Annotated in this window: 100 protein-coding genes and 2 other RNA genes (1 of these 102 only partly in view); 67 read left to right on the top strand and 35 right to left on the bottom strand. The window is 63.2% G+C overall.

Going from position 1 to position 114,278, the window contains the following annotated elements; genetic code table 11:
- Nucleotides 1–563, top strand: partial view of an ArsR/SmtB family transcription factor gene (locus QTJ18_RS15475; protein WP_252751353.1) — the 3' portion only. The gene continues 457 nt to the left of window position 1, outside the view; 563 of the gene's 1,020 nt are visible here — the last part of the coding sequence; its start codon lies beyond the left edge, outside the window; its stop codon occupies nt 561–563.
- A complete protein-coding gene (metF, locus tag QTJ18_RS15470; protein WP_252751078.1) occupies nt 560–1,453 on the top strand; it encodes a methylenetetrahydrofolate reductase [NAD(P)H] in 894 nt (297 codons plus the stop codon). Before QTJ18_RS15475 ends, metF begins: the two co-directional genes overlap by 4 nt.
- 835 nt (nt 1,454–2,288) lie before the next feature.
- On the opposite strand, the gene QTJ18_RS15465 is transcribed toward metF, so the two are convergent.
- The 4 genes from QTJ18_RS15465 to QTJ18_RS15450 all read right to left on the bottom strand — a co-directional run bounded on the left by QTJ18_RS15465 (nt 2,289) and on the right by QTJ18_RS15450 (nt 6,597).
- Nucleotides 2,289–3,458 (bottom strand): lytic murein transglycosylase, encoded by a 1,170-nt coding sequence (locus QTJ18_RS15465; protein ID WP_252751352.1) that lies wholly within the window; start codon nt 3,456–3,458, stop codon nt 2,289–2,291.
- 156 nt (nt 3,459–3,614) lie between these two features.
- On the bottom strand, nt 3,615–4,400 hold the full coding sequence (locus QTJ18_RS15460; protein WP_252751077.1) for a glycoside hydrolase family 25 protein: 786 nt from the start codon (nt 4,398–4,400) through the stop codon (nt 3,615–3,617).
- Nucleotides 4,401–4,670: 270 nt separating this feature from the next.
- Complete coding sequence (locus QTJ18_RS15455) at nt 4,671–5,318, bottom strand: class I SAM-dependent methyltransferase (RefSeq protein ID WP_252751351.1); 648 nt, start codon at nt 5,316–5,318, stop codon at nt 4,671–4,673.
- 25 nt (nt 5,319–5,343) lie between these two features.
- Entirely contained in the window at nt 5,344–6,597 is a 1,254-nt protein-coding gene (locus tag QTJ18_RS15450; protein ID WP_252751076.1) for a BtaA family protein, read from the bottom strand.
- Nucleotides 6,598–6,764: 167 nt separating this feature from the next.
- On the opposite strand from QTJ18_RS15450, the gene QTJ18_RS15445 reads away from it, so the two are divergent.
- Complete coding sequence (locus tag QTJ18_RS15445; RefSeq protein WP_252751075.1) at nt 6,765–8,216, top strand: serine hydrolase domain-containing protein; 1,452 nt, start codon at nt 6,765–6,767, stop codon at nt 8,214–8,216.
- Nucleotides 8,217–8,436: 220 nt separating this feature from the next.
- On the opposite strand, the gene QTJ18_RS15440 is transcribed toward QTJ18_RS15445, so the two are convergent.
- The 3 genes from QTJ18_RS15440 to QTJ18_RS15430 all read right to left on the bottom strand — a co-directional run bounded on the left by QTJ18_RS15440 (nt 8,437) and on the right by QTJ18_RS15430 (nt 11,668).
- Entirely contained in the window at nt 8,437–9,651 is a 1,215-nt protein-coding gene (locus tag QTJ18_RS15440; RefSeq protein ID WP_252751074.1) for a transglycosylase SLT domain-containing protein, read from the bottom strand.
- Between the two features lie 100 nt (nt 9,652–9,751).
- The gene (locus tag QTJ18_RS15435) at nt 9,752–10,381 is read right to left on the bottom strand and encodes a hypothetical protein (RefSeq protein ID WP_252751073.1); all 630 of its coding nucleotides are present in this window, start codon (nt 10,379–10,381) and stop codon (nt 9,752–9,754) included.
- Nucleotides 10,382–10,456: 75 nt separating this feature from the next.
- On the bottom strand, nt 10,457–11,668 hold the full coding sequence (locus tag QTJ18_RS15430) for a pyrophosphate--fructose-6-phosphate 1-phosphotransferase (RefSeq protein WP_252751072.1): 1,212 nt from the start codon (nt 11,666–11,668) through the stop codon (nt 10,457–10,459).
- Nucleotides 11,669–12,100: 432 nt separating this feature from the next.
- On the opposite strand from QTJ18_RS15430, the gene QTJ18_RS15425 reads away from it, so the two are divergent.
- The 25 genes from QTJ18_RS15425 (at nt 12,101) to ligA (ending at nt 42,091) form a co-directional block, all read left to right on the top strand.
- Complete coding sequence (locus tag QTJ18_RS15425) at nt 12,101–12,841, top strand: J domain-containing protein (RefSeq protein WP_252751071.1); 741 nt, start codon at nt 12,101–12,103, stop codon at nt 12,839–12,841.
- A complete protein-coding gene (locus QTJ18_RS15420; protein WP_252751070.1) occupies nt 12,838–13,611 on the top strand; it encodes an N-acetylmuramoyl-L-alanine amidase in 774 nt (257 codons plus the stop codon). Before QTJ18_RS15425 ends, QTJ18_RS15420 begins: the two co-directional genes overlap by 4 nt.
- Nucleotides 13,612–13,717: 106 nt before the next feature.
- On the top strand, nt 13,718–14,908 hold the full coding sequence (locus QTJ18_RS15415; protein WP_252751069.1) for an NAD(P)/FAD-dependent oxidoreductase: 1,191 nt from the start codon (nt 13,718–13,720) through the stop codon (nt 14,906–14,908).
- A 54-nt stretch (nt 14,909–14,962) separates the two neighbouring features.
- Nucleotides 14,963–15,395, top strand: an RNA gene (gene rnpB, locus QTJ18_RS15410) — RNase P RNA component class A.
- Between the two features lie 616 nt (nt 15,396–16,011).
- Nucleotides 16,012–16,452 carry a division/cell wall cluster transcriptional repressor MraZ gene (gene mraZ / locus QTJ18_RS15405; protein ID WP_252751068.1) on the top strand — a complete coding sequence of 147 codons (441 nt, stop codon included), beginning with the start codon at nt 16,012–16,014 and terminating at the stop codon, nt 16,450–16,452.
- Nucleotides 16,453–16,466: 14 nt separating this feature from the next.
- Nucleotides 16,467–17,492: a 16S rRNA (cytosine(1402)-N(4))-methyltransferase RsmH gene (gene rsmH / locus QTJ18_RS15400; protein WP_252751067.1), complete on the top strand. Its 1,026-nt coding sequence runs from the start codon at nt 16,467–16,469 to the stop codon at nt 17,490–17,492.
- A 3-nt stretch (nt 17,493–17,495) separates the two neighbouring features.
- Nucleotides 17,496–17,966 (top strand): cell division protein FtsL, encoded by a 471-nt coding sequence (ftsL, locus tag QTJ18_RS15395; protein WP_252751066.1) that lies wholly within the window; start codon nt 17,496–17,498, stop codon nt 17,964–17,966.
- Nucleotides 17,966–19,711: a peptidoglycan D,D-transpeptidase FtsI family protein gene (locus tag QTJ18_RS15390; protein ID WP_252751065.1), complete on the top strand. Its 1,746-nt coding sequence runs from the start codon at nt 17,966–17,968 to the stop codon at nt 19,709–19,711. Before ftsL ends, QTJ18_RS15390 begins: the two co-directional genes overlap by 1 nt.
- A gap of 185 nt (nt 19,712–19,896) precedes the next feature.
- The gene (locus tag QTJ18_RS15385; RefSeq protein WP_252751064.1) at nt 19,897–21,357 is read left to right on the top strand and encodes a UDP-N-acetylmuramoyl-L-alanyl-D-glutamate--2,6-diaminopimelate ligase; all 1,461 of its coding nucleotides are present in this window, start codon (nt 19,897–19,899) and stop codon (nt 21,355–21,357) included.
- Entirely contained in the window at nt 21,354–22,799 is a 1,446-nt protein-coding gene (locus QTJ18_RS15380; RefSeq protein WP_252751063.1) for a UDP-N-acetylmuramoylalanyl-D-glutamyl-2,6-diaminopimelate--D-alanyl-D-alanine ligase, read from the top strand. Before QTJ18_RS15385 ends, QTJ18_RS15380 begins: the two co-directional genes overlap by 4 nt.
- A gap of 22 nt (nt 22,800–22,821) precedes the next feature.
- On the top strand, nt 22,822–23,922 hold the full coding sequence (gene mraY, locus QTJ18_RS15375) for a phospho-N-acetylmuramoyl-pentapeptide-transferase (protein WP_252751062.1): 1,101 nt from the start codon (nt 22,822–22,824) through the stop codon (nt 23,920–23,922).
- 4 nt (nt 23,923–23,926) lie between these two features.
- Entirely contained in the window at nt 23,927–25,333 is a 1,407-nt protein-coding gene (gene murD, locus QTJ18_RS15370) for a UDP-N-acetylmuramoyl-L-alanine--D-glutamate ligase (protein ID WP_252751061.1), read from the top strand.
- Nucleotide 25,334: 1 nt separating this feature from the next.
- Nucleotides 25,335–26,489: a putative lipid II flippase FtsW gene (gene ftsW / locus QTJ18_RS15365; RefSeq protein WP_252751060.1), complete on the top strand. Its 1,155-nt coding sequence runs from the start codon at nt 25,335–25,337 to the stop codon at nt 26,487–26,489.
- Nucleotides 26,490–26,496: 7 nt separating this feature from the next.
- A complete protein-coding gene (gene murG, locus QTJ18_RS15360) occupies nt 26,497–27,618 on the top strand; it encodes an undecaprenyldiphospho-muramoylpentapeptide beta-N-acetylglucosaminyltransferase (protein ID WP_252751059.1) in 1,122 nt (373 codons plus the stop codon).
- The gene (gene murC, locus QTJ18_RS15355; protein ID WP_252751350.1) at nt 27,618–29,033 is read left to right on the top strand and encodes a UDP-N-acetylmuramate--L-alanine ligase; all 1,416 of its coding nucleotides are present in this window, start codon (nt 27,618–27,620) and stop codon (nt 29,031–29,033) included. The genes murG and murC overlap by 1 nt, the downstream gene beginning before the upstream one ends.
- Complete coding sequence (murB, locus tag QTJ18_RS15350; protein WP_252751058.1) at nt 29,030–30,004, top strand: UDP-N-acetylmuramate dehydrogenase; 975 nt, start codon at nt 29,030–29,032, stop codon at nt 30,002–30,004. Before murC ends, murB begins: the two co-directional genes overlap by 4 nt.
- A gap of 15 nt (nt 30,005–30,019) precedes the next feature.
- The gene (locus tag QTJ18_RS15345) at nt 30,020–30,262 is read left to right on the top strand and encodes a hypothetical protein (protein ID WP_252751057.1); all 243 of its coding nucleotides are present in this window, start codon (nt 30,020–30,022) and stop codon (nt 30,260–30,262) included.
- A 376-nt stretch (nt 30,263–30,638) separates the two neighbouring features.
- Nucleotides 30,639–31,565: a D-alanine--D-alanine ligase gene (locus tag QTJ18_RS15340; protein ID WP_252751056.1), complete on the top strand. Its 927-nt coding sequence runs from the start codon at nt 30,639–30,641 to the stop codon at nt 31,563–31,565.
- 17 nt (nt 31,566–31,582) lie between these two features.
- A complete protein-coding gene (locus tag QTJ18_RS15335) occupies nt 31,583–32,497 on the top strand; it encodes a cell division protein FtsQ/DivIB (protein ID WP_252751349.1) in 915 nt (304 codons plus the stop codon).
- On the top strand, nt 32,494–33,825 hold the full coding sequence (ftsA, locus tag QTJ18_RS15330; RefSeq protein WP_252751055.1) for a cell division protein FtsA: 1,332 nt from the start codon (nt 32,494–32,496) through the stop codon (nt 33,823–33,825). Before QTJ18_RS15335 ends, ftsA begins: the two co-directional genes overlap by 4 nt.
- An 86-nt stretch (nt 33,826–33,911) precedes the next feature.
- A complete protein-coding gene (ftsZ, locus tag QTJ18_RS15325; protein ID WP_252751054.1) occupies nt 33,912–35,798 on the top strand; it encodes a cell division protein FtsZ in 1,887 nt (628 codons plus the stop codon).
- 272 nt (nt 35,799–36,070) lie between these two features.
- On the top strand, nt 36,071–37,024 hold the full coding sequence (gene lpxC, locus QTJ18_RS15320; RefSeq protein WP_252751053.1) for a UDP-3-O-acyl-N-acetylglucosamine deacetylase: 954 nt from the start codon (nt 36,071–36,073) through the stop codon (nt 37,022–37,024).
- A 236-nt stretch (nt 37,025–37,260) separates the two neighbouring features.
- A complete protein-coding gene (locus tag QTJ18_RS15315; protein ID WP_252751348.1) occupies nt 37,261–38,103 on the top strand; it encodes an outer membrane protein assembly factor BamD in 843 nt (280 codons plus the stop codon).
- 10 nt (nt 38,104–38,113) lie between these two features.
- Nucleotides 38,114–39,787 (top strand): DNA repair protein RecN, encoded by a 1,674-nt coding sequence (gene recN, locus QTJ18_RS15310; protein WP_252751052.1) that lies wholly within the window; start codon nt 38,114–38,116, stop codon nt 39,785–39,787.
- Nucleotides 39,788–39,931: 144 nt separating this feature from the next.
- Complete coding sequence (ligA, locus tag QTJ18_RS15305) at nt 39,932–42,091, top strand: NAD-dependent DNA ligase LigA (RefSeq protein ID WP_252751051.1); 2,160 nt, start codon at nt 39,932–39,934, stop codon at nt 42,089–42,091.
- A gap of 207 nt (nt 42,092–42,298) precedes the next feature.
- On the opposite strand, the gene QTJ18_RS15300 is transcribed toward ligA, so the two are convergent.
- Nucleotides 42,299–42,832: a GNAT family N-acetyltransferase gene (locus QTJ18_RS15300; protein ID WP_252751050.1), complete on the bottom strand. Its 534-nt coding sequence runs from the start codon at nt 42,830–42,832 to the stop codon at nt 42,299–42,301.
- A gap of 324 nt (nt 42,833–43,156) precedes the next feature.
- On the opposite strand from QTJ18_RS15300, the gene QTJ18_RS15295 reads away from it, so the two are divergent.
- From QTJ18_RS15295 to QTJ18_RS15285, 3 genes are all read left to right on the top strand, one after another.
- Nucleotides 43,157–43,402 carry a DUF982 domain-containing protein gene (locus QTJ18_RS15295; RefSeq protein ID WP_252751049.1) on the top strand — a complete coding sequence of 82 codons (246 nt, stop codon included), beginning with the start codon at nt 43,157–43,159 and terminating at the stop codon, nt 43,400–43,402.
- A 46-nt stretch (nt 43,403–43,448) separates the two neighbouring features.
- Nucleotides 43,449–44,039, top strand: coding sequence for a 3'-5' exonuclease (locus QTJ18_RS15290; RefSeq protein ID WP_252751048.1), 591 nt, complete (start codon nt 43,449–43,451; stop codon nt 44,037–44,039).
- Between the two features lie 80 nt (nt 44,040–44,119).
- Nucleotides 44,120–44,614: a CreA family protein gene (locus tag QTJ18_RS15285; protein WP_252751047.1), complete on the top strand. Its 495-nt coding sequence runs from the start codon at nt 44,120–44,122 to the stop codon at nt 44,612–44,614.
- A gap of 105 nt (nt 44,615–44,719) precedes the next feature.
- Here QTJ18_RS15285 and QTJ18_RS15280 read toward each other — a convergent pair whose 3' ends face one another.
- Nucleotides 44,720–45,184 carry a chemotaxis protein CheW gene (locus tag QTJ18_RS15280; protein WP_062554154.1) on the bottom strand — a complete coding sequence of 155 codons (465 nt, stop codon included), beginning with the start codon at nt 45,182–45,184 and terminating at the stop codon, nt 44,720–44,722.
- 2 nt (nt 45,185–45,186) lie between these two features.
- Nucleotides 45,187–47,124 (bottom strand): methyl-accepting chemotaxis protein, encoded by a 1,938-nt coding sequence (locus tag QTJ18_RS15275; protein ID WP_252751046.1) that lies wholly within the window; start codon nt 47,122–47,124, stop codon nt 45,187–45,189.
- Between the two features lie 217 nt (nt 47,125–47,341).
- Between QTJ18_RS15275 and QTJ18_RS15270 the strand changes: the two genes are divergently transcribed.
- The 3 genes from QTJ18_RS15270 (at nt 47,342) to QTJ18_RS15260 (ending at nt 49,358) form a co-directional block, all read left to right on the top strand.
- Complete coding sequence (locus QTJ18_RS15270; protein ID WP_252751045.1) at nt 47,342–47,497, top strand: hypothetical protein; 156 nt, start codon at nt 47,342–47,344, stop codon at nt 47,495–47,497.
- Between the two features lie 115 nt (nt 47,498–47,612).
- On the top strand, nt 47,613–48,212 hold the full coding sequence (locus tag QTJ18_RS15265; RefSeq protein ID WP_252751044.1) for an SCO family protein: 600 nt from the start codon (nt 47,613–47,615) through the stop codon (nt 48,210–48,212).
- Between the two features lie 243 nt (nt 48,213–48,455).
- Nucleotides 48,456–49,358, top strand: a complete 903-nt coding sequence (locus QTJ18_RS15260; protein ID WP_252751043.1) for a 50S ribosomal protein L11 methyltransferase — start codon at nt 48,456–48,458, stop codon at nt 49,356–49,358.
- 260 nt (nt 49,359–49,618) lie between these two features.
- Here the strand turns inward: QTJ18_RS15260 and QTJ18_RS15255 are convergent, their stop codons facing one another.
- Entirely contained in the window at nt 49,619–49,792 is a 174-nt protein-coding gene (locus tag QTJ18_RS15255; protein WP_252751042.1) for a hypothetical protein, read from the bottom strand.
- A gap of 309 nt (nt 49,793–50,101) precedes the next feature.
- On the opposite strand from QTJ18_RS15255, the gene QTJ18_RS15250 reads away from it, so the two are divergent.
- Complete coding sequence (locus QTJ18_RS15250) at nt 50,102–51,931, top strand: aminopeptidase P family protein (protein WP_252751041.1); 1,830 nt, start codon at nt 50,102–50,104, stop codon at nt 51,929–51,931.
- 115 nt (nt 51,932–52,046) lie between these two features.
- On the opposite strand, the gene QTJ18_RS15245 is transcribed toward QTJ18_RS15250, so the two are convergent.
- The 3 genes from QTJ18_RS15245 to pncA form a co-directional block, all read right to left on the bottom strand.
- The gene (locus QTJ18_RS15245) at nt 52,047–52,349 is read right to left on the bottom strand and encodes an AzlD family protein (RefSeq protein WP_252751040.1); all 303 of its coding nucleotides are present in this window, start codon (nt 52,347–52,349) and stop codon (nt 52,047–52,049) included.
- A complete protein-coding gene (locus QTJ18_RS15240) occupies nt 52,349–53,098 on the bottom strand; it encodes an AzlC family ABC transporter permease (protein ID WP_252751039.1) in 750 nt (249 codons plus the stop codon). Before QTJ18_RS15240 ends, QTJ18_RS15245 begins: the two co-directional genes overlap by 1 nt.
- 119 nt (nt 53,099–53,217) lie before the next feature.
- Complete coding sequence (pncA, locus tag QTJ18_RS15235; RefSeq protein WP_252751038.1) at nt 53,218–53,844, bottom strand: bifunctional nicotinamidase/pyrazinamidase; 627 nt, start codon at nt 53,842–53,844, stop codon at nt 53,218–53,220.
- A 391-nt stretch (nt 53,845–54,235) separates the two neighbouring features.
- Between pncA and QTJ18_RS15230 the strand changes: the two genes are divergently transcribed.
- Nucleotides 54,236–55,606 carry a DUF2778 domain-containing protein gene (locus QTJ18_RS15230; protein WP_252751037.1) on the top strand — a complete coding sequence of 457 codons (1,371 nt, stop codon included), beginning with the start codon at nt 54,236–54,238 and terminating at the stop codon, nt 55,604–55,606.
- Nucleotides 55,607–55,615: 9 nt separating this feature from the next.
- Here QTJ18_RS15230 and QTJ18_RS15225 read toward each other — a convergent pair whose 3' ends face one another.
- Entirely contained in the window at nt 55,616–56,761 is a 1,146-nt protein-coding gene (locus QTJ18_RS15225) for an amidohydrolase (protein WP_252751036.1), read from the bottom strand.
- Nucleotides 56,758–59,259 carry an ATP-dependent helicase gene (locus QTJ18_RS15220; protein WP_252751035.1) on the bottom strand — a complete coding sequence of 834 codons (2,502 nt, stop codon included), beginning with the start codon at nt 59,257–59,259 and terminating at the stop codon, nt 56,758–56,760. The genes QTJ18_RS15225 and QTJ18_RS15220 overlap by 4 nt, the downstream gene beginning before the upstream one ends.
- A gap of 357 nt (nt 59,260–59,616) precedes the next feature.
- On the opposite strand from QTJ18_RS15220, the gene QTJ18_RS15215 reads away from it, so the two are divergent.
- The 4 genes from QTJ18_RS15215 to QTJ18_RS15200 all read left to right on the top strand — a co-directional run bounded on the left by QTJ18_RS15215 (nt 59,617) and on the right by QTJ18_RS15200 (nt 69,752).
- Entirely contained in the window at nt 59,617–60,888 is a 1,272-nt protein-coding gene (locus tag QTJ18_RS15215) for an efflux RND transporter periplasmic adaptor subunit (RefSeq protein ID WP_252751034.1), read from the top strand.
- Nucleotides 60,885–64,037: an efflux RND transporter permease subunit gene (locus tag QTJ18_RS15210; protein ID WP_252751033.1), complete on the top strand. Its 3,153-nt coding sequence runs from the start codon at nt 60,885–60,887 to the stop codon at nt 64,035–64,037. The genes QTJ18_RS15215 and QTJ18_RS15210 overlap by 4 nt, the downstream gene beginning before the upstream one ends.
- A 207-nt stretch (nt 64,038–64,244) precedes the next feature.
- Entirely contained in the window at nt 64,245–65,672 is a 1,428-nt protein-coding gene (locus QTJ18_RS15205) for an FAD-binding oxidoreductase (RefSeq protein ID WP_252751032.1), read from the top strand.
- A gap of 396 nt (nt 65,673–66,068) precedes the next feature.
- Nucleotides 66,069–69,752 (top strand): AsmA family protein, encoded by a 3,684-nt coding sequence (locus QTJ18_RS15200; protein ID WP_252751031.1) that lies wholly within the window; start codon nt 66,069–66,071, stop codon nt 69,750–69,752.
- A 192-nt stretch (nt 69,753–69,944) separates the two neighbouring features.
- Here QTJ18_RS15200 and QTJ18_RS15195 read toward each other — a convergent pair whose 3' ends face one another.
- The 5 genes from QTJ18_RS15195 to QTJ18_RS15175 all read right to left on the bottom strand — a co-directional run bounded on the left by QTJ18_RS15195 (nt 69,945) and on the right by QTJ18_RS15175 (nt 72,362).
- On the bottom strand, nt 69,945–70,166 hold the full coding sequence (locus QTJ18_RS15195) for a ribbon-helix-helix domain-containing protein (RefSeq protein WP_252751030.1): 222 nt from the start codon (nt 70,164–70,166) through the stop codon (nt 69,945–69,947).
- A 35-nt stretch (nt 70,167–70,201) separates the two neighbouring features.
- On the bottom strand, nt 70,202–70,408 hold the full coding sequence (locus QTJ18_RS15190; RefSeq protein WP_252751029.1) for a DUF4169 family protein: 207 nt from the start codon (nt 70,406–70,408) through the stop codon (nt 70,202–70,204).
- Nucleotides 70,409–70,475: 67 nt separating this feature from the next.
- Complete coding sequence (locus tag QTJ18_RS15185) at nt 70,476–70,988, bottom strand: SspB family protein (RefSeq protein WP_252751028.1); 513 nt, start codon at nt 70,986–70,988, stop codon at nt 70,476–70,478.
- A 126-nt stretch (nt 70,989–71,114) separates the two neighbouring features.
- Nucleotides 71,115–71,493: a transfer-messenger RNA gene (gene ssrA / locus QTJ18_RS15180) on the bottom strand.
- 23 nt (nt 71,494–71,516) lie between these two features.
- On the bottom strand, nt 71,517–72,362 hold the full coding sequence (locus tag QTJ18_RS15175) for a PhzF family phenazine biosynthesis protein (RefSeq protein ID WP_252751027.1): 846 nt from the start codon (nt 72,360–72,362) through the stop codon (nt 71,517–71,519).
- A gap of 179 nt (nt 72,363–72,541) precedes the next feature.
- Between QTJ18_RS15175 and QTJ18_RS15170 the strand changes: the two genes are divergently transcribed.
- The 5 genes from QTJ18_RS15170 (at nt 72,542) to QTJ18_RS15150 (ending at nt 77,993) form a co-directional block, all read left to right on the top strand.
- A complete protein-coding gene (locus QTJ18_RS15170; RefSeq protein WP_252751026.1) occupies nt 72,542–73,336 on the top strand; it encodes a thymidylate synthase in 795 nt (264 codons plus the stop codon).
- Complete coding sequence (locus QTJ18_RS15165; protein WP_252751025.1) at nt 73,333–73,869, top strand: dihydrofolate reductase; 537 nt, start codon at nt 73,333–73,335, stop codon at nt 73,867–73,869. Before QTJ18_RS15170 ends, QTJ18_RS15165 begins: the two co-directional genes overlap by 4 nt.
- A 146-nt stretch (nt 73,870–74,015) precedes the next feature.
- Complete coding sequence (hflK, locus tag QTJ18_RS15160; RefSeq protein WP_252751024.1) at nt 74,016–75,140, top strand: FtsH protease activity modulator HflK; 1,125 nt, start codon at nt 74,016–74,018, stop codon at nt 75,138–75,140.
- A complete protein-coding gene (hflC, locus tag QTJ18_RS15155) occupies nt 75,137–76,192 on the top strand; it encodes a protease modulator HflC (RefSeq protein ID WP_252751023.1) in 1,056 nt (351 codons plus the stop codon). The genes hflK and hflC overlap by 4 nt, the downstream gene beginning before the upstream one ends.
- 166 nt (nt 76,193–76,358) lie before the next feature.
- Nucleotides 76,359–77,993, top strand: coding sequence for a Do family serine endopeptidase (locus QTJ18_RS15150; RefSeq protein ID WP_252751022.1), 1,635 nt, complete (start codon nt 76,359–76,361; stop codon nt 77,991–77,993).
- A 23-nt stretch (nt 77,994–78,016) separates the two neighbouring features.
- Here QTJ18_RS15150 and QTJ18_RS15145 read toward each other — a convergent pair whose 3' ends face one another.
- On the bottom strand, nt 78,017–78,601 hold the full coding sequence (locus tag QTJ18_RS15145; RefSeq protein WP_252751021.1) for a GNAT family N-acetyltransferase: 585 nt from the start codon (nt 78,599–78,601) through the stop codon (nt 78,017–78,019).
- Complete coding sequence (serB, locus tag QTJ18_RS15140; protein WP_252751020.1) at nt 78,598–79,488, bottom strand: phosphoserine phosphatase SerB; 891 nt, start codon at nt 79,486–79,488, stop codon at nt 78,598–78,600. The genes QTJ18_RS15145 and serB overlap by 4 nt, the downstream gene beginning before the upstream one ends.
- On the opposite strand from serB, the gene miaA reads away from it, so the two are divergent.
- Entirely contained in the window at nt 79,487–80,398 is a 912-nt protein-coding gene (gene miaA / locus QTJ18_RS15135; RefSeq protein ID WP_252751019.1) for a tRNA (adenosine(37)-N6)-dimethylallyltransferase MiaA, read from the top strand. The two genes, serB and miaA, sit on opposite strands and share 2 nt — an antisense overlap.
- A gap of 91 nt (nt 80,399–80,489) precedes the next feature.
- Here the strand turns inward: miaA and QTJ18_RS15130 are convergent, their stop codons facing one another.
- Nucleotides 80,490–82,592, bottom strand: a complete 2,103-nt coding sequence (locus tag QTJ18_RS15130) for an ATP-binding protein (protein WP_489667171.1) — start codon at nt 82,590–82,592, stop codon at nt 80,490–80,492.
- Nucleotides 82,593–83,090: 498 nt separating this feature from the next.
- Here QTJ18_RS15130 and QTJ18_RS15125 point away from each other — a divergent pair, with 498 nt between their 5' ends.
- Both QTJ18_RS15125 and ilvN read left to right on the top strand, forming a co-directional pair.
- The gene (locus QTJ18_RS15125; RefSeq protein ID WP_252751347.1) at nt 83,091–84,848 is read left to right on the top strand and encodes an acetolactate synthase 3 large subunit; all 1,758 of its coding nucleotides are present in this window, start codon (nt 83,091–83,093) and stop codon (nt 84,846–84,848) included.
- A gap of 37 nt (nt 84,849–84,885) precedes the next feature.
- Nucleotides 84,886–85,458 (top strand): acetolactate synthase small subunit, encoded by a 573-nt coding sequence (gene ilvN, locus QTJ18_RS15120; protein ID WP_252751017.1) that lies wholly within the window; start codon nt 84,886–84,888, stop codon nt 85,456–85,458.
- Between the two features lie 199 nt (nt 85,459–85,657).
- Here ilvN and QTJ18_RS15115 read toward each other — a convergent pair whose 3' ends face one another.
- From QTJ18_RS15115 to QTJ18_RS15095, 5 genes are all read right to left on the bottom strand, one after another.
- Nucleotides 85,658–86,515, bottom strand: a complete 858-nt coding sequence (locus QTJ18_RS15115) for an aldo/keto reductase (protein WP_252751016.1) — start codon at nt 86,513–86,515, stop codon at nt 85,658–85,660.
- Between the two features lie 225 nt (nt 86,516–86,740).
- Entirely contained in the window at nt 86,741–87,265 is a 525-nt protein-coding gene (locus QTJ18_RS15110; RefSeq protein ID WP_252751015.1) for a hypothetical protein, read from the bottom strand.
- A 169-nt stretch (nt 87,266–87,434) separates the two neighbouring features.
- Entirely contained in the window at nt 87,435–88,061 is a 627-nt protein-coding gene (locus tag QTJ18_RS15105; protein WP_252751014.1) for a hypothetical protein, read from the bottom strand.
- 87 nt (nt 88,062–88,148) lie between these two features.
- Nucleotides 88,149–88,757: a protein rhiA gene (locus QTJ18_RS15100; RefSeq protein WP_252751013.1), complete on the bottom strand. Its 609-nt coding sequence runs from the start codon at nt 88,755–88,757 to the stop codon at nt 88,149–88,151.
- 635 nt (nt 88,758–89,392) lie between these two features.
- On the bottom strand, nt 89,393–90,463 hold the full coding sequence (locus tag QTJ18_RS15095) for a helix-turn-helix domain-containing protein (RefSeq protein ID WP_252751012.1): 1,071 nt from the start codon (nt 90,461–90,463) through the stop codon (nt 89,393–89,395).
- Nucleotides 90,464–90,727: 264 nt separating this feature from the next.
- On the opposite strand from QTJ18_RS15095, the gene nthA reads away from it, so the two are divergent.
- Genes nthA through QTJ18_RS15075 form a run of 4 tightly spaced genes read left to right on the top strand, consistent with a single transcriptional unit; the run spans nt 90,728 to nt 93,637 of the window.
- Nucleotides 90,728–91,432, top strand: a complete 705-nt coding sequence (nthA, locus tag QTJ18_RS15090; RefSeq protein ID WP_252751011.1) for a nitrile hydratase subunit alpha — start codon at nt 90,728–90,730, stop codon at nt 91,430–91,432.
- On the top strand, nt 91,429–92,088 hold the full coding sequence (nthB, locus tag QTJ18_RS15085; RefSeq protein ID WP_252751010.1) for a nitrile hydratase subunit beta: 660 nt from the start codon (nt 91,429–91,431) through the stop codon (nt 92,086–92,088). The genes nthA and nthB overlap by 4 nt, the downstream gene beginning before the upstream one ends.
- Complete coding sequence (locus QTJ18_RS15080; protein ID WP_252751009.1) at nt 92,075–92,455, top strand: nitrile hydratase accessory protein; 381 nt, start codon at nt 92,075–92,077, stop codon at nt 92,453–92,455. Before nthB ends, QTJ18_RS15080 begins: the two co-directional genes overlap by 14 nt.
- Before the next feature lie 57 nt (nt 92,456–92,512).
- On the top strand, nt 92,513–93,637 hold the full coding sequence (locus tag QTJ18_RS15075) for an ATP-dependent DNA helicase (protein ID WP_252751008.1): 1,125 nt from the start codon (nt 92,513–92,515) through the stop codon (nt 93,635–93,637).
- 94 nt (nt 93,638–93,731) lie between these two features.
- Here QTJ18_RS15075 and QTJ18_RS15070 read toward each other — a convergent pair whose 3' ends face one another.
- Nucleotides 93,732–94,445 carry a MerR family transcriptional regulator gene (locus QTJ18_RS15070; protein ID WP_252751007.1) on the bottom strand — a complete coding sequence of 238 codons (714 nt, stop codon included), beginning with the start codon at nt 94,443–94,445 and terminating at the stop codon, nt 93,732–93,734.
- A gap of 248 nt (nt 94,446–94,693) precedes the next feature.
- Between QTJ18_RS15070 and QTJ18_RS15065 the strand changes: the two genes are divergently transcribed.
- Entirely contained in the window at nt 94,694–95,446 is a 753-nt protein-coding gene (locus tag QTJ18_RS15065) for a pyridoxine 5'-phosphate synthase (RefSeq protein WP_252751006.1), read from the top strand.
- A gap of 159 nt (nt 95,447–95,605) precedes the next feature.
- On the opposite strand, the gene QTJ18_RS15060 is transcribed toward QTJ18_RS15065, so the two are convergent.
- Nucleotides 95,606–96,490: an SDR family oxidoreductase gene (locus tag QTJ18_RS15060; RefSeq protein ID WP_252751346.1), complete on the bottom strand. Its 885-nt coding sequence runs from the start codon at nt 96,488–96,490 to the stop codon at nt 95,606–95,608.
- Nucleotides 96,491–96,625: 135 nt separating this feature from the next.
- Between QTJ18_RS15060 and QTJ18_RS15055 the strand changes: the two genes are divergently transcribed.
- Complete coding sequence (locus tag QTJ18_RS15055) at nt 96,626–97,036, top strand: winged helix-turn-helix transcriptional regulator (protein WP_252751005.1); 411 nt, start codon at nt 96,626–96,628, stop codon at nt 97,034–97,036.
- Between the two features lie 21 nt (nt 97,037–97,057).
- On the opposite strand, the gene QTJ18_RS15050 is transcribed toward QTJ18_RS15055, so the two are convergent.
- Entirely contained in the window at nt 97,058–97,444 is a 387-nt protein-coding gene (locus tag QTJ18_RS15050) for a DUF4087 domain-containing protein (protein ID WP_252751004.1), read from the bottom strand.
- Nucleotides 97,445–97,595: 151 nt separating this feature from the next.
- On the opposite strand from QTJ18_RS15050, the gene QTJ18_RS15045 reads away from it, so the two are divergent.
- Nucleotides 97,596–98,255 (top strand): TetR/AcrR family transcriptional regulator C-terminal domain-containing protein, encoded by a 660-nt coding sequence (locus QTJ18_RS15045; RefSeq protein WP_252751003.1) that lies wholly within the window; start codon nt 97,596–97,598, stop codon nt 98,253–98,255.
- 42 nt (nt 98,256–98,297) lie between these two features.
- A complete protein-coding gene (gene ilvC / locus QTJ18_RS15040; protein ID WP_252751002.1) occupies nt 98,298–99,317 on the top strand; it encodes a ketol-acid reductoisomerase in 1,020 nt (339 codons plus the stop codon).
- Nucleotides 99,318–99,562: 245 nt separating this feature from the next.
- On the opposite strand, the gene QTJ18_RS15035 is transcribed toward ilvC, so the two are convergent.
- Nucleotides 99,563–100,783 (bottom strand): GGDEF domain-containing protein, encoded by a 1,221-nt coding sequence (locus QTJ18_RS15035; protein ID WP_252751001.1) that lies wholly within the window; start codon nt 100,781–100,783, stop codon nt 99,563–99,565.
- Between the two features lie 369 nt (nt 100,784–101,152).
- Here QTJ18_RS15035 and QTJ18_RS15030 point away from each other — a divergent pair, with 369 nt between their 5' ends.
- From QTJ18_RS15030 to QTJ18_RS14980, 11 genes are all read left to right on the top strand, one after another.
- Nucleotides 101,153–102,379, top strand: coding sequence for an aminotransferase-like domain-containing protein (locus QTJ18_RS15030; RefSeq protein ID WP_252751000.1), 1,227 nt, complete (start codon nt 101,153–101,155; stop codon nt 102,377–102,379).
- A gap of 167 nt (nt 102,380–102,546) precedes the next feature.
- On the top strand, nt 102,547–103,530 hold the full coding sequence (locus QTJ18_RS15025; protein ID WP_252750999.1) for an ABC transporter substrate-binding protein: 984 nt from the start codon (nt 102,547–102,549) through the stop codon (nt 103,528–103,530).
- 100 nt (nt 103,531–103,630) lie between these two features.
- A complete protein-coding gene (locus QTJ18_RS15020; protein ID WP_252751345.1) occupies nt 103,631–105,355 on the top strand; it encodes an ABC transporter permease in 1,725 nt (574 codons plus the stop codon).
- Entirely contained in the window at nt 105,343–106,386 is a 1,044-nt protein-coding gene (locus tag QTJ18_RS15015; RefSeq protein WP_252750998.1) for an ABC transporter ATP-binding protein, read from the top strand. The genes QTJ18_RS15020 and QTJ18_RS15015 overlap by 13 nt, the downstream gene beginning before the upstream one ends.
- Nucleotides 106,387–106,452: 66 nt before the next feature.
- A complete protein-coding gene (locus tag QTJ18_RS15010; protein ID WP_252750997.1) occupies nt 106,453–107,559 on the top strand; it encodes an endonuclease/exonuclease/phosphatase family protein in 1,107 nt (368 codons plus the stop codon).
- Nucleotides 107,560–107,723: 164 nt separating this feature from the next.
- On the top strand, nt 107,724–108,464 hold the full coding sequence (locus QTJ18_RS15005; protein ID WP_252750996.1) for an NUDIX domain-containing protein: 741 nt from the start codon (nt 107,724–107,726) through the stop codon (nt 108,462–108,464).
- Nucleotides 108,465–108,536: 72 nt separating this feature from the next.
- A complete protein-coding gene (locus tag QTJ18_RS15000; protein WP_252750995.1) occupies nt 108,537–109,454 on the top strand; it encodes a PhzF family phenazine biosynthesis protein in 918 nt (305 codons plus the stop codon).
- A 346-nt stretch (nt 109,455–109,800) separates the two neighbouring features.
- Nucleotides 109,801–110,019, top strand: coding sequence for a hypothetical protein (locus tag QTJ18_RS14995; RefSeq protein WP_252750994.1), 219 nt, complete (start codon nt 109,801–109,803; stop codon nt 110,017–110,019).
- Nucleotides 110,020–110,395: 376 nt separating this feature from the next.
- On the top strand, nt 110,396–111,337 hold the full coding sequence (locus QTJ18_RS14990; protein ID WP_252750993.1) for an NAD(P)H-dependent flavin oxidoreductase: 942 nt from the start codon (nt 110,396–110,398) through the stop codon (nt 111,335–111,337).
- Nucleotides 111,338–111,658: 321 nt separating this feature from the next.
- Entirely contained in the window at nt 111,659–111,925 is a 267-nt protein-coding gene (locus QTJ18_RS14985; protein ID WP_252750992.1) for a hypothetical protein, read from the top strand.
- Nucleotides 111,926–111,970: 45 nt separating this feature from the next.
- Complete coding sequence (locus QTJ18_RS14980) at nt 111,971–112,195, top strand: hypothetical protein (RefSeq protein ID WP_252750991.1); 225 nt, start codon at nt 111,971–111,973, stop codon at nt 112,193–112,195.
- 540 nt (nt 112,196–112,735) lie between these two features.
- Here the strand turns inward: QTJ18_RS14980 and QTJ18_RS14975 are convergent.
- On the bottom strand, nt 112,736–112,879 hold the full coding sequence (locus QTJ18_RS14975) for a DUF1127 domain-containing protein (RefSeq protein ID WP_252750990.1): 144 nt from the start codon (nt 112,877–112,879) through the stop codon (nt 112,736–112,738).
- 447 nt (nt 112,880–113,326) lie between these two features.
- Nucleotides 113,327–113,473, bottom strand: a complete 147-nt coding sequence (locus QTJ18_RS14970; RefSeq protein ID WP_252750989.1) for a DUF1127 domain-containing protein — start codon at nt 113,471–113,473, stop codon at nt 113,327–113,329.
- Nucleotides 113,474–114,278 lie beyond the last annotated feature (805 nt).

Raw genomic sequence — 114,278 nt, 5'->3', positions numbered from 1 at the left:
TCGATTCTCTGCTGGACCTCGGCACCGGTACAGGCCTCATCCTGCAAATGCTGCAGCATGCCTATCGCCGCGCCGTCGGTATCGATGCGAGCCGTGACATGCTGGCGGTGGCCCGCGCCAACCTCGACCGGGCTGGCATCATGAAGGCTTCCGTACGGCAGGGCGATATCTTCAATCTGCCCATCGAGGCTGGCGATTTCGATCTCGTGATCCTTCACCAGGTCCTGCATTTCCTCGATCAGCCGGATCGTGCGATTGCCGAGGCGGCCAAGGTCGTGCGTCCGGACGGGCGCCTGATCATCGTCGATCTTGCGCCGCACCTTTTCGATTATCTGCGCGAGGAGCATGCCCATTTGCGGCTTGGCTTTTCGCATCCGGTGATCAGCGAATGGCTGGAAAAGCTCGGCCTGACGGTGGAGCGCATTCTGGATCTGCAGCCGGATGGCACGGCAGACGGTCCGGCCCTGACAGTGACCATCTGGCTTGCCCGCGCGGCGGCCTCACCGGCCGCTCCCGGGAGGGCGGCTCCGCGGACACAACTTCTATCGGATGCAACCTCATGACCTCAGCCACCAAGGACCGCTTTCGCATCTCCTTCGAATTCTTCCCACCCAAATCGGCGGAAATGGAAGGCCAGCTGTGGGAAACAGCGCAGGAACTGAAGCGCTACAATCCGGATTTCGTTTCCGTGACCTATGGTGCCGGCGGCACCACCAAGGCGCCGACCTTCTCAGCCGTTCAGCACATGATCGAGACGGTGGGGCTCACCACCGCCTCGCACCTCACCTGCGTGGATGCCGACAGGGCCGAGACGCACCAGGTGCTGGATGATCTGAAAAACCTCGGCGTGCGCCGCATCGTGGCGCTGCGCGGCGATCCCTCCAGTGGCATCGGCACGGCATACCGGCCGCATCCGGAGGGCTATGCCAATGCCGCCGAACTGGTGGCTGCGCTGAAGAAGGAGGGCGACCTCGACATTTCCGTTTCCGCCTACCCGGAAAAGCACCCCGAGAGCCCCGACGTTTCCGCGGACATCGAAATGCTGAAGCGGAAGGCGGACAATGGCGCCGATCGCGCGCTGACCCAGTTCTTCTTCGACAACGACGTCTTCGAGCGCTATCTCGAAGCCGTGCGCAAGGCCGGCATTTCCATTCCCGTCATTCCAGGCATCATGCCGATCCAGAACCTGACCCAGCTCAAGCGCTTTGCCAGCCGTTGCGGCTCGACCGTTCCGGCCTTCCTGGACGATCGTTTCGCCGGCTTTGACGACAATCCCGCCGATCGCGCCAAGATTGCGGCGGAGGTGGCGGCGGAGCAGATCGAGGATCTGATCGGCCGGGGGCTGCACGAATTCCACTTCTACACGATGAACCGGGCGCCGCTCGTGGCAAGCGTTTTGCAGACGCTCGGACGCCAGCCGAGCGATGACAGCCGGGCCGGAGCGGCAGCCTGACACGTAACGCATGATACGCGACGGCCTGTCTCCGAAGACGGACGCGTAGGGCCTGACGGAGGGGGCGATGCGGCGTCCGGCTGCAGGCATCAAAGCCGGCAAAAACTGGAAGCGACGAGATTTGCTCAGCCTTCAGCGGCCCCGATCGTCGCAACGATCCGGGCCGCTGATCAGCAGAGGGCCGTTGGATCCGTTCCGGATCCCTGCACGACCTGTTTTCACTATTCATGACTGTTCATGACTGCGCATGGCGGGAAGCCTGCAATCCGGCGCAATGGCCGCGAAAGCTTCCAAAGGTGGCGTGCGTCTTCTCTGGAAGGGGTGCAACGCCACCCTAGCGTCTACGCCAGGCCAGGTCTTGAAAACGTGGCCTCGGCGTCTCTCTCAGGCTCAGACAAAGAGCATTGAAGCGACAAAAACAAACGCTGCACTGAAGAGGAGGAGATTGAAGGAATAAGTGCGTCCCATGTCCGTCTCCTTGCGTTAACGCTCAAAACTTAATGGCAGAAGACGGGCTTTGAAAAGCGAATAATGTGCTGCAGTGCCGTAAGGCTTGTGGACGACAGACTAGCATAAAGGGTTTAAGTCGCTGAAGATTCTACATTAAAGTGTTGATGAACGTGCCTAACAAAGGGTGAAAAAAACCGCCCGAGCTGTTACAGGGCGTCACACTTCGTGAAGTTTTCGGCCAGCCATCGAACTTTTGTTGCAGTGCGGTATCCCTCGCCGCCGAGAATCGTGCCGCTGAACTGCGGATGTGGCGGGAAGGGCGAACCGGATCGAACGAGGGGAGGCGGATGCAACAGACCTCTGCACCCGCCCTTTCCATCCTGTCTCAGAGCGCGTTCAACAGCGCGGCGGTCGGCCAACCATCCGCCGGCAGCCCCAGGCGCTTTTGTTCGCGCTGGACCGCCCGGCGCGTGCCCGAACCAAGAATGCCGTCGATTTCGCCGACATCGTGATCCTTGGCGTCGAGCTTGGCCTGAAGAGCCTTCATCTCGTCGATCGTCAGACCCTGTTCCGGATTGCCCTTCTGATAGGGCGGGGCCCCGGAAAGCCGGGTCGCGAAATAGGCGGCCGAGGTCGTGTAGATGAAGGACTTGTTCCATTCGAGATAGATGGCGAAATTCGGATAGGTCAAGAAGGCCGGCCCCTTACGGCCCTGGGGCAGGATAAGGGCTGCCGGCAGCTCGGAAAATTCCGTCTTGCCGTCGCGCGGCTTCACGCCGAGCTTGAACCACTCGCCTGCCGGCACCTCATTGCCGAGACCGGATTTTTCCCAAGGCAATTCCTCCGGCAGTTCGACTTCCTGAATCCAGGGCTCGCCGGCGCGAAAGCCGAGGCTCTTGATGAAGGAGGCGGCGGTCAGAATGGCGTCCGGCGCGCTGGTCTTGACATTGACGTGACCGTCGCCATCGCCATCGACGCCATGGGCGATGATGTCCTTGGGAAGCATCTGCACCTGGCCGATCTCGCCGGCCCAGGCGCCGGTATTGCTCTGCGGATCGAGGTCGCCATGCTGGACCATCTGGATGAGGGCGATCAGCTGCGGCCGGAAGAGTTCCGGACGGCGGCAGTCATGGGCGAGAGTGACGAGCGCGTTGCGGGTGTTGAAATCGCCCTGCACGGCGCCGAAATCGGTCTCCATCGCCCAGAAAGCGGCGATCACGCCCGGCGCGACGCCGTAATCCTCTTGGGCCTTCGCGAATGTGCTCGACAGGTCCTGCAATTTCTTGCGGCCGATATCGAGGCGGGCCTGGCTGACGGTCCGCTGTGAAAACTCGAGGAAGGTCTGGCGGAACACGCCCTGCGCCCTATCCCGCGACAGCACCTTCTCATCGATCCGCGCTCCGGCAAGCGCCTTGTCGGCAGCATCGGCCGGGATGCCCTGCGCCGTCGCCTCCGCCTTGACGCCCTCCAGGAAGGCGGACAGGTCGCCGCCACAGGCGGCCGTCGAGGGCGCTGCCGTCTGGGCGAGAGCCGGAGACAGAGCTGCGGCCGTCATGGCCAAGGCGAGCGAAGCGGATCGGAAATAGGAAGATGTCATACGGTGTCCTCGCGTCAATGTGTGGTCTGCTCTCCGCAAGCTTTGTGACGGAAGAGAGGCAAATGCGAACTTCGATGATAAGCTGGCCCTTATCTGGCAGTCGGGCGGTCAAAATCAGGATTTGCCGGCTCGGCCGAGCCAATCCTCCCAATGCCTGGCAGTGCCGTTGAAGACATTGATATCCGTGTCGCCGCCGATTCCCGGAATAACGCCTGTCGACGTATATTGCCAGAAGGACCAGTCACGGCCGGGATAGATCTCTTCCGGATGGGCGGCGACGGAGCGGACCCAGAAGGGGTAGTTGCGGAAATGGCCGACCAGATTTTCCCGATGGAAATCGACGGAGGTGTAGATGATCGGTCGCTTGCCGTAATGGGCCTCGATGCGGGACAGGAAGCGCGCCATGACCGCGCGAACGGCTGCGGGCTCCGGCCTTGTCTTGCAGGTCGGCGAGCCGGGATTCCATTCCACGTCGAGAACGGGCGGCATGGTGAGTGCGCTTTTCGGCACATTGGCTGTGAACCAGTCCGCCTGCTCATCCGGGCCGGTGCAGAAATAGTAGAAATGGAAGGGGGCATGGGCGAGGCCGGCGGTAGCAGCGCCGCGCCAGTTTCGTTGGAAGGCGGCATCCACCCGGTCGCCGCCTTCGGTCGCCTTGATGAAGACGAAATCCACGCCCGCATTCCTGACCTTGGCCCAGTCCACATCGCCGTTCCATTTGGACACGTCAATGCCGTGAATCGGGTGACGGCCGGGATGCCGGTGACCGAAATCCTGCGGGTCCTTGTCCTTGAAGCGCTGTTTCGGCGCTGAGAGCCCGGCGGTGAGCGCCTCCGGTCCGGTCGAGGTGCAGCCCGACAGGGCGGCCGCCATGATAAGGAGTGAGATGATGAAGTGCATGCGTCCCCTGCAAGCCCGCTGGCAAAGCCTCATCAGGATCTTCGCGCGCCGGTGGTCTGTGTTTTTTTGTCCTGGCGGCCTTCGACATCCAGATCTGGTTCTCGAGCGTGCGGCAGAAGAGAATCAGATGTGGAATTTCAGCCATTAGGAATGTGGCAATGCGCGCCACGGTGCAGCCAATGGCGGCAAATGTCAAAACTGTTGCGGCATCAGGAGTAAAGTGCCCCTCACTTTCGCGCGTTCGGCTGCAGGGGAAGCGCCTTGTGGCCCTCAGGCCGGTGCTCTTCGCCGAAGGATGGCGTGCCAGGCATAGCCGCGATAAAGCGGGGCAAAGTGGAGATCCTCATCGGCTTCGAGGCGCTGGCGCTCCAAAGCCTCTGCAAGCCCTGCCCGCGGAGTGACATGGAAGCGCGCCAACCAGCTGCGCAAGCCTGTCCTGAACCAGAGCGGCAAGTGTTCCTGCTGGCCGAAATCGACGATATGCAGCGATCCGCCGGGCTTGACGGAGAAGAGTGCCGCGCGCAAGGCGCCCTCCCAGTCGGGGATCATCGAGAGCGCGTAGGAGACCATCACCCGGTCGAACCCGTCCATGCCGAAGATCGCGGGGGTGAAGCTCGTGGCATCCGCGACGCTCAGCACCGGCTGAACCGCCTTGCCGCGAAAATTGGCGCGGGTGGTGGCCAGCATTTGTGCCGAAATATCGAGCCCATAGAGCCGCGCGGTCGGATAGAGCCGGTGCGCCAGCATGAGATTGCGCCCGGTGCCGCAGCCGATCTCCAGCAGCGACCCGTTTTTCGGTACCTGCAGCTCGCTGATCGCGCGGTCGCGACCGAGAAGGTAATATTTGCGGGTCAGGTCATAGATATGCCGCTGATAGCGATACATCCGGTCCATCCGGGCCGCATGATCGGCATCCATGGCGTGACGATCATTTGCCACGGCCTCAGGCCTTCTTCACGTAGATGTGGAAGCCGCCGTAAATGGCAGAGCGGTCCTGCAGGTTCAGCTCCGCGGAACGGTCTGCCAGATAGGTCCACTGGTCGCGGATCGCCGGCGAGATCCGCCCCTCGATAATGCTGCGCTCTGCCGCCGTGCGGAAGATCACGCGCGCCGCGCCGCCGGCCGTGCGGGTCATCTCCGCCCAGAGCGCATTCAGCTGGTCGTCGTTCATCCAGTCCTGCGCGTCGAGCAGCACGAAGCGATCGACCGAGCCTGCCGCCTTCTGCGCCAGACGTTCGGTGAAGGTGGCGTGATGCACGGTGACGCGGGCGGCATTGTCGCGAATGCTGCGATAGTGCTCCGGCTTGAGATAGGTGGGCAGCGCGCCCTCATGCGGCCTGGGATAGCGGCGAACAAAGGCCTGCCATGCGAAATAATTGTCGCGCAGCGGGAAATGGCAGGCCAGCTTTTCCAGGCGCTGGCGCAAGACCGGAGCGATGGCGCCTTCCGGTGCGAGACTCGCCAGTTCATCATATTGCTGCGGCGGAATGCCAAGCCCGAATAACGAGCTCTTCTTGCCCGTCATCCAGCGGATGAAGGGCTTGTCGAACAGCGGCGCAACCCGATCGTCGAAAAACTGCCGCTGGTCGCGAAGCGAGCGTGCATGCGCGATCTCCGTCAGATCGACCCCGTGCAGGCGGGCCAGGATATGGCCGGCGAGAATGAAGCGGCCCAACAGGCCGGTGCGGTAGATATTGCGATCGAAGACCGCGATGCGGCGGCGCCCGCTCAGGCCGCGCCTGCTCCAGTAGGCGCGGGTGGCGCTGTCGAGCTGCGGCGCGATGAACCGGTCGAAGGCCTGGCCGTTGCCCGCTCCGGTGCCGCCCTGCGCTCCCAGCATGCGCACCACATCCGCATGGGCGGGCAGATTTGCGAAGGCGGCAAGCTTCAGGCGGTTCAGCGCGATATGGTGCGGGTTGAGGTCAACGACGTCGATCGCGGCCGGGTGGCGCGACAGATAAGCGAGCATGTTGCAGCCGCCGGAGCCGATCGTCACGATCCTGTGGCCCTCCGCCAGTTCCATGCCGGCCATGTCGACATCGGGATCCTCCCAGATCTGCGGATAGACCAGGCCCGAAAACAGGAGGCCGAAGAGCCGTTCCGACAATCCGCTCCGGGACAGAGCCTTGTGCTGCAAGAGGGCCGTTTTCAGTTTTCCGTTCTTCAGAAAACTGGCTTCCGGTGCAATATCCGCCATGACCGCTTCCCCACCTCGTGACGAGTTTCGGAAGGCTCTAATCTCGGCGTGTTGCAGTTTAATGACGCGGACCTGTGGGATTGCGAGGCTGCAACGGTGAGGATGCTTTCCTCGCCGGGCGAAACCTGCTTCGATGAACTTGATCCTTGTCTCGGCCGGAGCGGTCCATGCGTCTATTGCAGCGAATAGCCAAATATTTCTTCTTATTGCTTGTCTGCCTTGTCCTTGTCGCGATCGGCGTGATTTCGTTTGCACCGCCCGCCATATTGCGGGTTGGCAGCGGCTATGCGGCGAAGATCGTCTGCTCCAACGTCTTCATCGCCGGGCGCGATGCCGCTGCCGTGCTGCGCCTCGATGTGCAGGCGCCCGGAAATCCGTTTCTGCAGCTGATGACTGTCTCGGTCGACCGGCAGGAGGGGCGCGTCACCGCCGGGCTCTGGGGCAGCCTGAGGCCGACGGCAACTGCGGTCTTTCGCCCTGGCCTCGGTTGCGCCGTGCTGCCGGAGGGCGAGACGGTCATTGCAGACGCGCCGCGTCCGGTGGCCGATGCCGCCGCGGCTCCCGCGCCGCGCGCCGATCTTGCCTGGCCGGAAGGGCAGGCGGTGCAGGCCGATCCGGGCATGGCTGCCCTGTTGGCGCAGGATGGGCTTGTCGGGCCGGATCTGCGCGCGGCGCTGATCGTTCACGACGGCCGCATCCTGGCGGAGCGCTATGGGGAGGGGTTTGACGCATCCGTCCCACTGCTCGGCTGGTCGATGACCAAGACAGTGAATGCCGCGCTGATCGGACGGATGATCGCGCAGGGCAAGATGGCGCTGACCGACCGCGCCCTGCTGCCGCAATGGGCCGGTGACGCACGCGCCGCCATCACGCTTGCGGATCTGATGGCCATGCAGAGCGGGCTCGCCTTCAACGAGAATTACGGCACGGTGGCCGATGTGACGCGCATGCTGTTTCTGGAGCCGGACATGGCGGGGTTTGCCGCGCGCCAACCGCTTGCGGCACCGCCCGGCACCGCCTTCGATTATTCCACCGGAACGGCCGTTCTCCTGTCGCGCATCTGGATGAACCGCATTGGGGACCGCCGCGCTGCGCTCGCCTTTCCGCAGGCGGCGCTGTTCGGTCCGCTGGAGATGACCAGTGCCATTCTGGAGGCCGATGCCTCGGGCACTTTCGTTGGCGGCTCCTACCTCTATGCGACGGCGCGCGACTGGGCGCGGTTCGGGCTCTTTCTGGCGCAGGATGGCATCTGGAACGGGCAACGCCTGTTGCCGCCGGGCTTCGTAAAGGCCATGGCGGAGCCGACGGCCGCGTCCGGCCGCCGCTATTCGCATCTGCAGACCTGGATCCCCCGGCGCGGCCCGGGCAGCGCGATGCCGGCCGATGGCTTCGTGCTGCAGGGCCACGACGGGCAGACCATTACGGTCGTTCCCTCGCGCCGCCTGGTGGTGGTGAGGCTCGGGCTGACCCCTTCCTCGCTTGGCTGGCAGGGCAATGGACTGGCGGAAGCCGTTCTGGCGGCTCTACCGGCTGAAGGAGCGCGGGCTGAGGGAGATCCGGCTGAGGCACTGCCGGCTGAAGGAGCGCCGGCTGGAGCAATGCCGGCCAATGGAGGCTGATGACGTGCTGACGGGGAGACACGGCGGCAAGCGATCGCTGCCGTCTGGCCCGGCCGGCTGAACGCCGAATATTGAGGAGCGCGCGGAAACCAAGGCGCACGCCGCGCGCAAGAGGCTGCAGAGGCCGCTTCTGCCGGCCTGATCTGCCTGTGGGTCTTGCGGCTGCAGGACCCGGAGGTGCGGGCGCAGAGCGGATCGGGGAGCTGTGGTTCCGGCCGGCTTACTGAAGCACGTTCAGCATGTTCTTGCGCTTGGCATCGTAATAATAGCCGCGGGCATAGAGACGGATTGCGTGGTCGGGATCGTTATCGGCCACAAGCCAGGCGCCACGCAGATATTTGATGGCATATTTCAGATTGGTTTCGGCATCGAGAAGGCCGGAGGGGTCGCCGTCATAGCCCATGGATTTGGCGGTGGCGAACTTGATCTGCATGAGACCCCAGAAGCCCTGCTTGTTATAGGCCTTGGGATTGTACTTGCTCTCGCGGTGCACGACGCGATGGACCAGCGATTCCGGAACGCCGTAGAGGCCGGCATAGCGATGAATGAGCTTGCTGAGCGCCGTCGGGCTCGCATCGGCCGTCTGCGGCAGCGGGGCGCCAGGTGCCGGCGGGAAAAAATCGCCCGCCATGCCGCTGCCGGATTGGCGCTGCGCCGCATAGGCGACCATCGAGGAGGGGCCGGCCGTCTCGATGCGTGGGCGCGGGGTCGGGATTGCGGCGAAGGGCCCGGTGACAGCATCCGGCAGAGCCGGCTGGGCGGCGGCGGCGACGACGCTTGGCGCCGTCAGCGAGGCGGCGGCATCCACCGGCCGTTCGATCGTCTGGCGCGACGTCGCCATGGTGATGGCGGTCAGGCCTGCCTGCTTGTTCACCGAAGTCGGTGCCACGGCCAGTGCCGGAACAGCGACCGGCTGGACATTCTGGTCGAGCGAGACGGCAGCCGTCTCCGCCGCGCGCTGCATGGGATCGGCCGAATGCGAGACGAACGTCACGCGCCCGACCTTGGAAGCGGCATGGGCGGGAAGCGTGGCGGAAGACTGGCCGGTCTGGAGCGCGGTCTGAACGGCAGCCTGGCCGCCCGTCTGACCGGCGGCCGGGTTGATGGCCTGATCGGCGGCCTGCAGGGCAGGGGCGGCATTGGTGCCGCCGACGGTACCGGCAAGGACGCGTCCCGATTTCGCTACCGTCTTGGAATCGATGGTGCTGGAACCGGCTGTCTTCTGATCGACTGTCTTTGCATCGACTGTCTGGGACCCGGCGGCGGCAAGGGTGGTTCCGGTCTCGCTGCCGGCCGGCGCGGTGGTCGCGGCCATATCGGCGGAAGCCGGCGTCTTCTCATTGGATGACGTTTGAACGCTGGAGCAGCCTGTCACGGCGCCGCAAATGGCAACTGCTGCAAGGGCCTTGCAGCCGATGATTCGGGTTATCGCCATCGTCTCACTTTCATGAAGATGAATGTATTCAGCCCACCGGTATCCGACCGTTAATCAATCCCATTAACGCATCACGCGTCTGTCATCAAGACGCTGCACGTCATGCAGCGATTCGACGATAGCCGGCCGTCACGGCGCGGCTGGCGATAAATCGCCTGCGGGGCTTGCGCGAAGCCGGGTTTTGCTGGCGCGTGAGGCGAATCTTGCGGGCGGCGGGCTCAGCGATCAAAAGTTGCACGATCGGTGCCACCAGGGCTGCCGCGGCAAAGGCCTGGGCGGTGACGAGCAGCGAATCAGGCATGGGGCCGAAGGAGGCCGACATCTGAAAGAAAATGCCGGCCAGTGCCAGGATCAGGCCCGGCCGCACCGCGCTGGCAAGCGCCCGGGCAGTGAGCCGCGCCACACCCTGGGCGGGCAGGTTGTCGTTATCGGCCAGGCGGAAGACCTGTCGCCTGTGGCGCGAGCGCAGCACATAGATGGCGATCACGAAGAGGCCCAGCCAGGCGAGCGACCATTCCATGGCCGGCGCCAGATCATGGATGCCGAAATAGAGGCCGAAGGCGAGAAGTCCGGAGACCAGATAGCCGAGCACGATCGGCAGGATCAGCAATGCCGCGTGACGCCGCCCCTTGGTGAGGCCGTAGTCACGCAACAATGTGCCGGATGCGGAAGGCAGCAGCAGAACGAGCACGGAGGTGGCGGCAAACGCCAGCAGGATGCCAATGCTCATCTACTCCTCCCAGAGCCGGCGGATAATCTTGATCCGCCCTTCATGCGCGTCTTGCCGGACGCTTCCAAGGCTATCTCAGGCCTTGCGCCAGGGCTGGCCGATGAAGTCCATGACCTCGCCGAACCAGGGCGCCGACAAATCGAAATGCTTGCCGCCCTTGATACGCGGGAATTCGATCGTGCGCAATTTCCCATTGTGGCCCTCGTCATGTCCGGTCACTCCGGAGACGCCGTTCAGCGCGCTTTCCACAGCAAGATCGACCATGCTCTGGATCAGGCGGAGATCGTCGCCATTGGCGGGCGCGGAGCGGGCATAATAGCCCGACTTCTGAACCATTGAACGTTCTGCGCCGAGAAGAGTTGCAAAATGCTGCTGGAACCAGGACCCGACATTGACCGTATCGATCTTCACATGGCCGAAGGCGTCGCGCTTGACGGCTTCGCCGGCCGCTTCCCGCTCTGCCACGATCGCGTCCAGCCCGGCGCCCTCGGATACGAACAGGGTGACGAAACCACAGCTGTCCATGATGGCGCGCAGGCGCTCGGCCTCGCCATGCAGATCGAAGACCATCTCGGGCAGGTAAAGCCCGTCGATATTCTTCATCTGCGTGTTCATCATCAGGCCTTCGACATATTCATTATAGCGCGTGTCCTGGATATAGGCGCGCGCCGTGGCAGCCGTCAGCCAGCCGCAATGGCGCCCCATCACCTCATGGATGACGAGGGTGCGCGGGGCCGCGCTCTGCTCATTGCTGACATGATCGAAGAAATGCGCGCCGACTTCCGCCGCGGTCCAGGCGCCGAGCGTCTGGCGGATCGGCACCACGTCATTGTCAACCGTCTTCGGCAGTCCGACAACGGTCAGCTCATAGCCGTTCGACGCCAGATAGGCAGCAAGATCGGCGGCCGTGGTATTGGTGTCGTCTCCGCCGATCGTGTGCAGGATCGTGATGCCATCGGCGGCGAGCCGATCCGCGGCCACCTTCAGCGGGTTCTCGCCCTCCTTGACCAGCCCGCGCTTCACGCAGTCCGCGACATTGGTGAGCTTCACGCGGCTGTTGCCGATCGGCGATCCGCCATAGCGGTGCAGGAGGTGGGCCCTTTCGCGCATCTCGCGGGTGATCTCGATCCGGTCCCCGAGAAGCAGACCCTGATAGCCGGAGCGGTAGGCGACCAGTTCCAGCTCCGGTGCCACATCGCTATAGCGCTCGATCAGGCCGCCAACCGCAGACGACAGACAAGGCGCGAGCCCTCCCGCTGTCAGCATACCCACTTTCCGTCCGGCCATCGATCCTCCTTGCGCGCGCATCGCGCCATCCACTGAAACCGGCAAATGGATGCGACAGGACGCCGCGGCTGTAAAGTGAATTTCTCAAGAAAATCCGTTATTTCGGCCAGGTTCCGGAACCTTGGCGCTTTCAATCGGTTCAAATTCAGCAACAGGCCTTGCCGTCGGCGCCGGCAGCGATTTGCGATCGTGTTGCGGATCAGCCTTGCGGTTTGGCAGCGTCAGGTGTGCGGCACTTCAAGTGCGGCACGGAGCCGAAGAGATTTAAGGGTTGCTCGCCACTTTCTTCCTCCACGCTCCCTGCGCGGCGGCTGCGGCAGATTGACCCTTCAGGCATCCGGAGGCGCCTGAGCCGCGTAAAAGTGACGAAAGATTAATGATGCCCGGCCAGCTGCGGCTTGCCAAGGGGCCATGAATTTGATCAGGTGCAGCATGATCATCGATTTCGCTTGTCTTCAGTTGAGTTCGTTATGGGAGCGGCTGCTCGGCAGCGTCGGCGATGCGGCCAATAATGCCCTCGCGCGGGTTGTCGAGGCGATTCGCACCCTGTTCGAGGGCGACCCGGAAACACGCCGTCAGGTCTCCTTCTCGGTCGCCATCATTGCGCTCTCGGCCAAAATGGCCAAGGCCGATGGTGCCGTGGTGGAATCGGAGGTCGATGCCTTCCGGCAGATCTTCGATTTTCCCGAGGAAGAAGCGAAGAACGTGGCCCGTCTCTACAACCTGGCCCGTCAGGATGTCGCCGGTTACGAGGCCTATGCCGAAAAGCTCTCGGGCCTTTGCGGCTCGGGCGAACAGAATTGTCCCATGCTGGAAAGCGTGATCGACGGCCTGTTCCACATCGCCAAGGCCGATGGCCTGGTGCATGAAAAGGAGCTGGCCTTCCTGCTGCGCATTGCCGAGATCTTCCATATCGACGAGGTCAATTTCCGCCGTATCATGGCGCGCCATGTGCATATGGACGGCATCGATCCCTATCTCGTGCTGGGCGTATCACCCTCGGATGATTTCTCGGAAATTCGCCGGCGCTATCGCCGGCTGGTGGCGGAGCACCATCCCGACAAGCTGATTGCCCGGGGCGTGCCCGAAGCCCTGCATGCAGCGGCCAATGAACGCATGGCGGCGCTGAATGCCGCCTATGCGGCGATCGCCAAGGAACGCAAGGCCGCATGAAGCTCATCCCGGATTTTGGCCAGGCGCGGGTCGATCCCTCGCCGAACCATGGCGAACGCGTTGGCTGCGCGGCGCCGGACATGATCATCCTTCACTATACGGGCATGGCCGACGATACCAAGGCACTGTCCTGGCTGAAGAACATCGAGAGTGAAGTCTCCTCCCATTATTTTGTCTGGCCCGATGGCCGTGTGGTGCAGATGGTGCCGGAAGAGCGGCGTGCCTGGCATGCGGGGAAATCCGTCTGGGCGGGCGAGACCGATATCAATTCGCATTCGATCGGAATCGAGATCGCCAATGCCGGTCACCCGGGCGGCCTGCCGGATTTCCCGCCGGAGCAGATCGAGGCGGTAATCGCCCTGTGCCGCGACTGCGCCGAGCGCTGGCGCATTGCGCCGGAACGGGTGCTTGGCCATTCGGATGTGGCGCCGCGGCGCAAGGTCGATCCGGGCGAGCGCTTTCCCTGGGCAAGACTCTCTGCCGCGGGTGTCGGGCATTATGTCGAGCCCGCGCCGATCCGCAGCGGCCGCTATTTCCAGCGCGGCGAAGCCGGACAGCCGATCGAGGCGCTGCAGGGCATGTTGGCGCTTTATGGCTACGGGCTGGATATTACCGGCAGTTTCTGTGACCGCACCGAGGCGGTTGTGGAGGCCTTTCAACGTCATTTCCGGCCGGAGCGGGTGGACGGCATAGCGGACATCTCGACCATCGACACGCTGCATCGCCTGCTCGCCGCCCTGCCGCGCTTCCAGGGCACGGACGAGGCGTGAGGCGGCTTTGCCCGCCGATCCTCACGCAGAGCGCGCGGGGCAGAGGCAGGTGCCAAAGGGTGGCGCATGGGATCGGACATATCGCAACGGGTGAGGGTGCTTTGCCATGGCCGCGGATTTCAGGTTCATTGTCATAGGATGCGGCATGATGGGCGCTGCCGCCGCAAGGCATCTGTCGACGACGGAGGAGGGCGTGGCGCTGATCGGCCCGAACGAGCCGGCCGACAGCAGAACCCACGAGGGCGTCTTCGCCAGTCATTACGACGAGGGACGAATCACCCGCACGATCGATCCCGATCCGGTCTGGGCGGCGCTCGCCAACCGCTCCATTGCGCGCTATGGCGAGATCGAGGCGCGGAGCGGCATCCGCTTCTATCATGATGTCGGCTGCCTGATGGTGGCCCCGTCGCGCAGCACCGGCCACCGCTATGTCGACAATATCTGCAAGGCCGCCGATCGCCTCGGCGTTGAAGCGCAGGTGATGCCGGAAGAGGCGCTCTCCTCCCGCTTCCCCTATTTCGGCTTCGAACCGGATTGCGAAGGCGTGTTCGAGGCCAGCCAGGCCGGCCACATCAATCCGCGGGCACTTGTTGCGGCGCAGGCGAAAATTGCCCGCGACCAGGGTGTCCGGCGCATCGAGGAGACCGTTGAGAGCGTGCGCGACGAGGATGGCCTTGCTCTCGTCAGAACGGTGGAAGGCCGGACCTATACCGCGGAGAAGGCGCTGCTGGCGGCGGGCGGATTCTCGGTTGCCCGATCGCTTCTGCCGGAACCGCTGCAGATGACGGTCTACGGCCGCACGATTACCTTCTTCGAGGTTCTGCCGGACGAGGCCGAGCGCCATGCCGGCATGCCCTCGCTGATTTACGAGCCGCGCGATCCCAGGCGCCACATTTATATGCTGCCGCCTCTGCGCTATCCGGATGGCCGGCTCTACCTCAAGATCGGCGGCGATCCCGATGATGTCATTCTCGACGAGGATCGCAAGATGCGGCAATGGTTCCGCGATGGGGGGAGGGCCGAGGTCCGCGACCATCATGTGCAGATCATGGAGAGCCTCGTCCCGTGGATCGATCGCCGGCGGGTCTCCATAGGCGCCTGTGTCGTTGCCAAGACGCCGACCGGTTATCCCATCATCTCCTATACGTCCTCGCCCCGGATCGCGGTTTTGACCGGCGGCTGCGGCACCGCCGCCAAGAGCTCGGACGAGATCGGGCGCCTGGGCGCTCTCCTGCTGCGCGATGGCCGGCTGCAGGACGAGGGGGAGGCGCATCGCTTTTCCGCCCGGTTCGGCTGAATCCGTCAGGCGCACCACTGGCCTTCGCTGCGCAAACCGGTTAAGGAGCCGATGCCAGTTGGCCGGGCAGCCGCGCTTTACCAATGCCGAAAGGCGGTAGGGTGAGGAAAGTCCGGGCTCCACGGAAATACGGTGCCGGATAACGTCCGGCGGGGGCGACCCCAGGGATAGTGCCACAGAAAGGATACCGCCCCGCCTTCTTGCCTGCTCGATAACGAGCCGGAAAGGTGGCGGGGTAAGGGTGAAAGGGTGGGGTAAGAGCCCACCGCGGGCCTGGCAACAGGAACGGCATGGTAAACCCCACCGGGAGCAAGACCGAATAGGGATGACGCGGGTGTCGCTTGCGGCGCTACAGCCTGTTTCCGGGCCAGTCATCCGGGTGGGTTGCGAGAGGCAATGTGCAAACATTGTCCCAGATGAATGGCTGCCACGTTCCGGCCTTTGCGTCGGGGCCATACAGAACCCGGCTTACAGGCCAACTGGCGATTTCCCCTCCTTCGAAGCCCGGCAAGATCTGCGTTCTGCTGATGATCGGCGCGTCCGGGTCTTCCGCCTTCGCGCCTGCCGCGATCACCGCAGGGCCATCGAACACCTGCGCGCGACCTGCGGTTGGTGATGCAACCACTGGGTGGTTTCGCCCGCCTGGCGGCGGCGTCCGGTTTTGCCCTAGGTTCAGCGAGAATTATGGTGTGCCTACCCGCCGGGCGTGTGTCCAGGCGCTGCCATGGGCCGGGTTCTCACACAAATGTGTAACCGATTCCAGCCAGTTAGCCGCTGCGGCTGAAGGTTCGGGCCACCGCCGCCATCGTCTATCAGCAAATGCTCCAGTAACCCTTTGTTAAACTTAACGGCTTATAAATATTTCAGGCTGCCGCCGATCCGTGTGGCCGCTTCCCATTGACGCCCATATGGTCCCATGATATCCCAAATTCACACTGCAGGCGGGCAATCAGGTGCCCTTTCATTGGATACAAACGGGTCCCTCCCAGTGATGGGAGCCGGCTGGAAACCCTTCCGGCCGATGGCTCGGGTTGCGTCTCTTCGCCTGCAGGTTGCGGTGCGCGAAAGCGCTCTGCGATTGTGTGGAGCGGGTGTTTGGCGTGATGAACCGCTTTCTGTCCAATGCGACGAACAGGGTCGATGCGAAGGGTCGGGTCTCCGTACCTGCTCCCTTTCGTGCGGTCCTTTCGCAGCGGAACATCCAGGAGCTTTACTGTCTCCAGGATCTTGTGTTTCCGGCGATCAGCGTCGGCGGTCCGGATCTGCTCGAGCGGTACGAGCGCCAGATCGCGGCGGCCGATCCGTTCTCGCCGGAGGCCAATGCGATGTCGCTGCTGGTTCACGGCGGCGGGGTCTTTCTACGGCTCGATGCGGAGGGCCGTCTCATGGTCTCGGACTTCATCCGGGACTTCACCGGCATCACGACGGAGGTGACCTTCGTCGGGCGGTCGGATCATTTTCAGCTTTGGCAGCCGCAGGCGTTTCACGAGGCGCAGGCGGCGGCGCGAGAGGGCCGGGCGCGGTTTGGTACCCGGTCCACTTGAAACGGGGGATCGGAATGGCGGCGAATCTTGGCAACGGAGTTTCCGAGGCTGATGGCGGACCGATACGTCACATTCCGGTCATGCTGGATGAGGTGCTGACTTGCCTGGCGCCTGCGCCGGGCAAGTGCATCCTCGACGGAACGTTCGGCGCCGGCGGTTACACCCGCGCCCTTCTTGAGCGCGGCGCCTCTGTCATCGCGCTCGATCGCGATCCGAACGCCATTGCCGGCGGACAGCCGCTGGCGGCAGAATTCAAGGGGCGCCTCAGCCTCATCCCTTCACGCTTTTCGCAGCTCGCCGACCATGCGCCGCAAGAGGGGCTGGACGGCATCGTTCTGGATGTCGGCGTGTCCTCCATGCAGATCGATGAAGCCGATCGCGGATTTTCCTTCCAGAGAAACGGACCGCTGGACATGCGCATGTCCGCCTCGGGCGTGACGGCGGCGGATGTGGTCAATCGCGCCAAGGCCGGCGATCTGGCCCGCATCTTCGGCTTTCTCGGCGAGGAAAAGCAGGCCGGCCGCATTGCCCGCGCGATCGAGAAGCGCCGCGCGAGCGAACCTTTCGTCACGACGCGTGATCTCGCCAACATGATCGAGAGTGTCAATCCGCGCAAAGCCAAGGACAAGATCCATCCGGCCACCCGGGTGTTCCAGGCCCTGCGGATCTTCGTCAATGACGAGCTCGGCGAGCTGGCGCGCGCGCTGTTTGCCGCCGAACGGGCGCTGAAGCCCGGCGGCCGGCTGGTCGTGGTGAGCTTCCACTCGCTGGAAGACCGGCTTGTCAAACGCTATCTCGCCGACCGTTCCGGGCGCGCTTCCGGCTCGCGACATCTGCCGATGGTGGAGGAGAAGCCGGCTCTGTTCGAACCCGTGGGCAAGGGCATGCTTTCGGCCAGCGCCGCCGAGGCGGATATCAACCCGCGTGCCCGCTCTGCCAAATTGCGGGCAGCCTTCCGCACGGATACGCCGCCAAGGCCGGTCGATCTGTCGATCTTCGATCTTCCCGATCTCGCCAGCATCGACAAGTTGGGAGCCTGATCCATGTTTCGAACCTTCGATTTGGTGCTGATCGGTGTCATGACGGCCACGGCGCTCGTGACCTATACGATCAAGCACAAAGCCGACCTCAAGCTCGAGGAAGTGCATCGGCTGGAGACCGAGATCAAGCTGGAGCGGGACACGATCGACCTGCTCAAGGCAGACTGGGCGCTGCTGACGCAGCCCAACCGCCTGCATCGCCTCATCGCCGTCTATCAGTCGGAGCTCAACCTGGTGCCGACCGAACCGACGCAGCTTGCCATGCCGACCGAATTGCCCATGCCCAAATCGCTGCTGCCGCAGCCGGAGACGACGATCGAGGAACTGATCGCCGGCGCCGATCCGGAAGTGCGCGCCGCCATCCGCGCCGTCGATAAGGTCAAGGCGAGCAAGACGACCGCCGCGGTTCCGATCCCGCTGCCCCGAGGGGCTTCTTCGATCGACGTCATTTCAACAGGATCGGTGGAAGACTGATGGCCTTTCTATCGCGAATCATGGTGCTGAAGAGCAGGGCGCATTTTTCCGCCGGCGGCCGTGGCACACGGTCTATGTCGGGAGGAGCGCGTTTCGAGGGGTCGCGCAAGCGCCGGACGGGGCAGGCGCGAATGCGCATCGGCCTGATCATGGGCGCCTTCGTCGTCTTCTACGGCGTCATCGGCGCGCGGCTGAGCTATCTGGCCCTGCGCGAACCCGAAATGACGTCGAGCATCATGCCGGCCGACCGGCTCATGGCCTCGCGCCCCGATATCCTCGATCGCAACGGCGCCGTGCTGGCGACGGATATCCGCACGGTTTCGCTGTTTGCGGAGCCGCACAAGATCGTCGATGCGGACGAAGTCATCGAGAAACTGCGAATTGTCCTGCCCGACCTCGATTCCAAGCAGATCTACGGCAAACTGCGCTCCAGTTCGCGCTTCCAGTGGTTGAGACGCCAGCTGACACCCAAGCAGCAGAGCGAAATCCTGGCGCTTGGCATTCCCGGCATCGGTTTCCGTCCGGAGAAGCGCCGCTTCTATCCCGGTGGGCCGACAGCCGCGCATATCGTCGGTTACGTCAATATCGACAATCGCGGCGTCGCCGGCATGGAACGCTACATCGACAGCCAGGGCCTTGCCGATCTTGCGGCGGTCGGCATGACCAGCAACCAGCCGATGGAGCCGGTGAAGCTGTCGATCGACCTGCGCGTTCAGGCCATCCTGCGCGAGGTGCTGATGGCCAATATCACCAAGTTCAAGGCGAAGGGCGCCGGCGGCGTGGTGCTGGATGCCACGACCGGCGAAGTTCTGGCCATGTCCTCCGTTCCGGATTTCGATCCCAATGATCCGGCTGCCGGCGGCGAGGAAGGCTGGTTGAACCGGATGTCGAACGGTACGTTCGAGATGGGCTCCACCTTCAAGTCCTTCACGCTGGCCATGGCGCTTGACAGTGGCAAGGTGAGGATGGGCGACAGCTTCGATGCCCGCTATCCGATCCGCATCGGCGGCTTCACCATCAAGGACTTTCACGGCAAGGGCCGCTTCCTGACCGTGCCGGAGGTCTTCCAGTACTCGTCCAATATCGGCACGGCCAAGATGGCCGACGTCGTCGGCATTGACGGACACAAGGCCTTCCTCTCCAAGCTCGGGCTGCTGACGCGGATGGACACGGAACTGCCGGAAGTGGCCATGCCGAGCCAGCCGCGCGAGTGGAAGAAGATCAACTCGATCACGATCTCCTTCGGCCACGGCGTCTCCACCACCCCGCTGCAAACGGCCGTCGCCGGTGCCGCGCTGGTCAATGGCGGCCTGTTGATCCAGCCGACCTTCCTGCCGCGCGCCCAGGACCAGGCCGATGCGGTGGCAAGCCAGGTGATCAAGCCGACGACGAGTTCGGAGATGCGCTGGCTGTTCGACTGGAACGGCGTCAACGGTTCCGGCAAGAATGCCCGCGTGGCCGGCTTCGATGTCGGCGGCAAGACCGGCACCGCCGACAAGGTCATCAACGGCCGCTACAATCACGACCACAATTTCAACGCCTTCCTGGCGGCTTTCCCGATCTACAAGCCGAAATACGTGGTGCTGACCTTTATCGACGATCCGCGCAGCGAAACAGACCGGGCGGTGCTCGCCGGCAATAGTGCCGCGCCGATGGTCAAGGAGATCATTTCCCGTTCGGCCGCGATTCTCGGTGTAAAACCGCGCTTCGGGGAAAACGGCTCCGCCATGCTTGTGTCCTATTAGGTCATAATGAATGGACCCGACGATTCGCGGCCGTGGTGAGGGGACTGAACCACTGAAGCGTGTCGCGATCTTGAGATTGGCTTGCCACGCTTTGACCTTATGTTTTTGAAGCCTGTCGTGACCGCAAAACCGCAAGACGCTCTTGCGCGACATGCTTCAAGGCCGCAGCGCGAGAGAGGGTGCCTATGAACTTGAAATATCTCTCCGGCGGGGATTTCCCGGAGATCGACGACCAATTGGCGACACAGGTCGGTGACCTTGCCGTGACCGGCCTTTCGGCCGATAGCCGGCAGATCAAGCCGGGCATGCTGTTCGTGGCGATTGCCGGAACCAGGGGCGACGGGGCGAGCTACAGCCGCGATGCGGTGGCCAACGGCGCCGTCGCCATCGTGGCCGGCCATCCGGTCGAAGCCCCGGTTCCGGTGCTGCGGGTTTCCAATCCCCGGCGCTTCCTGGCGCTTGCGGCGAGCCGCCTGTATGGCGGCCAACCGGCCACCATGGTGGCCGTTACCGGCACGGCCGGCAAGACATCAGTCGCCTCCTTCACGCGGCAGATCTGGGCCAAGGCCGGCCTTTCGGCGGCGCAGATCGGCACGACCGGCGTCATCTCGCCGTCACGCTCCGATTACGGTTCCCTGACGACGCCCGATCCGGTTGCGCTGCACAAACTTCTGGCGGAACTGGCCGCAGAGGGCGTCACCCATGCCGCGATGGAGGCCTCCAGCCACGGGCTGGACCAGAGCCGGCTCGACGGCGTGACGCTCGCCGCCGCCGCCTTCACCAATCTCGGCCGCGACCACATGGATTACCACCCGACCATGGACGACTACATGGCGGCGAAGATGCGGCTGTTCGACACTCTGCTGCCATCCGGGCGACCGGCGGTGATCTTTGCCGATGATGCCTGGTCGCAAAAGGCGATTGCCGCGGCCAAGGCCGCCGGGCTGGAGATCTGCACGGTCGGACGCGCCGGAACCTTCCTGTCCCTGAAACGGGTGGAGCATTTCCGTCACAAGCAGACGATCGAGGTTCACCACGACGGCCGGATCTTTGAAGTGAACATTCCGCTGGCGGGCGATTTCCAGGTGGCCAATGCGCTGGTTTCCGCCGGCCTTGCGATTGCGACCGGTGTCGGAGCCGATGTCGCGCTTGCCGCGCTGGAGACGCTGACCGGTGCGTCTGGCCGTCTCGAACTCGTCGGACAGACGCGCGATGGGGCCTTGGTCTATGTCGATTACGCCCACAAGCCCGATGCGCTGGAAAATGTCCTGAACTCGGTGCGGCCCTTTACCACCGGTCGCGTCGTCACGGTCTTCGGCTGCGGCGGCGACCGCGACAAGGGCAAGCGGCCGATCATGGGCGAGATCGCCACAAGACTTGCCGATGTCGTGATCGTGACGGACGACAATCCGCGTTCGGAGGATCCGAAGCAAATCCGGGCCGAGATCATGGCCGCCGCACCGAATGCCACGGAGATCGGCGACAGGGCCGAGGCGATCCGCCATGCGGTGCGCCTGCTCAAGGCGGGCGATACGCTGATCGTCGCCGGCAAGGGGCATGAGGAGGGGCAGACGGTCGGGGCAACGGTTCTGCCGTTCTCCGATCATGCCGAAGTGCGTAAGGCATTGGAGGAAATGACGCCGTGAGCTTTTTGTGGACGAGTGCCGACATGGTGGCGGTGATGGGCGGACGTCCGCTCGGCGCCATGCCGGAGGGCGTGACGGGACTGTCGATCGACAGCCGTTCGCTGACGCAAGGCGAGGCCTTCTTTGCCATCAAGGGCGAGCGGACGGACGGGCATGATTACGCGACCATGGCGGTGGCCAATGGCGCGGCGCTGCTGGTTGTCAGCGAGGCGAAGCTGCCGGCCCTCGGGCGGCTCACAATCCCGATGATCGTGGTGGAAGACGTGCTGGTGGCGCTTGGCCGGCTGGCGGTGGCAGCGCGCCAGCGCTCGCGCGCCCAGATCGTGGCGGTGACCGGTTCTGTCGGCAAGACGACGACCAAGGAAATGCTGCGCCATCTTCTGGCGCCCTCCGGCAAAGTGCATTCCGCGGTCGCATCCTTCAACAATCACTGGGGCGTGCCGCTGACGCTTGCCCGCATGCCGGCGGATACCCAGTTCGGCGTGTTCGAAATCGGCATGAACCACGCCAATGAAATCCGCCCGCTGGTGAAGATGGTGCGCCCGCATGTGGCGATCATCACCACGATCGCGCCGGCGCATCTCGGCAATTTCAAGAGCCTGGAAGAGATCGCTGCCGCCAAGGCGGAGATTTTCGAAGGGGTCGAGCCGGGTGGCGCCGTGCTTCTCAACCGCGACAACCGGCAATTCGCCTTTCTCGAGCAGCGTGCCCTGGATGCAGGCATCCAGTCCATCCTCACCTTCGGCCAGCATGCCAAGGCCGATTTCCGTCTGGCGGATTTCGAGGGCAGGGCGGAGAGCTCGACCATCTGGGCCGTGCTGAACGGTGAGACCGTCGAGGTGCATCTGGGTGCCCCGGGACGTCACATCGCCGAGAATGCGGTGGCGGCGCTCGCGGTCGTCACCCTTTTTGGCGCCGATCTTCCGGCGGCCGGCGCGGCGCTTTCGGCCCTGAAGCCGGTCAAGGGGCGCGGCGAGCGTCATCGCCTCGCCGTGGCGGATGCGACGGGCGAGGGAAGCCTTACGCTGATCGACGAGAGCTATAATGCCAATCCGGCCTCGATGCGGGCGGCAATCGCGCTTCTGGCCGCGACGCAGCCGGATCTGTACGGCCGCCGGATCGCGGTTCTGGGCGACATGCTGGAAATGGGCGAATTCTCGGCCCGCGTCCATGAGGATCTTGCAGGTCCGCTGCTCGCGGCCGGAATAGAGCATGTCTGGCTCGCCGGACCGGAAATGGCCGCGCTGCGGGATGCGCTGCCGGAGAGCGTCGCGGTTCAATACTGCCAGACAACTGCCGAATTGGTGGCCTATGTCCTCCACAATGTCAGGCCCGGCGATGTGCTGATGGTGAAATCCTCGCTCGGCATCGGTTTCGGGCAGATCATCAAGGCCCTTATTGACAACTTTCCCGCTCTGCCCGACAGGGAGCGCCACCTGTGATCCGTCTGAAGAAAGACCAAACATGCTGATCTGGCTTGTCGAGCTGGCAAATAGCTTTCAGATTTTCAACCTCTTCCGCTACATCACGTTCCGGACAGGGGCCGCGCTGTTCACCTCCGCGCTGATCGTCTTCCTGTTCGGGCCGCGCATGATCGCCTCCCTGCGCATCCGCCAGGGCAAGGGCCAGCCGATCCGCGCCGACGGGCCGCAGACGCATTTCAAGAAGGCCGGAACGCCGACCATGGGGGGCCTGATGATCCTCACCGGCATTGTCGGCGGCTCGCTGCTCTGGGCCGATCTGTCCAATGTCTATGTGGTGGCCACCCTGCTGGTGACGCTCGGCTTCGGCGCCATCGGCTTCTACGACGACTATCTGAAGGTGACGAAGCAGACGGAGAAGGGCTTTTCCGGCAAGGCGCGTCTGGGCATCGAATTCGTCATCGCCGCAATCGCGGTCTATTTCATGATGCGCGTTTCGGTGGCCAATAGTCCGCCCGGTTCGGCGCTCGGCACATCGGTCGCCTTTCCCTTCTTCAAGGACCTGCTGCTCAATCTGGGGATCTTCTTCGTTCTCTTCGGCGGCTTCGTGATCGTCGCGGCCGGCAATGCGGTCAACCTGACGGATGGCCTTGACGGGCTCGCCATCGTGCCGGTGATGATCGCCGCCGTCTCCTTCGGCGTCATCGCCTATCTTTCCGGCAATGCGGTCTTTGCCGGCTATCTGCAGATCAACTTTGTGCCCGGCACCGGCGAACTCGCGGTCATTCTCGGGGCCGTCATCGGTGCGGGTCTCGGCTTCCTGTGGTTCAATGCGCCGCCTGCCGCCATCTTCATGGGGGATACGGGATCGCTGGCGCTCGGCGGCCTGATCGGCTCCGTCGCGGTCGCCACCAAGCATGAAATCGTCATGGCCATCATCGGCGGACTTTTCGTCATGGAAACCCTGTCGGTCATCATCCAGGTGGGCTTCTTTAAGCTTACCGGCCGACGCGTCTTCCTGATGGCGCCGATCCATCATCACTTCGAAAAACTCGGCTGGACCGAAAGCCAGGTCGTCATCCGTTTCTGGATCATTGCGGTCGGTCTGGCCATGCTCGGCCTCTCGACGCTGAAGCTGCGGTGATACGATGATCCCGGTCACCACATTTTCGGGCAGGAAGGTCGCACTTTTCGGGCTCGGCGGCTCTGGCCTGGCCACGGCCCGGGCTCTGGTCGCCGGCGGCGCGGAGGTCACCGCCTGGGACGACAATCCCGACAGCGTCGAAAAAGCCCGCCTTGCGGATATTCCCACCCGCGACCTGCGTGAGATCGACTGGCCGGCCCAGGCCGCCTTTGTCCTGTCGCCGGGGGTTCCGCTCACGCATCCGAAGCCGCATTGGAGCGCCGATCTGGCCCGCGCCCACGGGGTCGACATCATCGGCGACGTGGAGCTTTTCGTGCGCGAGCGGCGCGCCCATGCGCCCGATTGCCCCTTCATCGCCATTACCGGGACCAATGGCAAGTCGACGACGACCGCGCTGATTGCCCATATCCTGAAGGCCAGCGGCCGCGATACGCAGCTCGGAGGCAATATCGGCACCGCGGTGCTGACGCTCGATCCGCCGGCGCCAGAGCGTTTTTACGTGGTGGAATGTTCATCCTACCAGATCGACCTTGCCCCGACGATCAATCCCAGCGCCGGCATCCTCCTCAACCTGACGCCGGATCACCTCGACCGGCACGGCACCATGCAGCATTACGCGGATGTGAAGGAACGTCTGGTGGCGGGCGCCGGCATTGCCATCGTCGGCGTGGACGATAGCTATTGCACCCTGATTGCCGACCGCATCGAGCGGGCCGGGGTGCGTGTCAAGCGCATCTCGCGGCGCAATGTGGTGGCTGACGGATTTTACGCTGAAGGCGCCCGGATCATGATGGCGGAGCAGGGCGCGGCAACCCAGATCGCCGACCTGGCGGGCATCGATACGCTGAAGGGCGGGCACAATGCGCAGAACGCGGCGGCCGCCATCGCGGCCTGCCTTGCGGTCGGTCTGACGGCGGAAGACATCCGCAGCGGCCTTGCAAGCTTCCCCGGCCTGAAACATCGCATGCAGCCTGTCGGCCGGCTCGGCCGCGTGACCTTCATCAATGATTCCAAGGCGACCAATGCCGATGCGGCGGCGCCGGCGCTGTCCAGCTATGACAGGATCTACTGGATTGCCGGCGGATTGCCGAAGGCCGGCGGCATCGCAAGCCTCGCGCCACTCTTCCCGCGTATCGTCAAGGCGTATTTGATCGGAGAAGCGGCGCCTGAATTTGCCGCAACGCTTGGCGAGAGTGTCGCCTTCGAAATTTCCGGCACGCTTGACAAGGCCGTGGCTCACGCCAGCGCCGATGCTCAGGCCGCTGGAGAGGACGTTGTGGTGATGTTATCGCCGGCCTGTGCAAGCTTCGATCAATTCCGCAATTTCGAGGTCCGTGGCGAAGCCTTCGTTTCGCGCGTGGCAGAACTTCAGGGGGTCGCGATGCTCGTGGCACCGGAACAGGGGATATGACATGGTAAGTCGGGCGGACCGCGGAGCGCTGGCGGATTGGTTCTGGACGATCGATCGCTTCTTCCTGGCGACCTTCGTCCTGCTGATGGGGCTCGGCTTCATGCTCTCCTTCGCGGCATCGCCGCCGGTGGCCGAACGCATCGGCCTGTCGAGCTTCTACTTCGTGGAAAAGCACGCAATCTTCCTCCTGCCGTCGCTGCTTGTGATGATCGGCCTGTCCTTCCTCAGCCCGCGCCAGGTGCGCCGCGCCGCAGTGATCATTCTGGTCGCGTCGATCGTGATGATGGTGCTCGCCCTGTTCTTCGGGGTGGAAATCAAGGGCTCCCGCCGCTGGTTCAATATCGGCAGCTTCGGCCTGCAGCCTTCGGAGTTCATGAAGCCGGCCTTTGTCGTCGTCTGCGCCTGGCTGTTTGCCGAACACGCGCGCCAGCCGGAGATCCCCGGCAATCTGTTCGCCATCATCCTGTTCGGCATTGTCGGCGCACTGCTGGTGGCGCAGCCGGATCTCGGCCAGACGATCCTGACCAGCGCGGTCTGGGGCTCGATGTTCTTCATGGCCGGCATGCCTTGGCTGTGGATCATCCTGCTTGGCGGCCTCGGCGCCGGCGGGCTCGTCTCGGCCTACTACGTCTTCCCGCACGTGGCGGGCCGTATCGACCGTTTCATGACCGGCGAGGGCGATACGTTCCAGGTGGATACGGCGCGTGAAGCCATCATCCGCGGCAGCTGGTTCGGCCAGGGTCCCGGCGAGGGCGTGGTCAAGCGCATCCTGCCGGACAGCCATACCGATTTCATCTTCTCGGTGGCAGCCGAAGAGTTCGGCATCATCTTCTGCATGACCCTGGTAGCCATCTTCGCCTTCATCGTCATCCGCGGCCTCAGCCTTGCCTATCGGGAACGCAATGATTTCAACCGGTTTGCCGTCGCGGGCCTGGTCCTGCAGATCGGCATCCAGTCGATGATCAATATCGGCGTCAATCTCGAACTGATGCCCGCCAAGGGCATGACGCTGCCGCTGATTTCCTATGGTGGCTCCTCGATGATCGCGATCTGCATCACCGCCGGTTTCATCCTGGCGCTCACCCGCCACAGACCCGAGAAACGCGCCCAGGAGCGCAGCCTCTTCCGCATCTCGCACGGCATTCCCGCGGAGTAATCTCGTCATGAGCACAGGGTTGATCATGCTCGCCGCCGGGGGAACCGGCGGCCATCTTTTTCCGGCAGAAGCGCTCGGTCACGAATTGCGCCGGCGCGGCTATGCCGTCCATCTCATCACCGACAAGCGCGCCGAGCGTTTCGCCGGCGGTTTCCCGGCCGATGAGGTGCATATCGTGCCGTCGGCCACCTTCGGGTCGAAGAACCCGGTGGCCGTGGCGCGCTCCCTGTGGACGCTCTGGACCGGCATGCGCGCCGCCCGCCGGCTGATCGCAAGGCTGAAGCCGCAGGCGGTCATCGGCTTCGGCGGCTATCCCACCGTGCCGCCTCTGCTCGCGGCAACGGGTCTCGGCGTGCCGAGCATGATCCACGAGCAGAATGCCGTGATGGGCCGCGCCAATCGGGCGCTCGCCTCACGCGTCCAGGCGATTGCCGGAGGCTTTCTGGCGGATGACAGTGGTCCGCATGCCGCCAAGACGATTATGACCGGCAATCCGGTTCGTCCGGCCGTGCTGGCTGCGGCCGCCACTCCCTATCAGGCCTCGCGGGATGGCGAGTCCTTCCGTCTGGTGGTTTTCGGCGGCAGCCAGGGCGCGCAATTTTTCGCCCGCACGGTTCCCACAGCCGTGGCGCTCCTGCCGGAGGAGGCGCGGGCGCGGCTGCGGCTGACCCTGCAGGCCCGCCCGGAAGACCGCGAGCAGGTGGATTCCTGCGCCGCGAAATTGCATTTGTCGGCCGACATTGCGCCGTTCTTCACCGATATGGCCGAGCGTATGGCGGCAGCCCATCTGATCCTCAGCCGGTCGGGCGCTTCCACCGTATCGGAAATCTCCGTCATCGGCCGTCCCGCCATTCTCGTGCCTTATCCTTTCGCGCTCGATCATGATCAGGCGGCCAATGCCGCGGCGCTGGTCAAGGTCGGCGGCGCCGAGGTCATCGCGCAGGCCAAGCTCAGCCCTGAACGGCTGTCGGCCATGATCTTGTCGGCCATGCGCGAGCCGGACCGGCTGGCTGCCATGGCGGAGGCTGCCAGACAGGCCGGCCGGCCGAACGCCACGGCCTTGCTCGCAGACATGGTTGTCGCTATTGCCGAGAGACAAAGCATTTCGAATCTCAAGGGAGTTGCATGATGAAAATGCCGAAGGCGATCGGCCTCGTTCATTTCATCGGGATCGGCGGCATCGGCATGAGCGGCATTGCCGAGGTCTTGCACAATCTCGGTCACCGCGTGCAGGGATCGGACCAGTCCGATGGCGCCAATGTGCAGCGCCTGCGCGACAAGGGTATTCCGGTCTTCGTCGGACATCAGGCTGAAAACCTGGGCGAGGCCGAAGTGGTCGTCGTCTCGACGGCGATCAAGAAAAGCAATCCGGAGCTGATGGCCGCACGTGAACGGTCTCTGCCGATCGTGCGCCGCGCCGAAATGCTGGCCGAGCTGATGCGTTTCCGCAACGCGATCGCGATCGGCGGCACGCATGGCAAGACAACGACCACGTCGATGATCGCGACGCTGCTCGATGCGGGCGGTCTCGATCCGACGGTCATCAATGGCGGCATCATCAATGCCTATGGCACCAATGCCCGCATGGGCGAGGGCGAGTGGATGGTGGTGGAGGCGGACGAATCGGACGGTACCTTCCTGAAGCTTCCCGCCGATGTCGCGGTGGTGACCAATATCGATCCGGAACATCTCGATCATTACGGCAGCTTCGATGCGGTGCGCAGCGCCTTCCGTCAGTTCGTCGAGAATGTGCCCTTCTACGGCTTCGGCGTCCTGTGCATCGATCATCCGGAAGTGCAGACGCTGGTCGGCCGGATCGAGGACCGCAAGATCGTGACCTATGGCGAAAATCCGCAAGCGGATGCGCGATTCTATAATGTCCGCATGGAAGGCACGCGGTCGATCTTCGATGTCGAGATTCGCCGGCGCCGGACAGGGCGCGTCTTCACCTTTACCGATCTCAGCCTGCCCATGCCCGGCCGGCACAATATATCGAACGCGACGGCGGCCATCGCGGTCGCCAATCGATTGGGCATTTCGGAAGAAGGGATCCGCAAGGGGCTGGCCTCTTTCGGCGGCGTCAAGCGGCGCTTCACCTTAACCGGAACCTGGAACGGCGTATCTGTCTTCGACGATTACGGCCATCACCCGGTCGAGATCAAGGCGGTGCTGAAGGCGGCGCGCGAAAGCTGCCAGGGCCGCGTCATCGCCGTGCATCAGCCGCATCGCTATTCGCGCCTGTCGAGCCTGTTCGAGGATTTCGTCACCTGTTTCAACGATGCCGACAGCATTATCCTGTCGCCCGTCTATGCCGCGGGCGAGGAGCCGATCGACGGGATCAGTTCGGAGATCCTGGCATCGCGCATCCGGGCCGGCGGTCACCGCGACGTGCGCTATATCGAGAGCCCGGCGGGTCTCGCCGACATGATCGCCGGCATTGCAAAGCCGGGTGATTTTGTGGTTCTGCTGGGGGCTGGCAATATCACGCAATGGGCGGCGTCTTTGCCCACGGATCTGGAAAGCATATCAGGACAGAGTTCATGAAGCAGGTGAATGGGGAAAAGCTGCTGGCCTCTCTGGGGCCTGGTGTGAGTGCGGTGCGGGGACGGCTGACGCCGGATGCGCCCATGGAACGGGTGACCTGGTTCCAGGCCGGCGGCCTGGCCGAACTGATGTTCCAGCCGCATGACATCGATGACCTGGTGACCTTCCTGAAGCTTCTGCCGGAAGAAGTGCCGCTGACCGTGGTCGGCGTCGGTTCCAACCTTCTGGTGCGCGATGGCGGCATTCCGGGCGTTGTGCTGCGGCTCTCGGCCAAGGGTTTCGGCCAGCTGGAGCTTGCGGGCGAGCGGAAAATCATGGCCGGTGCCATCTGCCCGGACAAATATATCGCCGCGATGGCCATGGATAACGGGATCGGCGGCTTCGCCTTCTATTACGGCATTCCCGGCTCGATCGGCGGCGCCTTGCGGATGAATGCCGGTGCCAATGGCGGCGAGACCGCGGCGCGCGTCGTCGAAGTGCATGCCGTCGACCGGAAGGGCGAGCGCCACGTTCTGACCACCGAGCAGATGGGCTATAGCTATCGCCATTCCGCCGCATCGGCCGACCTGATCTTCACCCATGCCGTTTTCGAAGGCTATGAGGATGACCGGGCCAAGATCCGGGCGGAAATGGACGCCGTGCGCCATCACCGCGAGACGGTGCAGCCGGTAAAGGAAAAGACCGGCGGCTCGACCTTCAAGAATCCGCCCGGCCATTCCGCCTGGGAACTCATCGACGAGGCCGGGTGCCGCGGCCTGATGAATGGCGGCGCACAGATGTCCTCGCTGCACTGCAATTTCATGATCAATATCGGCCATGCCACCGGCTATGACCTCGAATATCTGGGCGAGCTGGTGCGCCAGCGGGTCTTCGAGACCTCCGGGATCAAGCTGGAATGGGAAATCAAGCGCCTCGGCATCTTCATGCCCGGTCGCGAGATCAAGCCGTTTCATGGCGTAACGGTGCCGTAGCGGAGGGGGCAGGGGATGAACTCGCGCAAGCAGGTTCTTGTCCGCAATGAGCGAGCAAAACTGAGTGCGGCGGCGATTGATCGGTTGTCGACGGCCTGCGTGGTGGTTGGTTTCATCACGCCGCTCGTTTCGCTATCGGGAACCACGACAATCCCGTTCTGGTCGCTGAGCCTGATATTTTCGACGGTGAATTGGCTTCTGGCAGCCCTCATCCTACATTTGATGGTGCGGTACGTGTTGAAGAGGCTTGAGCCATGAATGCTGTCGCTGTTTTCTATCTCTACGGATTGCCTGTGCTGATTGTCGTAGCGGTCGGTGCACTGATCGGTATTCAGGCATTGCGGGATCGCCACAGATCGAACCTGCATCCTGGCGAGTAAGATCTTTCAAGAGCCCTGATCGGCCCGCAGTCTCAATGACTTGGCGGGCCTTTTTTATGCTCTGAATCTGATTCAGCGTCCTCGTGCACTCCATCAAGCCGGGCCGCTATCACCCGCATCTCGCGCGAAATCCCCTTAAGGGGTTAACCAAAGTAAACGATTCATTAACCATGTTCGGGCTCTAATAAACCTGCGCGGGAATCAGTTTGGCGCAAGCGCGGTTTCGTACCGGGCGGGTATTCAAGGAGCGTTCGATGAGTGGCAAGCATGTGGCGGTATTGATGGGTGGGCTCTCGTCAGAGCGTCCGGTCAGCCTGTCGTCCGGCAAGGCCTGCGCCGAGGCGCTGGAGGCCGAAGGATTTCGCGTCACGCGCATCGATGTCGATCGCAATGTGGCGGCTGTCCTTTCGGATCTGCGCCCGGATGTCGCGTTCAACGCCCTGCACGGGCCTTTCGGCGAAGACGGCAGTATCCAGGGCATCCTGGAATATCTGGAAATTCCCTATACCCATTCCGGCGTTCTCGCCTCTGCTCTGGCCATGGACAAGGGCCGTGCCAAATCGGTTGCGGCCGCCGCCGATATTCCCGTCGCGCAGGGCCTGGTTCTGGATCGCCGCTCGATCGGCTCCAGCCATCCGATGGAGCCGCCTTACGTCGTCAAGCCGGTCAGCGAGGGATCGTCCTTCGGCGTCGTGATCGTGCGCGAGGGGCAATCGCATCCGCCGCAGGTGCTCGGCTCCTCCGACTGGCGCTATGGCGACCGCGTGATGGTGGAGCGCTACGTGGCCGGCCGCGAGCTCACCTGTGGCGTCATGGACGGGGAGGCGCTCGGCGTCACCGAAATCGTGCCGCTTTCGGCAAGCTTTTACGATTATGATGCAAAATATGCCGCCGGCGGCTCCAGGCATGTGATCCCGGCGGAAATTTCACCGAATATTTACCAAAAGATTCAAAGACTGGCCGTCAAGGCGCACCAAGCGATGGGGTGTCGCGGCGTCAGTCGGTCCGACTTCCGCTTCGATGAGTCCCAAGCCGGGGAAGGCGAACTGATCTGGCTGGAAATCAACACCCAGCCGGGCATGACGCCGACATCGCTGGTGCCTGAAATGGCTGCTCATGCAGGTCGTTCTTTTGGTGAACTCGTCCGCTGGATGGTGGAGGATGCTTCGTGTTCTCGCTAATTGGTCAAAGAAGCAGCCTGCATCGCGGGCATAAAGAAAATGCCGGCCGTGGCTTCGGCGGCGCGCCGGAGGATCGTGTCGTTCTTCCGCGGCCCCTGCGGCGCACTGCACGGTTCCTGGTCAGTCTGGCGACCGGCCGCGTTCATATTCCGGCCCATACCGGCACGGTCGGCGTCTTCGCGCTCTTCGCGATTGTCGGCTTCGGCGGCATGTCGATTGGCGGGCATACCGAGGAAGTGGCCCAGGCAACGACTTCGGCGGCCGGTTTCGCCATCGAGAAAGTGCGCGTCTCCGGCAATGCGCAGACTTCGGAAATCGAGATCCTGCAGCTCCTCGGTCTCGACGGGACCTCGTCGCTCGTCTCCCTGGATGTCGAGGCGGCGCGTCTCAAGCTGATCGAGCTGCCATGGGTCGAAAGCGCCGAGGTGCGCAAGGTCTATCCGGATACGATCGATGTGGCGCTGCGCGAGCGGCAGGCCTTCGCCATCTGGCAGCATGGCTCGGAACTGTCGCTGATCGAACGCGACGGCCAGGTGATCGCGCCTCTGCGGGACAATAAATTCGCCTCATTGCCGTTGTTCGTGGGCCGCGATGCGGAAAAGAATGCAACTGAATTTCTCGACGAAATGGCGAACTGGCCGGATATCCGCAACCGCGTGCAGGCCTTCGTCCGCGTGGCAAGCCGCCGCTGGGATCTCCATCTCGGCAATGGCGTCGTGATCATGCTGCCGGAAGACAATCTCGACCAGGCGCTGAAGCTCCTGACCGAGTTCGAAGCAAAGGAAGGCGTGCTGGAGCGTGATATTGCCTCCATCGATCTGCGCCTGCCCGATCGTACCGCCGTCAGGCTGACGCCGGATGCGGCCGAACGTCGGGCGCAGGCCGTGGCCGCGCGCGAAAAAGCACTCAAGAAGGCGGGGAGCCAGACATGACTCTGTTCGGTTCTTCCGGCTTCGGCCTGCCGCGGCTGAAACCGCTTCCGTCGAAGCGCGCCCATGTCGTCTCCGTGCTCGATATCGGCTCCAGCAAGATCGTCTGCATGATCGGCCGGCTGACGCCGCGCAAGGAAAGCCAGATCCTGCCCAACCGCACGCATAATGTCGAAATCATCGGCATCGGCCATCAGCGTTCGCGCGGCGTCAAGTCGGGCGTCGTGGCCGATCTCGATGCGGTCGAAAGCGTCGTGCGGCTGGCGGTGGATGCGGCGGAGCGCATGGCAGGGCTGACCATCGACAGCCTGATCGTCAACGTGTCCGCCGGTCGGCTGACCAGCGATGTCTATACCGCGACCATCGATCTGGGCGGACAGGAAGTCATGGCGTCCGACCTGCGCAAGGTGCTGTCCGCCGGCGCCCAGCAATCGCTGCGGCAGGATCGCGCGGTGCTGCATTCCCTGCCCACCGGCTACACGCTGGACGGCGAGCGCGGCATTCGCGATCCTTTGTCCATGTATGGCGACATGCTCGGCGTCGACATGCATGTCGTGACCGCGGAGCATGCGGCGCTGAAGAATATCGAGCTTTGCGTCAACCGCGCGCATCTTTCGGTCGAAGGCATGGTGGCGACGCCCTATGCGAGCGGCCTGGCTGCGCTCGTGGATGACGAGGTGGAGCTGGGCTGCGCCGCCATCGACATGGGCGGCGGGACGACAACCATTTCGGTCTTTGCCGAGGGTAAGCTGGTGCATACCGATGCGATCGGCATCGGCGGCCACCATGTGACGACGGATCTGGCGCGCGGGCTTTCGACCCGTATCGAGGATGCCGAACGCATGAAGGTCGTGCATGGCTCCGCCATTGCCACGGCCGCCGACGAGCGGGACCTGATTTCGGTTCCTCCCATCGGTGAAGACGACCGCGATCTTCCAACCCAGGTGCCGCGTGCGCTCGTAACGCGCATTGTCCGCGCCCGGCTGGAGGAAACACTGGAACTGATCCGTGACCGGATTCAGGCCTCGGGCTTCAGCCCGATCGTCGGCAAGCGCGTCGTCCTGACAGGCGGCGCCAGCCAGTTGACCGGCCTGCCGGAAACGGCGCGCCGCATCCTTGCCCGCAATGTCCGGATCGGCCGTCCCATGGGCGTTTCCGGCCTGCCCACAGCGGCCAAGGGACCCGCATTTTCCACCGCGGTCGGTCTGATGATCTACCCGCAGGTGGCCGACATGGAAACGCATGCCGGGCAGGGAGGGCTGATGGCCTCGCTCGGCAGCGGTAACGGCCGCATTGCCCGGATGGGTCAATGGCTGAAGGAAAGTTTCTGACACTTTAGCTTCGGGCAAGGGTGTCGGCTTAGGTTTAAGAATTGGCTTGCTTGGCGAGGCGGCCTGGAAAAGAAGGAACGGTTACCATGACCATCAACTTGCGAAAGCCAGACATTACCGAGTTGAAGCCTCGGATCACTGTCTTCGGCGTCGGCGGCGGCGGCGGGAACGCTGTCAACAACATGATCACCGCTGGCCTGGAAGGCGTCGATTTCGTCGTTGCCAATACCGATGCCCAGGCCCTGACGATGACCAAGGCAGAGCGCATCATTCAGATGGGCGTGCAGGTCACCGAGGGTCTCGGCGCCGGATCGCAGCCGGAAGTCGGCCGCGCGGCCGCCGAGGAGTGCCTCGATGAGATCATGGACCACCTGTCCAGCACCCATATGTGCTTCGTCACCGCCGGCATGGGCGGCGGCACCGGCACTGGCGCAGCACCTGTCGTGGCACAGGCCGCACGCAGCAAGGGCATCCTGACCGTCGGCGTGGTGACCAAGCCGTTCCACTTCGAAGGCGGCCGTCGCATGCGGCTTGCCGAACAGGGCATCCAGGAACTGCAGAAGTCGGTCGATACGCTGATCGTCATTCCGAACCAGAACCTGTTCCGCATTGCCAACGACAAGACGACCTTCGCCGATGCTTTCGCAATGGCCGACCAGGTCCTGTATTCCGGTGTTGCCTGCATCACCGATCTGATGGTCAAGGAAGGTCTGATCAACCTCGATTTCGCCGACGTGCGTTCGGTCATGCGCGAAATGGGCCGCGCCATGATGGGCACCGGCGAGGCGTCCGGCCAGGGCCGCGCCATGCAGGCGGCAGAGGCGGCTATCGCCAATCCGCTGCTTGACGAGACCTCGATGAAGGGCGCCCAGGGCCTGCTGATCTCCATCACCGGCGGTCGCGACCTCACCCTGTTCGAAGTGGATGAAGCGGCAACGCGTATTCGCGAAGAAGTCGATCCGGATGCCAACATCATCCTCGGCGCCACCTTCGACGAAGCGCTCGAAGGCGTCATCCGCGTCTCCGTCGTCGCCACCGGCATCGATCGCGCGCTTGCCGAAAACGATCTTCGGGCCGCTGAGATGCGCGCGGCGCAGAAGCCGATTATCCGTCCTTCCGCGGCCGTTGCTTCGGCTCCGGCCGCAGTTCAGCCTGCGATGATGCAGGCATCCAGGCCGGTCCAGGCCGATCCCGTCGCCGATACGATCCGTCAGGCGGAAGCCGCGATGGAACGCGAACTTTCCATTCCGGCACCGCAGGCCGCACCCGTTGCCGAGCCTGTCCAGCAGGCCGCACCGGCACCGCAGCCGGCCATGAGCCGTCCGGCTCCGGTCGAAGAGCAGTTCCGTCCGCAGAGCCGGCTGTTCCAGCCTTCCGCACCGGCCGTCCCGGCAGAACAGGCCATGCCGCGTCCGGTCATGACACCGGCGCCGCAGCCGATCCAGGCAAACTATGCCCAGCCAGCCGCACAGGCTTATGCGCCTCAGCCGGCGGCAAATTTCGCGCCCCAGGCACCGCAGCCAACGCCGATGGCGGCACCGGCTCCGATGGCGGCTCAGGTCATGCCCCGCGTCGCACCGGCGCCGGTCGAGCCTGCCGCACCGGTCATCCGCCATCAGGCGGAGCAGGTCCGCATGCCGCGCGTGGAAGATTTCCCGCCGGTGGTGAAGGCCGAAATGGAGAGCCGTGCACAGCCGGTCCAGACAGCGCACGAAGAGCGGGGCCCAATGGGCCTGCTGAAGCGAATCACCAATTCGCTCGGTCGCCGCGAGGACGAAGAATCGGTGGCATCCGACATGACGGCCGCACCGGCCGCCGCGTCGCAGCAGCGCCGCATGCTCTCGCCGGAAGCCAGCCTGTATGCGCCGCGGCGCGGCAATCTGGACGATCACGGTCGCCAAGTGCCGTCCGCCAGCCATCATGAGGACGACCAGCTGGAAATCCCGGCCTTCCTGCGTCGCCAGTCGACGTGACGGAACAGCCGATTCTTACACATCGGTAACATTGAAGACCCGGGTTCCAGGCCCGGGTTTTCGTTTATAATCATGGGGCTGCGGAGAAGTGTTAGAGTGATGACAATCGTCATCATCGTAACAATCGGAAAGAAACAGTGATTTGGTTTGGGACGGTCTCCGCCGTATGTACTCAAGGTAAGGAAAGCGGCTTTCATACCATCGCGGTTATCGGTCGCAGCAAAAATATCGGATCGGCCGTTGGGCCGGACGGCGAGACAAAGGCAAAAAGAATGACTGTCGGACTTCTGGGCTTCCAAACCACGATCGCAACACCGGTATCCCTGTCGGGGATCGGCGTGCATTCGGGCAGTCCGGTATCGATCACCTTCCAGCCCGCCGAAGCCGGTACCGGCATTGTCTTCAGCCGCTCCTTTGCCGATGGCTCGGTGGCCGAGTATCGCGCCGTCTCGTCCAATGTCGGCAATACCGATCTCTGCACCGTGCTCGGCACCTCGCTGTCGCGGTCGGTGGCCACCATCGAACATGTCATGGCGGCGCTCTACGCGCTTGGGCTCGACAATGTCGTGGTCGAGGTCGATGGTGCCGAAATGCCGATCATGGACGGCTCGTCCTTTCCTTTCATCGAGGCCATCGAACAGGCGGGCATCGTCAATCTGGGCGAGAAGCGCCGCTATATCCGTGTGCTGAAGCCGGTACGGATCGATTCGGGTTCGTCCTGGGCAGAGTTCCGGCCCTATGACGGCACGCGGTTCGAGGTGGAGATCGATTTCGATTCGCCGCTGATCGGGCGTCAGTCCTGGAAGGGCGATCTCACCGCGCAGGTCTTCCGCGATGAGCTGTCGCGGGCGCGTACCTTCGGCTTCATGCGCGATGTCGAACGGCTTTGGGCTGCCGGTTATGCGCTGGGTTCCTCGCTCGAAAACTCCGTCGTCATTTCCGATGACGATACGGTGGTGAATGTCGAGGGCCTGCGTTTCGTCGATGAATTCGTCCGTCACAAGACGCTGGATGCCGTCGGCGATCTGGCGATTGCCGGGGCGCAGTTCATTGGCTGCTACCGCTCCTATCGCGGCGGCCACAAGATGAATTCCCAGGCGCTGAAGGCGCTTCTGTCCGATCGCACCGCCTATGAGATCGTCGAGGCACCGGTGCGCAGCCAGCGCGTTCGGGCCCGCGAGTTCGTTCCGGTGAACGCGCCGGAACTGACTGCCTGGTTCGGTTGAAGCTTTACTCTCCAGTCCAACTCGGCCGTCTCCCTGAGGCGGCCTTTTCTTTTTGCGGATCAAGGCTGTCCCGCCATAAATTTGCGTCAAACCGCCATCATTGCGTTGCCGTGCCGCTTCCTTTATGGCTACAACGCCAATCCTGGCGGACGATCTAATGACGCGTGACGAGCGGGTACGTCGAACGGGAACTGTCGAACGGGAACTGTCGAATGACTGAGACGAAGTCTGTTGCAATGCGGAAAGCGGCGCGTATCGCGGTCGCATCCTTGCTTTTGGCCGGCACCGGCATGCTGGTTTCCGCCTGCCAGTCGGACCCGGACATCGACATCACCAAGCTCGGCCTGAATGCCGACCCGCCGGAGCAGCTCTACAATCAGGGCCTGGCCAACATGAAGGCCGGCAACATGGCCGAGGCCAGCCGGAAATTCGATGCGATCGACAAGCAGAACCCGTTCACCGAATGGGGCCGCAAGGCGCTTGTGATGAGCACCTATTCGAAATATCGCCTTGGCCGCAATGACGAGGCTGTGGCCACCGGCAATCGCTATCTGAAGCAATATCCGACATCCGATGACAGCGCCTATGTGCAGTATCTCGTCGGTCTTGCCTATTCCAAGCAGATTGCCGATGTGACGCAGGACCAGAAGGCGTCCCGCAACACGATCGACGCCATGCAGAAGGTCATCGATAACTATCCTAAGTCGGAATATGTCGAGGATGCGCAGGCCAAGATCCGTTTTGCCCGCGACCAGCTTGCCGGCAAGGAAATGCAGATCGGCCGCTATTATCTTGAGCGTAAGGAATATCTGGCCGGGATCTCGCGCTTCCGCACCGTGGTCGAGCAATATGGCACGACCAACCAGGTCGAAGAGGCGCTGGCACGCCTGACGGAAGCCTATTATGCCATGGGTGTGGTGGAAGAGGCGCAGACCGCCGCGGCCGTGCTGGGCCACAACTATCCAGACAGCCAGTGGTATGCCGATTCCTACAAACTCTTGAAGGGCGGCGGTCTCGAGCCGCGTGAGAACCGCGGATCGTGGATCTCGCGTGCCGGGGCCAAGCTGCTCGGCGCCTGATAGGAAGATCATGCTCATCCAGTTGTCGATCCGCGATATCGTTCTGATCGAGCGGCTGGACCTCTCCTTCGAAAGCGGGCTGTCGGTACTGACAGGCGAGACGGGGGCGGGCAAATCCATCCTGCTCGACAGTCTCTCGCTTGCACTGGGCGGGCGCGGCGATGGCGGGCTTGTCCGCCACGGGCTGGACAAAGGGCAGGTTACGGCCGTTTTCGATGTTCCAGCTTCCCATCCGGCGCGAGTGCTGCTGCGCGAGAACGGGCTGGATGATGACGGTGATCTGATCTTCCGACGCGTGCAATCCGCGGATGGCCGCACCAAAGCGTCGATCAATGATCAGCCGGTCAGCGTGCAGATGATGCGGCAGATCGGCCAGATGCTGGTGGAGATCCACGGCCAGCATGACGACCGTGCGCTGGTCGATATCAATGCCCACCGAACGCTTCTCGATGCCTTTACCGGGCTCACGGAAGAGGTCCAGCAGGTCGCAGCTCTCTTCCGCACCTGGCGGGATGCCGAGCGCGCCTTGAAGACCCACCGCGCCAAGGTGGAGGCTGCCGCCCGCGAGGCCGATTATCTGCGCGCTTCGGTGGAGGAGCTGGAAGGCTTGAGCCCGCGCGACGGCGAGGAAGACGAGCTGGCCGAAGATCGCGCCCGCATGCAGAAATCCGAGCGCATTGCCGGGGATATTGCCGAAGCCTGCGATTTCCTGAACGGCAATGCTTCGCCTGTGCCTCTGATCGCTTCGCTGGTGCGCCGGCTGGAGCGCAAGAGCCAGGAGGCGCCCGGTCTTCTCGAAGACACGGTGCAGCTGCTGGATGCCGCGCTCGACAATCTTTCCAATGCGCAGATGGAAGCCGAAGCGGCGCTGCGCCGGACGGAATTCGATCCGCGGGAGCTGGAGCGGGTCGAGGAGCGTCTGTTTGCGCTTCGCGCCGCCTCCCGCAAATATGCCGTGGCGGTTGCCGAGCTTCCCGCGCTGGCGGAAAAGATGGTGGCCGATCTTGCAGAGCTGGATGCGGGCGAGGAGCGGCTCGGGCAGCTGCAGCGCACCGCCGAAAATGCCAAGACAGCCTATGACGAGGCCGCGCGCGCCCTGTCGCAGAAGCGCCAGAACGGTGCGTCTGCTCTTGGTGATGCGGTCATGGCCGAATTGCCGGCGCTGAAGCTGGAGCGCGCCCGCTTCATGGTCAATGTGACGGCAGATCCCGAAACGGCAGCGGCCGAGGGAATCGATACCGTCGAATTCCACGTGCAGACCAATCCCGGCACCCGTCCGGGGCCGATCATGAAGGTGGCCTCCGGCGGCGAGCTGTCGCGTTTCCTCCTGGCGCTGAAAGTGGCGCTGGCCGATCGCGGCTCGGCGCCGACTCTTGTTTTCGACGAGATCGATACCGGCGTGGGCGGCGCGGTGGCGGATGCCATCGGCCAGCGGCTGAAACGCCTGTCGCGGACGGTGCAGGTGCTCTCGGTGACCCATGCGCCGCAGGTTGCTGCCCGTGCCGCGACGCATTTGCTGATCTCCAAGGGACCCGCCAGCGACGGATCCGACAAGATCGCGACCCGCGTCGCCACCATGTCCGCAGCGCATCGCGCCGAGGAGATCGCCCGCATGCTGTCCGGCGCATCCGTGACCGACGAAGCCCGCGCCGCGGCCGCCAGCCTGCTCTCTGGCCGAGATTGAGGCTTCGTGCGAGCGGGCATGCACCGGGGCGTTTCTTCCCTGTGTTCGGCTGATCTATTCGACCGCCTTTTCTCCAAATGTCCATTTTGCGGCGGATCGGTTTCGTTTACAGACGCATATCAGTCTGCGGATGGAGTATGACATATGGCCGATGATCGCAAAGCGGTGGACGCGCTGACCGAAAGCGAGGCACGGGACGAGCTCGCCTTTCTCGCGGCGGAGATCGCCCGCCATGACGTGCTCTACCATCAGGGCGACAAGCCGGAGATTTCGGACGCGGATTATGATGCGCTCAAGCGTCGCAATGATGAGATCGAGGCCCGCTTTCCAGCCCTCATCCGCGAAGACAGCCCTTCGCAGCGGGTCGGGGCAGCGCCGGCCGCCACTTTCTCGCCGGTCACCCATGCCCGTCCCATGCTGTCGCTGGACAATACCTTCTCCGATTCGGACGTGGCGGATTTCGTAAGCTCGGTCTATCGCTTCCTCGGCCGCCTGCCGGATAGCTCGATCGCGTTCACGGCCGAGCCGAAGATCGACGGTCTGTCGATGTCGATCCGGTACGAAAAGGGCAGGCTGGTCAGCGGGGCGACGCGCGGTGACGGCACCACCGGGGAAAATGTCACCGCCAATATTCTGACGATCGGGGAGATTCCGAACCGGCTTCCGGCCGGCGTGCCGGATGTGGTGGAGGTGCGCGGTGAGGTCTACATGGCCAAGAGCGACTTCCTGGCGCTCAACGCGCAAATGGAGGCCGAGGGCAAGCAGACCTATGTCAATCCGCGCAACACCGCGGCCGGCTCGCTGCGCCAGCTTGATCCCAAGGTCACGGCCAGCCGCAAGCTGCGCTTCTTCGCCTATGCCTGGGGCGAAATCTCCGACATGCCGGCCACGACGCAGATGGGCATGGTGGAAACCTTCGCGCGCTGGGGCTTCCCGGTCAATCCGTTGATGAAGCGGCTGTCTTCCACCGAAGAGATCCTCGCGCATTACCACGAGATCGGATTGCTGCGGCCGGATCTCGATTACGACATAGACGGCGTGGTCTACAAAGTGGACGAGCTTGCGCTGCAGGAGCGCCTGGGCTTTCGTTCCCGCTCACCGCGCTGGGCGACGGCGCACAAGTTTCCGGCCGAACAAGCCTTCACCACGGTCGAGCAGATCGATATCCAGGTGGGACGCACCGGCGCCCTGACGCCCGTCGCAAGGTTGACGCCGATTACCGTCGGCGGGGTGGTCGTCACCAATGCCACGCTTCATAACGAGGATTACATCAAGGGCATCGGCAATACGGGCGAGCGTATCCGGCCCGACGATCACGATATCCGGATCGGCGATACCGTGATCGTCCAGCGGGCCGGCGATGTCATTCCGCAGGTGCTGGATGTGGTGCTGGACAAGCGGCCGGCCGATGCCAAGCCCTATGCCTTTCCGAAGAAATGCCCGGTCTGCGGCAGTCACGCGGTGCGCGAACGCAATGAGAAGACCGGGAGGCTCGATTCGGTGACGCGCTGCACGGGCGGTTTCGTCTGTTCCGCGCAGGCCAAGGAACATCTGAAACATTTCGTCTCCCGCAACGCCTATGACATCGAAGGCCTCGGCGCCAAGCAGATCGACTTCTTCTTTGAGGCAGAGGACCCGGCGCTGCAGATCCGGACCGCCCCGGATATTTTCACGCTGAAGAAGCGCCAGGAGGCGTCGGCGCTTGCCAAGCTCGAAAACATCGAGGGCTTCGGCAAGGTCAGCGTCCGCAAGCTGTTCGAATCGATCGACAACCGGCGCAATATCGCGCTCAATCGCTTCATCTTTGCCCTCGGCATCCGGCATGTCGGCGAGACGACGGCAAAACTCCTGGCGCGCGCCTATGGCAGCTATGCGGTCTTCGAGACTGCGATGCAGCAGGCAGCCTCCTTCTCCGGCGATGCCTGGGAGGAGTTGAACGCCATTGAAGGTATCGGCGAGATCATGGCCCGCGCCATTGTCGAATTCTTCAAGGAGCCGCGCAATATCGAAGTAATCTCCCGGCTGCTGGAGGAGGTGACGCCGCAGGCGATGGAACAGGTCGTCGCCAGCGGCAGCCCGGTCGCCGGCAAGACCGTGGTCTTCACCGGGGCACTGGAGAAATTCACGCGCGACGAGGCAAAGGCGCGCGCCGAAAGCCTGGGCGCCAAGGTTTCCGGCTCGGTCTCGAAGAAGACCGATATCCTGGTGGCCGGCCCCGGCGCTGGTTCCAAGCTCGACAAGGCGCGCGAACTGGGCATCACCACTCTCGACGAGGATGAGTGGCTGGCCCTGATCGGCGGGTAGTAGGCAATAGGCAGTAGGCAATCGGCAGTAGGCAATCGGCAGTAGGCAGTGGGGAGTAGGCAGTCGGCAGTAGGCAGTCGGCAGTCGGCAGTCGGCAGTAGATCTCCTTCGCTCATCCGAGCCTGGAGGCCTGCAGGCCAGAGGGATTTTTTGCTGCGCTGCCGGCTTCCCCGCGTGCCGGGAGCGGAGCGACGACAGGCGGCGCATTCACGCCTTCAGCCGCGCCATCGTATAGGCATCGATGAACTCACCGTCCCGGAAGGCGAAGTGGCGAAGCGTGCCTTCCACCTCGAAGCCGAATTTCCGGTAGAGTGCGATGGCTGCAGGATTGTCGACATAGACGGTCATTTCCAGGCGCTTCAGATTGTACCAGCGGTCCGCTATTGCCACGATTTCCCCCAGCAAGGCCGAGCCGATGCCGCGCCCGCGAAAGGCATCATGCACGCCCATGCCGAAACTGCCGCTATGCGCCCGACGACTGCCATGGCGTGTCAGCCCGATATCGCCCACGAGCCGGTCTTCGAGAATGGCGACCAGCGCCGTCACCGTGGCGGGTTGGTTTTCGATGGCTTTGCGGATCTCCTCGGCGCTGTGATAGGGCGTGCGCAAAGTGCCGAAGCGATAGCCCGGAAGGTTGTGCAGGGCGGCGATCGCCTCTGCGTCGGAAGGCTGGCGTGCGCGGATCGTCAATCCGGCGGGCCATTTCGCGTCTCGGGTTATCGGTGAGGGGTCTTGCTGCATATCCTCTGTCCTTCAGCGGGGCCGAGGCAGAGCGGGGGGATCCCGACCCTGCCTTTCTCGGCAGGGTTCGTGGGGATCGATCAGATGAAGTCTTGCCGACCCTCTTGCCGACCCGCTTGCCGATCGTCCACGCGCCCTGCGGAGCGGGTGGTGGTCACGAGACGCGTGTGGAGTGCCGTTCTGATCATGGCGCCTATAAGGCCGAAAATCGACGGACCGGTCAAGAGCGGATGCTGGGCATCGTTCGTCTTGCATCTTGGCGCTCGCCTGCGCGCATGATTGCGGATATGACACGTAAAAGCGCAGAAGATGGAGACACGGGGCGTGAGCAAAGACTGGAACAAGGGCGTGACGCTTGCTCTCGAGGGTCCGGGCCAGTTCAGGACCATCGATACGGTGCAGGAAGCGTCCTGGGTGCTGATCGAGGACTGGCCGCTCGAGGACGGGCCGGAGCTCGACAAGGCACTCGTCGTGTTCGAGGCCGTGCTGAAGGGCAAGAAATCGCCGGAGGCGGCCCGGCTTGCCTTCATCGCGGCGGCCATCGAGGCCGGCATCGAGGTCAAGCCATGAGGCTTGCGGCGCCAGACGGTCCTTGCAACCGTCATGAGGAAGAAGCTTGAGAACCATTGCCATCGATTTTGAAACCGCCAATGAGCAAAGAGCCAGTGCCTGCTCCGTCGGCCTTGCCTGGATCGAGGATGGGCGGGTGGTGCGCGTCGAGGAGCGGTTGATCCGCCCGAAGGAGATGCGGTTCTCCTCCTTCAACATCGCCGTCCACGGCATCCGCCCCGAGCATGTCGAGGATGCCGGCGAGTTTCCCGAGGTCATGGATGAATTTGCCGAGGATTTCGCCGATGCGACGATGGTGGCTCATAACGCCGCCTTCGATTTCAGCGTCTGGCGCGCCTGCCTCGATCTCTATGCAACGACCTATCCGGCTGTATCCTATCTCTGCAGCGTCAAGATGGCGCGCACCGTCTGGCCGCATCTGCCGTCCCACCGGTTGAACGTCCTGGCGGCGCATCTCGGCCTCGTTTTCGCCCATCACAGGGCGGCGGAGGATGCCGCTCTCTGTGCGGAAGCGACGCTGGCCATGGCCAGGCAGCTGGGTGCGCGGCATGCCGCCGAGATTCCGGCGCGAATCGGCATGACGGTGGGCAAGCTCTATGCCGGCGGCTATACGCCCTGCACGCTGCGGCGCCGGTGAACGCCTCCACGCTGCGCTCTCATTGTAAAAGCGTGCGAACTGCTTATCTGCAAGGCACACGATCCGCCGAGGAGCCTCCCATGCGCCGCTTGATGTTGATGACCGCCGCCCTTCTGTCGCTCGTCCCCTTTAGCCTGCCCGCCGCCCATGCAGAGGAAGTGGGGAAAGTGGGTGTCGACTGGATGGGCAATGATATTGTCGTTGATGCCCTGACCGATCCGAAGGTCAAGGGTGTGACCTGCCACGTGACCTATTTCGATCGCGGCATGCTGGACCGGCTGAAGAACGGCAACTGGTTCGAGGACCCGTCCAACAATTCGATCGCCTGCCGCCAGACCGGTCCGATCGAGATCGGCGATATCGATCTTTCCAAGGAAGGCGAAGAAGTGTTCAAGCAGGGCATGTCGCTGATCTGGAAGCAGCTCGTCGTCAACCGGATCTATGACAAGCCCAACAATACGCTGATCTACCTGGTGCATTCGCGCCAGCTCGTCGATGGCTCCGCCAAGATGGCGATCTCCACCGTCCCGCTGTTCAACCAGTCGGTCAACTGGCTGAAGGGTGCGCCGAAATAGACGGATGCGGTGAGGTTCCAGACCGCGAACGCGCCATGACCCCGGTCGACAGGACCGGGGCCGGCGCTTCCAGCAGCGATAGCGTCAAGCGCTTCCGATCGGAACTCAGGCGGCCTGGGCCAGCTCGTCGGCGATCACCGTATCGAGGTTCAGGAAGCAGACCATGGTCTTCTCCAGGGCGACAATGCCGCGGCAGAAGGCGCGCTGTGCTTCCGGAATGATCTCCGGTGCCGGCTGCAGGTCTTCCGACTTGATCGTCATCATGTCCGAAACCTGCTCGACGAGAAGGCCGACCAGCTTTCCGGCAATATCGGTGACGATGATGGCGGCGCGCTCGGACGGTTCCGTCATCTTCATGCCTAGGCGGCAGGCCATGTCGATGACGGGAATGACGGCGCCGCGCAGGTTGATCAGCCCAAGCACGTAAGGCGGCGTATGCGGCATCGGCGTCACGGGCGCCCAGCCGCGGATTTCGCGGATGGCCATGATGTCGATGCAGAATTCCTGATCGCCCAGGTGGAAGGAGACGATTTCGAGATAGGCTCCGGACTGCTTGATGGCATTGCTCATGGTTAGAACTCTTCCCATTTTTCGCTGGTGGCCGACGCGGCGGAGGCCGCGGAAGCCGGGCTGCTGGACTGTACCGCGCCCGCCACCCGGGTAAGGAGCGTGCGGGCAGGAGAGGGTGTGCCGCCGGTTGCGCGGTCGGCCGATGTTGCGAGCCGCGGCGGATGGTGGCGATTGTGGAACTGACCCATCAGGCGGATGAGATTATCCGCGTCGCCGGCCAGGGTGTGGCTGGCGGCATTGGTCTGTTCCACCATGGCTGCATTCTGCTGCGTGGTCTGATCCATTTGCCCGATTGCGGTGTTGATTTCGTTAAGGCCGGTTGATTGTTCTCGCGCTGATGTGGCGATCATGCCGACATCATCGTTAATTTTCAGCACATCATCGCCGATGCGATGCAGGGCGTCACCGGTCGCCCTGACGAGGTCCACGCCTGTCTGCACCTCGGCGCTGGAGCGCGAGACAAGCGCCTTGATATCCTTTGCCGCGCCGGCGGCACGGCCGGCGAGCGCGCGGACCTCCTGGGCAACGACGGCAAAGCCCTTTCCGGCATCGCCGGCGCGTGCCGCCTCGACACCGGCATTCAGCGCCAGGAGATTGGTCTGGAAGGCGATCTCATCGATCACGTTGATGATCTTGCCGATCTCGCCGGTGGCATCTTCGATGCGTTCCATGGCGGCCATGGCATCTGCGACGACGGTGGTCGAGCGTTCGGCGAAATCCTTGGCATTGCTGACCAGCTGGCTCGCCGCCTCGGCGCGCTCGGTGGCGGTGCGCACGGTGCGGGTGATCTCTTCCAGCGCGGCGGAGGTCTCCTCCAGAGAGGCTGCCTGCTGCTCGGTACGCTGGGCAAGATCATCCGCTGCCGAGCGCATCTGCTGGGCATTGGCCTGAATGGAGGCGGAGGCCGAGTTGATCTCCTGCATCGTATGCTGAAGCTTTTCCGTGAGGCGGTTGAAATCCGCCCGCACGGGTTCCAGTTCCGCCGGGAACGGGGTGGCAAGAACGGCGCCGAGATCGCCATCCGAAAGCTTTGTCAGCGCCCGCGCCAGATCCCGGGTGGCCAGGCGCAGCCGCTCTGCCGCCTGCCTCTCCTGATCGCTGCGCTGCCGGCTCTCCTCTTCCACCGCAGCGCGGTCATGCGCCGTCTTATGTTCGAGCGCCAGCCGCTCCAGGCTGGAGACGCGCAACGCTTCCGCCGCCCGGGCCATATCGGAAATCTCGTCTTTTCCCTGCGTTCCCTGAACGGCTTCGGCGCAATCGCCGGCGGCGATGCGTTGCAGATCGGCGCGGATGGTCGCGATCTTGCGGCGAATGGCGGCGCCCTGCCAATATTGAAGCGCGCCGACCAGGGACAGCGTTGCGACGCCCAGCGCGACCTGCAGCAGCACCGACCGCGCCAGGGCATTGTTTGTGCTTTTTATTGACGCTTCATGGGCGGCGGAGCCAAGGCGCGTCAATTCTTCCAGTCGCGCGCTGATCAGCTCGCCGCCGGTATCGATCCTGTCGTCGATGGCATGGAATTCCGCCTCCGAGGCCTGCGTCTCGACCAGGCGCGGCAGATCGACGGTAATGGCGGCGATCGAGCGCGCCAGATCCTGGTCGAGGCCGCGCGTCAGATCCGGTCTGTCGACCAGCGCGGCAAGCCGGTCCATTCGGCCGGCATTGGTCTTGAGAACGGTGCTGGTTGTCGAAAGCACGTCCTTTCGCTCGGCGCTGATGCTGTGCGCCTGCCTGTCGACAATGAAGTCCATGGCCGTCAGGGTGAGATCGAGATTGGCGGTCTTCAGTGCATTGGCCGTCTCCAGAAGTCCGGAGATCTCGGTGACGCGATCCAGATCCCGTCCCACATTGGCCTGAGAGACCCATCCGACCCCGGCAATCGCGCCGATGCCGACAAAGGCCGATATGCCGATGGTCATGAGTCTTTGACCGATCGACATCGCTTGCAATCCGCCGCCGCTGTTCATTTTTCTGTCGTGTTCCCGTTGAGCCAAAGGATCATGCCGCATTCGCAGCGATCTGACGCATCAACAACGGCATCATGCCTGGCGGATCGCTTATTGCCGAAAACTCTGGCAAACAGGTCTTAAACTTTCGCTAATCCTATTATACTGATTTTTGCATAGATAATCTTGGTTTTTTCCTTATAATGGCGGCATGCGTCAGATCGCCGAAGGTTCGAATCGTCTCTTGTGGTGTGCTGTGATCCTGCTGATCACGGCCCTTCTGGCTCTGGCCATGTTCGGCTGGATCATCCACGGGCCGAACATCTATCTCGCAATGGCCGAGAGCCTGGCTGCCTGGTGCATGTAGCGGCCGGGTGAGACAAATATGCGCGCCTTTGCTGCGGCTGCCCATTTTGCATTGCGACCAACCCGGTCAAGGCGTATCCGTGCGGTGAACGTCATCGATGGGAAGGTGCAGCATCATGAAGACAGTGCGGATCATTCTATGGGCGGCCGTTGTCGTGATGGCGGGTCTCCTGGGCTGGCTGACGCTGGAAATGACGCGCTCTTCGCAAACCATCACGGAAGCGCCTTTCGGTGTGCCGTTCAAGCTGGTGGCGCAGGATGGCAAGCCGATTACCGAAGCGGCTTTTCGCGACAAGCCGACGGCCGTCTTTTTCGGATTCAGCCATTGTCCGGAAGTGTGCCCGACCACCTTGTTCGAATTGAACGGCTGGCTGCACAAGGTTGACCCGGATGGGACGAAGCTGAACGCCTATTTCGTGACGGTTGATCCCGAACGCGATCCGCCGGATGTGCTGCAGCGTTACGTCTCCAATGTCACCGATCGCGTCATCGGCATTTCCGGACCTCCCGAAGAGGTTGCCGAAATGGTGAAGGGCTTCCGCGTCTATGCCCGCAAGGTGCCGGTGGATGAAAAGGTGCCGAATGGCGATTACACCATGGATCACACGGCGTCGGTCTTCCTGTTGAAGGATGGCGGCCGATTTGCCGGAACCATCGCCTATGGCGAGGCTCCCGCGACGGCGGAGAAGAAGCTCGAGAACCTGATCAAGGGCTGAGGCTGCTGCGGCGACGCCCGGCTCCCGGCTCCCGGCTCCTGGCCGAAGTCTCCCTCCAGTCTTTCCGGGCGACCGTAACAGCCAACTCGCGAAAGGGCAGGCGCCGCCGGCGCACAGGCAACAACCGCCTGCGCAAAGCCCGGCCGTTCGGGCCGCTTCTGCTTGAACCGCGAACCGCATCTGTGGCATGGCAGGGAGATAATCCAGCGCGGTTGCAGGACCCTAACCGGAAAGAGCAGAATTGTGAGCGAAGTGCGTCTCTACGTCACCGTCACCGAGCGGCAGGCGGAAGATATTCTGGATCGCCTCTCACTCGCCTTTGGCGAGGAGGATTATGCGATCGGCACCACCGAAGTGGATGAGAAGGCGGATCGCTGGGAAGCGTCCGTCTACATGCTCTTCGATGAGGAGGATGAGGTTCTCCAGCGCTTTTCCCAAGCCATTCACGACGCTTATCCGGATCTGACCATCGAGCGCGAGGCGCTGCCGGAGATCGACTGGATTGCCAAGTCGCTCGAAGGCCTGAAGCCTGTCCGGGCCGGCCAGTTCCTGGTGCATGGTTCGCATGATCGCGACAAGGCCCGCACGGGCGACATCGCCATCGAGATCGATGCCGGACAAGCCTTCGGCACGGGCCATCACGGAACGACGGCCGGCTGCCTCGAAATGATCGAACAGGTCATGCGAGCCCATCCGCCACGCAATGCGCTGGATCTGGGGACGGGAAGCGGCGTTCTGGCCATAGCGGTTGCCAAGCTCAAGAAGATCCCGGTCTTGGCGACCGATATCGATCCGGTGGCAGTCAAGGTTGCGGCGGCCAATGCACGGCTGAACGGAATTCTGGAGGGGAAACCGCAGGGCATTGCCCTGGAAACGGCGCCGGGCTTCCATTCCGAGAGCTTTCGCCGGCATGGCCCCTTCGATCTGATCATCGCCAATATTCTGGCACGGCCGCTGATCAAGATGGCGCCGCAACTCGCCGGCCATCTTTCGCCTTCCGGTGATGTCATCCTGTCGGGGATCCTGGCGGCGCAGCGGTGGAAGGTGATCGCGGCCTATTCCGGCGCCGGCCTTGCCCATGTGCGCACGCTCTGGCGCAATGGCTGGGTGACGATCCACCTGCGGCGGGAACGGCGCTCCACCTAAGGCCTTACCCGAGTTTTTGCAGTGCAGCAGTGTCTCGCACGCATAGCTTAAGCGTCACTGGCGCCTGAAAACGCGAAAGGGCGGCATCCGAAGATGCCGCCCCTGGATGCTGCCGGAGGCAGATCCAGCCCGCGAACCCTGGAGAGGAGGACAGGCTCGAGCGGGGGTATGCGTGTTCTGTTCGGGCAAAGGCGCTTGGGAGGAGGATCAGCCTTTGCCGTCGGGGTCAGAACACGGTTGATTTCCAAGCCCCGAGGGGATCAGAATACGTAGCGACGTGCGCCCTTGCGAGCCAATTCGGCGCGGTTGGTGCCAAGGGCTTCGAGGCTTTCGTCGTCGAGATAGAGGAGGGCGCCGTTCACATAACGGTGGGCCTGACGTTCCCGAGCGGCCACGACCCGGTCGAATGCAGTGCGGAAGAACGAGTTTGCCATGTCAGCAATCCTTGATTGGGTCTTAGGTTCAACGTGTGTCTGGTCTTGCGTCTTGTTTGTATAAGAGTGCAGACTTGCATGTCTGGTGGCGGGCTCTGTGCTCGCCGATGACCAGAATATATGGAACGATGATCGCTTTAGTCAGGGGACTTGCATCAAGGGTGTTATGCGGCCTACGCATGGCATGCCTCGATTCCACCGCTCCCTGTGTGCAGCTGCACAACAAACCGGCAGGCTCGAGCATGCTCTGGTCTCCAGGCGGATTTTCGCTAAGATCGCGCTCCTCGTGAATCGTCTGAAAGCAAGTTCATGTTCCAGTCCTTCGACAGCACTTCCTCTCCCGCCCTCGGGCCCCAGCGCGTGGCGGCCCTGCGCGCCCGTTTCGACGAGTTTTCCGTCGATGGCGTCCTGGTGCCGCGCGCCGATGAATTTCAGGGGGAATATGTCCCGGCCTGCGCGGAACGCCTTGCCTGGCTGACGGGATTTACCGGCTCGGCAGGCATTGCCCTCATCGCGCGCAACCAGGCCGTGGTCTTTGTCGACGGGCGCTATACGACGCAGCTTGCCCAGCAGGTGGATCAGGCGACCTTCACCGCTGGTGATCTGGTTGGAGAACCGCCGCACCAATGGCTTGCGGCTCATGCGCCGAACGGGTTTCGTCTGGGCATAGATCCCAATCTCCACAGCCGTGCGGAGGTGGCGAAACTGTCGGATGCGCTGACGGCGAAGGGAGGGGCGCTGGTCCTTCTGGCGCAGAACCCGGTGGATGCGCTCTGGAGCGACCGGCCTGCCGCACCCATGGGTGCCGTTGCCGTGCAGCTCGACAACCATGCCGGTCGTCCGGCCCAGGACAAGATCAAGGACATTGCCGCGGGCGTCGCGGCGAAGGGCGCGGCCGGCGTCCTGATCTCCGACCCGTCCTCGGTCGCCTGGATCTTCAATATCCGCGGCGCCGACGTGCCGCACACGCCGCATCCGCTCGCACGGGCCATCATCACGGCGGCCGGCACAGCGGAGCTTTTCATCGAGGCTGGCAAGATCAATGCCGAGGCGGACAGGCATCTTGCGCCTCTCTGCAGCCGCTTTGAACCGGCGGAGTTGACGGCGCGGCTGGCGCGCCTCGCCGAGGGTGGCGCCAAGGTTCTGGTGGATGCGGAGGCCACCTCCGTTGCGCTGTCGAAGGCCATTGAATCGGTCGGCGGCGTCGCTGTCGAGGCCATGGATCCGGCGCGGCTGCCGCGGGCGGTGAAGAATGCCGTAGAGCTGCGCGGCTCGGCCGATGCGCATGTTCAGGACGGCGTGGCCATGGTCCGCTTTCTCCATTGGCTGGACGGGCAACAGCCCGGCAGCCTCAGCGAAATCTCGGCCGTCGAGCGTCTGGAAGCTTTCCGGGCGAAGGTCGGCGAGAGCCTGCAAAACCCGCTGAAGGATATTTCCTTCGACACGATTTCCGGTGCCGGCGAGCACGGGGCGATCATGCATTACCGCGTGACGCGCGACAGCAACCGCACGCTTCAGGCCGGCGAATTGTTTCTGATCGATTCCGGTGCGCAATATGTCAACGGCACGACCGATATCACCCGCACCGTCGCCATCGGCTCCGTTCCGCAGGAGCAGAAGCGGTTCTACACGCTGGTGCTGAAGGGCATGATCGCGATTTCCACGGCGCGCTTCCCCAAAGGGTCACGCGGCTGCGACCTCGACCCGCTGGCACGCATCGCGCTGTGGAAGGCCGGCGCCGATTTCGCGCATGGAACCGGCCATGGTGTCGGCTCCTATCTTTCCGTGCATGAGGGCCCGCAGCGCATTTCGCGGGTCTCGACGCAGGAATTGCTGCCGGGCATGATCCTGTCCAACGAGCCGGGCTATTATCGCCCCGGCGCCTTCGGCATCCGCATCGAAAACCTCATCTACGTAACACCGCTTGAGATGATCGAGGGCGGCGACCTGCCGATGATGGGCTTTGAGACCCTGACCTGGTGCCCGCTCGATCGCCGGCTCATCGTGACGTCACTTTTGACCGAGGAAGAGCGCGCCTGGCTCGATGCCTATCACGCAACGGTCTTTGACAAGCTTTCGCCATTGATCTCGCAAAGTGACGTGAGTGAGTGGTTGCGCCAGGCGACTGCGCCGCTCTGAGCGGCAAGGCGGAGGCCCCGGCGACAGTCGGGGCCGGCAATCGCCACGGCGAGGTTCGGCATGGCGCAGACCGGTCTGTCGCCATCGCCATTCGTCGCAACAAGCCCGTGGCGGTTCAGCCGAAGGGAAGGTGGCGCAGCAGCAGAGCGGCGGCCCAGCCTGCCAGGATCAGCGGCAGGCCCGGATAGCGCAGCCCGACGAGAAGCGCCACCAGCATCGCAGATTTCACATCCCAGCCGCCATCGAAGAAGGCGGGCGCGACGAGCGTCGTCAGAACGGCTGCGGGAACCGCATTGAGCGCCGTCTCCATGCGTGGCGGGATCCGCTTCATGCGGGTGATCAGCACATAGCCACCAATGCGGGTGAGATAGGTCGCGATGCCGGCCGCAAGGATGATCAGGGCGGAGTGCAGATCCATCAGGCGCGATCCTTGCCCGGTTGGACAGGCATGGCCACGGCGCCCGGCATCGCCTCTGCCGGTGCTTCGGCCGGATCCTTATGGACAATGATTGCCGTCAGAATGCCGGCCAAAGCGCCGAGGCTGACATGCCAGGGCGATCCGACCGTATGCATGGCCAGCACGGAGGCGCAGGCGCTGACCGCCACCACCGGCAGAAACAGCAGGCGCTTGCGAAATCCGAAGACCAGGCCCAGGAAATAGACAGGCAGAAGGACATCCATGCCAAGCGCGGCGGGATCGCCGATCAGCTTCCCGAACAGCGCGCCGAGCCCCGATCCCACCACCCAGACGGTGTAGATGACCATTGCGAGGCCCATGTAGTATCGGGTCTCCAGCCGTCCGGTCAGTTCCGCCCGCTTGGCCGATTCGGCAAATTGCGGATCGGTCAGGAAAAACAGGCCGATGGCGCGCGCGGCAGGCGAGAAATCGCGAATATAGGGGGCGAGTGCCGCCGAATAGAGAATATGGCGGAAATTGACGGCAAAGACCGAGAGGATGATCAGCCAGGCCGGTACGTCGCTGCCGAACATCTGCACGCCGACCAGCTGGCTTGCCCCGGCAAAGAGGACGATGCTCATGACCGTCGCTTCCAGCGGCGTCATGCCGCCATCCACGGCGACCGCGCCAAACAGCAGGCCGAAGGGGCTGGTCGACAGCGCGATGACAAAGCCTGTCCGGGCGCCTTTCCAGAATATGCTGTCTGGCATCACATTTTCCTGCAGAACCTGCCTGCCCGTAAACCCGGTGCCGCTGGGCTGCAAGTGATTAGATTTGATGAATAGATGAATAGATCTGCAGGTTGTGCCGGGGTACCGCCCTCACATCGTCAATCTGCCAGGATGTCCGCGCTGTTGACGATGACCGCGCCTTCTTTGCGCATCTGCGCGATAGCCGCGCGGACTCCCTCGGGATCGATGCCGCGGCTGGCATCCTCGATGAAGCGGATCTTCACATCCTGAAGCATGTCGATCGCATCGAGAACAGAGAACTTGACGCAATAGTCGGTTGCAAGGCCGCAGACATCCAGTTCCGTGACCTGCTGCGCCCGCAAATAGCCGGCGAGCCCGGTCACCGCCGCGTGGTCATTGTCGCGGAAGGCGGAATAGCTGTCGACGGCGAGATTCTCACCCTTCTGCTGGATGTAATCGAAAGCGTCGCTGTTGAGATCGGGATGGAATTCGGCATCCGGCGTTGCCTGCACGCAATGGTCCGGCCAGAGCACCTGCGGCTTGCCGCAGAGTTCGCCCATGGAAAAGGGCGCCTGGCCGGGATGCTGGGACGCGAAGCTGCCATGATTGGCGGGGTGCCAGTCCTGCGAGGCGACCACGAGGTCATAGGGTCCTTCATCCATCAGGCGGTTGATGACCGGAACGACGAGATGACCGTCCGGCACGGGTAGATTGCCTCCCGGGCAGAAGCCGTTCTGGACGTCGATCACAAGCAGCGCTCTCATGGAAGGCCTCCCGATTTGTTTTGCATGCAGAATGCCAAGCCGGCGCACCGTAATCAAGCAGAGGCACCAAAACCGGCGCCAGAAGGCCCAAATGAGGCAGAAAAGCAGCGGATTTGCGTCTTTTCCACCTCGCGCCGCAGGATCGCCGCGCCCTCGCCGTATTCCCAATAAACTTTAGACAGACTGCACATATATCGCCTCCACGGGACAGACAGGGGGCTCTCGTAAACACATTGGTTACCATAATCCGTCATTCTTTCAGCTCTCCGGCAGGACGGCTGCTCACAGCCGAAGCCCGTGCAAGCGGCCTGCAGGAGACACGTTCCGGTGCAGCGCCTGTTATGTCTGCCGCGCCGGGTAGTCGAGTAACGGGTAAAGGGTAACGCGTATCATGGCATTGGCTTTCGCGGCGGCGCGGTCCGCCTCCGTCTCCTCCCGAACCAGCCGCCTCGACGCGAAGCCGGTTTTCTCGTCCCGCCTGATGAAGGCAACCGTAGCGCTCGGCATGACACTTGCCGTCGGCGGCTGGATGGTGGGTGCGCTCGCAACCGTCCAGAGCGTCGCCTCGGTCAAGCCGCATGGCTACAGCTATGATCTGCGCGCCTCGCTGGATCTGAAGCCGCTGCTCGCGCCGGTCTCCGATGAGCAGCGCGCCTTGAAGATCGCCAAATTTGCCCGGCTATCGGCCGGAGCGACGCCGAAGATGGCGCGTCTCGACGGTGCCCATATGGCACATCTGGCAGCGTTGAAGCCGGATCAGGCCGAGGTCAAGGATTCGCTGGCGCTCGCCTTTGCCCGCGCCGAAGCGGACAAGCAGTTTGCGAGCCTCGCGCTGTCGCGGCCGGATCCCTCCAGGGTGAAGGATGCGCTTGCTTCCGCCATGCAGGATACCGTTCTGGTCGCGCCGCCAAGCAATGTCGCCTGGGATGCCAATCCGCCCGGCAATGCGGCCGATGGCGAAATTGAGATCGCAGATCTGCAGAGCCCGGCGGAACTGGCCGTTGCCGAAGCCACGGGACCGAGCGAAGACAACAGCCTGCCCATGGCCGGTCCGCTGCCGATCGTTCGTCCGCCTGCCAATGCGCTCGCCATGGCCATCGCCCCCTCCGCCGTCAAGCCGTCCACGCGCGCCAAGCCGGCCATTGTCGAAGAGGACGAGGACGAGGATGCCACCACGGCGCTCGCCTTCGCCAAGCCCGAAAATCCGATGAAGCGCACGGCGCCTTCCGTTCCGTGGCCGGACCGCGGAACGAAGATCGCCGTCTACGACATCACGGCGGGCAAGGTCTTCATGCCCAATGGCTCGGTTCTGGAAGCCCATTCCGGCATCGGCTCGATGCGCGACAATCCGAAATTCACCCATGTGAAGATGCGCGGGCCGACGCCGCCCGGCACCTATCGCCTGTCGATGCGCGAGAAGCTGTTCCACGGCGTGGCGGCCATCCGCCTGACGCCGACCGATGGCATCGCGCCCCAGGGCCGCACCGGCCTGCTTGCCCACACCTATCTTCTGCGCAGCCGGCCCGGCGATTCGCACGGCTGCGTCGCCTTTGCCAATTACGACAAGTTCCTGAAGGCCTTCCAGCGCGGCGAAGTCACCCATATGATCATCGTGCCGCGCCATGACGGGAGCATTCCGATGGCGGCGCTGCGCAAGATCAATCCGCGTGGCGGCAGCGGGTCGAATGTGGCGGCCACGCCGGTTTCGGCCGATGGCAGCAAGTCGCGCACGCTCATGGACTACCTGAAGAACGACGGCTGAGCGTCTGCCTCAGCCGATCAGGTCGCCGGCGATCCTGAGGAAGATGCGGGCGCCCACGGCAATCAGCGCATCGGGGAAGTCGTAATCGGGATTGTGCAGGGCCGGATGGGTCTCTCCGGAGCCCAGGAACAGCATGGCCGATCGTGAGACGGAGCCGAAACGGCCGAAATCCTCCGATGCGCGAAACGCCGTGCCTGTCTCGACGGGCAGGCCCTCGGCGGCGATCGCCCGGCGGATGATCGCGGCGGCCTGCGGATCATTATGGCAGTGTCCGAACGCATCGTGATAGCTGAAGGACAGCGCAAGGCCATGGGCCTCGGCCGCGGCGCGCGCCATGCTCTCGGCTTTCTCCTTCAGGGCCGTCATCTGATCGTCGGAGACCGTGCGCAGCGTGACCCAGATCTCGCCCATTCCCGGCGCTATGCCGAAGGCGGCTTCGCCGATGGCGACATGGGTGACGGTGGCAAGCGTGAGATCGCCGGCGTCGAGATCTCCGGAACCGAGCGCGATGAAGGCTGGAATGAGGGCGGCGATTGCCGGTGCCGGTGAAATTCCTGTTTCCGGCATCGAGGCATGCGCCGTCTTGCCGGTGAGGCGGATCTTCAGCCCGCAGGAGGCGCAATTGGCAGGCCCCTCCTTGATCCAGCTCGTTCCGAGCGCAATTCCCGGCATGTTGTGAAGCGCAAAGGAAAAATCCGGCCTCAGGGGCGCGAATTGCGGGTCGGCAAGCACGGCGGCGGCGCCGGCGCCGGTCTCTTCCGCAGGCTGGAACAGCAGGATGGCGCGGCCGCGTGCGGGACGGTTCCGGCCGAAAGCGCGGGCAAGGGCGGCAAGGATCGCCATATGCCCGTCATGGCCGCACATATGGCCCTTGCCGTCAAAGAGGGACCGGTGCGGCAGGTCGGAGAGCTCGGCGATGGGCAGTGCATCGAGTTCGGCCCGGAACAGGACTGTCGGCCCGTCTCCGGCACCTTCGAAGACCGCCGCGACGCCCGTGCCGCCAAGTCCGGTGACGATCGCATCGGGCCCGACCGCTTCCAGGAAGCGCGCCACTTCCGCAGCGGTCTGATATTCGGCGCCCGAAACCTCCGGCATGGCATGCAAATGCCGACGCCAGAGGATGAGATCGGCCAAATCCGTTTCCGAAAGGCTCATCCGGCCTTCTCCACAAAACCGTCCAGCACCCGTTTCTGACCGGCGCGATCGAAATCGATCGTCAGCTTGTTGCCCTCGACGGATGCAACATTGCCATTGCCGAACTTGATGTGGAAGACGCGGTCGCCGATGGAAAAGCGCGATGGCGTGTCGGCCACCGACTTTGCGATCAGCTCGCCTTCGATGGTCTTCGTCCGCGGCCCGCTCTCGCCATAGCCGATGCGCTCGACGGCATGGCCCGAACGGCTGCCCCAATTGTCGCGCGTCGCATCGCTCTTATTGGCCTGCGCCCGCTTCCAGCCGGGGGTTGAATAGGAATTGGCGAAGGGATCGGCCTTGTCGAAGCGGGACTGGCCGTAACCGCCGCGACCGTAGCCGCCATAGCCGCTGTCCGATTCGGCCACATCGACATGGGCGGGCGGCAATTCATCCAGGAAACGCGAGGGCATCGTGGATTGCCAGAGCCCATGTATGCGGCGGTTGGAGACGAACCAGATATGGCAGTGCCGCTTTGCCCGCGTCAGCCCGACATAGGCAAGCCGGCGCTCCTCCTCGAGGCCGGAACGGCCTCCTTCGTCCAGCGCGCGCTGGTGGGGGAACAGGCCTTCCTCCCAGCCGGGCAGGAAGACCGTATCGAATTCCAGCCCCTTGGCGGAATGCAGCGTCATGATGGAAACGGCGTCCATCTCCTCGTTCTGCTCGGCATCCATGACAAGCGACACATGTTCGAGGAAGCCCCGCAGGCTTTCGAAGGCCTCCATCGAGCGGATGAGTTCCTTCAGGTTTTCCAGCCTTCCGGGCGCCTCCGCCGATTTGTCGTTCTTCCACATGTCGGTATAGCCGGACTCGTCGAGGATCTGCTCGGCAAGCTCGGTATGCGGAGTCGATTCAAGCAGTTCCGCCCAGCGCTTGAAGCTCTGAATCACGTCGAACAGCGCTTTGCGCGCCTTCGGCTTGATCTCGTCGGTCTCGATCAGGTCGCTCGCCGCGGCAAGCATGGGAATATCGCGGGCGCGCGCGTAATCATGCAGCGCCCGGACCGTGGTATCGCCCAGGCCGCGTTTCGGCGTATTGACAATGCGTTCGAATGCCAGGTCGTCGGCGGGCTGGCACACCAGGCGGAAATAGGCCATGGCATCGCGGATTTCGAGGCGCTCGTAGAAGCGGGGGCCGCCGATGACACGATAATTGAGGCCGAGCGTGACGAACCGGTCTTCGAACTCGCGCATCTGGAAGGAGGCGCGCACCAGAATCGCCATGTCGTTCAGATTGTGCTTCTTGCCCGTCGAATCGCCGCGCTGCAGCTGTTCGATCGTTTCGCCGACGGCACGGGCCTCTTCCTCCGAATCCCAGGCGGCATGCACGATGACCTTCTCGTCATCCGGATCGGTGCGTTCGGTAAACAGCGTCTTGCCGAGGCGGCCTTCGTTATGGGCGATCAGATGGCCGGCGGCGCCGAGAATATGCTCCGTCGAGCGGTAATTGCGTTCCAGCCGGATCACCCTGGCGCCGGCGAAATCCTTCTCGAAGCGAAGGATGTTATCGACCTCGGCGCCGCGCCAGCCATAGATGGACTGGTCGTCATCGCCGACGCAGCAGACATTTTGAGCCACGTCCTTCGGCCGCTGGGCAAGCAGGCGCAGCCACATATACTGGGCGGTATTGGTGTCCTGATACTCGTCCACCAGGATATAGCGAAACCGCTGATGATAATCCTTCAGCACATCGGGATTGCGGCGGAAGAGATCGATCGGGTGCAGCAGAAGATCGCCGAAATCGCAAGCGTTCAGCGTCTTCAGCCTTGCCTGATAGGCGGCGTAGAGTTCGCGCCCCTTGCCGTTGCCGAAGGCGCGGGCATCGCCCTCGGGAATATCCTTGGGCGTCAGGCCCTTGTTCTTCCAGCCATCGATCATGCCGGCGAACTGGCGGGCCGGCCAGCGCTTGTCGTCCAGGCCTTCCGCCTGGATGAGCTGCTTGATCAGACGGGTGACGTCGTCCGTATCCAGAATGGTGAAGTCGGAGCGCAATCCGACCAGCTCGGCATGGCGCCGCAGGAGCTTCACGCCAATCGAATGGAAGGTGCCGAGCCAGGGCATGCCCTCCACCGCGCCGCCGACGAGGACGCCGACGCGTTCCTTCATCTCCCGCGCCGCCTTGTTGGTGAAGGTCACCGCCAGGATCTGGCTGGGATAGGCGCGGCCTGTCGCCAGGATATGGGCGATGCGGGTCGTCAGCACGCGCGTCTTGCCCGTGCCGGCGCCGGCCAATACGAGGACCGGGCCATCCAGCGTCTCGACCGCCTCGCGCTGTTCCGGATTGAGGCCTGAGAGATAGTCGGGCGCCCGGTTCTGGTCGCGCGCCGCCATGGCACGCGCGGCAATGCCCAATCCGCCGGCTGCTTCTACAGCCGGGTTGGAATTGGCCTGGCCGGTTTTGCTGCGCGGCGCGTGGTCCGGTTCCTCGTCGAAGAACGGAATGTCATCGAAACTGTTCGTCATGGCGACAATCTAACGGTTCTGGACGAACATGGCCATAGATGATGTTCTGCTTTCATTCCCTATGTACAGCCTGCAAGGTGCAAGATCAGGGCACAACAAGGCCCTGGCATGGCAAAAAGACGGCCGATCACCCCGCGCTCACGCCAGCGTGATGGATTCTACATGACAAGTTGGTAAGGTAGGGCATGCTGCCATTGCCGAAAGTCTGATTGAATATAATAATTTGCTGATATGGGCCTTCCGGTTCGGCGCGCGCCTCAAACACTCGCTGCCGAGCCTGATCCGGTTCGTGTCCGTGACCGTTATGAATGGCGTCTGCCGCGATCGGATCGTCCAGTCTGTCCCTTGGAGTTTTGAATGCGCATCTGGAAGCAAGTGCTCCTCAGTCTCGCCGTGCTGCTTGTCGGCGCCTGTCTTTGGCTTTTCCTGCGTCCGGATACGGCTTCGAGCTTCGTGTCGCTGGGTGTCCCGGAGCCGCTGGTGGCGCTTATTGCTCCGCAACAGGCGGAGAATGCTCGGGCCGGCGAGGCAGCCGGCGGTGCGGGGTCGGCGGCCAATGGGCGCTCCGGTTCGGCAGGCGAGGGCAGTGGCCAGGCTGGTCGTCAGGCGGGCGGCCAAGGTAACGGCCAAGGTAACAGTCAGGGAAGTGGCGGGGGGCAGGGCGGTCGCGCTACAACCGTGGTGGCCGAAGCGGTCGAGGCCGGAACGGTCAATGACCGTCTGGCGGCGATCGGCGATGGACGCGCCATCCAGACTGTTGTCGTGATGCCGCAGAGCACCGGCACAATCAGCGAAATTCTCGTCAGCTCCGGCCAGCGAGTCAAGACCGGCGATCTGCTGGCGCGTCTCGATAATGACGAGCAGCTGATCGAGCGGGACAAGGCGCGCGTGGCGCTCAATAGCGCCCGGGAGCGGTCGCAATCCTACAAGAACCTGCGGTCGGTTGCCCGCCTCGACGTGCTGGATGCGCAGATCGCCGAACAATCGGCCGAGCTGGCGTTGGCCACGGCGGAACTCAACCTGAAGCGGCGCGACATCGTGGCGCCGATCGACGGCGTCGCGGGGATCGTCGCGGTCAATGTCGGAGACAATGTCACGACGCAGACGAGCATTGTGACGCTCGACGACCGCTCGCAGATCCTCGTCGATTTCTGGGCGCCGGAGCGGTTCGTCACCCAGCTGAAGCCGGGTCTTGCGGTGGAGGCGAGCTCCGTCAGCCGTCCGGGCCAATCCTTTTCCGGCGAGATCGATTCGATCGACAACCGGGTCGATTCGGCAAGCCGCACCATTCGCGTGCGGGCCAAGATCGAAAATGGCGAGGATCTGCTGCGCGCCGGCATGTCCTTTGCCGTCTCCCTCCGCTTTGCCGGCGATGATTTTCCGGCTGTCGATCCGCTGGCCGTGCAATGGGATGCCGAAGGCGCCTATGTCTGGAAGGTCACCGGCGGAACGGCGGAAAAAGTGCGGGTCCGCATCATCCAGCGCAATCCCGACAGGGTTCTGGTCGATGCAGAGCTGACGCCCGAAGACAAGGTCGTCACCGAGGGCCTGCAGCGCGTGCGCGAGGGACAGCCGGTACAGATCCAAGGCGAGGCAAATCCGAAAGTGGCGGAGGCAAAACAGACATGAGCGATGCGCGCGAAGACGCCTCGACCCAGGCGAAATCCACGTTCACGGCCCTGTTCGTCCGCCGCCCAATTCTGGCGGCCGTTCTCAACACCCTGCTTGTCGTCGCCGGCCTTGCCGCCTTTGTCGGCGTCGAGGTGCGGGAATTGCCGGATGTCGACCAGCCGGTCATCACGGTCCGGACCACCTATGACGGTGCGTCGCCACAGACCATCGACCAGGAACTGACACAGGTGATCGAAGGCGCGGTCGCGCGCGTCAGCGGCTTGAAGGCGCTCTCGTCGCAATCGCAGTTCGGCTCGAGCCGCGTCACCATGGAATTTTCCGACAGCGTCGATCTCGCCGAAGCCGCCAATGACGTTCGCGATGCCATCGGCCGCGTGATCAACCAGCTGCCGGAGGATGCCGACGAGCCGCGCATCGTCAAGGCGGATTCCGATTCGCAGCCGATCCTGCGCGTCGCCGTCACCTCGACGACGACCTCCATGGAGGACCTGACCCAGCTCGTGGACAATGAGATCGTCGACCGGCTTGCCGCCGTCGACGGGGTGGCGGATGTCGAGCTCTATGGCGAGCAGGAAAAGATCTTCCGCGTCGATCTCAACCAGGCAGCGCTGGCCAGCCGCGGATTGACCGTCGCTGATGTCTCCACCGCGCTCTCCAGCGCGGCACTTGACGTTCCGGCGGGCTCCCTGAAGAGCCGCACGCAGGATATCGTGGTGCGCGCCACCGCCAACCTCTCCACGCCGGAGGATTTCGGCAATGTGCTGATCAAGGACAAGATCCGGCTGCGCGATGTCGCCAATGTCATGCTGGGGCCGGATGACGGTACCACCATGCTGCGGTCCAATGGTGTCCAGGGCGTCGGTCTTGGCATCATCCGGCAGGCGCAGTCGAACACGCTGAACATTTCGTCCGGCGTGAAAGCCGTTGTCGATGAATTGCAGCGCACGATGCCGGAGGGAACGCGGATCTTCATCAGCAGCGACGATGCCGTTTTCATCCGCGGTGCCCTGCATGAAGTGGAGCTGGCGCTCGGCCTCTCGGCCATCATCGTCGTGGCCGTGCTGTATCTCTTCCTGCGCGACTGGCGGGCGACGCTCATTCCGGCGCTGACCATGCCGGTGGCGCTGATCGGCACGCTGACGGCCATCTACCTTGTCGGCTTCTCCATCAATATTCTCACTTTGCTCGCCATCGTGCTGGCCACCGGGCTTGTGGTCGACGATGCCATCGTCGTTCTGGAGAATATCGTGCGCCGCCGCACCGAAGGCATGGGACCGCGCGCCGCGGCCGTGCTCGGCACCCAGGAAGTGTTTTTCGCCGTGCTGGCGACCACGGCCACGCTGGCCGCCGTCTTCATCCCCCTGTCCTTCCTGCCGGGGCAGCTCGGCGGGCTTTTCCGCGAATTCGGCTTCGTGCTGGCCTTTGCCGTCGGCCTGTCGTCGATCACCGCGCTGACCCTCTGTCCGATGCTGGCCTCGCGCATGCTCACCCGGCCGATGACGGAGCCGAAGGGTCTCTTGGCCAGCTTCGGCAATCTCTTCGCCAGGGTCTATGCCAGCAGCCTGCGCTTCTTCCTCAACGCGCCGCTGGTGGTGATCGCCGCCTCGGTGCTCTTCGCCTTCGCCGCCTTCATCACATTCGGCGCGATCAAGAACGAATTGACGCCGCGCGAGGATCGGTCGGCGGTCCTGCTGCGGCTGACCGCGCCGGAAGGCGTCAGCCTTGCCTATACGCAGGACCAGTTGCAGCGGGTGGAGGAGAACCTGAAGCCGCTTCTCGATTCGGGCGAGATCCAGAACATCTTCTCTATTTCCGGCATGGGCAATTCCACCAATAGCGGCTTCATGGTGCTGACGCTCGCCCCCTGGGAGGAGCGCAGCCGAAGCCAGAACGATATTGCCCGCGACGTGAATGCCGCGGCGGCCAGGGTGCCGGCGCTGCGCGGCTTTGCGATCCAGAGCAATTCCCTGCGCATTCGCGGCGCCGGCAGTGGCATTCAGGTGGCGCTGGTCGGAACCGATCATGCGCGTCTGACGGAAGCGGCCATCAAGCTCGTCCAGGCCATGGAGCAGAGCAGCTCCTTCGAAACGCCGCGGCTGGACAGCGAGCCGACGCAGGCGCAACTCTCCGTCTCGATCGATCGCGAACGGGCCTCCGATCTGGGCATCGAAATTTCCGGCCTGTCGGCTGCCATGCAGGCTTTGCTGGAAGGGCGCTCCGTGGTGGATGTCTTCGTCGACGGCGAAGCCATTCCGGTGCGGCTGACCTCCAGCATGCAGCCGATCGACGACCCGACCGATCTGGAAAACATCTTCCTGCGCACGGCAGACGGCAAAGTGGTGCCGATGTCCACCATTGCGACGCTGAAAGAGGGTGCCGTTGCCCCTGAACTCAACCGCGAGCAGCAGCTGCCGTCGGTCTCGCTTTCGTCCGGGCTCACCGAAGGCCTGGCGCTCGGCCAGGCGCTTGCGGAGGTCGAGCGGCTTGCACAACCCCTGTTGCCGCAGGGCTCGCGTGTCCTGCCGCTCGCCGAAGCCAAGACGCTCGGCGAAAACGCCAATGGCATGGCCATCACCTTCGGCTTTGCCATTGCCATCATCTTCCTGGTGCTGGCGGCGCAGTTTGAAAGCGTGCTTTCCGCGCTGATCATCATGACCACGGTGCCGCTCGGTCTCGCCTGCGCCGTCTTCGCGCTGGTACTGACCGGCTCGACGCTGAATGTCTACAGCCAGATCGGCCTGGTGCTTCTGGTCGGCGTCATGGCGAAGAACGGCATTCTGATCGTGGAATTCGCCAATCAGCTGCGCGATCAGGGTGCCGGCGTGCGCGACGCGATCGAGCGGGCCTGCAGCCTTCGCCTCAGGCCGGTGATGATGACGATGATCGCCACGATCCTCGGCGGCGTTCCGCTGGTTCTGGCGCAAGGTGCGGGCGCCGAAGCGCGCATTGCCCTCGGCTGGGTCATCGTCGGCGGCCTCGGCCTCGCCACGCTGGTGACGCTCTATATCACGCCGGTCGCCTATCTGCTTCTCGCGCGCTTTGCCAAACCGCATGCGCATGAGGAACAGCGGCTGCACGACGAGCTGGAGCTGGCCCAGAACCGCGCCGCCAATGCGGAAACCAAGCCGCTGCTGGCGGCGGAATAAAGCGGGCACGAGCGCAGGCGGTGCGTGCCCCGGCAGGGCAGGCGCCCGAGGCGCGAGACGGGAGGACGCCGGGAGGCGCGGTGGAGGTGCCGGGCGGGTCCATCGGGCGCGCCTGCTTTTCCGTTATGGACAAGCCGGCGCCTCTTCCTTACCAAGACAGGACAGGATCCAGAGACCGATCCTGAGGCCTGATCCGGAGACATCGCCATGGTAATGAGAGACGTGCAACCCGGCCTTCGCAATGAGGAGGGGATCGTCACTGTCCTCGGCATTCTGAAGCAGCAGTTGGGCGAGCGCCTGCAGACCGGACAGGCGTTTCGCGAACAGCATGCCCACACGACGACCTACCTGCCGCGGCAGATACCGGATGGCGTGGTCTTCGTCGAAAGCGTCGATGATGTGAAATGCGTGGTGAAAACCTGCGCCGCGCATCGTGTTCCGATCATCCCCTTCGGCACGGGCTCCTCGCTTGAAGGTCAGGTCAATGCGCCCTCCGGCGGCATATCGATCGATTTCTCGAAGATGGACCAGGTTCTGCGCGTCTCTCCCGAGGATCTCGACGTGACAGTACAGCCGGGCGTGACCCGCGAGGCGCTCAACACCTATCTGCGCGATACCGGCCTGTTCTTTCCGATCGATCCGGGCGCCAATGCCTCGATCGGCGGCATGACCGCAACCCGCGCCTCGGGCACCAATGCGGTGCGCTACGGCACGATGAAGGATAATGTCCTGTCGCTGACGGTGGTAACCGCCGATGGCGAGGAAATCTCCACCGGCACCAGGGCCAGGAAATCCTCCGCCGGCTATGACCTGACCCGGCTCTTTGTCGGATCCGAAGGCACGCTTGGTGTCATCACCTCCATCACGCTGAAGCTGCAGGGCATTCCGGAAAAGATCGGCGGCGGCGTTTGCGCCTTTCCGACCGTCGAGGCGGCATGTGCGGCAGTGATCATGACGATCCAGATGGGCATTCCGGTGGCCCGCATTGAATTGCTGGACGAGGTGCAGATGAAGGCCTGCAACGCCTATTCCGGCCTCGCCTATGCCGAAAAGCCGACGCTCTTCCTGGAGTTTCACGGCACGGAAGACACTGTGCGCATGCAGTCCGAGCAATTCGCCATGATCGCTGCGGAATGCGGTGGCGAAGAATTCCAATGGACGGGAGATGCGCAGGCAAGGGCCAAGCTGTGGAAGGCCCGGCATGATGCCTATTGGGCGGCGCGGGCGCTGGCCCCGCATCTGGGCGCTCTGTCGACGGATGTCTGCGTGCCGATCTCGAAGCTTGCCGAATGCGTGGCTGAAACCCATGCGGATATCATCGAAAACGGCTTCCTGGCGCCGATCGTCGGTCATGCCGGCGATGGCAATTTCCATCTTCTGCTGCTCTTCGACGAGAATGATCCGGCCGATATTGCACGGACCGAGGCCTTCGTGGAGCGGCTGAACCGCCGGGCGCTGGCCGCCGGCGGCACCTGCACCGGCGAACACGGCATCGGCCAGGGCAAGATGAGCTTTCTCGAACAGGAGGCGGGGCCGGCGCTGGCACTGATGCGACAGATCAAGCAGGCGCTCGATCCGCAGGGGATCTTCAATCCGGGCAAGATCCTGCGCAGCGGCGACACGGTTCGCGGCTGATCGCGGGAGCCGGTCCATCACCGCCGGCAAGGCGCGCGATATGCCGCGCTTTTCCTTCACAAGGATCTGGTATAGCCAGTGCGACGGTCAAGCAGTCTCGGCCGCCGTGGCGTCTCGGCTTCGGGAGCGGCAAGGCCTTGAGAGCGACCAGGCCTTGAGAGCGACCAGACGTTGAGAGCCGCCAGATGAGAGGGATTGGCCCGGATTTTGACATTTGCGGCGGTTCGCGGCACCTTGACGCAAAGGACGTCGACATGGCTTGGGACCACAGGCAAATATCTGTTTCCAGTGGAGTTTCGGACGGGTCGTCTGATCCTCAAGATCGCCGCGGATGGGGGGATCGGATGCCAGTGTCGTTCCATCGGAGCGGCAGGCTGATGCAAGGAGAATAGTACGGTGCTTGGACGGATTTTGCTGGTGATCAGCGGCCTGGTGGTCGTCGCCTTGTTCACGGCGCTGCTTGCCCCGTTCTTTCTGGATTGGTCCAGCTTCCGCCGCGATTTCGAAGTGCAGGCCAGCCGGATCCTGGGCAAGAAAGTCACCGTCAACGGCACGCTCGATGCACGGCTCCTGCCGTTCCCATCTGTCACCATGACGGATGTACGGGTCGGGCAGGATACCGACGGCCAGCCGATCGTGCAGGTCGAGCAGTTCTCCATGGACATGGAGCTGGCGCCGTTCCTGTCCGGCGAGGCGCGCATTTTCGACATGCGGCTTGACCGTCCCAAGGCCCGGATTCGGGTGCTGCAGGACGGCAGGCTGGATTGGATGCGCGGCAGCCGGGCCGATATCCCGGCCCGCAATGTGGTGCTTGAAGACGTGCATGTCACAGGCGCCCAGATCGACTTCATCGACGAGGCGACTGGCCAGACGCGCCGGGTGACCGGTCTGACCGCCGAGATGTCGGCCAGTTCGCTTGCCGGCCCATGGCGCGCCGAGGGCAATGCATCCCTGGACGGCAATGAGGCGAAATTCTCCTTTGCCAGCGGCGAGCCGGAGGCGGCAAACGCAAGCGTTCCCCTGCGCATGAAGATCTGGCCGGATGCCGCGCCGGTCGAGCTGCAGCTCGATGGGGCGCTGGCGGTCAACGAGCAGAAGCCGGAATACAAGGGTGATTTCAGCCTCAGTTTTCTGGATCAGCCGCTCAATCCCATCCTGCCGCAAGGGGCGGAAAAGCCGGTGCCGCCGCCGCGCACCAAGGGCAAGTTCGAGCTAACCAATGACCGCATCCGCATTCCGCAGTACCGCACCGAAGTGGGTGCGGTCGACAACCCCTATGTGATCACCGGCGAGGGAACGCTGGATACCGGTGAAAGGCCGGAATTCCTGCTGACCGCCGATGGCCAGCAGGTGGATGTCAATCGCCTGACGGCGGACATGATCAAGGGCAAGACGGTTCGCAATCCGCATGTCTCGGCCCAGCAGCGGCTGAACGCGCTGATTGCTGCCGCCGCAAGGGTGCCGATCCCGCAGGTGCCGGGCAAGGCTAGCATACGCTTGCCGGCCATTGTGGCCGACGGCACGACCATTCGCGACGTGAAGCTCGATCTGCGTCCCGCCGGCGGCGGCTGGACGGTGGACAATGCCGTGGCAACCCTGCCTGGCCGCACGCAGGTGGAGGTGCAGGGCACGCTGAAGCTTCTCGACAAGCCCTCCTTTGCCGGCCACATGCTGCTGGCCTCCAACCAGCCCTCCGGCCTGTCCGACTGGCTGACGGGCAAGGTGGACCCGGCCATCCGCCAGTTGAAGGCTGCCGGCTTTTCGGCCTCCGTCAATCTGACGCCCGAGGTCCAGCGCTTCGACAGGCTGGAACTGGCGGTGGGGCCGGCGACCCTGAAGGGGCGGGTCGAGCGTGAATCGGGCGGTGACCGGACCCCGGCGCTCTCGGTGGATCTGACCGGCGATGAGGTGGATCTCGATGCCCTGCGGGCGCTGGCCTCGCTTCTGACCGGCGACGATGCCGGCGAGGATGTGCTGGACCACCGGCTTGCCGCCCATATCAAGGCGGGCCGTCTGACGGCCTTCGGCGTTGCCGCCGCCAAGGTCGAAACCATGCTGGAATTCGGCGATGGCAAGCTGGTTCTGCAGACGCTGTCGGTCGGCGATGCGGCCGGCGCCAGCATCACCGCACGCGGAACGGCGGAAGGCTCGCTGCTCTCCTATGCCGGCAATGGCACGCTGACCCTGCAGAGTGCCGATCCCGGTCCGTTCATTGCCATGCTGCGCGAAAAACTGCCGGACCATCCCGTGCTTCGCCGGCTCGGCCGGGCTGCAGCCTTTTATGCAAAGACGGACCTGACGGCGCAAGTGACGCTGTCGGATGGTGGTCTGGCGGCGTCCGTCAACGGCAGCAGCAATGGCAGCCGGCTGGTCGCGGATGTCAGCCTGCCGAGGCTGTTCGACATTACCGCGGCGACGGAGGTCGATCTCAAGGGGACGCTGGAGAACGCCCAGGCCGCCACGCTGCTCGGGCAGATGGGCCTGACGGTGCTGCCTTTCGACGGGGACAGCGACGCCAAGCTTTCGGTCGCGCTCCAGCAGGCCGGCGATGCGCCGGCCACTGTCGCGGTGACCTATGCCACAGACCGCACAGAGGCTTCGGCCAAGGGAACCGCTTCGCTTGCCGCTGCCAATTTCGGCGAAGGCGCGTTCGACCTCACGCTCAAGAGCCAGGACATCGAGCCAAGTCTGCTGCTTGCCGGTGTCGGACTGCCGCAATTCGGCATCGGGCTGCCGCTCGACATATCCGGCAGGCTCAGCGTTCGGGCGGATGTTCTGGCGGTGGACGATCTTGCAGGACGCATCAACGGCAATGGCATCAGCGGCACGCTCTCCTATGACCGCGCCTCCGCTGCGCCGCGCCTGGCAGGCGATATCGGCCTTGATCTCGTCGATCTCGGCTGGCTGGGGGAGGCGGTCTATGGTCCTTTGACGGATGCGGGGAGCGGGGATCTTTCGGACAAGCCGTTCGCGCTGCCGATCTTTGCCGGGGCGGATGCCGATATCCAGATCCGCGCAAAGAGCCTGCGCGGCTTCGGTCTGCCGCCGGTCGACGATCTGAGCGCGCGGCTTGCCCTGCGCAATGGCGCGATCACGATCGAGGATGCCAAGGGCAATTGGCTGGGCGGCCAGATCGGTGGCCGGCTTGCCATGTCCAACAGCGAAGGGATCGGTCTCTTCCAGACGCGGCTGACCGTTTCAGGCGCCGATCTTGCGCCACTTGTCTGGCAGACGGGTGAGCAGCCGGTCGCCACCGGCCGCATCGGTTTCGAGCTGGCCGCCGAAGCCACCGCCAAGACGCCCGCGGGCCTGCTGGCTGCGGGAAGCGGCTCCGGCGCGCTGCACCTTTCTGACCTGACGCTCAGCCGTCTTCATCCGCAGCTCATGCCCGCCCTGCTTGCGCAGGCCGACCGGATCGAGGGAGATGTGACGGCAGCCAAGGTGGCGCCGCTGGTGGCCGATCTCCTGCATCAGGGTATGGCGGCGATTGGCCGCGTCGATATTCCCTTCACGATGAGTGGCGGCGTGATCCGCATCCAGAATGTCTCGGCGAAGGCTGGTGAGACGGCGCTTTCGGCCGAGTTGCGCGCCGACCTGACGCGTTCGCAGCTGGAGGGTGAGGTTCAGGTCGCCTATTCGCCGGGCGACGAGACCGTGAGCGGCGGCGATCCGGCGGTCCGGCTTGTCTATGAAGGACCGCTTGCCGCGCCTGTGGAGACGATTGACGTATCGGCCATGACGAACTTCCTCTCACTGCGGGCCTTCGAGCGCGAGCGGCGGCAGGTGGAGACCCTGCAGGCGAGCGTTCTGGAAAAGCAGCGTCTGCGCCGCGAAGTGGCGCTTTATGCCTATGAGGACACGCAGCGGCGCCTTGCCCGCGAGAAGGCGGAGGCTGCGGCGCGGCTTCAGGCCGAGGAGGAGGCCCGGCGCGCGGCAGAAGCCGAGGCACGGGCCAAGGCCGAGGAGGAGGCGCGCCGGCAGCAATCCGAAAGCCTGCCTGCGCTCGTCATTCCGCCCGCCGCGCCGCCGACAGGGGACATCTTCCGACAGAACCGCTTCGACTCCGTCGCGCCCAACTGAGCAGAGGCTTGGCCGCCACCGGACTGGCGCGCACCACGCCCGCCTGGATAGGTCGCTCGGGCATGAGCGTCCGCAGGACGGCTGTCTTCGGACAGCTTTCGGGGCACGGCTTCCTGAAGCACGGACTGTCTAGGAAGGGACTTTGGCGCGGTGCGGGAGATGGTCCTGTCGGACGGATATGATCCTGTCAGATCAGGTGTGGCGCAACCGCTCCTTCAAAGACGACAGCACGAAGAGCCTGAGAGCCGAAGAGAGATTGCTGTCTGAAGGCCTTGCATCATCGATTTTCGCGATCAGTCCCGCGAGGCTGACTTGCCGGGCCGCGGCGATCTGCTGCAACTCCTCGAGAAATTCATCTTCCAGCGTGAAGCTGGTGCGGTGGCCGTGAAGGGTCGCGGAATGTTTGCGGATCATTTGTCAGCGGCAGGATCGACGGGGAGCGGCAGGGATCACGTCTCGTCCGTGCCGCCCGGCGCCGCATTGTCGAGCCGGCCCTGATCGTGCGTCTTGCGCGCCTTGTCGTTCAGCGCCCTGGTCAGGGATTTTTCCTGCTTGGTCCGGCCGAAGCTAATTCTGTTCTGCTCCGCTTCCGCCTCTTTTTCCGACCGAGTCCGGGCTTTCCGGGCCAGCCGCAGATTGACGATATCGGCGCTCATCACATCCTCCCAGATCAGACATTTGGACAAGTGGTGCCGGCGGCCTCGGCCGCCTGCCATGGCGGGATCAGTGCTTCTTGCGGAAGGAGTCCAGCGATACCACGGAGCCCTGCTTCTTTTCCTCGTCCGTCTTTGCGTCTTCGTCCTCGGCGGCCGGCTTGGCGGCCACGGCATCCACCGGATAGGCGGTGATTTCGGCGGACTGATCGTCTTCCGCGGTGAGCGGTACTTCGAATTCCAGCTCGAAATTCACTGAAGGATCGTAGAAGCCGCGAATCGCATTGAACGGGATCGAGAGGCGCTCCGGCGTATCGGAGAAGGACAGGCCGATTTCGAAATGCGTATCCTGGACTTTCAGGTCCCAGAACTGGTGCTGGATGACGATGGTCATCTGCTCGGCATATTTCGATTTCAGAGCGGGGGAGATGCGCACGCCCGGCGCGCCGGTCAGGAAGGTAATGAAGAAGTGGTGATCACCCGGCAACCGTCCCGTTGCTGCCACTTCGGACAGAACCTTGCGGATAACGCCGCGCAGAGCGTCCTGCGCCAAGATATCGTAACGGATGTGATCCTGCCCCATAGGTTCTTTCTTCCAATCGAATGTCGTGTGTCAAAGGCGATTTGTTTGCCCGTTATACGGCAGGTCCGGTCCGCGCGGAAGGGCCTTCTGAACCGGCAATCATATCGAGAGGCATTGACGGGATTAGGTGAAGGCTTCTGTTGCCAGGTGCCTTCGGACCCCGCCTCAAGGGGCTAACCAAGAGGACTTAGAGCGGAATTCCCGCACCGCCATTAGGCAGCGAGAGCGTATTCCTTAGCGTTGTTGTCGTTTGCAACTACACTTGTGACCCGATAACGGCGGTATCATGCCGAGCAAAAGTTCGATCTTTACGCCCTTGTCGATCCTATTTCGCCCCCATCAAAAGCCGGTCTGTCCATCAAGGAGCGACCGACCGGTTTTTGGTGGAGGCGCCGGGTACCGCCCCCGGGTCCAATAGGTTTATTACACCGACCGTTTATTGCCATAGCCGGAGCAAGCCCCGGCAAGACTTCATATAGGGGGTTCGGGGGCAATTGAAAAGGGGGCGAGCCGGGTCTGACGCCGCGATTATTGTTCGTGCAGGTGGAGCCTGCCCTCGATGACGGTGCGCACGCCGCCGCCGATCCACAGGCGGTCGCCCTCGCGTTCCACATGCACGCGACCCGAGCGCTGCACCTGCGTGCCCTGCGCGGCGATATAGGCATCCGGTGCCAGACCGGCCGCGACCAGCCAGCTGGCCAGTCCCGCATTCAGGCTGCCGGTGACCGGATCTTCGAAGCCGGCCGCGGTGAAGGCGCGCACTTCGAAATCGCAGCGCCCGGGATCCGACGTCTGCGGATGCGGGCCGACAAGGCCGACGCGGATGCCCTTGATCTTCGAAAAATCCGGGCGGACGGCCAGAACCTCGCTTGCCGAGCGCAGCAGGAGCGCCATCCAGCCGGGTCCGTTATCCACCCAATGCGCCGCGACCACCTGCTCTTGCGTCAGATCAAGCGCCAGCCGGACGCGATCAACGAGGTCCTCTTCCACCGGACCGCTCCGCTTCAGGGGAGGCGCCTGGAAGGCAAGGCCGGAGGCGGCGGGCCGGATCTGGATAAGGCCAGCCTTACATTCCTGGCGAATCAACGGTCCACCCGCGCGGCCGCCGGCTTCCAGCCAGGCATGACAGGAGCCGAGCGTGGGATGGCCGGCAAAGGGCAGTTCCTCGAGCGGCGTGAAGATCCGCAGGCGATAATCGGCATCCGTCCGGGTCGGGCTGAGAAGGAAGGTTGTCTCGCTGAGATTGGTCCAGCGGGCAAAGGCGGCCATTTCCGCATCCGAGAGGCCGTCGGCGCCGTGGACGACAGCGAGCGGATTGCCCGCCAGCCGCTCCTGGCAGAAGACGTCGACCTGACGAAAGGCAAAGCTGGTCATGCATGAACTCCCCGGATGCGGGCCTGCCGCCTTTTGTCGGTGCCATGGAAGAGGCCGTTCCGCAAGACCGGCGCGACGGACGAGAGACGGATTAGTTCTGGATGGCGGCGCTGCGGCCCTTCAACTTCTTCGCCGTCCTCTTTATGATCGAGGCTTCGAGTCTGAAGCGCAGGACAGAAATGAAACAGTATCATGACCTTCTCCGCCACGTGATGGATACGGGCGTCGACCGCGGCGACCGCACCGGTACGGGCACGCGCTCGGTCTTCGGCTATCAGATGCGCTTCGATCTCGCGGAGGGTTTTCCCGTCCTGACGACGAAGAAGCTGCATCTCCGCTCGATCATCCATGAATTGCTGTGGTTCTTGAAGGGCGAGACCAATATTGCCTATCTCAAGGACAATGGGGTCTCCATCTGGGACGAATGGGCGGATGCCAAGGGCGAACTCGGCCCGGTCTACGGCTATCAATGGCGGTCCTGGCCGCGTCCCGAGGGCGGCAGCGTCGACCAGATCGCCAATCTCGTGGAGGGGATCAAGCGCAATCCCAATTCCCGCCGCCACATCGTTTCGGCCTGGAATCCGGCCCAGGTGGATGAGATGGCGCTGCCGCCATGCCACTGCCTCTTCCAGTTCTACGTCTCGAATGGCCGGCTGTCCTGCCAGCTGTACCAGCGCTCCGCCGACATCTTCCTCGGTGTCCCATTCAACATCGCCTCCTATGCCCTGCTGACCATGATGGTGGCGCAGGTGACGGGCCTGGAGCCGGGGGATTTCGTCCACACATTCGGGGATGCCCACATCTATTCCAACCATTTCGAGCAGGCCGAACTGCTTCTGACGCGCACGCCGAAACGCCTGCCGGTGATGGAGATCAATCCGCAGGTAAGCAATATTTTCGGCTTCACCTTCGAGGATTTCAATCTCGTCGGCTATGAGGCCGATCCGCACATCAAGGCGCCGGTGGCCGTATGACGGGGCCGGCCATTCCCCTCGTGCTGATCGCCGCGGTGGCGCAAAACAACGTCATCGGCCGCGACGGTGACATGCCGTGGAAGCTGTCGACGGATCTGAAGCGGTTCAAGCAGATGACGCTCGGCAAGCCGGTGATCGTCGGCCGCAAGACGCTGGAAAGCTTCGGTGGCCGCCCGCTGCCGGGGCGGCCGCATGTGGTGGTGACGCGTGATCCCTCGCGCGCGGTGGAGGGCTGCAGCATGGCTGCCTCGCTCGCGCAAGCAATCGAGACGGCGAGGGGGATTGCGGAAACAACCGGTGCGGACGAGATCTGCGTTATCGGCGGCGGCGAGATCTACGCCCAGGCGATGGATCGGGCCGACAGGCTTTACATCACGCATGTGGAGACCGTGATTGCCGATGGCGACACGGTCTTCCCCGCGATCGACCCTGCGATTTTCGAGAAGGTGGAGGAGAGTGCCGTCCCGGCCGGCGAACGCGATACGTTTCCCACCCGTTTCGCCATCTATCGGCGCCGGACTGCGGCAAACTGAAACAATTCGTTACCTAACACCCGCAAGTCACGTCTTCGCGCGTTGAAAGCGAACCGGCGCATACCTATAACGGGGCAATGACCCGATTGCCGCATTTGTGACGCGGCGCGTCGAGGGGTGGGAGTGACTCGAACAAAGAGGTTTTGATGCCCTGGAGCAATCAGAATGGCGGCGGTCCCTGGGGGGGCGGCGGCAATAATCAGGGGCCATGGGGCCAGGGGCCGAACCGCCCGCGTGGTGGCGGTGGCGGAAATGGCGGTGGCAACGGAGGTCCGCCGGATCTGGAGGATATCATCCGCCGCAGCCAGGACAGGCTGCGCGGTGTGGTTCCGGGCGGTTTCAATGGTGGCGTCTTCGCCATCATCCTCGTCGTGATCGCTGCCTTTGTCGTCTTCCAGTCGGTCTATACCGTGCAGCCGGATGAGCGTGGCGTCGAGCTTCGCTTCGGCAAGCCGAAGGACGAAATTTCCGGACCGGGCCTTCATTATCATTTCTGGCCGTTCGAAACCGTCGAGATCGTCAAGGTCACCGAACAGCAGATCAATATCGGCGCGCGTGGCAATGCCAATTCCAGCGAAGGTCTGATGCTGTCCGGCGACCAGAACATCGTCAACGTGCAGTTCTCGCTGCTGTTCACGGTCACCGATCCGCGTTCCTATCTCTTCAATATCGAAAATCCGAACTCGACATTGCAGCAGGTCGCCGAAAGCGCCATGCGCGAAGTCGTCGGTCGCCGCCCGGCGCAGGACGTCTTCCGCGACAACCGCGAGCAGATCTCCACCGAAGTGCGCGATATCATCCAGGGCACCATGGACACCTACGGATCCGGCGTTGCCATCAATGCCGTGCCGATCGAGGATGCGGCGCCGCCGCGCGAAGTGGCCGATGCCTTCGAAGAAGTGCAGCGCGCCGAACAGGATGAGGACCGCTTCGTCGAAGAGGCCAACCAGTATGCCAACCAGAAACTGGGTCAGGCACGCGGCCAGGCGGCCCAGGTGCGCGAAGAGGCGTCTGCTTACAAGGATCGCGTCGTCAACGAGGCGACCGGTGAGGCCCAGCGCTTCCTGTCCATCTACGATGCCTACAGGACAGCACCCGACGTAACCCGCGAGCGCATCTTCCTCGAAACCATGGAGCAGGTTCTGAAGAACTCCAACAAGATCATCCTGGATGACAAGCAGGGTGTCGTTCCGTATCTGCCGCTCAACGAGCTCACCCGCCAGGGCAATCCCCAGGCCGGCGGCGCCGTCAATCAGGGAGGCCGGCCGTGAACGCCAATCGTCTTCCAGCCATCCTGATCGGCCTCGCCGTCATCCTCTTCCTGGTCTATTCCTCGGTCTTCGTTGTGAATGCCAAGCAGCAGGCCATCGTGCTGCGCTTCGGCCAGATCCAGGACGTCAAGACCGAGCCCGGCATCTACTTCAAGCTGCCCTTCGCCTTCATGGATGCCGATCGCGTCCAGTATGTCGAGGACCGGGCACTGCGGCTCGATCTGGACAATATCCGCGTTCAGGTCCGTGGCGGCGCCTTCTACGAGGTCGATGCCTTCGTCGTCTACCGCATTACCGATGCGCGTCGTTTCCGCGAAACCGTTTCCGGCGATCGCGAATCGGCCGAATCGCGCCTGCGCACCCGTCTCGACGCGGCGCTCCGCCGGGTCTACGGTCTGCGAGACTTCAGCGCCGCCCTGTCGGATGAGCGCTCGTCGATGATGCAGGAGGTCCGCAACGATCTGCAGGCCGCTGCCGAATCGCTCGGTCTGAGCGTTCGCGACGTGCGTATCCGCCGGACCGACCTGACGCGGGAAGTCTCGCAGCAGACCTATCAGCGCATGAAGGCCGAACGTCTTGCCGAAGCCGAGCTGATCCGCGCCCGCGGTAACGAGCAGGGCCAGAGGCGTCGCGCCATTGCCGATCGCCAGGTGGTGGAGCTTGTCTCCGAAGCGCAGCGGGATTCGGAAATTCTCCGCGGTGAGGGCGATGCCGAACGCAACCGCATCTTCGGCGAAGCCTTCTCCCGCGATCCGGACTTCTTCGAGTTCTATCGGTCCATGCGCGCCTATGTCGGGGCATTGTCGGATACCGGCACGACCATGGTGCTGAGCCCGGACTCGCAGTTCTTCCGCTTCTTCAACCAAAGCTCTGCAGCGCCAGGCCCGCTTCCGGCCGAGGTTCCGGGTCAGGTTGAAGGTCAGGACGGTGGCGCCGCCGCGCCGGCGCAGGGCACTGCGCCCGTAGCCCCAGGTGCCACTCCGCCTGCGGCACCGGCGGCTCCGGCTGTCCCCGGAACGCCAGCGGCACCGGCTGGCGGCACGCGGCCCTGAGGCTGTGCGCAGACAAGCGTCAAGGATTGGCAAGGGGTGGCGAAAGCCGCCCCTTTTCATTGGAGCCACCACGATCTTCTGGGGACTCACGAAAAGGTAACTTCCCCTGTCTTCATTCCGCCTTATCTTTCAGAAAATCTGCCGTCTTTTGAACCAAGGAAGCCTGATGGTGAACTCCCTCCGAACGTCGCTCAGACAGGGCTCGGCAAGCCTGATGGCGTTGACCATGCTCGTTGCCGCTGCCGCTCCCGCATCGGCGCAAAATCCCGGGCCTGTGGCGCCTGTCCCGCCTGCGGCCCCGGCTCCTGCTGCTCCGCTTCCCGCTCCTCCGGCTCCCCCGGCTCAGGCACCCTCTGCTCAGGCACCCTCTGTTCAGGTGCCGGGCGGCCCGGCGATCGGATCTGGTCCGGCCTCGGTTGCAGGTCTGGCGGAAGGCCTGCTGGATGCGGTGGTAAACATCTCCACCTCGCAGAGCGTCAAATCCGGGACCGGCGGACCAAAGCCGGTCGTGCCGGAAGGCTCGCCCTTCCAGGAATTCTTCGACGATTTTTTCGATGGCGAGAACAAGGAACAGGGCAACCGCAAGGTCAATTCGCTCGGCTCCGGCTTCGTCATCGATCCGTCCGGCTATGTGGTGACGAACAACCACGTCATCGAAGGCGCCGATGATATCGAGGTCATCTTTCCGAACGGCAACAAGCTGAAGGCCAAGCTCGTCGGCACCGACACGAAGACCGATCTGTCGGTGCTCAAGGTCGAACCGAAGGCGCCTCTGACGGCGGTGAAATTCGGCGATTCCAGGAAGATGCGGATCGGCGACTGGGTTATGGCGATCGGCAACCCCTTCGGCCTCGGCGGATCGGTGACGGTCGGCATCATCTCCGCTCGCGGACGCAACATCAATGCCGGACCCTATGACAATTTCATCCAGACCGACGCCGCCATCAACAAGGGCAATTCCGGCGGTCCGCTGTTCAACATGACGGGCGAGGTGATCGGCATCAACACCGCCATCATTTCGCCGAGCGGCGGTTCGATCGGCATCGGTTTTGCGGTGCCGACGGAGCTTGCCCAGAATATCGTGCAGCAGCTGATCGAATTCGGCGAGACCCGCAGAGGCTGGCTCGGCGTTCGCATCCAGCCGGTAACCGACGATATTGCCGAGAGCCTCGGGCTCGACAAATCGCAGGGAGCGCTGGTGTCCGGCGTGATCAAAGGCGGTCCGGTGGATAATGGCGTCATCAAGTCGGGCGATGTGATCCTGACCTTCGACGGCAAGGCGGTGAAGGAAATGCGCGACCTGCCGCTGGCGGTGGCCGAAAGCCCGGTCGGCAAGGAGGTCGATGTCGTGATCCTGCGGGACGGCCAGCAGCAGACCGTGAAGGTCACGCTTGGCCGCCTGGAGGATTCGGCCGAGGCCGAGACGGAGGAGGCCGCGCCCGAGACCGAAGGCGATACGCCCGATCAGCAGGCGGATCCAGGTCAGGCCGAGGCGGAAGCGTCTGCGCAGATCTACGGCATGACCGTGGCCATGCTGGACGACGAAAAGCAGAAGAGCCTCGGCATTGCCGATAGCGTCGAAGGCGTGGTGATCACCGAAGTTGCCGCCGGTTCGCCCGCCGCCGAAAAAGGCCTCAAGCCGGGCGAGGTCATCGTCGAGATCGGCCAGGAATTCATGCAGACGCCGGGCGATGTCGTGGCGCGTCTGGATGCGCTGAAGGGCGAGGGGCGCCGCAATGCGCATGTGATGATCGCCAATCCGGCGGGCGAATTGCGCTTCGTCGCGCTGCCGCTCGAATAGGCGTTATGATGATCGTCCGGTCTTCACTCGGCTGAAGACCGGGCTTTCGTGCCCCCGGCGACATAGGTGACATGCCGCTTGAGATGCGGATGGGTGTCTGGAACGCGCGGATGGTCGAAATCCCGCTCCGGGCAGGCCACCATGCCGATGCGTTGCATGACGGCTGTCGAGCGGACATTGCCGGCAACGGCGAAAGAGACGATCTCCGGCAGGCGCAGCTGGTTGAAACCATGATGCAGCAGCGCCTGCGCCGCTTCGGTCACGTAGCCATTGCCCCAGAAGCGGGTGGCCAGGCGCCAACCGATCTCGATCGTGTCGATCGGGAAAATGGCCGGCATATTCGCGGGCGCAAGACCGCAAAAGCCAACCGCCTCGCCGAAATCCTTCACCTCCACGGCGTAGAAGCCGAGGCCGTCTTCGCGGATCATCGCGTTCACCCGCTCGAACAGCAGGTCGGCTTCCGCATAGGTGCGGCGGAAGGGGAAGAACTCCATGACCTTCGGATCGGCATTGATCTCCCGGAACAGGTTGCGATCCTCTTCCAGCCAGCTGCGCAAGCGCAGCCGCGGCGTTTCGAGAATGATGCGGGGCAAGGCGGGATCGGTCACGGCGCGACGAAGTCCGTCTTGCGATAGCCCTGGATGTAGAGAAGCGCCGTCAGATCGGCATGGTCGATGCGCATCCTGGCCTGTGCGGCAACCATGGGCTTGGCGTGCAGCGCAACGCCCGCACCGGCAAGCCCCAGCATTCCGAGATCATTGGCGCCGTCGCCCACCGCCATGGCCTCGTCCGGGGAAATGCCGCGCTCGGCGCAAATGCCGGCCAGGGCATCCACCTTGGCCTGTTTGCCGAGGATCGGTTCGGCCACTTCACCGGTGAGAATGCCGTCCGACTCCAGGAGGATATTGGCGCGGTTCTCGTGGAAGCCGAGCATTTCGGCAATGCGGCGGGTAAAGACGGTGAAGCCGCCGGAAACCAAAGCCGTGTAATAGCCCTTGGCGCGCATGGTCGCGATCAGTTCCGGGCCGCCCGATGTCAGCGTGATGCGTTTCTCGATGACGTCGTCCACCACCGAGATCGGCAGGCCCTTCAGAAGCGCGACACGCTCGCGCAGCGCCGGTTCGAAGGCGATCTCGCCATTCATGGCGCGGGCGGTGATCGCCGAGACCTGATCCTTCAGGCCGACCAGATCCGCCAGTTCATCGATGCATTCCTGGCCGATCATGGTCGAATCCATGTCGGCAATCAGGAAGGACTTGCGGCGGCTCTCGGCCTCCTGCACCACGAGATCGATCGGCCGGTTGCCGATGAGGGCTCGCAGAGTGGCCTCCGCAGCCTGCGCATCGGCCCCGTCCCGCAAGGCGATATCGCAGGCAATGCCGTCGGCCAGCCAGTAGAGGCCGGAGGCATTGGCGGCATTGGCGGCCTCTTCCCCCAGGCTTCCATCGAGAATGGGATTTGACGGATGGGCGATGAGCGTGGCAACGAGAGCCATGATGAAAAACCTTCGGGCAAATTGCGAGGCCATCCTGATAACCGGGCCGACGGCAGGCGGCAAGTCGGCGCTGGCTCTCGATCTTGCGGAACGGCATGACGGCGTCATCATCAATGCCGACAGCATGCAGGTCTACGACACGCTCCGCGTGCTGACGGCGCGCCCATCAGAGGCGGAATTGGCCTGGGCGCCGCATCGTTTATACGGTCATGTCGCGGCGACCACGGCCTATTCGACCGGCGACTGGCTGCGGGATGTGGAGAGACTGCTGGCCGAGGTGCGGAGAGAGAAAAAGCTGCCGATCATCATCGGCGGTACCGGCCTGTATTTCAAGGCGCTGACCGGCGGCCTCTCCGATATGCCGTCCATTCGGGACGAGCTTCGCCAGACCCTGCGCGCAAGGCTGTCATCGGAGGGGGCGGAAGCGCTCCATCGCGAGCTGGCAGAGGCCGATCCCGCCGTTGCGACGCGGCTGCAGCCGTCCGACGGGCAGCGGATCATACGCGCTTTGGAAGTGTTGGCGGCCACGGGACAGTCGATTTCCAGTTTCCAGCAGCGGCAAGGCCCCATGCTTGTCGATCCGGAGCGCGCCGAGAAGATCGTCGTGCTTCCCGAGCGTCAATGGCTGCATCAGCGGATCGACCAGCGCTTTGCCTTGATGCTGGAGCAGGGCGCGGTGGAGGAGGTCGAGGCGCTGCTTGCGCTTTCGCCGGCGCCGGACCTGCCGGTGATGAAGGCGATCGGCGTGGCTGAAATCGCCGCCATGCTTCAGGGCAAAATGCGCCGGGAGCTGGTGATCGAGCGCGGCCAGGCATTGACCCGGCAATATGCCAAGCGGCAGATGACCTGGTTCCGCAATCAGATGGACGAGAGCTGGCGCCGCATCGATCCCTCTTCGCCTTCGGACTGACGGTCAAGAATGGCTGCGATGGCATCCGGCCGCACGGGCGACCACGCTCGGATGCTGCGGCCTTTGCGGCCGCGGCGGGTGAGACTTCTCGTTAATCCTTGTCGTAAAGACTGCTCAACGGCTTGCGCAACAGTCTCTCGCGCAGCGAGCCTGCGCCTTCGCGGCGCAGGAGAGACGAGCGCGGGCTCACCTCGTCGGTATCACGCAACCTTGCTGCCTGTGGCGTCATGCCGGAGCCGGGAGACAACCCGGCGGACGGGGCGGGCGACGTTCCAGGCTGCGGGCCGGGCAGAGAGCCAGGCAAGGAGTTCGTCGCAGGATGGGAGAAGGCGCCGGAGGCCGCCTGGGGCTGGCTCACGTCGCGCCGGATGATCCGGTTCTCCGCTGCAGGCGGATAGCTGCTGGCGCGACTACCCGGCAGCATGTCGGGCCGATAGGGTTCGAGCCCAGGCTGAGCGGCGGATGGCGACGCATCCGAACCGAGTTCGGTGCGCCAGCGGGCAAGTTCGGCATCATCGGCAGCAAGGTCCAGCGCGGCGCGCTGCTCGCCATCGGCGGCCGACAGGGACTTCTGGAAGTTGCTGATATCGGGACCGGACACGGCCCGCATGCGGGACACCACCTTGCGCAGGTCGACATTGTCCGGCGTGATCTCGCTGCCCTTGTCGGATACGCCGTTGGCTTTCGGCAGGCGATCCTGATCCACCCGGGCAAAGCGCATGCGCATCGGAACGCTGATGGCTTCGCCGAAGGCGATCGCCTCGCCATTGCCGATCGACGACAGGAAGCTCATCGTCGACAGCGAGGAATTGGGAATGGCCGAGCGGATGATCTCCTGGTCGCTATCGTTTGACAGCCGCATGGCAAAGACGGTGGAGCACTGCGACAGGATGGTCTGGTCCAGTTCCCCCGGACGCTGCGTGATGACGCCGAGCGAGACGCCGTATTTCCGGCCCTCCTTGGCGATGCGGGCAATGGCCTGGCGGGTGGGGAAGAAGCCGAGTTCGCGATCAGCAGGCACGTAGCGGTGTGCCTCTTCGCACACGACCAGCATGTGAATGGCGCCTTCGCTCCACAAGGCCAGTTCGAACGACATGCGGCAGAGAATGGAGGCGACCGAATTGACGATTTCCGACGGAATGCCCGCCAGCTGGAAGATCGAGATCGGCTTGTCGCCGCCCGGTATGCGGAAGATATGCGCAATGGTCTCCATGATCGTATCGTTGATCGTGTTGTTGGAGAACATGAAATGGTAGCGCGGATCGTTGATCGCCGCCATGATGCGCACTTTCAGCGAGCGCAGGATCGGCTTTTCGGCGCGTCCCTCGAGCCGGCCGATGCGTTCATCGACCAGCGCCAGGAGATCCGCCATGCGGTAGGGAACAGGCGTGTCGGCGGTGACGGAGCTTTTCTCCGTCGTGCGCCGCATCAGCGGGTTGTCGCTGCCGCGGAAGGCGCGCTTGGCCTCCGGAATGAGGTCGCGCAGGACGTCGAGCTCTTCCGGCACGGGCGGGCGTCCGCGAAACAGCACTTCGGCGAATTCTTCGAGCCGCATCAGCCAGAAGGGCAGATCCAGCGTATCGGTATCGATGACCACGGATCGGGCCGGAAAGGCGGCGGCGAATTCATTGTGCGGATCGAGGATCAAGACCCGCAGCTTCGGATCGGCTTCAATTGCCTTGTGCAGAAGCAGCGAGACGGCCGTCGACTTGCCGACGCCGGTGGATCCGACGATGGCGAAGTGCTTCGACAGCATGGAGGGGATGTGGATCGTCGCGTCGATCGAATCATCCTGGGTGAGCGAGCCGATCACGCAGGTATCCGATTTTCCGGTGTCGTAGATCCGCATGAGATCGGTCGAGCGGATACGGTGCGCGATCGCGCCGAGATGCGGATAGCGCGAAATGCCGCGGGTGAAGCGCTCGCTGCCATCCAGGCCGACCTGCACTTCGCCCAGCAGCTCAACCTCGATATGAAACTCGTTGTCATGGCCTTCCAGCCAGGATTGGGAGCCCGTCGACATCGAGCAGGTGAGGGCGACGACGCGGTTCTGGCCGACGCCGATCGAGATCAGGCGGCCGACGGACCACAATTCGGCCATATCGGTCGAGCCATGTTCCGCAATCGCGGCAATGGTGGCACGCGCGCCCGAACAGGCGACGACGCGGCCCAGCATGCGGTTGCGGGGATGCATGGCATCGCGGCGTTCCTGTTCGCCGGCGGACGGGGATTGGTGCAACTCGTGATTACGCAATGGTCGGCCCCTGTCATCGGGCTAATGCTGTGGCTGAACCGCCAAACACACACTCTCTGTTGGCCCGTGACTATAGGTCTGGGGGCTTAACAACTTCTTTCTCATCAGGATTTTGTCTTCTGCGCGGTGATTTTCATGCATCATGAACCCCGCCATGCGCGCCGGCTGCTGCAATCGGCGGCAGTGGCTGATGTTTTATTGCGCAATTCCATTGACCTTTGGAAATTTTCTGGCTAACAGTTTCCGCATGATCGTATCGAACGCACTTATTGTGGTGGGAAGGCGCATGGGCAGGACGGTGTAACCGTCCGGCGACAGCCACCCATGCGCTACCGAAGGCTCCTCAAGGGGCCTTTTTTTATGCCTTCAATCTGGCTTCGGCCTCGTGACAAATCAAAATCAGACGGACACTTTGATATGACGGGTACAGACAATCGGATGACAGGGGCGGAAATCGTTCTGAAAGCCCTCAAGGACAACGGTGTCGAGCACATCTTCGGTTATCCGGGTGGTGCCGTCCTGCCGATCTATGACGAAATCTTCCAGCAGGACGACATTCAGCACATTCTCGTCCGTCATGAGCAGGGTGCCGGTCACGCCGCGGAAGGCTATGCCCGGTCCACCGGCAAGGTCGGCGTCATGCTGGTCACCTCCGGCCCCGGCGCCACCAATGCGGTGACGCCGCTGCAGGATGCGCTGATGGATTCCATCCCGCTCGTCTGCCTGACCGGTCAGGTTCCCACGACGCTGATCGGCTCGGATGCCTTCCAGGAATGCGATACCGTCGGCATCACGCGGCCCTGCACCAAGCACAACTGGCTCGTCAAGGACGTCAACGAGCTGGCATCGATCATCCATGAGGCCTTCCGCATTGCCCAGACCGGCCGTCCGGGCCCGGTCGTCGTCGATATTCCGAAGGACATCCAGTTCGCCACCGGCACCTATACGCCCCGCAGCGCCCATGTTGCCGAGAAAAGCTACCGGCCTAAGGTCGACGGGGATCTGAACGCCATCCAGGCGGCCGTCGAACTGATGGCGTCGGCACGGCGCCCGGTCTTCTATACCGGCGGCGGCGTCGTCAATTCCGGTCCGGCGGCCACGGCGCTCCTGCGGGAACTGGTGGAACTGACCGATTTTCCCATCACCTCCACGCTGATGGGACTCGGCTCCTACCCGGCATCCGGCAAGAACTGGCTCGGCATGCTCGGCATGCACGGTTCCTACGAGGCCAATATGGCCATGCATGACTGTGATGTCATGGTCTGCATCGGCGCGCGCTTCGACGACCGGATCACCGGCCGGCTGAATGCTTTCTCGCCGAATTCCCGCAAGATCCATATCGATATCGATCCGTCCTCGATCAACAAGAATGTCCGCGTCGATATCCCGATCATCGGCGATGTCGGCCGGGTTCTGGAGGATATGGTGCGGCTGTGGCGTGCCCAGGCGAAAAAGCCGGAAAAGGCGCAGCTGGCCGAATGGCATCAGCAGGTCGATCGCTGGCGGGGGCGCAATTCCTTCGCCTACAAGAATTCCAGCGACGTCATCATGCCGCAATACGCCATCCAGCGGCTCTATGAGGCCAGCAAGGGGCGCGATACCTATGTGACGACGGAAGTCGGCCAGCATCAGATGTGGGCGGCGCAATTCTTCGGCTTCGAGGAACCCAATCGCTGGATGACCTCCGGCGGGCTCGGCACCATGGGCTATGGCCTGCCGGCCGCCATTGGCGTCCAGGTCGCGCATCCGGAGGCGCTGGTCATCGACATTGCCGGCGATGCCTCGATCCAGATGTGCATTCAGGAAATGTCCTGCGCCATCCAGCATAATCTGCCGGTGAAGATCTTCATCCTGAACAACCAGTATATGGGCATGGTGCGCCAGTGGCAGCAGCTTCTGCATGGCAACCGGCTGTCCAATTCCTATACCGAGGCCATGCCGGATTTCGTCAAACTGGCAGAGGCTTATGGCGCTGTCGGACTGTCCTGTGACAATCCGAAGAAACTCGACGACACGATTGCGGAAATGATCGCCGTCAAGAAGCCGGTCATCTTCGATTGCCGTGTGGCCAATCTCGCCAACTGCTTCCCGATGATCCCGTCCGGCAAGGCTCACAACGAGATGCTGCTGCCGGATGAGGCGACCGATGAAGCCGTCGCAACCGCCATCGACGCCAAGGGCCGCCAGCTGGTTTGAGCCGCCGGCTCGTTCGTTCAAGAGGAAGACACCGTATATGAATGCCCATCTTCAGCCGACCGGTTCGGCCTATTTCATTTCCCCGGAAACCGCCCGCCAGGAGCGCCACACGCTTTCGGTTCTGGTGAGCAACGAGCCGGGCGTGCTGGCGCGGGTCATCGGGCTGTTTTCCGGCCGCGGCTACAATATCGAAAGCCTCACCGTTTCGGAGACCGAGCATGAGGCGCATCTGTCGCGCATCACGATCGTGACCGCCGGCACGCCGACGGTGCTGGAGCAGATCAAGGCGCAGCTCGACCGGATCGTTCCGGTCCACCGCGTCGTCGACCTGACGGTGCGGGCGGGCGAACTTGGACAGGAGCGGCCGATCGAGCGGGAAGTCGCGCTGGTCAAGGTGGTCGGAACGGGTGAGTCCCGCGCCGAAACGCTGCGCCTGGCCGATGCCTTTCAGGCCAAGGTGGTGGATGCCACCACCGGCCATTTCATCCTCGAAATCACCGGCAAATCCTCAAAGATCGACCAGTTCGTGGCGATCATGCAACCGCTCGGGCTGATCGAAGTCTGCCGGACCGGCATTGCGGCGATGAACCGCGGCCCGCAGGGCATGTGAGATCCGGGACCCTGCTTTGCCATGTTCGGGGCAATGTGCCCGGCATGGGATTGCTGAGCCGTCCCGCAGGGATATGGCGAAAATCGCCATATCCCACGTCGCGAAGCCATGATGCCTGTTGGATTGACCGGCGGCTTCGCTCCTCAAACTGAACGATTTTCTCTAATACCACGCGCCAAATCCTGATTGCGTTTTGACCCTAAAGCATGGCGAGCGGCTGCTTTCGCGCAGGCGGCGGGAAGGCGGCATCCAGAGAGGCCCAATCCTGCGCGCTGATCTGAAGATCGATGGCGCCTCGGTTTTCCTCCACGCGTGCCGCGCTGGAGGTCTTGGGAATGGCGGCCAGTCCCTCGCGTCTCAGCACGAAAGCCAGCGCGATCTGCGCCGGCGTTGCCTGGTTCGCCTTGGCGATCCGGATGAGCTCGGGATGGCGCAGCAGCCGGCCCTGTTCGATGGGGGAATAGGCCATTACGGCGATGGAATGCGCGCTGCACCAAGGCAGAAGATCGAATTCAATGCCGCGCCGCGTGATATTGTAGAGCACCTGGTTCACCGCGCAGGCCGCGCCGCCCGGCACCGCAAGCAGTTCCTCCATATCCTCGACATCGAAATTGGAAACGCCCCATTCGGCAATCTTGCCGTCCGCTTTGAGGCTCTCCATCGCGGCCACCGTCTCGGAGAGCGGATGCTCGCCGCGCCAGTGCAGGAGATAGAGATCGAGCCGCTCGGTGCGCAGGCGCCGCAGGCTGCTCTCGCAGGCTTCGATGGTGCCCTGCCGGCTGGCATTCCACGGATAGACCTTGCTGACGAGAAAGGCCTCGTCGCGGCGGGCGGCAAGCGCCTGTCCGACCAATTCCTCTGCGCCGCCATCGCCATACATCTCCGCCGTATCGATCAGCGGCATACCGCAATCCAGGGCGGCGTGAAGCGCCGCGATCTCGGCGCTGCGATGGGTCCGGTCCTCGCCCATTTTCCAGGTGCCGATGCCAAGCGCCGGCATTTGAGCGCCTGAAGGAAGGGCGATTGCCGGCATGGTGCGATGTGTGGTCCGGGACATGGGTCTGCTTCCTCTTTGCCGGTAAGACGGTCGCCTGTCGTGCAGGCGACCGTTTGTCATCATAGTTTGCCGCAACAGCCTATTCCATCCTCGGGACGGAAATGCGGCTCCGCAGACTTCGCCGAGGCGATCGTCGATCACAATCGTGCCTGTGTCGCCCCGGTTCGAAGGGGCGCCTGGTGCGGCGGGGAGAGAGCCTCGCCGCAACCGAACGCTACCTGGACCTTAGTTCAGGAGCTTCGGCCGGTCCCGGCACTCGTCATCCGTCTCGCGGACACCCACAATATGCTCATCGTTGAACTGCAGCGGGTTTTGAAGTGCCGTGTTGCGGAGGTCGTTGGCGAACCGCTGTGCCGGATTGGCCATTGCGACATTGGGCGTCACGCTGACATGTCCGAGCGGCAGATGCGGCGGATTTTCATCGAATGTGGCGGTGAAATGTCCGAAGCCGACCAGTGGCGAGGCATCTCCGACATTGGGAATGGCATTGACCGTATCCATCCTGAGGGCGCAGCGAAATTGCTGCGGCATCGCGTGGATCTGGGCAAGATCCTTATTGAAGGAGAGGCTCGGGTTGAAGGCGAAGCGGGCGGCGCGCAGGTCGAGTGCGCCCTGGTTGTTCGTCAGAAGGCCCCGGTAGATCTCCTCGGCCGAGGCGGCGCTGGCGCCGATCAGGCCAATGGCGATCAGCCCGAGGGCCAGCATGGTGCGGCTGGCGCGGCGGAGGGAGTTCAGCAAGCTATTCATCATTTATATCTCCGTTCAGGGGGAAAGGACCCCTGCCTTTCGCAGGGGCTGGTACGCCGGCTCCGCCCTTGCCGGAGTGGGTGGATGCATGGGCCCGCCGCAGGATCTGCGCGCGTGCCCTGCAGGATCTCGTGGCGCCCGCGGGCGGCTCGGCCCGCGGGTCGCGAAAGGCTCAATGCCAGTGGGGATCGGGCGTCGGGCGGATGATGTTGTCAGGCCCCATCATCACCGAATGGCTGTGGCGCGCCGGGCCGAAATCGAGCCTCAGACTGCCGTCCAGCTGGCCGTAATCCAGCACCTCGCCGGCGCGGCAATCGTTGAAATGCAGCCAGTAGGCGGCGGCATCGACGACGAATGTGGTGCTGACATTGACGTGGAATGGCGCGATCATCAGCGCTGCGCCGCCCCGGGCAATGCCGTGATAGAGCGGGTATTCGAAGTGGGCGTTCAACTGGCGGATCGTCAGGCCCTCCGCACCCGGCGTGCTGCGCAGATTGCAGAAGGTGGGGGCCGAGAAGCTGTCGCCCTTCAGGTCCACCAGATTGTCGCGATCGATATCGGCGGTGATGCTTTGCGAGATGACGAAGTGGCCGCCATTGCCGCCGAGGACCCGTTCGCCCCAGACGAAGCTCGTGGAATCGCGCCAGCTGAAGGTGACCCGCGTTCCCGGTGCGGCCGGCCGCGACAGCCAGGCCAGGCTGCGGATATGGGCGGAGCCCTCACAGCGCTCCGGGCGCTGGTACAGCACGAAATTCCCATGCATGTTCGAGCTGTTGATACATGTCAGGCGATAATGCATGTCGCGAAACTCCTGTCTGTGTGCGAGCGGGCAGGGATGGCCGCGCGCGCGGCGCGACCATCGGTTTTGGTTCGGAGGAGCGTCTGATCAGGAGACCGAGATCATGTTGTCGAGGCCGAGCACGGCCGTGCGGCCGGTGCGGGCGCCGCCATAGGTGACCTCGATCGAATTGGTCGTGTCCTGCACGTCCATGACATCGCCGGTTTCGAAATTGCCGAAGATGACCCAGTAGTTCGGGTGGGGCGTGAAGACGGCCGTCATGTTCGGCTGGGCCTGGACGGCAAAGGTGCCGGAGCCGGCCATGCCGATGCCGACCGAAGTGAGGTTCGGCTCGACATTGGAAAGCTGCTTGATCGTCAGCGAGCCCAGCGCGCCGCCGGAGCTGAGATTGGCGAAGGTCGTCGCCTTGCAATCATCCTTCTTGAGGTCGATCTGGTTCAGCGCGTTCGGATCGGCCCCGACGGTCTGGGACGCGGAATACTTGACGCCCGGCTTCAGGATCCCGGTCTCCGACCAGGTGAAGCAATAATCGAGGCCCCAGGTGAAGGTGACGCGCGAGCCCGGTGCCGCCGGCCGGGCGAACCAGGCAAGCGAGAAGACATTGCCCGGCATGGTCGAGGGAAGCGGCTTCTGGAAGACGGCAAAGCTTCCGGAAAGCTGGGAATCGTTGACGCAGGTCAGCGAATAGGTGGTCATGGATGTAAACCTTTCTGTTTCGGTTCGGTCGCCCTTCGGTTGGGGGAGCCGGAGACCCGTGCCGAGCAGGGGAGGCGGCAAGGGCTCCGGCTCATCCATCTCCGGCAGGTCGCGGGCGGTGAAACCAGCGGAGAGGGATCGGTCTGCGCCACAGGCGCAAAGGCAGGCGCCGGCGGCCGCGCAGGAAAGCCGCGCCGGTGTCAGGCCTGAGGAGAGATTGGTGGGGCGCTTTAGCGCCGGTCGATGATGGTGTCGGTCATCCTGTCGGTCATCCTGTCGGTCAGGGGTACCGGCATGGACCGATCCGGGCGCGCTGGCCGTCCCGGGTCGCTGCGGGATCCGGTCGGTGGGGCAATGACGGTGCCGGTGAAGGTCGCGTCGAAGGGTTTGAGAGGGGGAACAGGCAGGTCATGCGGCTTACCTTCAAACAATCGACCGGCGCTCCGAGGAACAAGCGGTCGGGGTTCTGGCGAGGGCTTTGTCCCGCCGTCTGCGGGTCTCGGCCTCTCTCGATGACGCTGAGACTAGGGTGAAGGGCTTGCCATGTCCTGCGGCTGGCGTCCCGGAAACTTGCATCAGCGTCCCGCGCCAGCCATGGCCGGCGCGCTCTTCAAGCTGACGCCGCGGGGACATCGTCAGGCATCGCGCAACTGGGTGAGCCACAGCAGGAGCGTCTTGACCGGATCGTCGGCGGCGCTTCCGGCGTGTCCGTGTACGGCAACGCGACCCTGCTTTGCCTGGCGCCGGAACATGCGGGGCGAGGTGCCATAGGTGCTGCGGAAAAGCCGGCTGAAATGGGCTTCGTCCTTGAAGCCGGCCTCGTAGGCGATCTCGCCGATCCGCCGGTGAAACAGGATCGGATCGGCAAGATGCAGCAGTGCCTGGCGCAGCCGGCGTTTGCGGATGAAGGTCTCGACGCCGCCTGCACTCTCGAACTGGCGGAAGAGCTGGCTGCGCGAGAGGCCGAAGCGGTTGGCAAGCGCATGCGGCGTCAGCGCCGGATCGTCGAGATTGTCCTCGATATGGCGGCGCAGGAGATGGGACCGTCCACGTGGATCGGAAGCATTCCGAACCGGTTCGGCCGAGCCGATGCAGAAAGCGAGCGGCATGCGCAGCACCGAGGCCAGCGCCAGCGCCTCCTCCCGCTCCGTATGCGCGGGCATGTTGGTCAGCAGTTGCGCAAGTTCCACCAGGAAAACGGTGGAGACCTTCTTGCCGCGCAGGAGGCGTGGAGCAAGAATATCCGGCGGCGCCACGCTTTGCGGCATGAACAGGCGCGGGATGACGAGGTGGATCGCATCACTTGCCTGCAAAGTGCAGCTCAATGGCGCCCGCAGATCGCTGATCGCCACATCGCCCGGACGCGCAAGCCGGATCGCGCCATCGAAGAAGGCGATGCTGCCGCGCAAGGGAATGGTGACCAGCAGATGATCCAGATCATCGAGGGCGGTCTGCGGCAGGCGGCGCATCAGGCGACCGGTGAAGCCGACGACATGGCAGACGAGGAAAAAGCCGAAGTGGAAGACCGTCAGGCTGGCATCCGGCCCCTCGGCGAAGAGTGCCCGACGCGGGGCGCATTCGAAAAGCGGTCCCAGAATATCGTGCCAGCCGCGCCGCTCCGGGGGGTCGCCAATGGCGAAGCTCACGCATTCGACCCCGCCGGAGGCGTCGGTTGCAGCCTTGCTGGACGGTTCGCGAACGCTCAAGCATGTCTCCGAAGAGAGGGTTGAGCGGACTATCGATCCAATTTCTTACAATTGTATCTAGCAATTTAGTGCAACTAATAGTGGCGGATCCTCGCCATTGTCGGCTTCTGCCGAGAGGGCGTCAGGCCGGAGGCAAAGCGATGATTTAATGAGACGGTATGTCATGGCTTGCACGCAGAGCGAAATTGACATTCGATAGGCGAGGGCGGGGGTCAACCCGGTGGCGAGTGCCCTGTGCCGCCCGCCAGCTGCAAGGAGAATGGGATGAACGGGACCGGACATCACGATCATCATCACGAGCACGAGCACGAACACGAGCACGAACACGAGCGCGACCATGATCACCATCACCACCATGGGCATGATCACGGGCACGACAATCATTATTCCGACATGCAGGCGCGGGTCGAGGCGCTGGAAACCATCCTGTCCGAGAAAGGGCTGATCGATCCGGCTGCCATTGATGCCATCGTCGAGACTTACGAGACCAAGGTCGGTCCGCACAATGGCGCAAGGGTCGTGGCCAAGGCATGGCTGGAGCCCGATTTCGCCGATTGGCTGCGGCGGGATGCGACATCCGCCATTGCCAGCCTCGGCTATAGCGGGCGGCAGGGCGAGCATATGCGCGCGGTCTTCAACACGCAGGAGACACATAATCTCGTCGTCTGCACCCTGTGCTCCTGTTATCCCTGGTCGGTCCTGGGCCTGCCGCCGGTCTGGTACAAGGCGCCGGCCTATCGCTCCCGGGCGGTGATGGATCCGAGGAGCGTCCTGCGCGAATTTTCTGTGGTGCTGCCGGAAGATACAAAGATCCGCGTGTGGGATTCCACCGCGGAACTGCGCTACCTCGTGGTGCCCATGAGACCGGCAGGCACCGAGGGCTTTGCGCTCGAGCAGCTCGCCGATCTGGTGAGCCGCGACAGCATGATCGGCACCGGGCTCGCCCGCCAGCCGGAGGCGACGCTATGAACGGGCCGCATGATCTGGGCGGGCAGATGGGTTTCGGCCCCGTGGCGCCGGAACCGAACGAGCCGTATTTCCATGCCGAATGGGAGAAGCGGGCGCTGGGGCTGACTTTGTCCTGCGGCGCCTTCGGGGCCTGGACCATTGACGAAAGCCGGCATGCGCGCGAGAGCATTGCGCCGGCCGCCTATCTGTCTGCGAGCTACTACGAAATCTGGATCCGGGCGCTGGAGACGCTGCTGACGCGGCATGATTTCGTCGCGCCGGAGGAACTCGCCGCGGGCCGCTCGCTGCGGCAGGGTGCCAGTCCCAAACGTGTCCTGACGGCAGATATGGTGGCGGGCGTTCTGGCACGCGGCGGACCATGTGACCGGCCCGTGGAAGAGCCGCCCCGATTCGTCGTGGGGCAGGCGGTGCGCACCCGCAATATCCACCCCACCGGTCATACCCGCCTGCCGCGCTATGCAAGAGCGAAGACCGGTTTCATCGAAGCCGTGCAGGGCTCCTTCGTCTTTCCGGACGCCAATGCCCATGGCGGCGGCGAGCAGCCGCAATGGGTCTATACGGTTGTCTTCAAAGGACCGGAGATCTGGGGCGAAGGCAGCGATCCCTCCCTCAGCCTCTCCATCGATGCCTGGGAGAGCTATCTTGAGCCAGTCTGATTCGTCCTCTTTGCTGATCCACGCATCCGGCCTGCCGCGCTCGGCGGAAGGCGACCCGGTCTTTGCGGAGCCCTGGCAGGCCAAGGTTTTCGGGCTGACGCTGCATCTTTATGAAAAAGGGCTGTTCACCTGGTCGGAATGGGCCGACCATCTGAGTGGCGAGCTTCACCGGCCGGGACGCTGCGAGGGTGGATCGGATTACTTCGAGGCATGGACGGCCGCGCTGTCGCAACTGCTGGAAGGCAAAGGTATCTTAGACCCTTCGACATTGCTTGCCCTGCAGCAGAGCTGGCAGCGGGCAGCCGAGGCGACGCCGCACGGCCAGCCGATCCTGCTTGCCAATGATCCGCAGCGCAGGCCGGATTGAACGCGGCGCGCCGTCTTTCAGGTTGCACTCCCGGTCCGAATCCTTGAAGGAAGAGGCATGCAATTTGCCCCGCAACAGGATGAGGCCCTGAAGGCCGTTTCGAAGTGGTTGAAGGACGGGCGCACGCCCGTCTTCCGGCTGTTCGGCTATGCCGGCACCGGCAAGACCACGCTTGCCCGCTATTTCGCCGATCATGTCGATGGCGAGGTTCTGTTTGCCGCCTTCACCGGCAAGGCCGCACAGGTGCTTCGCTCCCGCGGCGCGAGCAATGCCAAGACCATCCACTCGCTGATCTACCGGCCGCGCGGCGAGGAAGCGGTGGAAAACGAGGAGACCGGAAAGACCTCCGTCTCTCCCATGTTCTCCATCAATCGCCAGAGCCCGGTGGCCAAGGCGGCGCTTATCGTGATCGACGAATGTTCGATGGTGGACGAGCAATTGGGCCGCGACCTGATGAGCTTCGGCACGCCCATTCTCGTGCTTGGCGATCCGGGCCAGCTCCCGCCTGTGTCGGGCGGCGGTTTCTTCACCGAGCAGGATCCGGATTACCTTCTGACGGATATTCACCGGCAGGCGCGCGACAACCCGATCATCCAGCTCGCCATGCAGGTGCGCGAGGGCAAGGAGATCATGCATGGCGATTACGGCACGGCGCAGGTAATCTCCCGCAATGAGGTGAACCAGACCCTGGTGCTGGAGGCGGATCAGGTTCTGGTCGGGACGAACAAGACCAGGCGCCGCTACAATCAGCGCCTGCGGGAACTGAAGGGCTTCAGCCAGGCCTATCCGCAATCGGGCGACAAGCTCGTCTGCCTGCGCAATGATCCCGCCAAGGGCCTGCTCAACGGCTCGCTGTGGCAGGTGATGAGTTCCTCCCGCGAAACCGTCAAGCCCGGCATCAACCTGATGATTCGCCCGGAAGACGACGACATGGATCGTGGCGCGGCGAAGATCAAGCTCCTGAAGCAGGTCTTCGAGGAGGAGGGCGAAATTCCCTGGACCACCCGCAAGCGCTATGACGAGTTCGATTTCGGCTATGCGCTGACGGTTCACAAGGCGCAGGGTTCGCAGTGGAACAATGTCGTGCTGTTTGACGAGAGCTGGGCCTTTCGCGATACGCGCGAACGCTGGCTCTACACCGCCATTACCCGTGCGGCGCAGACGCTGACTATCGTGCGGTGATCGTGCAGGCCCGATAACCGCTTCCGCCGTTGAGGCGCGTCGGTTCGATCGCAGCCTGTCCGAAGCCCTCCAGCGCCTCGGGGCGACCGGCCGGTCAATGCGGAAGGATGCCGATCACCATGGCCTTGGCGGCCGCCTGGAAGCGGTTCGTCGATTCCAATCGCTTCAGCAATTCAGCCTCCAGCCGCGCGAGATCGCCGGGCGCCAGCCCCAGCCTCCGGGAAAGCTCGGCGCCGGCAAGGCCTTCCGCCGTTAAGGCGAGAAAACTGCGTTCGAGATCCGACACGGCCGGCAATGGCGCGCGCGCAGCCGATGGCGCCTGTGCCTCTCCCTCCGGCTCCTTCCCCTCCTGCGGTTTCTCGCTGGGAACCCGGATGCGGCGGATCTGACGGTTGATCTGCGAGAGGTCGGAGGTGATTTCGCGTCGGCGCTCCTCCAGAACGGTGGCGAAGAGCCGATCCGCCTCGTCCTGCGAGCGGCTCTGCCCGAGAGCCTGCATGAGGGCCTGGATCGCCGAGAGCGACATGCCGATATCCCGGCAGGCGCAGATGACGGCCATCCGGCGGATGGTCTCGCCATCATAGACACGCATCTGGCCGAAACGCTGTGCCGTGATCAGCATCTTCTCCTCGTAGAAATGCAGGGTACGGTGCGTCACGCCGAAGAGATCCGCCATATCGGCAATGGCAAGCGGAGCTTCGGAGGCGGGAAGCGGCCGGGCGATATCCGGCAGGAAACCGGCGATGCTGCGGCCGGCCAGATCGCTCAAGGCCTGGCCGCGCTCACGCTGGGGCACGTCTGCTTGCATGAAAACCTCCTTTGGGTTCTGCCGGCCTTACAGTTTGTCGGTACGGCCTGTCGGTCTTCCTGCGCTTGTCGGGGCGCTCCCGTCCGTTTATGAAAATTAGCAATTTTTAATATAAATGAAACGCTGATTACCCCATGACAAGAATTCATAGAATGCCTGCGCTTTTACAGGTCTTCCGGCGATGCGAGGCGTTGCCGGCCGGATGGGGTTTGCTTTAAAAGACGTCGGGAAACCCGAGGATGCACCCGATGCCTGCCAAGCTTTCCGTCAATCTCAATGCCATTGCCATGCTGCGCAACCGCCGGGATCTGCCCTGGCCAAGCGTTGCGCATCTTGGCCGCGTGGCACTTCAGGCCGGAGCCCATGGGTTGACCGTTCACCCTCGCCCGGACCAGCGGCATATCCGCTTCTCAGACCTTCCTGTTCTTCGTGCCCTGATCGACGATGAATTTCCACAGGCCGAATTCAATATTGAAGGCTATCCCAGCGAGGACTTTCTCACCCTTTGCGAGACGGTTGAGCCGGAACAGGTGACGCTGGTGCCGGATGATCCTGCGCAGGCGACATCTGATCATGGCTTTGACTTCCGCACCCAGGGCGAAATGCTCAAGCCGATCATAGCACGACTGAAGAGAAAGAACATTCGTCTTTCGTTGTTCGCCGATGGCGATGGCGACGAAGAAGCGGTTCGTCTGGCCAAGGCGACGGGAGCAGACCGGATCGAACTCTATACCGGTCCCTATGGCGGCTGTTTCGACGCGCCTGATCGGGCTGATACCATGCTCGACCTCCTCGGCCGCACGGCAGATGCGGCAAAGGCCGAAGGGCTGGGCGTCAATGCCGGCCATGACCTGACCGTCGCCAACCTGCCGGCGCTGGCTCACCGCATTCCGCATCTCGCCGAAGTCTCGATCGGTCACGGCCTGACGGCGGATGCGCTGGAATATGGCATGGCCGAAACCGTCCGCCGCTTCCGCCGGGCCTGCGGCGAGCCGATCTGACCACGCGCGAGGCGCAAAGTCACCGATGGGATGACGGCTGGCAGCGATGGCGCAGCGCCCTGACCTGCGCATGCCTGAATGGGTAAACCCCGTGCCGATCGATCGGGATCGCCACGGGGTAGTCTCAAAACATCATGACTCTCATCAGGACTCAGCCGGTCAGCCGAGCGCGGCGCGGTGCTGCTTGAAGAAGTCCGCGACCGTCTGCGCCTTGCGGCCGGTCAGTCTTTCGAAATCGTCCGTCACCATGTCGAAATTGCCCGCGCGGATATTGGCGTCGGTGCTTACCACCAGTTGCACCACGAATTCCGGCATGCCTGCGCCGCGCACGCCGCCAGCCAGTTGCTCGTCGGTCACCTGGACAATCTTCAGCGGTTTGCCGGCAATCTCCGAGACGATCTCGGCGATCTCGTCCGCCGTCAGCGATTGCGGCCCGGTGAGGGTGAGGATGGCATTGCCCTCCAGAGGCGATGCCAAAGCGGCCGCCGCGGCGGCGGCGCAATCATCGCGCGAGATGTTGGGCAGCCGTCCACCGGCCTGAGACGTGTACCAGGTGCCGGCTTCCAGATTGTGCGGAAGGCTCATGAAGTGATTGTCCGTGTACCAGGAATTGCGCAGGATCGTGTAGCGCAGTCCGCTCGCCTTGATGGCTTCCTCGGTGCCGAGGTGATCCGGGGCGAAACTGATGACGGATTTGTCGGGGTTCGGCATGGAGGTGTAGAGGATGTGGCCGACGCCCGCCTTCACCGCCGCGGCAATGGCTGCCTTGTGCTGGGCAAGCCGCTTGCCCGGGACCGCCAGTTCATCCGTCGAAATCAGCAGGAGACGATCAATGCCGGCAAAGGCCTTTTCGAGGCTTGCGGGATCGTCGAAATCGGCAGCGCGCGGCTCGATACCCTTTGCCGTCCAGTCGGCGAGCTTGTCCGGGTTGCGGCTCGCCGCCACGATGTCGCCGGCGGGCACCCGTCCATCCGCCACCAAGTGCGACAGGACCGCGCTGCCCAGATGACCGGATGCGCCGGTTACGAGAATTTTCGTCATGATGTCACGCCCTTCAAAGAGGCCGCCTGGCGGCCCGGAAAACCTGCTCTCATTATGAGAGTAACACTAGAATAGGAATTGACCAGAGCCTGTAAAGGAGGCAGTTTCGCGGGAGATCGTTACCTTGAGGGAACCACCATGGATCAGCGCACGCCCCGCGAACTCCTGACAAGCGCCTCCGGCGAGGCCGAGCAATGGAATGCGGATAATTGCCCGGTGCGCGACGTGATGAACCATATCGCCGGGAAATGGGCCACATTGCTGCTTCTGGCGCTGTCGGAGAAGCCGTATCGCTTCGGCGAATTGCGCCGGCTGGTGCCCGATATTTCCCAGCGCATGTTGACCCAGACGCTGCGTGACCTGCAACGCGACGGCTATATCGACCGGACGGTGTTTCCGACCAAGCCGCCGAGCGTCGAATACAAGATGACGCCCCTGGGCCAATCGCTCTTTGAAAGGCTGCGGGGCGTCATGGAATGGGCGGCGACGCATCACAAAGAGATCCGGGCGGCGCGCGAGAGCTTCGATTCGTCCGAATTGGCTGCCTGAACAGGTCCCCGGCCTGGGTCCTCAGCCTTCCGGCTTCGGCAGGCTCCGGTCATTGCTGCATTTGGCCAGCGGAAGCTGCTTCACTGAACGGATCCCCGTTATGCGCATCCCGGCTCTGTCCGTTTCCACCGACATGCAGGCACAGGCATAGCCGTAATTGCCGTTGGTCTTGACGAAGTCGCCGGCGGAGAAATCCGGCAAGGTCTCGATCCCGGTCGGCTCCACATCCGATCCCTGGGTGAGGATCGTCCAGCTCCCGTCCCGGTCGTCCAGCCAGTAATTGCCAGGCGTGGGGTTCTGCACCCAGCCGCAGCGATTCTGTGCCGCTTCTGCCGGAAGTGCCGCAAGGCCGACGCCAAGTCCAAGCGAGCATATCAACGCGTGTCCGGCGATCATGATTGTGCGCATGGGGTGAGCGTCCTCCGTCTCGTCCCGCCTTTGATAAAATGTTCCCGGCATTTTTGCCAGAGCCTTCACGAAGCTCTTGACGGATCGATTTGAGCCGCTTAAACGACAGGAACCGTACCGTACGGTACGCAATCGTGGGAGAGCAAGTCAGGTGTCCGCCGAACTGTCAGAATTGCCGGAGTTTTCGCCCCGCCAGAACGAGGTTCTGGAGCAGGCGCTCAAGCTTTTGGTGGATGGCGGCGAAAAGGCGCTGACGACCTCCGGTCTTGCCCGCGCCGCCAATTGCTCCAAGGAAAGCCTTTACAAATGGTTCGGCGATCGGGATGGCCTGCTGGCCGCCATGATCGCTTTCCAGGCCATGAAGGTGCGCACCTTCGAGCGCAGCGGCGGCCGGTTGACCGCCGAGCTGCTGCGCGAACATCTGGAAACCTTCGGCCGCGATCTTCTGGAGGTCTTGTCCGGCGATGTCTCGCTGGCCCTGAACCGTCTTGCGGTCGGCCAGGCGAGCCGGGAAGGCTCCAAGCTCGGGCGCCTGCTGATCGAGCATGGTCGCCGGCAGATCGACCGCCGGGCCATTCTGCTGATCGAGGCGGGCCGGCGTGCCGGTCTGCTGCGCTTCCAGGATGCCGACAGTGCCTATCACACGCTTTACGGCCTGATCGTCTCGGACCTGCATGTTCGCATGCTGCTGGGCGAGCCGGGGCTGAAAGACAATCAACGCCAGGCGGCGAGGGCGGTGGATGCCTTCCTGACCCTGCATGGCGTTTCACAGGATGCCGGGAGTGCCGAACGGGCAACCGCGGTTCGTTAGTTCAAAATCCAAACAACGCAAGTCAAGGGAAGGACGAAACACATGCGCGTCTATTATGATCAGGATGCCGATCTCAACCTCATCAAGTCGAAGAATGTCGTCATCGTCGGCTATGGATCGCAGGGCCGCGCGCATGCGCTGAACCTGAAGGACTCCGGCGCCAGCAATGTCGCGATCGCGCTGAAGGCCGGCTCCCCGACGATCAAGAAGGCCGAAGCCGATGGCTTCAAGGTCATGACCGTTGCCGAAGCCGCTGCCTGGGGCGATCTTCTGATGATGGCCACGCCTGACGAATTGCAGGCCGATATCTACAAGAGCGAGATCGCCCCGAATATTCGCGATGGCGCGGCAATCGCCTTCGCCCACGGTCTCAACGTGCATTTCGGCCTGATCGAGCCGAAGTCGACCGTCGACGTCGTCATGATCGCGCCGAAGGGCCCCGGCCATACCGTGCGCGGCGAATATCAGAAGGGCGGCGGCGTACCGTGCCTGGTGGCCGTACATCACAATGCCTCCGGCAATGCTCTGGACATGGCTCTCTCCTATGCTTGCGGCGTCGGCGGCGGCCGCTCCGGGATCATCGAGACGAACTTCAAGGAAGAGTGCGAAACCGATCTCTTCGGCGAGCAGGTCGTTCTCTGCGGCGGCCTGGTGGAACTGATCCGCGCCGGTTTCGAAACGCTGGTCGAAGCCGGTTATGCACCGGAAATGGCCTATTTCGAGTGCCTGCACGAAGTGAAGCTGATCGTCGACCTGATCTATGAAGGCGGTATCGCCAACATGAACTACTCGATCTCCAACACCGCTGAATGGGGCGAATATGTCACCGGTCCGCGGATCATCACGGCAGAAACCAAGGCGGAGATGAAGCGGGTCCTCAGCGATATCCAGAGCGGCCGTTTCACCTCCGAATGGATGCAGGAATACCGGTCCGGGCTTGCTCGCTTCAAGGGCATTCGCCGCATGAACGACAGCCATCAGATTGAGGAAGTCGGAACCAAGCTGCGCGCCATGATGCCCTGGATCGGCAAGAACAAGCTGGTCGACAAGGCCGTCAACTAAGACCGAGACCCGGACGCTTTCATCCGAAGGCGTCCCATCGAAGCTCCCCGACTGAACGATTCCCCCGGAGTTCGTTCAGTCGGGCCAGGATCTGCCGGTCCCTTACCGCATGTTTGCTGGCGCAAGCCGGATCGGCAGACGCCTCCATTCCTGTAGCGTCAGGCGAACAATCCGAAAATGGCCCGGGACTTCGGAGCCTATCCTCGACGCATTGAGTCCGGCAAAAGCGGTTAGACGCTTCCGCCTCAAGTCGAGAACAGCGGCGCATCGGCGCCGGCGGGACTGCCGGGAGTGATATCCGGCGCCTGTTCCACCCGGTTGCGGCCTTGCTGCTTGGCCCGATAAAGCGCCTGATCGGCCATACGGAACAGGGCGGCTGCGCCATCCGTCGGCTTTTCCGAAAGACTGGCCACGCCGAGGCTGATCGTCACCGAGGCCGTGCGCTCGCCGACATTGATGTCCAAATCGCCGATAATCACGCGGATGCGTTCCGCCAATTCGACGGCCGTCCGCCTGTCAAGCTGCGGCAGGACTGCGGCAAATTCCTCGCCGCCATAACGCGCGATCAGACAGTCCCGGGGTAGAGCGAGGGTGGATAGCGCCGCACCGATGGCCGCGAGACAGGCATCGCCCGCCTGATGACCGAAAGTATCGTTGAACGGCTTGAAATGATCCACGTCGAACAGAATGAGCGAAAGGGGCAGCCGGCTGGCCGATGCCTGGATGGAAAACTGCCGGTCGAAGGCGCGGCGATTGGGCAGGCCGGTGAGTTCATCGGTCAGAACCTTGCGCTGCAGCTGCTGATTGGCCTGCCGCAATTCCTCATTGGTGCGGGCAATCTCGTCCAGCAACTCGTCCTTTTCCCGCTCGGCCTCCCATTGGCGAAGGCGCGGGCGGATCAGCGTGCGCATCTGGCCCAGCTGGAAGCAGGCAAGCAGTATGGCGGCCGGCGCGACAATCCAGTCGCCATGGGCAATGCTGGTTCCCACCACCTGGATGACCAGAAGCAGCGTCTGCCCGATGAGAGGCAGGGGCGCCATGTAGGCGCGCGCGGTGGAGGCCAGCACAATGGCGCAGGCCACGGTGAGGGCAATGAATTTCGCATCCTCCGGCGCATCGATGAGGATGAGCGCAATGGATGCGCCCCAGGCCGTGCCCGATGTCAGCACGCAGACCAGCAGAAAGCGGATCCAGAACCGCAAATTGCGCCGCCGATTATAGCGGCTATAGATAAAGCCCGCAATGCCGCGCAGCAAAAGGTGGAGGAGGGCAATCCCGATTGCCCCTTTCGCGAAGCGGCCCGCGCCCATCTCCAGCGAGTAAAGCGCTGCCAGCAGGATACCGCCGGTCGCCATCACATGCGGCCAGATCGCAAAGAGATCGTCCAGCAATTCCCATTTGAGCGGCTCTGGGTGCCGACCCTTGAACAGGGTGGGCTGAAGCATGTCGGACCAGGAAATTTTCATAGTTTTCGCTGAATTACTAATGTTATCCAACCGTAAGCAGTAAAATTGAAAAAACCATTAGCAAAAATTGAGGTCTGTTTCGACTTTGCTTGGCAGCTCATCCGGCGGGACACGATAACATACGCAAGGGGCAAGACATCGGATCAGAGCTCAGGTTCCAATCTCACGCAGCCGGTTGGGCTTCGAAAATCAGCTCCTGCCATTGCGCGTTATCCGGCTCTTCGTCAATGTCTCTCCAAAGGTTTCGGCGCGCGCGCCCTCGAAATGGCAGACGACGCGAAACCTAAAAAGTCTATAGGTCAGTATTGCTGACCTGTTGGAATTTGTGCTATGAAAAACGCCATAAGATTGAAATAAGAGGAAACATCCGTGCTCGATTGGGATCATATTTTTGCGACTCGCTCCTCCCGCATGCGCGCGTCTGAAATTCGCGAACTGCTGAAGCTTCTGGAGCGGCCCGACATCATCTCCTTTGCAGGAGGGATTCCGGATCCGGCGCTGTTTCCGGATTCGGCCTTCAAGGATGCCTATGCGGAGATTTTTTCGAGCCCGCAGGTCAATGCGGCTCTGCAATATTCCGTCAGCGAAGGCTACAAGCCGCTGCGCGAATGGCTGGTGCTGGAAATGGCCAAGCTCGGCATTCCCTGCAGCGTCGACAATGTCTTCATCACCTCCGGCTCGCAGCAGGCGCTGGATTATCTCGGCAAGCTCTTCCTGTCGCCCAACGATACGGCGCTCGTTACCTGGCCGACCTATCTCGGCGCGCTCCAGGCCTTCAACGCCTATGAGCCGAGCTATGATCAGCTGACGCTGAATGGCAACCGGACGCCGGAGGCCTATCGCGAGACGGCGGCCAAACAGGGCGGCGCGGTGAAATTCGCCTATCTGTCCGCCGATTTCTCCAATCCGACCGGCGAGACGGTGGATCGCGAAGGGCGCGAGAAGCTGCTCGATCTGGCCGACGAACTGGATATCGCGGTGATCGAGGATGCGGCCTATCAGTCCCTGCGCTATGACGGCGATCCCATCCCGCCGATCCTGGCGATCGAGATCGCCCGCAAAGGCGGTATCGAGAACACCCGCACCATCTATTCTGGCAGTTTCTCCAAAACCTTGGCGCCGGGCCTGCGCGTCGGCTTCGTTGTCGCCAACATGCCCGTCATCCGTAAGCTCGTGCTGATGAAGCAGGCGGCCGATCTGCATTCCTCGACGATCAACCAGATCGCCATTGCCAATGTGGCCGAGCGGATCTTCGGCGAGCAGGTGGCGAAGGTGAAGGCCGCCTACAGCGCCAGGCGCGATGCCATGCTCTCGGCCCTGGCGAAATATATGCCGCCGGGCACCAGCTGGACCAAGCCGGAGGGCGGCATGTTCGTCTGGGTCACGCTGCCGCCCGGTTTCGACGGCGCGCAGCTGCTTGCCCGCTCGATCGAGACGGAAAAGGTCGCCTTCGTGCCGGGCCAGGCCTTCTTTGCCGATCGCTCCGGTGCCAATACGCTGCGTCTGTCCTTCTCCTGCGCCAATGAGGCGATGATTGAAGAGGGCATCCAGCGTCTCGGCCGGCTGGTGCGCAATGCGGCCGCCCAGGCGGCCTGACGCCGCCATGGCTTCCTGACCCTTGAACGGCAGACGCGTAACGATAGAGGGTCCCGCGCGAATGTGCGGGGCTCTTTCGCTTTGTTGTGGTCTCCCGACGATTCTGTCACATATCTGTTAGCCAGACATGGTTTAGCGGGATGATTATCCAGAGGAGATGGCCCCCGATGAAGATCCTACGTTCCGCACTGACTGCTCTTGCTGCGCTCGGCGCCTTTGCCGGGTCGGCTCAGGCTGCTGATCTCGTCATCTATACGAGCCAGCCGAATGAAGACGCGCAGGCCACTGTCGATGGTTTCAAGGCTGCCAATCCGGGCATCGATGTCGAATGGGTGCGCGACGGCACCACCAAGATCATGGCCAAGCTGATGGCCGAGATCGAGGCTGGCAAGCCGGCCGCCGATGTTCTGCTGATCGCCGACACGGTGACGCTCGAGCGGCTGAAGCAGGACAAGCGCCTGATGGCCTATGTCTCGCCGGAAGCCAAGGCTTACGAGGCCTCGCTTTTCGATGCGGAAGGCTATTATTACTCCACCAAGCTCATCACCACCGGCATCATGTACAATACCCAGGCGTCGATGAAACCGACGAGCTGGAAGGACCTTGCCAAGCCGGAAGCCAAGGGCCTCGTCACCATGCCGAGCCCGCTCACCTCGGGTGCGGCACTCATTCACGCCCAGACGCTGAGCGGCAATCCGGCCCTCGGCTGGGATTATTATCGGGCCCTGAAGGAGAATGGTGCGACCGCTTCCGGCGGCAATGGCGCCGTTCTCAAATCGGTCGCCTCCGGCGAGAAGGCCTATGGGGTCGTGGTCGACTACATGCCGATCCGCGAAAAGGCCAAGGGTGCGCCCATCGAATTCGTCTTCCCGACGGAGGGCGTGTCCGCCGTGACGGAACCGGTCGCCATCCTGGCCGGCACGCAGCATGCGGATGCGGCGAAGAAATTCGTCGATTACGTGCTCTCCGAAAAAGGGCAGGAGGGCTTCCTGAAGCTCGGCTACATTCCGGCGCGCAACGGCATGCCGGTTCCGGAGGGCTTTCCCGGCCGCCAGTCGATCAAGCTGATGCCCTTCAGTGCCGCCGAGGCCTTGAAGAACAGCGAGCAGGACCTGAAGACCTTCAGCGACATCTTTGGCGGCAAGGGCTGATTGTCATTGGACCTCAAGCGTGCCCTGATGAACGCGTGCCTCCTCCCATGTCACGCAGAACCATGCTGCCATGTGCGGAAACGGCATGCGTAGACACAGCATGAACAGCGCTTCGCCAAAGGTCGCCCGCCCACGCCATGCTCCAGACCCGGGAAGCAGCCAGCCGCGCTGGCTGTTTCCCTTTGTCTTCGCCATTCTGCTCCTGCTCAGCATTCTGCCGCTCGGCCGGCTCGCCGTCACTGGTCTCCTCTCCCTGGCCAGCGGCGGCGGCGACGGATTGCTTGGCGATCCGGCGCTCTGGACGGCGCTCTGGCACACACTGACGACCTCTTTCCTCGGAATGCTCGTCTCCGTCGCGATTGGCGGGAGCTTCGCCCTGCTGCTGACGCTCTTCGACATCCGGCTGAAAACGGCGATCGGTTTCCTGTTCATGCTGCCGATGATGATTCCGCCGCAGGTCACCGCGCTTGCCTGGCTGGGCCTGACAGGCCCGTCCAGCACGCTGCTGAAGGCGCTAGGACTGGCGCCGCCGCTCGGCAGCCCGCAGCCGCTGTATTCCATCGGCGGAATTGCCCTTCTGCTCGGCGTGCAGAATGCACCGCTCGTCTATCTTGCGCTGCGCGCCGGCCTTCTGGCGCTGCCGCGGGACGGCGTGGAGGCGGCCCGCCTGTCCGGCGCCTCGGCCCTGCAGGTGCTGCGCGATATCATTCTGCCGCTCGCCCTGCCGGGCTTTGCTGCCGGGGCGGCCATGGCCTTCGTCTCCAATGTCGGCAATTTCGGCATTCCCGCCATCCTCGGCATTCCGGCATCCATCTATACGCTGCCGACGCTGATCTATGCGAAATTCGCCAGTTTCGGCCCCAGCACCTTCGCCGATATTTCCCTGCTTTCCGGCCTCATCGCGCTCCTGTCTTTGGCCGGTCTGACAGTCGAGGAACGCCTGCTGCGCGGCAGGGATTACCGCATTATCGGCCTGTCCGGGCGTTCGGCGGTGTTTCAGCTGATGGGCTGGCGGGTTTTCTCGGAGGCCCTCCTGTGGCTGGTGCTGTTTCTGATCCTCCTCCTGCCTTTCGCGGCGCTGGTATCCTCCTCGCTCGCGCCGGCCTATGGCGTGCCCCTGACCCTGCAGACCGCGACCCTCTACGCCTATGAAGAGGTTCTGCTGCGCCAGTCGATCACGCGCACGGCCTTCAGCAATTCCATCGGCCTGTCGCTGGCCACGGCCTTTGGCCTGCTGCTGGTCACGGTGGTGATGGCCTATGCGGTGTCGCGCAGCGGACCGCGGCTTGCAGCGCTGATCAATGCGCTGGCCGACATACCCTATGCGCTGCCCGGCATTGTTCTGGCGGTTGCCTGCATTCTCCTCTTTGCCGCGCCTTTGCCGCTTCTCGGCGTCTCCATCTATGGCACGATCTGGATCATCCTGTTTGCCTATTGCTCGAGTTTCCTCGCGGTGAGCCTGCGCCCGCTTGTCAGCGCCTTCCGCCAGCTGGATCCGTCGCTGGAAGAGGCGGCAAGGCTCGCAGGTGCGGGGTTTGGCCGTCGGATGCGCGATATTCTGGCGCCGTTGATCGCGCCGGCCGCCGGCGCGGCGGTCATCCTCGTTTTCCTCATCGCCTGCAATGAGTTGACGGTTTCGGCATTGCTCTGGTCGGCGGGGACGCAGACGCTTGGCGTGGTCATCTACAATCTCGACGATAGCGGCAGTTTCAACCTGGCCTCGGCGCTGTCGGTGCTCGTCGTGCTGATGGTTCTCGTGATGATGGTTTTGCTGGAACTGATGGCAAGCCGCTTGCCGAAAGGAGTGGTGCCTTGGCGCAGTTGATGCTGAACCACCTGTCCAAGGATTTCCACACCGGCCGGCCGGCTGTCGACGGCGTGTCTATGACGATCCGCGAGGGCGGTTTTCTGGCGCTGCTCGGTCCCTCCGGCTGCGGCAAGACGACGGTTCTGCGCATGATTGCCGGGTTCGAGCGCCCGACCGGCGGCGAAATCTATCTGGGTGAATGGCGGCTGGCGGATGTCAACGGCATGGTTGCGCCGGAAAAGCGCAATATGGCCATGGTTTTCCAATCCTACGCGCTCTGGCCGCATATGTCGGTGGCGGAAAATGTCGGCTATCCGCTGAAGGTGCGTGGCCTTGGCCGCGCCGAGCGGGACCGCCGGACTGCGGAAGCGCTGTCGGCTGTCCGGCTGGAGGCCTATGCCGATCGCCGCCCGGCGGAGCTTTCCGGCGGCCAGCGGCAGCGCGTGGCATTGGCGCGCTGCCTGGTGACGGAGCCGAGCGTGGTGCTGCTCGATGAGCCGCTTGCCAATCTCGACCGCCATCTGCGCCAGGAGATGGAGGAAACCTTCCGCGACTTCCACGCCCGCTCCGGCGCCACGATGATCTATGTGACGCATGATCAGGCCGAGGCCATGGCGCTGTCGACCGATGTCGCGGTCATGGCCGAAGGTCGGCTCTTGCAGATGGCAGCGCCGGAGGAGATCTATCAGCGCCCCAATGGCCGCACGGTCGGCGCGCTGATCGGCCAGGGTGCCATTCTCTCGCTCGCCTGGCCGCAGACCGACCAGCGGTTGGCGGACTGGTCCCTGCTGCGCGAGCGGTTCGACCGAGGCGCGGCCGGATCGGCCAATGCGCTCGATCTTCTGGCCGATGTGCTGGTGCGCCCGCAGGATGTCGTCATTTCGGACGAGGGGCTGGATGCGCAGGTCGAATCCGCCATCTTCGAAGGGGAGCGGCATGCGCTGAAGCTCCGGCTCTCCGACGGTCAGCGCCTGCGGGCCTTCAGCCGCCGGCCGTTGCGGCAGGGCGACAGGGTGCGCGTGGTGATCCGCTCCGCCTGGCGCTTGTAGGGCGGGGCGGTTGTAGAGAGCGGCGAAGGCGCTATGTTGACCATCCCACCGGATTCATAACCTGCCATGCCCCTTCGCCTTGCGACGTTCAATATCGAAAACCTGATGGCCCGATTCGATTTTTCCGGCTTCCGCAAGCAGTGGCGGCAGGACAGGGTCGTGCGCATGTTCGGCGTGGAGGATCAGGAGCTCTACAAGGATCTGGAGCAGGCGCGGCTGATCTCCGAGACCGATGATACCCGCCAGCTTTCAGCGCTGGCGATTGCGGAGACCGGCGCCGATATCCTGTGTCTGCAGGAGGTCGACGACATGTCGGCGCTCAACGCCTTCGAGGAAAACTATCTCTACCGCATGCTCGGCAAGGGCTATAAGCGCAAGGTCCTGGTGGAGGGCAATGACAGCCGCGGCATCGATGTGGCGGTGATGATGCGCGAGGAAACCCGCGACGGGGCGGCGATCGAACTCGTCGACGTGCGCAGCCATGCCCTCATGACCTATCAGGATCTCGATCTTTACTCTGCGGAGATCGCGGCGACCAACCAGCCGCAGGATCGGATCTTCCGGCGTGACTGCCTCGAGCTCGAGCTTCGCATCGGCGGCGTGCCTCTGACGCTGTACACCGTGCATTTCAAGTCGATGACGACATCGCGCGAGGACAAGGATGGCAGGCTGGCGACCATGCCGGTTCGCACGGCGGAGGCCCGCGCGGTCCGCCACATTATCGAGCAGCGCTTCGGACGGCACCTTGCAGAGGCAAATTTTGCCATTTGCGGCGACATGAATGATTATCAGGAACGCGTGAAGGTGATTGGCGACCGGATTGACGGCTACAGGTTCGAGCCGGTCGAGGAAGCCGTCAGCGCGCTCGACATTTTCAGCCATGACGGTTTTGCCGAAAACATCGTGCGTCGCCGCCCGCTGATGGACAGGTGGACGCTCTATCACGCCCGGGGGCCGGAGGAGCAGCATCTGTGCCAACTGGATTATATCTGGCTGTCGCCGCGTCTGGCCCGCCGCAATCCCGACGCCGTTCCCGCCATTATCCGCAAGGGGCAACCCTATCGCACGGTCTTTCCGCCGGATCAGGCGGTCGAGCGTTTTCCGCGCACGGGCTGGGACCGGCCCAAGGCCTCGGATCACTGCCCGGTCGTCGTGTCGCTGGAGATTGCATGACGATCGAGGCGTCACACGGCTGTACCGGTTTTGCGATCTTTTACCCTCCGCAGTACCCTTGAGGGCCAGCGGCAAAACCTCAGGGACCGACGATCACGTTATAATGCCCGCCGATTCTCGATTTGTGCCATGGGAGCCTCGAAGTCGCGGCAGATGGGAAGCAGATGTCCACTATAAACCACTGGCCGCCGGATGGCGAAATCCTCGCGGTGGAGCGGGTCGAGATGCGGCTGGAGCCCGGCCCCTTCGCGTTTTCCGTGCGGGAAGGTGCGGCCATAGGCGAGAACTGGGCGCGGGAACTGGCCGCCAATCCATCGCTCTTCAATGGCGACGTGCTGATGCAGGAGGAGGTCGCGCTTGAAGAGGGTGTGGTGCGGGCGCGGGCGAAGATGACCGATTTCGCCACCATCCTGTGGTGGCGACGCCAGTCACCGCCGTCCAGCGGACGCAGCCTGGTTGCCAGCGCCGTTCCGATTTCCTCCGATGGGGCGGCGATCATCATCCGCATGGCAGCGCATACGGCCAATGCCGGGAAGATCTGCTTTGCGGCGGGATCGCTCGACGCCTCCGACCTTCGCGCCGATGGCAGCGTGGATGTGGAAGGCAGCATGAGTCGCGAGCTTTTCGAGGAGACCGGACTCGCAACGGCGCAGGCCGAGGCGGATCCCGTTCTCTACGCCACTGCACTTCGGCGGCGACACTTCGTCTTTCGCTTCTTCCGCTTCCCCTGGACAGCCAGTGAGATCTGCGAACGAGTCGCGGCACATATGGCCCGCGAGTTGGAACCGGAAATCGATGAGGTGCGGGCGGTGCGCAGTCCCGATGAGGTGACGGAGGACTTCGATCCGCTGTCGCGGCTGATCCTGCCGTTCTTTTTCGGCGGAGAGGGCCGAATGGCGGGTTGAAGCCGCGGTCTGTCTCGGGCAGGTTGTCCGGCCACGGAATGATCCGGTCCAAGACAGTTCGAGGAGGTTGGTTTGGGGCTGCGTTACGCGATTTATGACGTCTTCACCGAAACCCGGCTGGCGGGAAATCCGCTTGCGGTGATTTTCGAGGCGGACGCTCTGTCCGACGATGCAATGCAGGCCATTGCCAAGGAAATGAACCTGTCGGAAACGGTTTTCCTGCGCCGGGCGGACAATCCGGCCCATGCGGCGCGGCTGCGGATTTTTACGCCCGGGCGGGAATTGCCCTTTGCCGGACATCCGACAGTGGGTGCGGCGATCGCCATTTGCGAGGCGGCCTATCCCGATAGCCGTCCCGATTTCGATGTCGTTTCGGTGCTGGAGGAAAATGTCGGGCCGGTCCGCTGCGCCGTGCGGCTCTCCGGCGAGGGTGCAAGCTTTGCGGAATTCGATCTGCCGCGCAACCCGACCCGCACCGATCTCAACCTGGACCGCCAGGGCCTGGTGGATGCGCTCGGCGTGAAGCTTGGCGATCTCGGCTTCGAGAATCACGTGCCGGCGATCTGGAGCGCCGGCGTTCCCTTCCTCATGCTGCCGCTGACCAATCTCGCTGCCGTCCAGGCCGTCGAATTCGATCCTGTATTGTGGGAAAAGGCGGCTCCGCTGGTCGAGGGGCATCTTGCCTCTGCCTATATCTATTGTCGCGGCGGCGTGCACCATGCCGCGAAACTGCACGCCCGAATGTTTTCGCCTGATATGGGCATCGCCGAAGACCCGGCGACCGGCGGCGCCGTGGCCGCCCTTGCGGGCGCCATTCACCAGTTCGACGGCCTGCCGGACGGTCTGCATCCGATTCTGGTCGAACAGGGCGTGGAAATGGGCCGGCCCTCCTATATCCACCTTCATATCGATGTGAAGGACGGCGCCATTGCGCGTGCTCGTATCGGTGGCCAGGCGGTGCGGCTCGCGGCAGGGGAGATTTTTCTCTAAAATCTGACCATGTCTCCGGAACCTTATCTGCCGCCCGGCGTTTTGGCGGCGAGCGGGAGAAGGACATGCAAAACATCATCACATGGCAGCTGAGCGGTGCCTCTATCCACAGGGATAGTGCACGAGGGCTTAAGGCTGCGCGGAACGGGCTTGAATGGGGCCGATCTTGATGCTGCATATCCGTTAGCCGGCCGGGCTCGGTGCGGCAGTTCCGCTTGCGGTAGAAGACAGGCTCTTCACCGCGGGCTTTTCTTTCATCACATTATTGCCGTCTCGGTCAGGCCTAAGCCTCGACCGGCACCACCGGAGCGGTGGGGCCAGAAGACTGAAATTTGCAGGAGTTCCCATGATCAGAAGCGAGAAGAGGCCCAGCGACGAGGCACTCAATTCTGAGGATTTGGCAAAATGCCAGCTGGTGTTCGAACGGCTGAAGGCCGAGATCTGCATTGGCGACGATCAGGACGAGATCAATCGGCTCGCCGCCATCACCATCGAGCTTTACCGGCAGGGCGTGCGGCGCGAGGAGCAGTTGCGCGAAATGGTGGCGGCCGCCCGCGGCCATTGATGTGACGGGCGGGTGACGGATCGACTGTCTCGGCCATAAAGGGCCGGGTGGCCGCAGATCGCGGCAGGTATGGATGCAGAAGAGGGCGCGGTTCTATGGAGCCGCGCCCTCTTCTCATGTCGGCTTCTGCCGCGCCCGCCTGCCGCGCTGTCCTGTCGCATCTGGCGGCGGCAGGGCGGGCGCTTCCGATCGGCCCCTGATGCTCGGGATCCACGTGACGGCGAACCGTATCAGGCGAAACAGGTCTCTCTTCTGCGCGACTTGCGCCCCTGTACCGCCCGCCGCATCTTGCCGTTTACGTAAACTGCGGTTTATAACGGCGAAGATGGTCGTGCCGGGATCCGGCATGGCCAAGTGCCATCCTGGGGAGGACATCATGCCATTGCCATCGCGCTTTTCGACACTTCGCCTGCCGGCCGTGGCAGCGCCGATGTTCCTGGCCTCCGGCCCCGACCTGGTGATCGAAACCTGCCGCTCCGGCCTTGTCGGCACATTTCCCGCCCTCAACCAACGCAGCACGGAGGGGTTTGTCGACTGGCTGACGGAGATTCGCAGCCGGCTGGAGGGCGAGCCGCAGGCCGCGCCTTATGGCGTCAACCTCATCGTCCACCGCTCCAACCCGCGCATCGAGGCGGATCTGAAGGCTGTGGTCGACAACAAGGTGCCGCTGGTCATCACCTCTCTCGGGGCTGTGCCGGATGTGGTAAAGGCGGTCCATTCCTATGGCGGCCTGGTTTTTCACGATGTCATCAGCCGCCGGCATGCCGAAAAGGCGGCGGAAGCCGGCGTCGACGGCATTATCGCGGTCTGCGCGGGTGCCGGCGGGCATGCGGGAACGCTCAGTCCCTTCGCCCTCATTCCCGAAATCCGCTCCTTCTTCTCGGGGACGATCCTTCTGTCGGGCGCGATCAGCAATGGCGCGCAGATTGCAGCGGCGCGGCTGATAGGCGCCGATCTCGCTTATCTCGGGACACGCTTTCTGGTGACGCAGGAATCCATGGTGAGTGCGGAGCAGAAGCGCATGACCATGGAGGCACGGGCCGGCGATATCGTCTATACCGACGCGATTTCCGGCGTGAACGCGAATTTCCTGCGCCAGAGCATTGTGGCGGCCGGGCTTGATCCGGCAAATCTTGTTTCGCATGGGCCGATGGACATGGCGAATGAAGCCAAGGCCTGGAAAAATGTCTGGTCGGCCGGGCAGGGCGTTGCAGCCATTGCGGATATACCCTCTGCCGCCGAACTCTGCGAGCGGCTGATCGAGGAATATGCCGCGGCCATGCGCCAGGCGCAGGCGGACCCCTACATCAAAGCCTGAGCGGCGAAACAGCCCCGCCTTAGACACGGGACCGGCCCTTCGATACGCTGACCCGCCCAGCAGAATTCCCACGGGTCCAGGCGCGTCACATCCTTGTTACGCGCGGAACCCGGCGCGCCCGCGCTGCCCGCGAGAGCCTTGCCGGTTGAACAAGTCATTGAAGTTGCTCGGTTCCTGTGCCGCGCGCTCGCGCTTTCGTGATTGTTCGCAGAATGGACACAGTAAGGTTACCATTCGCGTGCTTGTGAGGGTGGAGCAGAAATCCCATTTCCAGGCTGCGTCACAATGATGGCGCCCTGAATGAAAGAAGGATATACTCCCATGAGAAAGCTCATTGCAGCTACCACTCTCGCCGCTCTTTTTACCGGCGCAACCGCCGCCCTCGCCATGAGCGATCCGGTTCCCAATTCCGATATTGCCGAGCAGGTCCGCGCCACGGAAGCGACGGCCCGTCTGACGAAATCCCCTCCGGGCTCGCCGGTCTATGATAAGGTCTATACCGGTGTCGCGACCTATAGCGTGACTTACACGGTGCAGCCGGACGGCAGCCTTAAGTTTGCCGGAAGTTCTCGTCTAGAAAGAGATTGACCGGAGCGGCGACTGTCTTCCGGACCATGAATGGAGCATTATGACATGAGAAACGTCATTGGTATCGCCATTGCAGCTTTGATTGGAGCGAGCACCGTCGTGTTCGCGGAAGACCTCGCCCAACCCTCGGATGGACGTCTCAGTATTCACTCCCCCGGCGTCTGGTTGTCCCAGACCGTGAGCGATCAGGGCAGGCTCTATCGCGAGAGCTATCAGGTTCAACCGGATCATACGCTCCGGTTGATGGATCGGGCCTCCCTGGCCCGATAGGATCCGGAGCATGTCGCGCAAGACCTGTGAATCGGGTTCGTGACATGCGCGGACACAAGATCTGGCGTGGATCCGTCGCTTGACAGATCGCAAAGCGTCCTCAAGCCCCGGTTCGGGAGAAAGCGCTAGAGACGGATGTCTCGGCGATTTTCCGAGCCTCTCCAGACATTCTGTTCCGACCCTGTTGCGGCAAACTCTTCGCGGCGTTCAAGCCGAGAGAGTGATTGCCGGAGCAGGGTCGTTTCGGTTTCGGCCATTCTCCGCTGCCTTCTCCATCGGCTATTTTCAACTGGCCATTTCGCCTTGACCATGGCCTCCGGTGAGCGGCCTGCACAGCCCCCCGGCCCGCACAGACTGGAAACGGCAGAGACTGGAAACAGCAGATACAGAAAAGGCTCCCGAAGGTATGATAACCTTGGGAGCCTCGGATCTTCGGGCTATTGATGTGCGTGCCGGCCAGGAGACCGGCAGGCGGATCATGCCATCGCTCTAGCCGCCGGTAGCGCGCCAGGCCATGTGGCCCGGGCAGCGGCGACCGGTTTAGCGGAAGGAGCGCGATGCTACGTTGCGAATGTCGTAGCGCGTCAGGCCGATGTCACTCAGCGCCTGGTTGGAGAGGCCGCTCAGTTCATTCATCGTACGACGATAGCTGATCCAGCTCTTTGCGAGACGAATCGGGTTCATGGGTTTTTCCTCGAATTTTCCAGGCTCACGCGGATTGTCCGGTGGCGATGCGTTCTTCTACACCCGACCGCCCAAAATGTGCACTGCAAAAGGCAGAATGCTGCTATGCATTTAAGCAGGATGATGATGAAAAATGCAGCTCAGGCTATTTGCTGGGCGTCGGTGGGCGCAGGGTCCCATCCGGCTTTCGGACAAACGGCAGGCGCCAGGCAGTCTGATGATTTGCTGTGCAAATGCATCGACAGGCCGCGCAGCGCGAACCGGATCTCCGCTAGTCCCCCCCGCTGATCCGATGAGGGACGGCGGAGCGAGGCCAGGCAGGAGGGCAGCGCTGGAGGAGGGGCCGGACATGAAGGTAGAAACATCGCAAAGGGCACAAAAAAACGCCCCCCGGATGGGAGGCGTTTTAGCCGGGCGGCGCAAAGGCCGCGGCGGAAAGCGACTGGATTAGAAGCCGACAGCCGTACGTGCTACGCGACGGATGTCGCTGCGGCCAATGCCGAGATCGCTGAGTTCGCGGTCCGACATGCGGCCAAGTTCAGTGATGGTCTGACGATACTTGCGCCAGTTGTTGAGCGAGCGTGCAATGTTCATGATGGTCTTCCTTTTCAGATGTTTGGGAGGCGTTTTTGTCTCCCGATCTCTTGAGGCTGACTATATTGCTGCGCTGCGCAATTAAAAAGCGCCGATCCCGTATGTCACCCATGCGCAAACTGCATTGCTGGTTGATAAAGCTTAAGGCCTGTGGCGAAATAATGGGCGAGAGCCTGAGGGAAAGCTACTGGCGCCACGGGTCGAAGACGACTTTCCAAGCCAAGGCCGCGTGGCGGGCTCTGTCGCGCTGGAGAAACGGGAGAGTGGGGACGATAGGTGCGTTTCAGAAGCAGGAGATTGGCCGGCGGCTGAAAACAATAACGCCCACCGGGGGAGGAGGTCCGGCGGGCGTCATTTGATGTGACTGGCGATTGGGAGGAGGAGGTCGCCAGTCTTTCGAGGGCCGCTGGGAGGAGGAGGTGCGGTGCCTCGAATTTCAGTGGCGAGTTATTCGCTCGCCGTTGAAGTCATAATAGCTGCAGACGTGAATTTGTGCAGTGCAATATTTGCAGGTAAGCCATACGCAGCTTGCATGGCTTCTGCTCGCTTATGATTCAATATAGGGCTATAATATTAGCAAATCGTAAAACACAGGCGGCCAGGTTGCGGCGGCGGGGGCGATGGCCTGCCTTTCGGCGCTCTCACTGGGGGAATGGGTGAACTCCTCCGTTCTGCGCGGAAAACTGCGAATTCAGGCCTGTCTCGCGGGCCTCTGTGTCATTTTTTCTTTGCGTGGGGAAAAAACGGTTGTTATAGAGACGCGCGCTCCGGAAGGCCTCTGCGCGAGGCGTTGTTTCGACGCGGC

It is taken from the genome of Rhizobium sp. SSA_523 (assembly GCF_030435705.1).
Classification (GTDB): Bacteria; Pseudomonadota; Alphaproteobacteria; order Rhizobiales; family Rhizobiaceae; genus Neorhizobium.
This window is presented reverse-complemented; position numbering and strand designations above follow the sequence as displayed.

Bases quoted from the DNA above. Each gene is read 5' to 3' on its own strand.
- metF (WP_252751078.1), top strand. From the start codon at position 560: ATGACCTCAGCCACCAAGGACCGCTTTCGCATCTCCTTCGAATTCTTC.
- QTJ18_RS15465 (WP_252751352.1), bottom strand. From the start codon at position 3,458: ATGACGGCCGCAGCTCTGTCTCCGGCTCTCGCCCAGACGGCAGCGCCC.
- QTJ18_RS15460 (WP_252751077.1), bottom strand. From the start codon at position 4,400: ATGCACTTCATCATCTCACTCCTTATCATGGCGGCCGCCCTGTCGGGC.
- QTJ18_RS15455 (WP_252751351.1), bottom strand. From the start codon at position 5,318: ATGGATGCCGATCATGCGGCCCGGATGGACCGGATGTATCGCTATCAG.
- QTJ18_RS15450 (WP_252751076.1), bottom strand. From the start codon at position 6,597: ATGGCGGATATTGCACCGGAAGCCAGTTTTCTGAAGAACGGAAAACTG.
- QTJ18_RS15445 (WP_252751075.1), top strand. From the start codon at position 6,765: ATGCGTCTATTGCAGCGAATAGCCAAATATTTCTTCTTATTGCTTGTC.
- QTJ18_RS15440 (WP_252751074.1), bottom strand. From the start codon at position 9,651: ATGGCGATAACCCGAATCATCGGCTGCAAGGCCCTTGCAGCAGTTGCC.
- QTJ18_RS15435 (WP_252751073.1), bottom strand. From the start codon at position 10,381: ATGAGCATTGGCATCCTGCTGGCGTTTGCCGCCACCTCCGTGCTCGTT.
- QTJ18_RS15430 (WP_252751072.1), bottom strand. From the start codon at position 11,668: ATGGCCGGACGGAAAGTGGGTATGCTGACAGCGGGAGGGCTCGCGCCT.
- QTJ18_RS15425 (WP_252751071.1), top strand. From the start codon at position 12,101: ATGATCATCGATTTCGCTTGTCTTCAGTTGAGTTCGTTATGGGAGCGG.
- QTJ18_RS15420 (WP_252751070.1), top strand. From the start codon at position 12,838: ATGAAGCTCATCCCGGATTTTGGCCAGGCGCGGGTCGATCCCTCGCCG.
- QTJ18_RS15415 (WP_252751069.1), top strand. From the start codon at position 13,718: ATGGCCGCGGATTTCAGGTTCATTGTCATAGGATGCGGCATGATGGGC.
- mraZ (WP_252751068.1), top strand. From the start codon at position 16,012: ATGAACCGCTTTCTGTCCAATGCGACGAACAGGGTCGATGCGAAGGGT.
- rsmH (WP_252751067.1), top strand. From the start codon at position 16,467: ATGGCGGCGAATCTTGGCAACGGAGTTTCCGAGGCTGATGGCGGACCG.
- ftsL (WP_252751066.1), top strand. From the start codon at position 17,496: ATGTTTCGAACCTTCGATTTGGTGCTGATCGGTGTCATGACGGCCACG.
- QTJ18_RS15390 (WP_252751065.1), top strand. From the start codon at position 17,966: ATGGCCTTTCTATCGCGAATCATGGTGCTGAAGAGCAGGGCGCATTTT.
- QTJ18_RS15385 (WP_252751064.1), top strand. From the start codon at position 19,897: ATGAACTTGAAATATCTCTCCGGCGGGGATTTCCCGGAGATCGACGAC.
- mraY (WP_252751062.1), top strand. From the start codon at position 22,822: ATGCTGATCTGGCTTGTCGAGCTGGCAAATAGCTTTCAGATTTTCAAC.
- murD (WP_252751061.1), top strand. From the start codon at position 23,927: ATGATCCCGGTCACCACATTTTCGGGCAGGAAGGTCGCACTTTTCGGG.
- ftsW (WP_252751060.1), top strand. From the start codon at position 25,335: ATGGTAAGTCGGGCGGACCGCGGAGCGCTGGCGGATTGGTTCTGGACG.
- murG (WP_252751059.1), top strand. From the start codon at position 26,497: ATGAGCACAGGGTTGATCATGCTCGCCGCCGGGGGAACCGGCGGCCAT.
- murC (WP_252751350.1), top strand. From the start codon at position 27,618: ATGAAAATGCCGAAGGCGATCGGCCTCGTTCATTTCATCGGGATCGGC.
- murB (WP_252751058.1), top strand. From the start codon at position 29,030: ATGAAGCAGGTGAATGGGGAAAAGCTGCTGGCCTCTCTGGGGCCTGGT.
- QTJ18_RS15345 (WP_252751057.1), top strand. From the start codon at position 30,020: ATGAACTCGCGCAAGCAGGTTCTTGTCCGCAATGAGCGAGCAAAACTG.
- QTJ18_RS15340 (WP_252751056.1), top strand. From the start codon at position 30,639: ATGAGTGGCAAGCATGTGGCGGTATTGATGGGTGGGCTCTCGTCAGAG.
- ftsA (WP_252751055.1), top strand. From the start codon at position 32,494: ATGACTCTGTTCGGTTCTTCCGGCTTCGGCCTGCCGCGGCTGAAACCG.
- ftsZ (WP_252751054.1), top strand. From the start codon at position 33,912: ATGACCATCAACTTGCGAAAGCCAGACATTACCGAGTTGAAGCCTCGG.
- lpxC (WP_252751053.1), top strand. From the start codon at position 36,071: ATGACTGTCGGACTTCTGGGCTTCCAAACCACGATCGCAACACCGGTA.
- QTJ18_RS15315 (WP_252751348.1), top strand. From the start codon at position 37,261: ATGCGGAAAGCGGCGCGTATCGCGGTCGCATCCTTGCTTTTGGCCGGC.
- recN (WP_252751052.1), top strand. From the start codon at position 38,114: ATGCTCATCCAGTTGTCGATCCGCGATATCGTTCTGATCGAGCGGCTG.
- ligA (WP_252751051.1), top strand. From the start codon at position 39,932: ATGGCCGATGATCGCAAAGCGGTGGACGCGCTGACCGAAAGCGAGGCA.
- QTJ18_RS15300 (WP_252751050.1), bottom strand. From the start codon at position 42,832: ATGCAGCAAGACCCCTCACCGATAACCCGAGACGCGAAATGGCCCGCC.
- QTJ18_RS15285 (WP_252751047.1), top strand. From the start codon at position 44,120: ATGCGCCGCTTGATGTTGATGACCGCCGCCCTTCTGTCGCTCGTCCCC.
- QTJ18_RS15280 (WP_062554154.1), bottom strand. From the start codon at position 45,184: ATGAGCAATGCCATCAAGCAGTCCGGAGCCTATCTCGAAATCGTCTCC.
- QTJ18_RS15275 (WP_252751046.1), bottom strand. From the start codon at position 47,124: ATGTCGATCGGTCAAAGACTCATGACCATCGGCATATCGGCCTTTGTC.
- QTJ18_RS15270 (WP_252751045.1), top strand. From the start codon at position 47,342: ATGCGTCAGATCGCCGAAGGTTCGAATCGTCTCTTGTGGTGTGCTGTG.
- QTJ18_RS15265 (WP_252751044.1), top strand. From the start codon at position 47,613: ATGAAGACAGTGCGGATCATTCTATGGGCGGCCGTTGTCGTGATGGCG.
- QTJ18_RS15255 (WP_252751042.1), bottom strand. From the start codon at position 49,792: ATGGCAAACTCGTTCTTCCGCACTGCATTCGACCGGGTCGTGGCCGCT.
- QTJ18_RS15250 (WP_252751041.1), top strand. From the start codon at position 50,102: ATGTTCCAGTCCTTCGACAGCACTTCCTCTCCCGCCCTCGGGCCCCAG.
- QTJ18_RS15245 (WP_252751040.1), bottom strand. From the start codon at position 52,349: ATGGATCTGCACTCCGCCCTGATCATCCTTGCGGCCGGCATCGCGACC.
- QTJ18_RS15240 (WP_252751039.1), bottom strand. From the start codon at position 53,098: ATGCCAGACAGCATATTCTGGAAAGGCGCCCGGACAGGCTTTGTCATC.
- pncA (WP_252751038.1), bottom strand. From the start codon at position 53,844: ATGAGAGCGCTGCTTGTGATCGACGTCCAGAACGGCTTCTGCCCGGGA.
- QTJ18_RS15230 (WP_252751037.1), top strand. From the start codon at position 54,236: ATGGCATTGGCTTTCGCGGCGGCGCGGTCCGCCTCCGTCTCCTCCCGA.
- QTJ18_RS15225 (WP_252751036.1), bottom strand. From the start codon at position 56,761: ATGAGCCTTTCGGAAACGGATTTGGCCGATCTCATCCTCTGGCGTCGG.
- QTJ18_RS15220 (WP_252751035.1), bottom strand. From the start codon at position 59,259: ATGACGAACAGTTTCGATGACATTCCGTTCTTCGACGAGGAACCGGAC.
- QTJ18_RS15215 (WP_252751034.1), top strand. From the start codon at position 59,617: ATGCGCATCTGGAAGCAAGTGCTCCTCAGTCTCGCCGTGCTGCTTGTC.
- QTJ18_RS15210 (WP_252751033.1), top strand. From the start codon at position 60,885: ATGAGCGATGCGCGCGAAGACGCCTCGACCCAGGCGAAATCCACGTTC.
- QTJ18_RS15205 (WP_252751032.1), top strand. From the start codon at position 64,245: ATGGTAATGAGAGACGTGCAACCCGGCCTTCGCAATGAGGAGGGGATC.
- QTJ18_RS15195 (WP_252751030.1), bottom strand. From the start codon at position 70,166: ATGATCCGCAAACATTCCGCGACCCTTCACGGCCACCGCACCAGCTTC.
- QTJ18_RS15190 (WP_252751029.1), bottom strand. From the start codon at position 70,408: ATGAGCGCCGATATCGTCAATCTGCGGCTGGCCCGGAAAGCCCGGACT.
- QTJ18_RS15185 (WP_252751028.1), bottom strand. From the start codon at position 70,988: ATGGGGCAGGATCACATCCGTTACGATATCTTGGCGCAGGACGCTCTG.
- QTJ18_RS15175 (WP_252751027.1), bottom strand. From the start codon at position 72,362: ATGACCAGCTTTGCCTTTCGTCAGGTCGACGTCTTCTGCCAGGAGCGG.
- QTJ18_RS15170 (WP_252751026.1), top strand. From the start codon at position 72,542: ATGAAACAGTATCATGACCTTCTCCGCCACGTGATGGATACGGGCGTC.
- QTJ18_RS15165 (WP_252751025.1), top strand. From the start codon at position 73,333: ATGACGGGGCCGGCCATTCCCCTCGTGCTGATCGCCGCGGTGGCGCAA.
- hflK (WP_252751024.1), top strand. From the start codon at position 74,016: ATGCCCTGGAGCAATCAGAATGGCGGCGGTCCCTGGGGGGGCGGCGGC.
- QTJ18_RS15150 (WP_252751022.1), top strand. From the start codon at position 76,359: ATGGTGAACTCCCTCCGAACGTCGCTCAGACAGGGCTCGGCAAGCCTG.
- miaA (WP_252751019.1), top strand. From the start codon at position 79,487: ATGATGAAAAACCTTCGGGCAAATTGCGAGGCCATCCTGATAACCGGG.
- serB (WP_252751020.1), bottom strand. From the start codon at position 79,488: ATGGCTCTCGTTGCCACGCTCATCGCCCATCCGTCAAATCCCATTCTC.
- QTJ18_RS15130 (WP_489667171.1), bottom strand. From the start codon at position 82,592: ATGCATCCCCGCAACCGCATGCTGGGCCGCGTCGTCGCCTGTTCGGGC.
- QTJ18_RS15125 (WP_252751347.1), top strand. From the start codon at position 83,091: ATGACAGGGGCGGAAATCGTTCTGAAAGCCCTCAAGGACAACGGTGTC.
- ilvN (WP_252751017.1), top strand. From the start codon at position 84,886: ATGAATGCCCATCTTCAGCCGACCGGTTCGGCCTATTTCATTTCCCCG.
- QTJ18_RS15115 (WP_252751016.1), bottom strand. From the start codon at position 86,515: ATGTCCCGGACCACACATCGCACCATGCCGGCAATCGCCCTTCCTTCA.
- QTJ18_RS15110 (WP_252751015.1), bottom strand. From the start codon at position 87,265: ATGATGAATAGCTTGCTGAACTCCCTCCGCCGCGCCAGCCGCACCATG.
- QTJ18_RS15105 (WP_252751014.1), bottom strand. From the start codon at position 88,061: ATGCATTATCGCCTGACATGTATCAACAGCTCGAACATGCATGGGAAT.
- QTJ18_RS15100 (WP_252751013.1), bottom strand. From the start codon at position 88,757: ATGACCACCTATTCGCTGACCTGCGTCAACGATTCCCAGCTTTCCGGA.
- nthA (WP_252751011.1), top strand. From the start codon at position 90,728: ATGAACGGGACCGGACATCACGATCATCATCACGAGCACGAGCACGAA.
- nthB (WP_252751010.1), top strand. From the start codon at position 91,429: ATGAACGGGCCGCATGATCTGGGCGGGCAGATGGGTTTCGGCCCCGTG.
- QTJ18_RS15075 (WP_252751008.1), top strand. From the start codon at position 92,513: ATGCAATTTGCCCCGCAACAGGATGAGGCCCTGAAGGCCGTTTCGAAG.
- QTJ18_RS15070 (WP_252751007.1), bottom strand. From the start codon at position 94,445: ATGCAAGCAGACGTGCCCCAGCGTGAGCGCGGCCAGGCCTTGAGCGAT.
- QTJ18_RS15065 (WP_252751006.1), top strand. From the start codon at position 94,694: ATGCCTGCCAAGCTTTCCGTCAATCTCAATGCCATTGCCATGCTGCGC.
- QTJ18_RS15055 (WP_252751005.1), top strand. From the start codon at position 96,626: ATGGATCAGCGCACGCCCCGCGAACTCCTGACAAGCGCCTCCGGCGAG.
- QTJ18_RS15050 (WP_252751004.1), bottom strand. From the start codon at position 97,444: ATGCGCACAATCATGATCGCCGGACACGCGTTGATATGCTCGCTTGGA.
- ilvC (WP_252751002.1), top strand. From the start codon at position 98,298: ATGCGCGTCTATTATGATCAGGATGCCGATCTCAACCTCATCAAGTCG.
- QTJ18_RS15035 (WP_252751001.1), bottom strand. From the start codon at position 100,783: ATGAAAATTTCCTGGTCCGACATGCTTCAGCCCACCCTGTTCAAGGGT.
- QTJ18_RS15025 (WP_252750999.1), top strand. From the start codon at position 102,547: ATGAAGATCCTACGTTCCGCACTGACTGCTCTTGCTGCGCTCGGCGCC.
- QTJ18_RS15020 (WP_252751345.1), top strand. From the start codon at position 103,631: ATGAACAGCGCTTCGCCAAAGGTCGCCCGCCCACGCCATGCTCCAGAC.
- QTJ18_RS15010 (WP_252750997.1), top strand. From the start codon at position 106,453: ATGCCCCTTCGCCTTGCGACGTTCAATATCGAAAACCTGATGGCCCGA.
- QTJ18_RS15005 (WP_252750996.1), top strand. From the start codon at position 107,724: ATGTCCACTATAAACCACTGGCCGCCGGATGGCGAAATCCTCGCGGTG.
- QTJ18_RS14995 (WP_252750994.1), top strand. From the start codon at position 109,801: ATGATCAGAAGCGAGAAGAGGCCCAGCGACGAGGCACTCAATTCTGAG.
- QTJ18_RS14990 (WP_252750993.1), top strand. From the start codon at position 110,396: ATGCCATTGCCATCGCGCTTTTCGACACTTCGCCTGCCGGCCGTGGCA.
- QTJ18_RS14985 (WP_252750992.1), top strand. From the start codon at position 111,659: ATGAGAAAGCTCATTGCAGCTACCACTCTCGCCGCTCTTTTTACCGGC.
- QTJ18_RS14980 (WP_252750991.1), top strand. From the start codon at position 111,971: ATGAGAAACGTCATTGGTATCGCCATTGCAGCTTTGATTGGAGCGAGC.
- QTJ18_RS14975 (WP_252750990.1), bottom strand. From the start codon at position 112,879: ATGAACCCGATTCGTCTCGCAAAGAGCTGGATCAGCTATCGTCGTACG.
- QTJ18_RS14970 (WP_252750989.1), bottom strand. From the start codon at position 113,473: ATGAACATTGCACGCTCGCTCAACAACTGGCGCAAGTATCGTCAGACC.